Source organism: Flavobacterium sp., from assembly GCF_036759525.1.
Classification (GTDB): Bacteria; Bacteroidota; Bacteroidia; order Flavobacteriales; family Flavobacteriaceae; genus Flavobacterium.
Genome location: NZ_DAIOUN010000002.1, coordinates 231,548 through 328,812, shown reverse-complemented (window position 1 = coordinate 328,812; position 97,265 = coordinate 231,548). Strand labels below are relative to the sequence as shown.

Annotated in this window: 86 protein-coding genes, 2 tRNA genes, 1 other RNA gene and 1 pseudogene; 41 read left to right on the top strand and 49 right to left on the bottom strand. The window is 34.6% G+C overall.

Going from position 1 to position 97,265, the window contains the following annotated elements; all coding sequences use genetic code 11:
- Positions 1-430 (bottom strand): annotated as a pseudogene (locus tag V7M80_RS03225) (hypothetical protein); the annotation flags it as partial.
- A gap of 99 nt (positions 431-529) precedes the next feature.
- On the opposite strand from V7M80_RS03225, the gene proS reads away from it, so the two are divergent.
- The 4 genes from proS to rpsT all read left to right on the top strand — a co-directional run bounded on the left by proS (position 530) and on the right by rpsT (position 2,560).
- Positions 530-2,008, top strand: a complete 1,479-nt coding sequence (gene proS, locus V7M80_RS03220) for a proline--tRNA ligase (RefSeq protein ID WP_333694000.1) — start codon at positions 530-532, stop codon at positions 2,006-2,008.
- A 77-nt stretch (positions 2,009-2,085) separates the two neighbouring features.
- A tRNA-Glu gene (locus tag V7M80_RS03215) sits at positions 2,086-2,157 on the top strand.
- Positions 2,158-2,202: 45 nt separating this feature from the next.
- A tRNA-Glu gene (locus V7M80_RS03210) sits at positions 2,203-2,274 on the top strand.
- 34 nt (positions 2,275-2,308) lie between these two features.
- Positions 2,309-2,560, top strand: a complete 252-nt coding sequence (gene rpsT, locus V7M80_RS03205) for a 30S ribosomal protein S20 (protein ID WP_333693998.1) — start codon at positions 2,309-2,311, stop codon at positions 2,558-2,560.
- Positions 2,561-2,612: 52 nt separating this feature from the next.
- Here the strand turns inward: rpsT and V7M80_RS03200 are convergent, their stop codons facing one another.
- Genes V7M80_RS03200 through thrC form a run of 3 tightly spaced genes read right to left on the bottom strand, consistent with a single transcriptional unit; the run spans position 2,613 to position 6,073 of the window.
- On the bottom strand, positions 2,613-3,014 hold the full coding sequence (locus tag V7M80_RS03200; protein WP_333693997.1) for a response regulator: 402 nt from the start codon (positions 3,012-3,014) through the stop codon (positions 2,613-2,615).
- Positions 3,011-4,732, bottom strand: coding sequence for a PAS domain-containing sensor histidine kinase (locus V7M80_RS03195; protein ID WP_333693996.1), 1,722 nt, complete (start codon positions 4,730-4,732; stop codon positions 3,011-3,013). Before V7M80_RS03195 ends, V7M80_RS03200 begins: the two co-directional genes overlap by 4 nt.
- A gap of 42 nt (positions 4,733-4,774) precedes the next feature.
- Positions 4,775-6,073, bottom strand: coding sequence for a threonine synthase (gene thrC / locus V7M80_RS03190; protein ID WP_333693994.1), 1,299 nt, complete (start codon positions 6,071-6,073; stop codon positions 4,775-4,777).
- A 131-nt stretch (positions 6,074-6,204) separates the two neighbouring features.
- Between thrC and V7M80_RS03185 the strand changes: the two genes are divergently transcribed.
- The gene (locus tag V7M80_RS03185) at positions 6,205-6,438 is read left to right on the top strand and encodes a hypothetical protein (RefSeq protein ID WP_333693992.1); all 234 of its coding nucleotides are present in this window, start codon (positions 6,205-6,207) and stop codon (positions 6,436-6,438) included.
- On the opposite strand, the gene V7M80_RS03180 is transcribed toward V7M80_RS03185, so the two are convergent.
- From V7M80_RS03180 to V7M80_RS03165, 4 genes are all read right to left on the bottom strand, one after another.
- Entirely contained in the window at positions 6,439-7,170 is a 732-nt protein-coding gene (locus V7M80_RS03180) for a DUF6048 family protein (RefSeq protein ID WP_333693990.1), read from the bottom strand.
- The gene (locus V7M80_RS03175; protein ID WP_333693988.1) at positions 7,142-7,642 is read right to left on the bottom strand and encodes a DUF6452 family protein; all 501 of its coding nucleotides are present in this window, start codon (positions 7,640-7,642) and stop codon (positions 7,142-7,144) included. Before V7M80_RS03175 ends, V7M80_RS03180 begins: the two co-directional genes overlap by 29 nt.
- Positions 7,643-9,055, bottom strand: coding sequence for a 23S rRNA (uracil(1939)-C(5))-methyltransferase RlmD (gene rlmD, locus V7M80_RS03170; RefSeq protein WP_333693987.1), 1,413 nt, complete (start codon positions 9,053-9,055; stop codon positions 7,643-7,645).
- A gap of 79 nt (positions 9,056-9,134) precedes the next feature.
- On the bottom strand, positions 9,135-10,568 hold the full coding sequence (locus V7M80_RS03165; protein ID WP_333693985.1) for an SLC13 family permease: 1,434 nt from the start codon (positions 10,566-10,568) through the stop codon (positions 9,135-9,137).
- Between the two features lie 175 nt (positions 10,569-10,743).
- On the opposite strand from V7M80_RS03165, the gene rocD reads away from it, so the two are divergent.
- The 10 genes from rocD to V7M80_RS03115 all read left to right on the top strand — a co-directional run bounded on the left by rocD (position 10,744) and on the right by V7M80_RS03115 (position 28,426).
- The gene (gene rocD, locus V7M80_RS03160; RefSeq protein WP_333693983.1) at positions 10,744-12,027 is read left to right on the top strand and encodes an ornithine--oxo-acid transaminase; all 1,284 of its coding nucleotides are present in this window, start codon (positions 10,744-10,746) and stop codon (positions 12,025-12,027) included.
- Positions 12,028-12,096: 69 nt separating this feature from the next.
- Complete coding sequence (locus tag V7M80_RS03155) at positions 12,097-14,847, top strand: histidine kinase (protein ID WP_333693982.1); 2,751 nt, start codon at positions 12,097-12,099, stop codon at positions 14,845-14,847.
- Between the two features lie 253 nt (positions 14,848-15,100).
- The gene (locus tag V7M80_RS03150; protein WP_333693981.1) at positions 15,101-18,088 is read left to right on the top strand and encodes a SusC/RagA family TonB-linked outer membrane protein; all 2,988 of its coding nucleotides are present in this window, start codon (positions 15,101-15,103) and stop codon (positions 18,086-18,088) included.
- Positions 18,089-18,091: 3 nt separating this feature from the next.
- Positions 18,092-19,546 (top strand): RagB/SusD family nutrient uptake outer membrane protein, encoded by a 1,455-nt coding sequence (locus V7M80_RS03145; protein ID WP_333693979.1) that lies wholly within the window; start codon positions 18,092-18,094, stop codon positions 19,544-19,546.
- Between the two features lie 60 nt (positions 19,547-19,606).
- Positions 19,607-20,500 carry a LamG-like jellyroll fold domain-containing protein gene (locus V7M80_RS03140; RefSeq protein WP_333693977.1) on the top strand — a complete coding sequence of 298 codons (894 nt, stop codon included), beginning with the start codon at positions 19,607-19,609 and terminating at the stop codon, positions 20,498-20,500.
- A 33-nt stretch (positions 20,501-20,533) separates the two neighbouring features.
- The gene (locus V7M80_RS03135) at positions 20,534-21,916 is read left to right on the top strand and encodes a glucoamylase family protein (RefSeq protein WP_333693975.1); all 1,383 of its coding nucleotides are present in this window, start codon (positions 20,534-20,536) and stop codon (positions 21,914-21,916) included.
- A gap of 9 nt (positions 21,917-21,925) precedes the next feature.
- Complete coding sequence (locus tag V7M80_RS03130; protein WP_333693974.1) at positions 21,926-22,630, top strand: dienelactone hydrolase family protein; 705 nt, start codon at positions 21,926-21,928, stop codon at positions 22,628-22,630.
- A 4-nt stretch (positions 22,631-22,634) separates the two neighbouring features.
- Positions 22,635-24,935, top strand: a complete 2,301-nt coding sequence (gene bglX / locus V7M80_RS03125; protein WP_333693973.1) for a beta-glucosidase BglX — start codon at positions 22,635-22,637, stop codon at positions 24,933-24,935.
- 67 nt (positions 24,936-25,002) lie between these two features.
- Positions 25,003-26,757: a discoidin domain-containing protein gene (locus V7M80_RS03120; RefSeq protein ID WP_333693972.1), complete on the top strand. Its 1,755-nt coding sequence runs from the start codon at positions 25,003-25,005 to the stop codon at positions 26,755-26,757.
- A 235-nt stretch (positions 26,758-26,992) separates the two neighbouring features.
- Positions 26,993-28,426, top strand: coding sequence for an MFS transporter (locus tag V7M80_RS03115; RefSeq protein WP_333693971.1), 1,434 nt, complete (start codon positions 26,993-26,995; stop codon positions 28,424-28,426).
- Between the two features lie 150 nt (positions 28,427-28,576).
- Here V7M80_RS03115 and creD read toward each other — a convergent pair whose 3' ends face one another.
- The 5 genes from creD to V7M80_RS03090 all read right to left on the bottom strand — a co-directional run bounded on the left by creD (position 28,577) and on the right by V7M80_RS03090 (position 31,979).
- On the bottom strand, positions 28,577-29,920 hold the full coding sequence (gene creD / locus V7M80_RS03110; RefSeq protein ID WP_333693970.1) for a cell envelope integrity protein CreD: 1,344 nt from the start codon (positions 29,918-29,920) through the stop codon (positions 28,577-28,579).
- Positions 29,921-29,939: 19 nt separating this feature from the next.
- Positions 29,940-30,266: a hypothetical protein gene (locus V7M80_RS03105; RefSeq protein ID WP_333693969.1), complete on the bottom strand. Its 327-nt coding sequence runs from the start codon at positions 30,264-30,266 to the stop codon at positions 29,940-29,942.
- A 5-nt stretch (positions 30,267-30,271) separates the two neighbouring features.
- Entirely contained in the window at positions 30,272-30,946 is a 675-nt protein-coding gene (locus V7M80_RS03100; protein WP_333693967.1) for a DUF1361 domain-containing protein, read from the bottom strand.
- A 46-nt stretch (positions 30,947-30,992) separates the two neighbouring features.
- Entirely contained in the window at positions 30,993-31,289 is a 297-nt protein-coding gene (locus tag V7M80_RS03095; protein WP_333693966.1) for a winged helix-turn-helix domain-containing protein, read from the bottom strand.
- Between the two features lie 66 nt (positions 31,290-31,355).
- A complete protein-coding gene (locus V7M80_RS03090; protein ID WP_333693965.1) occupies positions 31,356-31,979 on the bottom strand; it encodes a hypothetical protein in 624 nt (207 codons plus the stop codon).
- Positions 31,980-32,054: 75 nt separating this feature from the next.
- Here V7M80_RS03090 and V7M80_RS03085 point away from each other — a divergent pair, with 75 nt between their 5' ends.
- Positions 32,055-32,402, top strand: coding sequence for a DUF1801 domain-containing protein (locus V7M80_RS03085; RefSeq protein WP_333693963.1), 348 nt, complete (start codon positions 32,055-32,057; stop codon positions 32,400-32,402).
- On the opposite strand, the gene V7M80_RS03080 is transcribed toward V7M80_RS03085, so the two are convergent.
- Genes V7M80_RS03080 through V7M80_RS03070 form a run of 3 tightly spaced genes read right to left on the bottom strand, consistent with a single transcriptional unit; the run spans position 32,399 to position 34,606 of the window.
- On the bottom strand, positions 32,399-33,220 hold the full coding sequence (locus V7M80_RS03080) for a hypothetical protein (protein WP_333694005.1): 822 nt from the start codon (positions 33,218-33,220) through the stop codon (positions 32,399-32,401). The two genes, V7M80_RS03085 and V7M80_RS03080, sit on opposite strands and share 4 nt — an antisense overlap.
- Before the next feature lie 49 nt (positions 33,221-33,269).
- A complete protein-coding gene (gene kdsA, locus V7M80_RS03075) occupies positions 33,270-34,088 on the bottom strand; it encodes a 3-deoxy-8-phosphooctulonate synthase (protein ID WP_333693961.1) in 819 nt (272 codons plus the stop codon).
- Between the two features lie 56 nt (positions 34,089-34,144).
- Positions 34,145-34,606 (bottom strand): 2-dehydro-3-deoxyphosphooctonate aldolase, encoded by a 462-nt coding sequence (locus tag V7M80_RS03070; protein ID WP_333693959.1) that lies wholly within the window; start codon positions 34,604-34,606, stop codon positions 34,145-34,147.
- 108 nt (positions 34,607-34,714) lie between these two features.
- Here V7M80_RS03070 and V7M80_RS03065 point away from each other — a divergent pair, with 108 nt between their 5' ends.
- Both V7M80_RS03065 and V7M80_RS03060 read left to right on the top strand, forming a co-directional pair.
- On the top strand, positions 34,715-35,263 hold the full coding sequence (locus V7M80_RS03065) for a YeeE/YedE family protein (RefSeq protein WP_333693957.1): 549 nt from the start codon (positions 34,715-34,717) through the stop codon (positions 35,261-35,263).
- A gap of 3 nt (positions 35,264-35,266) precedes the next feature.
- Complete coding sequence (locus V7M80_RS03060; RefSeq protein ID WP_333693956.1) at positions 35,267-35,680, top strand: DUF6691 family protein; 414 nt, start codon at positions 35,267-35,269, stop codon at positions 35,678-35,680.
- 28 nt (positions 35,681-35,708) lie between these two features.
- Here the strand turns inward: V7M80_RS03060 and V7M80_RS03055 are convergent, their stop codons facing one another.
- From V7M80_RS03055 to V7M80_RS03020, 8 genes are all read right to left on the bottom strand, one after another.
- Positions 35,709-36,470 carry a glycoside hydrolase family 16 protein gene (locus tag V7M80_RS03055; protein ID WP_333693954.1) on the bottom strand — a complete coding sequence of 254 codons (762 nt, stop codon included), beginning with the start codon at positions 36,468-36,470 and terminating at the stop codon, positions 35,709-35,711.
- Between the two features lies 1 nt (position 36,471).
- Entirely contained in the window at positions 36,472-38,757 is a 2,286-nt protein-coding gene (gene bglX / locus V7M80_RS03050; RefSeq protein ID WP_333693953.1) for a beta-glucosidase BglX, read from the bottom strand.
- Positions 38,758-38,840: 83 nt separating this feature from the next.
- Entirely contained in the window at positions 38,841-40,508 is a 1,668-nt protein-coding gene (locus V7M80_RS03045; protein WP_333693951.1) for a family 16 glycosylhydrolase, read from the bottom strand.
- Positions 40,509-40,512: 4 nt separating this feature from the next.
- Positions 40,513-42,066 carry a hypothetical protein gene (locus V7M80_RS03040; RefSeq protein WP_333693949.1) on the bottom strand — a complete coding sequence of 518 codons (1,554 nt, stop codon included), beginning with the start codon at positions 42,064-42,066 and terminating at the stop codon, positions 40,513-40,515.
- Positions 42,067-42,077: 11 nt separating this feature from the next.
- The gene (locus tag V7M80_RS03035) at positions 42,078-43,556 is read right to left on the bottom strand and encodes a RagB/SusD family nutrient uptake outer membrane protein (RefSeq protein ID WP_333693947.1); all 1,479 of its coding nucleotides are present in this window, start codon (positions 43,554-43,556) and stop codon (positions 42,078-42,080) included.
- Between the two features lie 12 nt (positions 43,557-43,568).
- A complete protein-coding gene (locus V7M80_RS03030) occupies positions 43,569-46,610 on the bottom strand; it encodes a SusC/RagA family TonB-linked outer membrane protein (RefSeq protein ID WP_333693945.1) in 3,042 nt (1,013 codons plus the stop codon).
- 251 nt (positions 46,611-46,861) lie between these two features.
- A complete protein-coding gene (locus tag V7M80_RS03025; RefSeq protein WP_333693944.1) occupies positions 46,862-49,585 on the bottom strand; it encodes a triple tyrosine motif-containing protein in 2,724 nt (907 codons plus the stop codon).
- Between the two features lie 191 nt (positions 49,586-49,776).
- A complete protein-coding gene (locus V7M80_RS03020) occupies positions 49,777-52,005 on the bottom strand; it encodes a T9SS type A sorting domain-containing protein (RefSeq protein ID WP_333693942.1) in 2,229 nt (742 codons plus the stop codon).
- Positions 52,006-52,367: 362 nt separating this feature from the next.
- On the opposite strand from V7M80_RS03020, the gene V7M80_RS03015 reads away from it, so the two are divergent.
- Positions 52,368-52,634 (top strand): heavy-metal-associated domain-containing protein, encoded by a 267-nt coding sequence (locus tag V7M80_RS03015; protein WP_333693941.1) that lies wholly within the window; start codon positions 52,368-52,370, stop codon positions 52,632-52,634.
- Here the strand turns inward: V7M80_RS03015 and V7M80_RS03010 are convergent.
- From V7M80_RS03010 to prmA, 4 genes are all read right to left on the bottom strand, one after another.
- Complete coding sequence (locus V7M80_RS03010) at positions 52,626-53,294, bottom strand: lysoplasmalogenase (RefSeq protein ID WP_333693939.1); 669 nt, start codon at positions 53,292-53,294, stop codon at positions 52,626-52,628. The genes V7M80_RS03015 and V7M80_RS03010 overlap by 9 nt on opposite strands.
- Entirely contained in the window at positions 53,294-54,559 is a 1,266-nt protein-coding gene (locus V7M80_RS03005) for a sterol desaturase family protein (protein ID WP_333693937.1), read from the bottom strand. Before V7M80_RS03005 ends, V7M80_RS03010 begins: the two co-directional genes overlap by 1 nt.
- Positions 54,560-54,835: an ATP-dependent Clp protease adaptor ClpS gene (locus V7M80_RS03000; RefSeq protein WP_333693935.1), complete on the bottom strand. Its 276-nt coding sequence runs from the start codon at positions 54,833-54,835 to the stop codon at positions 54,560-54,562.
- A gap of 81 nt (positions 54,836-54,916) precedes the next feature.
- Positions 54,917-55,753 carry a 50S ribosomal protein L11 methyltransferase gene (gene prmA / locus V7M80_RS02995; protein WP_333693933.1) on the bottom strand — a complete coding sequence of 279 codons (837 nt, stop codon included), beginning with the start codon at positions 55,751-55,753 and terminating at the stop codon, positions 54,917-54,919.
- 93 nt (positions 55,754-55,846) lie between these two features.
- Between prmA and V7M80_RS02990 the strand changes: the two genes are divergently transcribed.
- The 8 genes from V7M80_RS02990 to yidC all read left to right on the top strand — a co-directional run bounded on the left by V7M80_RS02990 (position 55,847) and on the right by yidC (position 65,757).
- Positions 55,847-57,064 (top strand): porin, encoded by a 1,218-nt coding sequence (locus V7M80_RS02990; RefSeq protein WP_333693931.1) that lies wholly within the window; start codon positions 55,847-55,849, stop codon positions 57,062-57,064.
- 90 nt (positions 57,065-57,154) lie between these two features.
- Complete coding sequence (guaA, locus tag V7M80_RS02985; protein WP_333693929.1) at positions 57,155-58,684, top strand: glutamine-hydrolyzing GMP synthase; 1,530 nt, start codon at positions 57,155-57,157, stop codon at positions 58,682-58,684.
- A gap of 17 nt (positions 58,685-58,701) precedes the next feature.
- Entirely contained in the window at positions 58,702-59,454 is a 753-nt protein-coding gene (locus tag V7M80_RS02980) for a lytic transglycosylase (protein ID WP_333693927.1), read from the top strand.
- 20 nt (positions 59,455-59,474) lie between these two features.
- Entirely contained in the window at positions 59,475-61,367 is a 1,893-nt protein-coding gene (locus V7M80_RS02975; RefSeq protein WP_333693925.1) for a PBP1 and LysM peptidoglycan-binding domain-containing protein, read from the top strand.
- Entirely contained in the window at positions 61,367-61,768 is a 402-nt protein-coding gene (locus V7M80_RS02970) for an OsmC family protein (protein ID WP_333693924.1), read from the top strand. The genes V7M80_RS02975 and V7M80_RS02970 overlap by 1 nt, the downstream gene beginning before the upstream one ends.
- 65 nt (positions 61,769-61,833) lie before the next feature.
- Positions 61,834-62,061 (top strand): DUF3820 family protein, encoded by a 228-nt coding sequence (locus V7M80_RS02965; protein ID WP_333693923.1) that lies wholly within the window; start codon positions 61,834-61,836, stop codon positions 62,059-62,061.
- Between the two features lie 154 nt (positions 62,062-62,215).
- Positions 62,216-63,835: a CTP synthase gene (locus tag V7M80_RS02960; protein WP_333693921.1), complete on the top strand. Its 1,620-nt coding sequence runs from the start codon at positions 62,216-62,218 to the stop codon at positions 63,833-63,835.
- Positions 63,836-63,870: 35 nt separating this feature from the next.
- On the top strand, positions 63,871-65,757 hold the full coding sequence (yidC, locus tag V7M80_RS02955; RefSeq protein WP_333693919.1) for a membrane protein insertase YidC: 1,887 nt from the start codon (positions 63,871-63,873) through the stop codon (positions 65,755-65,757).
- Between the two features lie 59 nt (positions 65,758-65,816).
- On the opposite strand, the gene V7M80_RS02950 is transcribed toward yidC, so the two are convergent.
- The gene (locus V7M80_RS02950; protein ID WP_333693917.1) at positions 65,817-66,794 is read right to left on the bottom strand and encodes a fasciclin domain-containing protein; all 978 of its coding nucleotides are present in this window, start codon (positions 66,792-66,794) and stop codon (positions 65,817-65,819) included.
- Between the two features lie 349 nt (positions 66,795-67,143).
- On the opposite strand from V7M80_RS02950, the gene V7M80_RS02945 reads away from it, so the two are divergent.
- Genes V7M80_RS02945 through V7M80_RS02930 form a run of 4 tightly spaced genes read left to right on the top strand, consistent with a single transcriptional unit; the run spans position 67,144 to position 71,687 of the window.
- Positions 67,144-67,887, top strand: coding sequence for a toxin-antitoxin system YwqK family antitoxin (locus V7M80_RS02945; protein ID WP_333693916.1), 744 nt, complete (start codon positions 67,144-67,146; stop codon positions 67,885-67,887).
- A gap of 32 nt (positions 67,888-67,919) precedes the next feature.
- Positions 67,920-69,107 carry a tRNA 2-thiouridine(34) synthase MnmA gene (gene mnmA, locus V7M80_RS02940; RefSeq protein WP_333693915.1) on the top strand — a complete coding sequence of 396 codons (1,188 nt, stop codon included), beginning with the start codon at positions 67,920-67,922 and terminating at the stop codon, positions 69,105-69,107.
- A 25-nt stretch (positions 69,108-69,132) separates the two neighbouring features.
- A complete protein-coding gene (locus V7M80_RS02935) occupies positions 69,133-70,743 on the top strand; it encodes a S8 family serine peptidase (protein ID WP_333693913.1) in 1,611 nt (536 codons plus the stop codon).
- Complete coding sequence (locus V7M80_RS02930) at positions 70,743-71,687, top strand: NAD(P)H-dependent flavin oxidoreductase (protein ID WP_333693912.1); 945 nt, start codon at positions 70,743-70,745, stop codon at positions 71,685-71,687. The genes V7M80_RS02935 and V7M80_RS02930 overlap by 1 nt, the downstream gene beginning before the upstream one ends.
- 49 nt (positions 71,688-71,736) lie before the next feature.
- Here V7M80_RS02930 and lpdA read toward each other — a convergent pair whose 3' ends face one another.
- From lpdA to truA, 3 genes are all read right to left on the bottom strand, one after another.
- Positions 71,737-73,125: a dihydrolipoyl dehydrogenase gene (lpdA, locus tag V7M80_RS02925; protein ID WP_333693911.1), complete on the bottom strand. Its 1,389-nt coding sequence runs from the start codon at positions 73,123-73,125 to the stop codon at positions 71,737-71,739.
- Between the two features lie 102 nt (positions 73,126-73,227).
- On the bottom strand, positions 73,228-74,976 hold the full coding sequence (locus tag V7M80_RS02920) for an ABC transporter ATP-binding protein (protein ID WP_333693909.1): 1,749 nt from the start codon (positions 74,974-74,976) through the stop codon (positions 73,228-73,230).
- 14 nt (positions 74,977-74,990) lie between these two features.
- Positions 74,991-75,725 carry a tRNA pseudouridine(38-40) synthase TruA gene (gene truA, locus V7M80_RS02915; protein ID WP_333693907.1) on the bottom strand — a complete coding sequence of 245 codons (735 nt, stop codon included), beginning with the start codon at positions 75,723-75,725 and terminating at the stop codon, positions 74,991-74,993.
- Between the two features lie 135 nt (positions 75,726-75,860).
- Between truA and V7M80_RS02910 the strand changes: the two genes are divergently transcribed.
- Positions 75,861-76,358, top strand: coding sequence for a metallophosphoesterase family protein (locus V7M80_RS02910; protein WP_333693905.1), 498 nt, complete (start codon positions 75,861-75,863; stop codon positions 76,356-76,358).
- Here the strand turns inward: V7M80_RS02910 and V7M80_RS02905 are convergent.
- The 4 genes from V7M80_RS02905 to V7M80_RS02890 form a co-directional block, all read right to left on the bottom strand.
- Positions 76,355-78,103: a sensor histidine kinase gene (locus tag V7M80_RS02905; RefSeq protein WP_333693903.1), complete on the bottom strand. Its 1,749-nt coding sequence runs from the start codon at positions 78,101-78,103 to the stop codon at positions 76,355-76,357. The genes V7M80_RS02910 and V7M80_RS02905 overlap by 4 nt on opposite strands.
- Complete coding sequence (locus tag V7M80_RS02900; protein WP_333693902.1) at positions 78,096-78,392, bottom strand: hypothetical protein; 297 nt, start codon at positions 78,390-78,392, stop codon at positions 78,096-78,098. The genes V7M80_RS02905 and V7M80_RS02900 overlap by 8 nt, the downstream gene beginning before the upstream one ends.
- Positions 78,393-78,395: 3 nt before the next feature.
- Positions 78,396-79,058, bottom strand: coding sequence for a response regulator transcription factor (locus tag V7M80_RS02895; protein WP_333693901.1), 663 nt, complete (start codon positions 79,056-79,058; stop codon positions 78,396-78,398).
- 147 nt (positions 79,059-79,205) lie between these two features.
- Positions 79,206-79,619 (bottom strand): DUF4293 family protein, encoded by a 414-nt coding sequence (locus V7M80_RS02890; RefSeq protein WP_333693900.1) that lies wholly within the window; start codon positions 79,617-79,619, stop codon positions 79,206-79,208.
- A gap of 176 nt (positions 79,620-79,795) precedes the next feature.
- On the opposite strand from V7M80_RS02890, the gene rho reads away from it, so the two are divergent.
- Positions 79,796-81,520, top strand: coding sequence for a transcription termination factor Rho (gene rho / locus V7M80_RS02885; RefSeq protein ID WP_333693899.1), 1,725 nt, complete (start codon positions 79,796-79,798; stop codon positions 81,518-81,520).
- 47 nt (positions 81,521-81,567) lie between these two features.
- Here rho and tpiA read toward each other — a convergent pair whose 3' ends face one another.
- From tpiA to V7M80_RS02855, 6 genes are all read right to left on the bottom strand, one after another.
- On the bottom strand, positions 81,568-82,320 hold the full coding sequence (gene tpiA, locus V7M80_RS02880) for a triose-phosphate isomerase (RefSeq protein ID WP_333693897.1): 753 nt from the start codon (positions 82,318-82,320) through the stop codon (positions 81,568-81,570).
- Positions 82,317-82,817 (bottom strand): TlpA family protein disulfide reductase, encoded by a 501-nt coding sequence (locus V7M80_RS02875; protein ID WP_333693895.1) that lies wholly within the window; start codon positions 82,815-82,817, stop codon positions 82,317-82,319. Before V7M80_RS02875 ends, tpiA begins: the two co-directional genes overlap by 4 nt.
- An 80-nt stretch (positions 82,818-82,897) precedes the next feature.
- Positions 82,898-83,974, bottom strand: a complete 1,077-nt coding sequence (locus V7M80_RS02870; protein ID WP_333693893.1) for an ABC transporter permease — start codon at positions 83,972-83,974, stop codon at positions 82,898-82,900.
- Between the two features lies 1 nt (position 83,975).
- A complete protein-coding gene (locus V7M80_RS02865) occupies positions 83,976-84,173 on the bottom strand; it encodes a hypothetical protein (protein WP_333693892.1) in 198 nt (65 codons plus the stop codon).
- Between the two features lies 1 nt (position 84,174).
- A complete protein-coding gene (locus tag V7M80_RS02860) occupies positions 84,175-85,281 on the bottom strand; it encodes a BT_3928 family protein (protein ID WP_333693891.1) in 1,107 nt (368 codons plus the stop codon).
- Between the two features lie 15 nt (positions 85,282-85,296).
- A complete protein-coding gene (locus V7M80_RS02855; protein ID WP_333693889.1) occupies positions 85,297-85,842 on the bottom strand; it encodes a DUF1599 domain-containing protein in 546 nt (181 codons plus the stop codon).
- An 81-nt stretch (positions 85,843-85,923) separates the two neighbouring features.
- Here V7M80_RS02855 and folP point away from each other — a divergent pair, with 81 nt between their 5' ends.
- Positions 85,924-86,748, top strand: a complete 825-nt coding sequence (gene folP / locus V7M80_RS02850; protein WP_333693887.1) for a dihydropteroate synthase — start codon at positions 85,924-85,926, stop codon at positions 86,746-86,748.
- Between the two features lie 2 nt (positions 86,749-86,750).
- Positions 86,751-87,467: a hypothetical protein gene (locus tag V7M80_RS02845; RefSeq protein ID WP_333693886.1), complete on the top strand. Its 717-nt coding sequence runs from the start codon at positions 86,751-86,753 to the stop codon at positions 87,465-87,467.
- Positions 87,468-87,482: 15 nt separating this feature from the next.
- Here V7M80_RS02845 and rlmH read toward each other — a convergent pair whose 3' ends face one another.
- On the bottom strand, positions 87,483-87,956 hold the full coding sequence (rlmH, locus tag V7M80_RS02840; RefSeq protein WP_333693884.1) for a 23S rRNA (pseudouridine(1915)-N(3))-methyltransferase RlmH: 474 nt from the start codon (positions 87,954-87,956) through the stop codon (positions 87,483-87,485).
- 84 nt (positions 87,957-88,040) lie between these two features.
- Here rlmH and rnpB point away from each other — a divergent pair.
- Positions 88,041-88,367, top strand: an RNA gene (rnpB, locus tag V7M80_RS02835) — RNase P RNA component class A.
- Here the strand turns inward: rnpB and V7M80_RS02830 are convergent.
- Genes V7M80_RS02830 through V7M80_RS02815 form a run of 4 tightly spaced genes read right to left on the bottom strand, consistent with a single transcriptional unit; the run spans position 88,365 to position 91,077 of the window.
- Complete coding sequence (locus V7M80_RS02830; RefSeq protein WP_333693882.1) at positions 88,365-88,955, bottom strand: hypothetical protein; 591 nt, start codon at positions 88,953-88,955, stop codon at positions 88,365-88,367. The two genes, rnpB and V7M80_RS02830, sit on opposite strands and share 3 nt — an antisense overlap.
- Positions 88,948-89,514, bottom strand: coding sequence for a 16S rRNA (guanine(966)-N(2))-methyltransferase RsmD (gene rsmD, locus V7M80_RS02825; RefSeq protein WP_333693881.1), 567 nt, complete (start codon positions 89,512-89,514; stop codon positions 88,948-88,950). The genes V7M80_RS02830 and rsmD overlap by 8 nt, the downstream gene beginning before the upstream one ends.
- Positions 89,511-90,332: a DUF3822 family protein gene (locus tag V7M80_RS02820; RefSeq protein ID WP_333693880.1), complete on the bottom strand. Its 822-nt coding sequence runs from the start codon at positions 90,330-90,332 to the stop codon at positions 89,511-89,513. The genes rsmD and V7M80_RS02820 overlap by 4 nt, the downstream gene beginning before the upstream one ends.
- A complete protein-coding gene (locus V7M80_RS02815; RefSeq protein ID WP_333693879.1) occupies positions 90,316-91,077 on the bottom strand; it encodes a hypothetical protein in 762 nt (253 codons plus the stop codon). Before V7M80_RS02815 ends, V7M80_RS02820 begins: the two co-directional genes overlap by 17 nt.
- Positions 91,078-91,196: 119 nt before the next feature.
- On the opposite strand from V7M80_RS02815, the gene V7M80_RS02810 reads away from it, so the two are divergent.
- Complete coding sequence (locus tag V7M80_RS02810; RefSeq protein ID WP_333693878.1) at positions 91,197-92,615, top strand: ATP-dependent DNA helicase; 1,419 nt, start codon at positions 91,197-91,199, stop codon at positions 92,613-92,615.
- A 24-nt stretch (positions 92,616-92,639) separates the two neighbouring features.
- Positions 92,640-93,374, top strand: coding sequence for a 3-deoxy-manno-octulosonate cytidylyltransferase (kdsB, locus tag V7M80_RS02805; RefSeq protein ID WP_333693877.1), 735 nt, complete (start codon positions 92,640-92,642; stop codon positions 93,372-93,374).
- Here the strand turns inward: kdsB and V7M80_RS02800 are convergent.
- On the bottom strand, positions 93,364-94,026 hold the full coding sequence (locus V7M80_RS02800) for a spermidine synthase (protein WP_333693876.1): 663 nt from the start codon (positions 94,024-94,026) through the stop codon (positions 93,364-93,366). The genes kdsB and V7M80_RS02800 overlap by 11 nt on opposite strands.
- Positions 94,027-94,081: 55 nt before the next feature.
- On the opposite strand from V7M80_RS02800, the gene V7M80_RS02795 reads away from it, so the two are divergent.
- Positions 94,082-94,639 (top strand): 1-acyl-sn-glycerol-3-phosphate acyltransferase, encoded by a 558-nt coding sequence (locus V7M80_RS02795; protein WP_333693875.1) that lies wholly within the window; start codon positions 94,082-94,084, stop codon positions 94,637-94,639.
- Between the two features lie 303 nt (positions 94,640-94,942).
- On the opposite strand, the gene V7M80_RS02790 is transcribed toward V7M80_RS02795, so the two are convergent.
- The gene (locus tag V7M80_RS02790; protein WP_333693874.1) at positions 94,943-95,365 is read right to left on the bottom strand and encodes a helix-turn-helix transcriptional regulator; all 423 of its coding nucleotides are present in this window, start codon (positions 95,363-95,365) and stop codon (positions 94,943-94,945) included.
- Positions 95,366-95,668: 303 nt separating this feature from the next.
- On the opposite strand from V7M80_RS02790, the gene V7M80_RS02785 reads away from it, so the two are divergent.
- Both V7M80_RS02785 and V7M80_RS02780 read left to right on the top strand, forming a co-directional pair.
- Positions 95,669-96,823: a M14 family metallopeptidase gene (locus V7M80_RS02785; protein ID WP_333693872.1), complete on the top strand. Its 1,155-nt coding sequence runs from the start codon at positions 95,669-95,671 to the stop codon at positions 96,821-96,823.
- Between the two features lie 74 nt (positions 96,824-96,897).
- Positions 96,898-97,265 (top strand): Lrp/AsnC family transcriptional regulator (locus V7M80_RS02780; RefSeq protein ID WP_333693870.1); only part of this gene is annotated, 368 nt, incomplete at its 3' end.

The following is a 97,265-nucleotide window of genomic DNA, read 5'->3' as shown; positions in this document are numbered from 1 at the left end:
AGCCCCATCCGGGACCATACCAATTGTTCCAGCCCCAACCCCAACCGGGACCATACCAATTATTCCAGCCCCATGAGTTGTCTATAACAGTTACGGAAACAGAAGAAGGATTTGAGCCCCAAGCAGGATTTGATATAGAATGATATATAGAGTCATTAACTTGTACAGATGAATAATTTTCTACATCAGTAAAAACTTCATCCTGAGCATTTACTTGTCTGGATCTGAAGTATTCTTGATAAGCAAGTCCCGAATTATTTGTAGCTTGTGCATTGGGTTGATTTCTTTGAGTATTGGATCCTCCATAAATTCCATCACTATCGTAATAAGAAACATTTTGATAAGATCCGCAAGAAACCATCAAAAAACCCATAAGAACAACAAATAAGGAAGAAGAATTTATGTCTTGAAGTGAGTAATTAGTTTTCATAATCGTAGCATTTTTATTGTGGTTAATACAAAAATAGTTAGTTTTGCCGAACTATTTAGTTAAAATTAGTTAAACAATTTTTATGCCAAATTATTCAAAATGAGCAAAAACCTTACAAAGAGAGCAGAAGATTATTCAAAATGGTACAATGAATTGGTAGTTAAAGCCGATCTGGCTGAGAATTCGGGTGTTAGAGGATGTATGGTTATCAAGCCCTACGGTTATGCTATATGGGAAAAGATGCAGGCCCAGTTAGACAAAATGTTTAAAGAAACGGGACATTCAAATGCCTATTTTCCACTTTTTGTTCCTAAAAGTATGTTTGAAGCTGAGGAAAAAAATGCAGAAGGTTTTGCAAAAGAATGTGCAATTGTTACCCATTACAGACTAAAAAATGATCCCGATCACAAAGGTAAATTAATGGTGGATCCTAATGCCAAACTGGAAGAAGAATTGATAGTTAGGCCTACAAGTGAAGCGATAATTTGGAGTACATACAAAAATTGGGTACAATCGTATCGTGATTTACCATTACTAATAAACCAATGGGCCAATGTTGTAAGATGGGAGATGAGAACACGACTCTTTTTAAGAACTGCCGAGTTTTTATGGCAAGAAGGGCATACGGCTCACGCTACCGAAAGAGAAGCCATAGAAGAATCTGTTAAAATGATGAATGTTTATGCTCATTTTGCTGAGAATTTTATGGCAATTCCTGTAGTAAAAGGTGTCAAAACAGAATCTGAGCGATTTGCCGGGGCTATTGAAACGTACTGTATAGAAGCTCTTATGCAAGATGGTAAAGCATTACAAGCGGGAACGTCACATTTTCTGGGACAAAATTTTGCTAAGGCTTTCGAAGTTAAATTTGCCAATCAAGAGGGAAAACAAGAATATGTATGGGGAACTTCATGGGGGGTTTCTACGCGTTTAATGGGGGCTTTAGTTATGACACATTCTGATGATAATGGATTGGTTCTTCCACCAAATTTGGCACCAATTCAAGTGGTAATTGTGCCCATTTACAAAACAGAAGAACAATTAGAAGCTATTTCATTAGAAGTTGAAAAATTGATGTTTGAACTTCGAAAAGTTGGTATTTCGGTTAAGTATGACAACAGAACCACTCACAAACCCGGATTTAAGTTTAACGAATACGAATTAAAAGGAGTGCCCGTTCGTTTGGCAATTGGACCTAATGATTTGGAAAATGGAACTTATGAAGTGGCAAGAAGAGATACGCTATCAAAAGAGACCGTTTCCAAAACTGATGTAGTTTCTTATGTCGCTAATTTATTGGAAGAGATTCAAAGAAATTTGTTTGAAAAAGCCTTGGCTTACAGAGATTCTCACATAACCGAAGTAAATTCCTTTGAAGAATTTAAAACTCTTTTGGATACCAAAGGTGGATTTTTTGCTGCTCATTGGGATGGTACAGCAGAAACAGAAGAAAAAATCAAAGAACTTACCAAAGCTACAATTCGCTGTATCCCTTTGGATAGAGCAAATGAGGTGGGTGTGTGTATGTTTAGTGGCAAACCCTCCGTAGGAAGAGTACTTTTTGCAAAGGCCTATTAAAAAAAAAACAAAAAAATATTTTCTAACTATTGCGAGTATAAAAAATAGTTGTATTTTTGCACTCGCAATTGACAACAGGCCCGTTCGTCTATCGGTTAGGACGCCAGGTTTTCATCCTGGTAAGAAGGGTTCGATTCCCTTACGGGCTACAAAGTTCGCGTAAGTTTAAAATCGCAGAAACTAGAAGGAACTAAGGTCCGTTCGTCTAGGGGTTAGGACGCCAGGTTTTCATCCTGGTAACAGGGGTTCGATTCCCCTACGGACTACAAAAAATTAATAGAAACATTTATTTTTAAAAAAATGGCAAATCACAAGTCAGCTTTAAAGAGAATCAGAAGTAACGAAAAGAAAAGAGTATTAAACAGATACCAACATAAAACTACACGTAATGCTGTAAAGGCTTTGCGTTTAACTACTGAGAAATCAGATGCTGCTGCAAAGTTGTCTGCTGTAATCTCTATGATTGATAAATTAGCGAAGAAAAATATCATTCACGATAACAAAGCTTCAAACTTAAAATCAAAGTTAACAAAGCACGTTGCTAAATTATAATACGATCACTTCAGATATAAAAAAACTCTCCATTTTTGGAGAGTTTTTTTATTTAGGAGTATATGGGTTTTAAATTTTCCAGCATGTCAACTGTAATGGGTTTGGATAAAAAATGGGATACCATTTCATATTGTTTGGCTTTGTTGTAATCGGAAGGATCAATTGTAGAAGAAAGGATAATTACTTTGGTGTCCTTTAAATTGTTTTTTAAGTCCGATTCAATGCTATCCAAGAATTCCCATCCATTCATTACAGGCATGTTTAAATCCAAGAAAATTAGATTTGGTACATTGCCTAAATCTTTATCTAGACATAATTTTTTTAAAAGTTCGTAGGCTTCTTGACCATTGCTGGCAAAAATTATTTCTTCACTAAAAGAAACCTTCGTTATTACCTTTTTACATAACATTAATGTAATGGGGTCGTCGTCTATACATAGTATTGTTTTGATCATTTTTCCAAATTGAATGTTAGTGTAAATTGTGTTCCTTTGTTTACTTGGCTTTCAACCTCTATAGTACCGTTCATGGCTTCTACTTGAGATTTAACCAAATACAAACCTAATCCTTTACTATCAGGATAGTTGTGAAAACGCTGGTATAGTCCGAAGATCTTTTCTTTGTTTTTATCTAAATCTATTCCTATACCATTATCTTTGATGGTCAAAATTACGAAATTATCTTTAGTAGTGGCTTTGATATTTATTTTTGGTGTTTTATTTAAGGCTCTATATTTAATGGCATTTGACATTAAGTTTAGAATGATACTTTCCAAATAGGCTTTGTTTATGTGCAGGGCCAAATGGTCATCAATTTCAAATTTTATTGTAGGTTTATGAAGGCTAATTTGATTGTTTAATTGAAAAAATACGTTTTCAAAGACTTCTTTTATAACTACATTTTCTTTTTGAATAGAAGGATTATCTTTGATGATAACGACTTTTACCAAATCGTCTATAGTCTCGTTCAATAATAAGGTAGACCTTTTAAAACCATTTAGAATTTCTTGTAATTCTTCATTTTCTATAGGCACATCTTCTAAAAGATTGAGAAGTCCGGTTAAATTAGAAAGTGGAGCTCTAAAGTTGTGAGAAGTAATGTAAGAAAATTGCTTTAAATCTTTATTGTTTTGTGTTAGTTCTCTAATTAATTGTTCTCTTTCACGTTCTTGATTTTTTTCTTTGGTCACATCTCTTTGGATGGATATCCAGTGTGAATGCTCACCTTCTTTATTGGTTACGGGAATCATTGAAAAATTAACCCAATATTCCTGTTTGTTTTTTTTGTAACTAATGGTTTCAACAACACATTCGTTATAATTTTGAATGGCAAGAGCTAATTTTTTGAATTCATTTTCATCCGATTTTTCACCTTTAAACATTATCGGAGATTTACCAATAACTTCTTTAGGTTTGTATCCAGTCATTTTGGTGAAAGCTTCATTGACAAAAATGATGTTTGGAATTGGATTTTCTGAGGTATTTGTATCGGTAATAACTACAGCATCTTTTGTTTGAGTAATTACGGTTTCTAATAATTTTAGGCGTTGTTCTTCCTCTTTTTGTTTGGTTACATCTTGTATGGCTCCAATCATCCTTACCGCTTTGCCATCTTGATCTTTTACAAGAAAACCCCTGTCAAAAACATATTTGTAAGTGCCATCAGCACATTTAAAACGGTATTCATCTTGCCATCTTTCGGTTTTTTGTTCCAAAAACGAATAAAGTTTTACCGACATTTTTAAACTATCTTCGGGATGAATTCTGTCAAACCACCAACTGGATGTTGAGCCTACTTCTTCTTTTTTATAGCCAAAAACGTTTTCTATTCCTTTATTCCAAACAAATTTATCGTCTTGAATTTTCCAGTCCCAAATCGTATCACTGGTAGCTTTTGCAACAATATCGTAGCGTTCATTAGAATCTTTAATTTCGCTATTAATAGATTGAAGTTGTTCTAGTATAGAGATGTTTTTTTTATCGTTTTTGGTTATCACAAAGCGAATTAGAAATCCGGCCATGATAATAAACAATACATCTTTTATGAAGTGAAAAGTTATGAATCCTCTAAAATTGTCCTGAAAAGTTCCTTTAAGAATGAGATGTACCAATATGGCTAAAAAGAGGGAGCTTATTATAAAAACAAAAGTTATTATGTTTGATTTACTTTTCATCATTCAAATATAAAAAATATTTTGATTTGGGTTTATTCACTATTATTCCAGATTGATTAAAAACTTCTTAACCTCGCTGTAGGTTTTTACAGGGAAAAAATAGGATTCCATTTCTTGAAGTTGTCTAATGTTTTCAGGTAATGGAATAGAAATATTTAAATGGTTTTCTACAGTTTCCAAAAACTTTACCGGGTGAGCTGTTTCCATAAATAATCCAAAAGCTTCGGGATGTTTTTTGAGTTCTTCTTGTAAGCCCAAGTAACCTACTGCTCCATGAGGGTCGGCTATGTAGTTGTATTTTTCATATATTTCTTTTAGGGCATGAATGGTTTCGTTGTCTGAATAGGAGTAGGATGAAAATTTCTCTTTCATCTTATTTATATCGTATTCAAAAAGTTCTTGTACTCGAATAAAGTTACTGGGATTGCCCACATCCATTGCATTTGATAGTGTAGCAACAGAAGTTTTTGGGATGTATTCCCCCGATTTTAAAAATTGCAAAACGGTATCATTTTCATTGGTAGCTGCAATAAACTTTTGAATAGGTAAGCCCATTTTTTGAGCAACAATTCCGGCACAAATATTTCCAAAGTTTCCACTCGGAACTGAGATAAATAAAGGTTTGTTCAAATGTTTAAGTTGCTTGAAGGCTAGAAAATAATAAATCATTTGGGGAAGCCATCTTGCAATATTAATAGAATTGGCCGATGTTAAATTTAGATTTTTTAAATCAGAGTCTAAAAAAGCAGTTTTAACTAGGTCTTGGCAATCATCAAATACGCCATCTACTTCAAGTGCTGTAATATTATTTTTAAGGGTTGTGAGTTGCTTTTTTTGAATTTCACTAACTTTTCCTTTGGGATAGAGAATCACAACTTTTACATTGGGAACCTTATAGAAACCATTTGCAACAGCTCCACCTGTATCTCCGGAAGTCGCAACCAATACAAGGTTTTTTTTGGAGTTATAACCTACATTGAAATAGGCGATACATCGAGCCATAAATCGAGCACCAACATCTTTAAAAGCTAGTGTTGGACCATGAAATAATTCTTGTGTAGCACAATTATCTGAAAGATGTACAATAGGGAATTCAAAATTGAGTGTTTCAGAAAGGATTTCTTTTAATTTGTTTTCGGGAATATCGGGACAAATGAATGGTTTTAAAACTTCTAATGCAATTTCAACATCAGTAAGATTTTCAATATTAGCCAAAAAATTTTCATCTAACGGATTGATTTCTTCCGGAAAATAAAGTCCTTTATCTGGAGCTAATCCCAGTGTAACAGCATCTTGAAAAGATACTTTATCACTTTTTTGGTTTAAACTTTTATACCTCATTGTAAGGATTTTTTAGCGTTGCATTTTATGGGCTTAAAATGTAAAAATAGCATAAAACTTCAAATGAAAAACTAAAAAAACAATTATTCCCTATTCAGGTGTGTTTTTTGTATTTTTGAAAAAAATTTGAAATGAATAAAAAAGCAAAGACTTTTATATACCAGTTAATTTCTTTTTCGATTGTTTTTATTCCTTTTCGATTGGGGATTTCTTATTTTACTGAGCTTGAAGGTTTTTGGCCTGCATTCTTATCCTTTTTGGCAACTTTGCTTTTAGCTCCAAAATTTCAGGTGGTTTCATCTAATGAAGGCTCTAAAATCATGATGAAGTCTATTTTTTTTAAAGAAATTAAAGAAGTAAATTGATTATTCTTTTTTTGATTTAACCTTAGCCATTTTTTTCTTGTAGATAGGTACAAAGTAGGTTATGGTATAATTGAAACCTACACCAAAGTTTCCGTTGTATGTTCGATTAAATCCCGGAATATATAAATTATCAAATTCTACAGGTTTTTGGTTAGAAAACAATCGGTTGAAACGAACACTAAAACCGGCATATAAATTCGAAAATAATTCGGCTTTCATACCCAAAACGACCTCTGCCCATTGAGCACTTAAACCATCAAATTTTTCGCCAGATACCGTAACAGGTGCCTCACCAAAGTAGGGATTGGTGTTGTATACTCTATACGAATTTACAGTTTGGCTCATCGTGCTTACACCATATCGCAATCCGATGTAAACCGTATTTTCCATATCTAACCAATTTTCGTATAAATTATAATCAAACCCTATTTTAAAATACGAACCTTTGGTTGTAAAGTTAATTCGATCGTCGTTTTTGGTATAGTTTTCATTTCCAATTTCACCGGCCAGATAGTAATTTTTGGTTAATCTGTAATCGGCCACTAGCTCCAAACCCTTGTAATTCTTGTCAAATGTGGTTCTGCCCAACCTAAAAGCGTCTACACCCATTCGAATACCATATCGTTCTGTTTTCACAGGAGTTGTGTCTTGACTTTGTTCTTGGGCTTTTACAATGAATGAAAAGAACAAAAATACACTCAGATTAAAAATACATTTTGATGTGTACTTCATTTTCAGTTTCAATTTTAGTTTTTACAATTTCAATTTGATCAATCCAAAATTCGGTATCTCCAACGGGATTGCTTTGTTCTACACCATTTCCTAAATTAAGATCAAAGTTGGTTTTAAAACCGCAAGCTCTTGAAATATAGATGTCGTTTCGAGTATAATTAAAACGTATGTTATCTTGATTGGTAAGATTTGAATTGGATATGGAGTTAATGATAAAGGAAAATTCCGCGGAATTGTCGGTTGTTTTAAGTGGGATTTCAATTTGGTCAACTAAATTAAAATTTAACTCGGTTTGAGCTCCTAATCCTTGGACTTTTAAATTGGCCACATTTTTTTTGACAGAGGTATTAATACTGTCATAAAATTCGATAATTAATCGGGGAGTAGTGGGAGTGTCTTCAGTACAGATGTCGTCCTTCTCACAACCAACCAAAAACCAAAGTAGCAATATTAATTTGTGAACAATTTTCATTTATTTTTTTTCTAAAAGTACAACATTTTCAACATGATGTGTTTGCGGAAACATATCTACGGGTCTTACCCGAGTTACTTTATACATACTGTCTAATAAAGCTAAATCTCGAGCTTGTGTAGCCGAATTACAACTTACATACACCATTTTTTTGGGAGCAATTTTAAGGATTTGAGCAATGACTTGGGCATGCATGCCATCTCGAGGGGGATCGGTAATAACTACATCCGGTAGACCGTGTTTTTGAATAAAGTGGTCATTTAAAACCTCTTTCATGTCACCTACAAAGAATTCGCAATTGGTTATGTTGTTTCGTTTTGCATTGGCCTTTGCATCCTTAATGGCTTCAGGAACTGATTCGACACCAATAACTTTTTCAGCCCATTTTGAAACAAATAGAGCAATTGTTCCGGTTCCGGTGTACAAGTCATACACCAGTTCGTTTCCGCTTAATCCGGCAAATTCTCGGGTAATTTTATACAATTCATAGGCTTGATCCGAATTGGTTTGATAAAATGATTTGGCCTGAATTGAAAATTGAAGCCCTTCCATTTCTTCAATAATGTATTCTCTACCGCTATATAGTTTAATGTCTTGATCGTAAAGGGTATCGTTTGCTTTTGAATTTATTACATACAAAAGTGATGTAATTTCTGGAAAACGTTCTTTGAGGAAATCCAGTAAAAGTTCGCGTTTTTCTTTATGTTCTTTGAAGAATTGAATTAATACCATGATTTCTCCGGTAGAACTTGTACGAATCATTAGTGTTCGTAGCAAACCTTCTTGATTTCGTACATCAAAAAATGGAATATCCTCGGCTTCTGCTTTTTCCTTTACAGCATTTCTAATGGCATTAGAAGGATCTTGTTGCAGATGACATTTGGAAATGTCTAGAATTTTATCCCACATTTTGGGGATATGAAAACCTAATGCATTTTTATCTGAAAAGTTATTATCAGATTGGATTTCTTTATCGGTTAGCCATCTCTTATTTGAAAAGGAAAATTCCATTTTATTTCTGTAAAAAAACGTCTTTTCAGATCCTAAAATGGGCTCGAATTCAGGTAAATCAATTTTTCCGATGCGTTTCAGATTATTTAAAACCTCTTTATTTTTATAAAAAAGTTGTTTGTCGTAAGACATGTTTTGCCATTTGCATCCTCCACAAACCCCAAAATGATCACAAACGGGTTCTACACGATCCTTGGAAAGTGAATGAAAATGAATGGCTTTTCCTTCGTAGTATGCTTTTCTTTTTTTGAAAGTTTGAACATCCACAACATCACCGGGTACTACATTAGGTATGAATATAACTTTTCCATCTTCTGCTTTTGCCACTGAAACACCTTTGGCTCCGGCATCTAAAACAGCAACTTCTTTAAAAATAACTTTGTCTTTATTTGATCTTCCCATGCGACAAAAATAAGTTTTTCAAACCTAAAAAATAAGTTCAATCTGAATTATTTTATGCATTTAAGATCCTAATTATAAGTTATGAAAAGTAAGAATATAATAATGTCCAGCAAATGATTAAAATAGGTCCGGCCAGCCCTATGAAAAGGCCACCAATTCTAAACTCCGATTGCTCTATAAAACCCGTGCTGTAAGCTATGGCATTAGGCGGAGTTGAAACCGGAAGTAAAAGTGCACAAGAAGCACTGAGTCCAATTACCATTGGCAAAACAATGGGATCTACGCCTTGAGTGATAGACATGAGCGATAAGGCTACAGGTATTAATATGGTTGTTGCAGCGGTATTGCTCATAAAATTTGATAAAGTAACCGTTGTTAAAGCGAATAGGAATAACAAAAGGTAAAAATGAATATCTACAGAACTGATATTGGAAACAAAATAGGTAGCAAGCCCTTGTTCCTGAATGGCTAAACCGAGAGCCAATCCGCCTGCCACTAGCATGAGTGTGTCCCAAGGTAAAGCTCTAACGTCATCGGCATCAATAATTCCCAACATGGTTAAAGCCACAATCGGAATTCCGGAAACTGCAGATACCGGAATTTTGGTCCATTGCGATGTAAGCCAAAGGGCTAAAGTTGTAATCAATACTACCAATACAATATTTTTACGAATTTTTTCTTCTTCTTCAAATCCCTCTTCCTTTGGAATTTCTTCCTGAAGAAAGTTTAGTGTTAATGATTCTTGGCTAATCTTGTACTTGATAATAAGAATTTTCCAAAACAGAAACGTCAGAATTAGAGCCACTGGAATACCAATAATCATCCATTCTATGAAAGTAATTTTTATTCCAATTCCTTCAAGGGCTCCCACGGCAATAGCATTTGGAGCCGAACCAATGATGGTACCCATTCCTCCAAGTGAAGCTGCAGCCGGTATACCTAACAATAAAGCTTTGGCTACTTTAGAATCTTTACCTAGAATTGTAAAAATGGGGGCAACAGTAGCAATCATCATCGCTGTTGTGGCTGTATTGCTCATAAGCATTGAAATAATGGCGGTAATGAGCATTAAACCAAGTATTATATTTTTGGCTTTAGTCCCAAATTTGGGTGCAGCAAATTTTAATAAGAGCAAGTCTAACTTGGTTTTTTTCATCCCTTCTGCCAGAAAAAAACCTCCAAGGAATAACCAAATTACACCATCTGACCATGTTTGCACATACCTTTTGGCATCCATTGTGTTTTCTTGCCCCATAGTAAAAACCAAAAAACCCACAATGAGAATTCCAACGGCAAAGGGAGGTATAGCCTCGGTTATCCATAAACCTATGGAGAAAAACAATAAAAATAGCACATAGTCCTGTGTAGGGGTAAAGGAAGGATCTCTTAATAAAAGGACTAGTAATATGGATGAAACCGCAGAAAACAAAAACAATATAGTTCGGTTTTGACGGGCAACTTTCAATTGAATTTTTGTCAATTGTTTCAATGAATAGTTTCTTGAATCTGCCATGGTAATTTAAATTTTAAGTAAAATTACTAACTTTTTGCTCCTATGAAACTGATTATTATCATTTTATTTTTAACTCATTACGCAAACGATTTCACAGAATAATATTTATTTTTGCAATACGGATGATTTCTCTCCCTAAGAAGGAATTTAGATTCTTATACCAAAAAATCAAAGTATGCCAACGTTAGAAAAAATCAATTCAAATGACTTTATCAATTTAGAAGATCAATTCGGAGCTCATAATTACCACCCCTTACCCGTAGTATTATCCAAAGGGGATGGAGTATATGTTTGGGATGTAGAAGGGAAAAAATATTTCGATTTTTTATCGGCTTATTCTGCGGTAAATCAAGGTCATTGTCATCCTAAAATTATAAATGCTTTAGTTAATCAAGCTCAAAAGTTAACCTTAACTTCAAGAGCCTTTTACAATGATCAACTGGGGCCCTATGAAAAATATATCACTTCTTATTTTGGATTTGATAAAGTTTTACCCATGAATACTGGGGCAGAAGCAGTGGAAACAGCCATAAAAATTTGTCGCAAATGGGCCTATGAGAAAAAAGGGATACCGGAGCATCAAGCTCAAATTGTAGTTTGCGAAAATAATTTTCACGGTAGGACTACAACCATTATTTCTTTTTCAAATGATGAAAATGCGAGGAAAAATTTTGGACCTTACACGGAGGGATTTATCAAAATTCCTTACGATAACGTAGCTCTTTTCAAAGAAGTTTTGGAAGCTCATAAAAATATTGCAGGTATATTGGTAGAGCCAATTCAAGGTGAAGCCGGTGTGTATACTCCAAGTGAGACCTATTTAAAAGAGATTAAAGAACTTTGTACTGATTATAATGTGCTTTTTATAGCAGATGAAATACAAACCGGAATTGCACGTACGGGATCTCTACTGGCAGTTTGTGGCCAATGTAATTGTGATGCTACTTGTGAAAGAAGTGAGTCTACCTATGCTAAACCAGATATTTTAATATTAGGTAAAGCCATTTCCGGCGGAGTTTACCCGGTCTCTGCAGTTTTGGCTGATAATGCCATTATGAATGTAATCAAGCCTGGTCAACACGGTTCTACTTTTGGAGGAAATCCGTTAGCTGCTGCAGTAGCCACCGCAGCTTTACAAGTTGTAGAAGAAGAAAAGTTAGCTCAAAATGCCCGTAAATTGGGGAAATTATTTCGGGATAAAATGAATGAATACATTCAAAATAGTACGATTGTTCAATTGGTTCGCGGTAGAGGTTTACTTAATGCTATTGTTATAAATGATACCGAAGAAAGCAGTACAGCTTGGGATATCTGTATGAAGTTGGCCCAAAACGGATTATTGGCCAAACCCACACACGGTAATATCATTCGTTTTGCTCCTCCTTTGGTTATGACTGAAGATGAACTTTTGGAATGTGTTTCAATTATTTGCAAAACTCTTGCTGAATTTGAAAGATAAACTGAAATAAACTAAATTTGGAAGTGAATGTTTTTACATTCACTTTTTTGTTTACTAAATTAAATCTTCATGATTTCAAAATATTTTGGGTTCGTTCTCATTTCTTTATTCTTGGCTTTTAACTCGTTAAAGGCTCAGGAGTTAGTTCCTTTTGTCGAAAATTTCACCAAATCAGATTACAATGGCGATAATCAAGTTTGGAGTTTAGCACAAGGAAATGACAACGCCATGTATTTTGCCAATAATCATTTTTTATTGCGTTTTAATGGAGTGAAATGGGAACGATATTCATTGCCTAACAAAACGATTATACGATCTGTTTTTGCTCATGAAGATAAAATTTATACCGGTTCTTACAACGAATTCGGATATTGGAAAAGAGAAAACGGCGTTTTGAAGTATTTTTCATTAGTACAAAAGACTCCTTTGTTTCAAGACTCTTCAAAGAGCGAAGAGATTTGGAAAATTTTTGAATTCAATTCTAAGATTTATTTTCAATCGTTTAATGAAATTTATATTTATGACGGAAAAAAAATCAGTAAAATAAAAACACCGCATCTTATTTCATATTGTTTTGTGGTTAATTCAAAGTTGTATGTTGCAAGTGTAAATCAGGGAATATATGAACTTAATGATACCGTTTTTGAATTGAAATCTCAGTGGGATTTAGTTTTCAATTCCATTATTCATGCTATAGATTCAAATGGAGGAAACGTATTTGTTTTTACTCAAAAAAATGGGGTTTTTGTAGAGCGTAATCAAAGTTTGATTCCATGGAGTCATCCTTTGAATGAAAAATTAAAATCGGAAGTAATCATCACAGCACGATTTACACAAAAAGACAAACTTGTGATAGGTACAGCTTCAAAAGGAGTGTATATAGTTGATTTTCAAACACAAGAATACATCAATATCAATAGAAGCAATACTTTGGCCAATAATTCGGTTTTGAGTATAAATGTTGATAAAGAAAAAGATATTTGGTTAGGGTTAGATAACGGAATTGCTCATGTTGAAATTAATTCTCCATTTAGAATATTTTCTGATAATTCTGGCGAATTGGGTTCGGTTTATTCTATATCTTCTACAGAATTCGGTTTTTTATTAGGTTCAAATCATGGTGTTTTTGAGTACGAAAATAAAAAACTAAAATTAGTTCCAAAATCGCAAGGACAAGTTTGGGATATTCAAAAAGTTAAAGATTTTCATATTATTGGACATAATGACGGAACTTTTTTATTTCAAAATAGGACCTATGAAAAAGTGAATCCGCTCAATGGAGGTTGGCGACTAAAGAAAGATTTATTTAAAGATCGCTACATACAATCTAACTACATTGGATTGGCTTTTTATGATAATCCAAGTGATTTTTCGCAGCACAAACGACTTAACACGGTGTACCAACCCATCAAAGATTTTGTTCAATTGGGGGCTTTTGATATTGTGGCAACCAACAGTCATAGAGGTCTCTTTAAAATCAGGTATGACTCAGATAATCAGTTACTTTCGTTTGATGATTTAACTAAAAAAAACAAGATTACTAATGATTTTGATATTAAGATTTTTAAATATAAGAATGAAGTTTTGTACTACATTAATTCAAAATGGTATTATTTAGATGGTGTTTCAGATGTTTTGAAAGTTCATGAATTATTTACTCAAAACTTTAAGGACATTTCAGAAATCATACCTATAAATGATTACAGTTTTGCAATTTTAAAAGAAGGGTTGCTTTACATTATCAATCAAAATGAGAATGCATTTTCATGGAAATTAATTCCCAAACGGTATTATGAGGGTAAAATCGTAAATAATGAAACCAAGGTTTTTCAATTCGACAACTATTACTTTATTAATTTAGATGATGGATTTTTACGTTTTGAATCTACTAAAAACGATTTTATCAAACAAAAGGTAGAAATTGAAGCTTACTTTAACGGAAAGCTTCTATCCAATAATGATAAAATACCTAACAATCAAAATGTGGATGTTCATTTTATTACGGAATATTTTGGAAATAAAAAATCAACATTGTTTTATAAAGTTAATCAAAGTGAACTCATTCCATTGGCTGAAGGAAAAATCACATTGACACATTTGGAAAGCGGAAACAATACCGTTGAAGTGTTTTTTACAACGGGGAACAAATTCGAAAAAGCAGCAGAGTTTTCGTTTCAGGTTATGAAACCCTGGTATTTGTCCTTTTGGATGATTGTTATTTATTGCACCGTTATTGGTTCTATTTTGTTTTTGTATTACAGATGGAATAAGATAAGATATTTGGAAAAAATCAAATTAAAAGAAGAGGAACTCAAACACCATAGACAAATTGTAGAACTCGAACTGGAAGCTGAAAATAAATTAAAAATCCAAAATTATGAGAAACATATTTTGGAAATGCAGGTTCAATCTAAGGCTTCTGAGGTTGCCGGAAAGTCATTGTCTATAGCCAAACAATCAGAAATGATTGAATCGATTCAAAAAATATTGGATACAGAACCCAATTTAGATGTCTTAAAGAATAAAATCAAAAAAACCATAAAGTCAAATGCGATCAACCAAAGAGAATGGGAAAATTTTGAGAAGAATTTGATTCAAAGTCACGAAGATTTTGTTCAGAAATTGACAAAAAGTTATACTGAATTAACTTCAAAAGATATCAAACTAGCTATTTATCTGAGAATGAATCTTTCTTCCAAAGAAATTGCACCGCTTATGAATATTTCTTATCGCGGTGTTGAATTGCATCGCTACAGATTAAGAAAAAAGATTGAATTACCTTCCGATGAGAGTTTGTCAAAATTCATGATTAATTTTTAAAATCAAAAAAAAATACCGATATCCTATTTTTTTGATTCTTTTTCTATCAATCTTATAATACATCACTACTACATCAGGTTAAGTTGATGTTGATGTGTTTATTCTCTTAATTTGTTTTTTTAAAATCTTAAAAATCAATGTTTTAAAATATAAATATTATATATTGATGTGGTAATGTAGTGCTTTATTTTAACTCAACTATATCGTTATAGTGTGTATATTAGTGCTCGTTAACTCAAACTTAAACAAATCAATGAAAAACTTTTATGTAACGCTTTGTATGATGTTTTTACCATTATACATCATGGCACAAGAAATTAAAGGTACGGTTGTAGACAATTCGGGTCTACCGCTTCCTGGTGTTACCGTCCGGGTACTGCAAACCTCTGCCAACACGGTAACCGATTTTGATGGAAAATATAGTATTAATGCTCAAAACGGTCAAGAAATTGAATTTCGAATGATCGGGATGAAAACCAAAGTTGAACGTGTAAGTGGTTCAACTTTAGATGTAACTTTGGAAGAAGAAGTTACAACTTTAGATGATGTGGTGGTTATTGGATACGGAACACGAAAAAAAGTTGACAATACTGCTTCTATCGTTTCACTAAATTCTGAGGAAGTCAATAATCGAAAAGTTTTGAATGCTTCTCAAGCGATTCAAGGTAAAGCGGCTGGTGTACAAGTTTCCAGTAGCGACGTACCCGGAAGTTCTCCAAGTGTTGTAATCAGAGGTTTGGGTACGGCATTGGGTGGAAGAAATCCGCTTTATATTGTTGATGGTTTACCCATGGATAATATTAACAACATAAACTCTAACGACATCACTTCATTTGAAGTACTCAAAGACGCATCGGTTTTAGCTATATACGGAAACAGAGGTGCCAATGGGGTAATTATGATTACTACCAAAAAAGGGAGTGGTGAAAAAATGACTATCGAATATGATGGTTTTGTGGGTTTTAGAACACCTCTCGAGTTGGTTAAAATGGCAGGAAGTAATAAATTTTCTTACTATACCAATTTGGCATTGGGTACAACTACCTTTTCACAAGATCAGCCGGTAAATACCAACTGGTTTAAAGAAATCACCCGAACCGGGGTTTATACTCAAAATAATCTTTCACTTTCCGGTTCAACCAAAACTATTAAATATTTGTTTAGTGCCGGTTTATATGATGAAAAAGCAATTTTAAATGGATTGGATTACAAGCGAATTACTTTGAGAAACAATAATGATATCAAAATAACCGATAAATTATCCTTACAGCAAAATATTAATATCGGTATTACACAGTCCAATCCTAAACCTTTATCCGCATTTACAAACGCTTACAAACAATCACCTATAGTTCCCGTTTACTTTCCAAGCGGTAAATACGGAGTACCTTTTGTAGGTGATGATGGATTTGCATCTGAAACCGGTTCCTCTTTCAATAATGTTGGAAATCCGGTGGCTCAATTAAACTTCTTTGACGAAGAACAACGCAATTTTAATTTACAAGCCGGACTAGCTTTAAACTACAAAATAAATTCCGATTTTAAATTTACTTCTCAATTTTCAGCAGAATACAACAATTGGAAAAACTACAATTTTCAAGATTCCAGAAATATTTGGTTAGCTGCCGATCCAACTAGGGTAGAAGAGGAATACGACCCTAATTCACCTATTAACTTATTATCCAAATCCAGAAGTAGTTTTTTCAATTGGAATTTGGCCAATTTCTTGACATACAATAAAGTTTTTGCAGCTATCCACGATGTAGAAATTACACTTGGTACAGAAACTAATACCATAGGCTCTGTTGAGTTTTTAAGTGCTCGCAGACGCAACGTTCCGGCTAATTCAAATTATTGGGCACTCGATTTCGCTACGTCAAATGAAAGTGATTTGATATCCAATTCAGTAAGTAATGAAACCCGACTTTTGTCTTACTTTGGTAGAGCTCAATATAAATTAAAAGATCGCTATTTGCTTACTGCAACCCTACGTAGAGACGGAACTTCTCAATATCAAAAAGATTTCAGATGGGGGAATTTTCCATCATTTGGTTTGGGATGGATTGTAACTAACGAATCTTTCTTAGCAGATAATTCGGTGATTAATTTCCTAAAAGTTAGAGGAGGTTGGGGTAGATTAGGAAATCAAAATGTACCTTTAAATGTTCAGGCTTTTACATCCAATCTTAATGCTACTTTGGGTGGAAGTATTATTTTTCCGGGTACCACAATTAATTCTCAAATTGATCCGGGTTTAAGTTGGGAAATAACCGAGGAAACATCAGGAGGATTTGACTTTACAATTTTGAATAATAAGTTGAAAGGTACTTTTGATGTATACAATAAAACGACCAAAAATTTAATTTTATTTGTAGATTCGTATACAACTGCAGGAACCTCACAGTCTTCACCGGGACATGTAGGAGAAGTGAGTAATAAAGGGGTTGAATTCTCTCTTCGATGGGATGATAAAATTACAGATTCATTCACGTATTGGGTAGGAGGAAATATTTCAAACAATAGAAATACTTTGGAAAGCATTTCAAATCCTAATGTTTCTTTTGCTCAAGGAGGTGGTTTAGGTAACGGACAATATACCAAATTACTTTCTTTTGAAGCTGTCGGACAACCTTTAGGTAGTTTCTTTATGTGGGAATATGCCGGTTTAGACGAAAATGGAGCTATGCAATTTTTTAATGCTGATGGAGAAATTGTTTCTCAAGATCAACTAACAGTTGCCGATAGAAAATTTGTAGGTTCTGTTATTCCAAAAGTAAACTACGGATTGTCATTGGGAGCCAAATATAAAAACATTGATTTTTCAATAGATGCCTACGGTACCGGAGGTGGTAAAGTTTACAACGGTAAAAAAGCACAACGTTTTTCGGGTGAAAATATTGAATATAGTGTAGCAACCGATTTTTGGACTCCAACCAATACAGATGCTGCAAATCCGGCTCCATTTAATGCAGTACCCATAGCATCTACTTACTATTTGGAATCTGCAGATTTCTTCCGAATAAACAATATTACAATTGGTTATACTTTACCTCAATTTTCAGATTACATATCATCTGCCAGAATTTATTTTAATGCAGTCAACCCATTTATATTTCAAAAATTCTCCGGGTTTTCTCCCGAGTTAAATAACGATGGTAACCCTTATGGGTCTCAAGGTATCGAGATTGATGCCTATCCTACTGTAAAATCGTTTGTTTTTGGAGTTAATTTAAAATTTTAAACTATGAAAAAGATTATTTATGCATTTACTTTTATCACATCGGCTTACTTAATAGGCTGTAGTGACGATTATCTAGACGTAGACCAAACGGCAGCTATTTCTACGGCCGACCTAAGTTTGTACAACAATGATGAAGGTGCCAAAAGTTTTGTTACGGCTATTTATTCTAAGTTTTTAGATTGGAATATGAGTTCATTTTCATGGAATGGAATTACCAGCATTGCCTCTGATGATGCAGATAAAGGTTCGTCTCCAGGAGATACAGGAACTGATAAAGATTTATTGGACAATTTAACTCATAATGCTTCAAGTATTTCTGTTGAAGAAGTTTTTAAAGCTCAATATGAAGGTATAAATAGATGCAACCAAGCTTTATTTTACATTCCGCAATTAAATCAAGCCAATGAAGGTTTGCGTAACCGTTTGATTGGAGAAGCTAAATTTTTAAGAGCCGTAATGTATTTTAATTTAGTTCGAATTTACGGAGGAGTTCCCTTGGTAAATAAAATTCCAAGTCCCTCTTCTGAAGAAGATCGTATAATGCAACTTACCCGTAAATCTAAAGAAGAAATTTATGCTTTTATTGAACAAGATTTGACAGATGCTATAGCCGTACTACCTGAAAAAAGTGCCTATCCTGCCAATGAGATTGCGAGAGCATCAAGAGGGGCTGCACTTACTTTGTTGGCAAAAGTATCATTATATCAAAGAAAATGGGATAAAGTAATCGAATACACCAATTTGGTTTCAGGTTATGCATTAACACCCAGCTATGCCGAAATTTTTAAAACATCTGGAGAGAATAACCAAGAGTCTATTTTTGAAATACAAGGTTTTGGTGGAAATCCAGCCAAAGGAATTCAAGGATATTCTGCTACCCAAGGTGCCCGTGGTGCCGGTGGATGGGGATGGGGCTTCAATACACCATCCGAAAGTTTGGTAAATGCTTACGAACCCGGTGATACTCGTAGAGATGCAACTATTATTTTTGCCGGAACTACTTTGTATGATGGTCGCGTTGTACCTCTAACGGTAGAAAATCCAAGATATAATTTCAAAGCCTATTCTTCTGTAAACTCAGGGGATTGGGAAACCAATGTGAACATACGTTATTTGAGATATGCCGAGGTGTTGCTCATGCGAGCCGAAGCATTCAATGAGTTAGGCAATACAACAAGTGCCAAATCTGAATTGGACTTAGTTCGTAACAGAGCCAATCTACCTAACTCTACAGCGGTTTCTCAAGTTGATTTAAGAACTGCAATTTGGAGAGAACGTAGAGTAGAATTAGCATTTGAACACGATAGATATTTTGATTTGGTAAGAACCGGTCAGGCTCAAGCTGCATTTGCTGTACACGGAAAACAATTTATTGTTGGAAAACACGAATTATTTCCTCTACCACAAAGATTTATTAACGAAGCGGGAGGATTATCTGCTCAAAATCCAAATTACTAAAAAAGCTCAGAGTAGTTTTAATGAACTACTCTAAGCTTCTAATCACTTAAAATTATAAAAATGAAAAACAAATATAAATTTTTAGCCGCTTTATCATTATCCTTGGTTTTCATCAACTTCGGATGTGAAGAAGATTTAGACAGTAACGAACCTATTCCTTACCAACCTATTGGAGGGTATGAATTCTCGGATGAAATTGCTCCTGATAATCTTGTTGTTAAAATGAGCTTTGAAAATGACGTAACAGACGTTAAAAACGGGTTATCCGGTGGGGCAGTGACCAACGCTACTTTTGAAAACGGCGTAAAAGGAAACGCTTACAAAGGTTCAACTTCAGGTTTTGCTTCTTTTACTAATGTTAGTAGCTCGGTTTCCGGTTTGCAAAGTATTACGGCATCGATGTGGATTAAAACTACTCAGCATACCGGTGGTGCTCAATGTTTATTTATGTTACCAAAAACAACCGATTTTTGGGGTAATATTTTTGTTCTTATAGAAGGAACTACAGAGGATAGAATGTTGTTAAAAGTGCATCTTCAAAAAGATGTAACTCCATCCATTCCTTGGTCTGGACAATGGATAGAGCATACAGGAGATAATAGATTGCAAGGAATGTATGGTACTTGGAAACACCTAACCTGGTCTTACAACGCCGAAACATCCAAATACAATATTTATGTTGATGGTACAAAGTTGGTAATTCCGGATGGTATGTCCAATCGTTATACTTCAGATCCTAATGTAGATGGACAGCCTCTCGGAGCATTGGCAAATTCTAATGTGCAAGGTTTTATTTTAGGAGGTTTTCAACAACATTTAGGAGCTCCTTGGGGTGCTCCAGATGGCTGGATGCTACCCTACACAGGCATGATTGATGAATTTAGAATATACAACAAAGCCTTATCTGATACAGATATAAGATCCTTGTACTTATTGGAAAAGGATGGTAGATAATCATATTTTTAATGTAAAGAAGTCCCAATAGCTATGAAATTATTTCAGTTTTTAAAATACAGTTTGGTTATATTAATTTCTTTTTTGTCTTGTTCAGACGGAAATGTTTCCGATTCTAGTGGGACTCCTTTACCTACAAATCCACCCGTAGTTCTAACCGATGAACAATTGCTTACCCAAGTACAACGGGATGCTTTTAAATATTTTTGGGACTATGCCGAACCCAATTCAAAATTGGCTCGTGAGCGATATCATGTTGACAATCCGGATTATGATAAAGATATCGTGACCACGGGTGGGTCTGCATTTGGTTTAATGACACTTTTAGTAGGAGCCGAACGCGGATTTGTTTCCAGAGGTCAAGTAGTTTCTAGAATGCAAACGGCTTTAAATTTTTTAGAAAATGCCGATCGGTTTTATGGAGCTTGGCCTCATTGGATTAATGGAACCAATGGAAATGTTATTCCTTTTGGTACTATGGATAATGGAGGTGATTTGGTTGAAACTTCTTTTTTATGTCAAGCTTTAATTTGTGTTAGAGAATATTTTAAAAACGGAACAACAGAAGAACAAGCTTTAGCTCAAAAGGCAGATAACCTTTGGAGGGGTGTAAATTGGCAATGGTATACCAAAGGAGAAAATGCTCTCTATTGGCATTGGTCGCCCAATTATGGTTGGCAAATGAACTTCAAACTGGAAGGTTATAACGAATGTTTGATTACCTATATCATGGCTGCTGCTTCACCCACACATCCGGTTGGAGCAACCGCTTACCATCAAGCTTGGGCCAGAAATGGTGCAATCCAAAATTCGTCCATTCAATACAATTTACCGGTTATTTTCAGTTATAATGGTTCTCCGGGTAATGTAGGTCCAATGTTTTGGTCTCATTATTCCTATTTAGGATTAGATCCACGCGGATTAACAGACCAATATGCAAATTATTGGCAGCTTACTCAAAATCATTCCAAAATCATGTACAATTATTGCGTTGCAAATCCGGGTAATTGGAATGGATATAGCCAAAAATGTTGGGGATTAACAGCCAGTTATACTCGTAATGCCGATGGTTCCTTAGGGTATTCAGAACACAAGCCTACAAACGATAGAGGGATCATAACTCCTACAGCAGCTTTGTCTTCATTTCCGTATACACCTACAGAGTCAATGAAAGTGCTTCGCTATTTGTACGATGAAAAAAAGAATACACATGTTGGGATAGCCGGACCCTATGATGCTTTTTCTCCACATTACAATTGGGTAACCAAAACCTATCTGGCCATAGATCAAGGAACTATTGTGCCAATGATTGAAAATTACCGAACCGGATTTTTATGGAATTTATTTATGCAAGCTCCCGAAGTTCGTACCGGTTTACAAAGCCTAGGTTTTGCATCAGCTCAACATGGATTTTAAAATTAGATAATGAAATTTTACAATTTTTATACCCTTGCCCTTAGTTTGTTGATTTTGAATACACTTCAAAGTCAAAACACTTCTGCCTTGTTTCACACTACGGTACAAAAAGAGGTAACCTATGGCTATTTGTTGCATAAACCTAAAAATACAAATACCCCAAAGCCATTACTTATTTTCCTTCATGGTTCAGGCGAAAAAGGAAACGATTTGGAGAAAGTTAAGGTGCATGGCCCTTTTCAATATCTTAAAACTAACGATTTAGATGCCTTTGTATTGGCACCTCAGTGTCCTATTGATGCCTATTGGGATTCTGAAGCACTTTATCAATTAATTCAAAAAATCATCTCTCAAAATTCAATAGATACCCAAAGAATCTATTTAACCGGATTAAGCATGGGGGCATGGGGAGCATGGAATTTAGCCATTTCCTATCCCGATACATTTGCGGCATTGGTTCCCATTGCCGGATTTGTCGATCGCATTCCCATGATTGAAAATTGCAAACTAAAATCTATCCCAATTCGAATTTTTCACGGATTATTAGATGATGTGGTCGATTTGAGTTATTCTACAACTATTTACAAAAAATTAAAACCTTGTTGTATTGATATTCAACTAACTGTTTTTGATGATGCCAATCACGACAGTTGGACGCGAGTATACAATAACGCCGCTATTTATCAATGGATGTTTCAACAAGTAAAGAAATAAATTTATGAAAAATACGATTGCCCTACTACTCATTTTTTTAGGGGTTACTACAGCAGTAAATGCCCAAAAGAAAAAAGAACAACCTACATTGGCTCCCAAAGAAATTTTTGTGCCACAATTGTTAAGCAAAATGACCTTAGACGAAAAAATAGGTCAACTCAACCTCCCGGGTTCAGGAGATATTGTTACCGGACAAGCCAAAAGTTCTGATATAGCCAAAAAAATTGAAAACGGTCAGGTAGGTGGTTTATTCAATATAAAATCTGTAGCAAAAATTAAGGAAGTTCAAAAAATTGCCGTAGAAAGAAGCCGACTAAAAATTCCACTTATTTTCGGTATGGATGTTATTCACGGTTATGAAACTACTTTCCCAATTCCTTTAGGTTTATCTTGTACCTGGGACATGGGATTAATTCAACAAACTGCTCGAATTGCATCTGTAGAAGCAACGGCAGATGGAATTAATTGGACATTTTCTCCAATGGTCGATTTGTCGCGTGATCCCAGATGGGGTAGGGTTTCCGAAGGTTCTGGTGAAGATACTTATTTAGGTATGCAGATTGCCAAAGCTATGGTTAATGGGTACCAGCAAAACGATTTGAGAAAAACAACGTCTATGCTAGCTTGTGTTAAGCATTTTGCCTTGTATGGGGCTCCCGAAGCAGGGAGAGACTACAACACAGTTGATATGAGTCGGATTAGAATGTACAATGAATATTTTCCTCCTTACAAAGCTGCTGTTGATGCCGGAGTTGGGTCGGTTATGGCATCTTTCAATGAAGTAGATGGAATCCCGGCAACCGGAAACAAATGGCTTTTAACCGAAGTTCTACGTAATCAGTGGAAATTTAAAGGATTCAATGTGACTGATTATACCGGGATTAATGAAATGACTGATCATGGTTTGGGGGATTTGCAAACAGTTTCTGCTCTTGCTTTGAAAGCCGGAATAGATATGGACATGGTTGGAGAAGGGTTTTTGACAACGCTGAAAAAATCATTTGAAGAAGGAAAAATTACGATTCAAGAAATAGATGCAGCTGTAACCCGAATTCTTGAAGCAAAATATGATTTAGGACTTTTTCATGATCCGTATAAAAACTGCAATGAGGCAAGAGCTAAAAGCGATATTTATACACCGCAGCATCGAGAATTGGCCCGAAAAGTAGCAGCAGAATCTCTAGTATTATTAAAAAATTCAGATCAAATATTACCTCTTTCCAAAAAAGGGACTATTGCCTTAATTGGACCTTTAGCTCATAGCAGAGAAAATATGGCTGGAACCTGGAGTGTGGCTACACAACAAAGCCGTTCTGTATCTGTATTAGACGGTTTACAAAAAGTTTTGGGTGATAAAGCTTCTGTACTTTATGCAAAAGGCAGTAATCTGGACTACGATGCCGCTTTTGAAGAAAGAGCAACTATGTTTGGAAAAAGTTTACAAAGAGATAAAAGAACTGCCGAGGAACTCTTAAAAGAAGCATTAGAGGTGGCTCAAAAAGCAGATGTTATTATCGCAGCATTGGGTGAATCGGCCGAAATGAGCGGTGAATCCAGCAGTAGAACAAATTTGCAAATACCACAAGCTCAAAAAGATTTGCTTCAGGCTTTACTTCAAACGGGAAAACCGGTAGTGTTAGTTCTTTTTACGGGTAGACCTTTGGTAATTCTAGAAGAATCCTCAAAATTGACTACCCTTTTGAATGTATGGTTTCCGGGAAGTGAAGCCGGTTTGGCCATTGCCGATGTTTTATTTGGTGATACCAATCCGTCGGGTAAATTAACCGCTACATGGCCCAGAAATGAAGGACAAATTCCAATTTACTACAATCACAAAAATACGGGAAGACCTTTGGCAAATGATAAAGGAATTTTTGAAAAATTCAGATCCAATTACTTAGATGTTCCAAATGAACCTCTTTATCCGTTTGGATTTGGATTGAGTTACACACAATTTACGTATTCCAATTTAAAGATATCATCTGCTAAACTTTCAACCAATTCTACAATCAAAGTTTCGGTAGATGTTACCAATTCAGGTAATTATGATGGTAAAGAAATTGTGCAAATGTACATCAGAGATGTTGTGGGTTCAATAACCAGACCTGTAAAGGAACTAAAAGGTTTTCAAAAAGTTGAAATCAAGAAAGGTCAAACCCAAACGGTAGAATTTGAAATTTCAGAAGAAGATTTGAAGTTTTATAATTTCGATTTAGAGTATGTATCCGAACCCGGAAAGTTTGAAGTTTTTGTGGGTCCAGATTCAACTACATCAAATAAAGTAGAGTTTGAATTAGTTAGATAATTTTTTTATGTTTCATTTTTTTAACCCTTCGGGAGTCATTCTGAAGGGTTTTTTTACACCTCTAAGTATGAAAAATATAGTTTTTTGCTTTTGTATTCTAGTCTGTAGTTCCCTTTGGGGACAACAAAAAACCTATTGTAATCCTATAAATATCGACTACGGTTATTGTCCAATTGAACCCTTTGTACAACAAGGAAAACATAGAGCAACAGCCGATCCGGTTATTACTTTTTTTAAAGGAAAGTATTATCTGTTTTCAACCAACCAATGGGGGTATTGGCACAGCGACAATATGCTGGATTGGAAATTTGTATCAAGAAAATTTCTTCGCCCGGAACACAAGGTTTGGGACGAATTGTGTGCCCCTTCATTATCTTTCGTAAATGATACTCTGTTGGTAATTGGTTCTACCCATACAAAAGAATTTCCCCTATGGATGAGTACCAATCCTGAAGTAGACGATTGGAAAGAATTGGTTCACAAGCATCAAGCCGGTGCTTGGGACCCTCAGATTTTTTGGGATTCGGAAAAGGATGAGTTGTATATGTATTATGGTTCCAGTAATTTATATCCGTTGTACGGTTTAAAACTCAATAGAAAAACGTTTCAACCTGAGGGAGAACCTGTACCGGTTTTGGCTTTAAATGACGATGAACATGGTTGGGAACGTTTTGGAGAAAATAACGACAATACCTTTTTACAGCCTTTTACCGAAGGAGCTTTTGTTACAAAATATCAAAACAAATACTATTTGCAATACGGAGCACCCGGCACTGAGTTTAGTGGTTATGCAGATGGGGTTTATGTTGGAAACAATCCGTTAGGGCCATTTGAATACCAATCTCATAATCCGTTTTCATATAAACCGGGAGGTTTTGCCCGAGGAGCCGGTCATGGCGGTACCTATCAAGACGACAAAGAACAGTATTGGCATGTTTCTACCATTGGGATTTGTGTTAAGAATAACTTCGAACGTCGAATAGGTATCTGGCCTGCAGGTTTTGATAAGGACGGAGTGATGTATAGTAACACGGCTTATGGCGATTATCCAACCTTTTTGCCCTCCGAAAATAAAGATCATTTGACAAACCATTTTTCAGGATGGATGTTGCTAAACTACAATAAACCCGTTAGAGTATCATCAACTTTAGGCGGATTTCAGGCAAATTTTGCAGTAAATGAAGACATTAAAACCTATTGGAGTGCAAAAACCGCAAAAAAAGGAGAATTCATTATTTCAGATTTAGGAGAAATGAGTACCGTTTATGCCATTCAAATTAATTATGCCGATCAAGATGTTGAATTTATGGGAAAACCCGATAATTCTAAAGGTCATCAATACATTTTGTATGCGTCAAACGATGGTAAAAATTGGAAAATTATTTGGGACAAAAGCAAAAGTACCAAAGATGTTCCGCATGAGTATATTGAATTTCAAAGTCCAATTAAAGCCCGATATGTGAAATTGGAAAATCACGCCATGCCCACCGGAAAGTTTGCATTGAGCGGTTTCAGAATTTTTGGAAAAGGTTCGGGTGAAAAGCCTAAAGAAGTACAAAATTTTATTCCTTTACGTTCAGCTCCAAAAGTTAAAGGCGAAAGACGAAATGTGTGGTTTAAATGGCAACAAGAGCCTTCGGCTGATGGCTACGTAATCTATTTTGGTAAATCACCTGATAAATTATATGGCTCCATAATGGTATACGGAAAAAATGAGTACTATTTTAATGGATTAGATCGCTCTGATGTTTATTATTTTCAAATTGAAGCCTTTAATAATAATGGTATTGGACCACGAAGTGAAGTAAAAAAAGCCGATTGATCCCTCGTTTTCAATTAACGCAAACGTTGTAATTTTAAATAAAATACAGTTGTGAAAACGTTTTCGTTGATAACTATTTGTTAGAAAATGTATTTTGATTTTGACATAAATGTATATTTAGAAAATATTTCAATTAAAAATTAACAGTTTTGTATAAAACCCTTTGATTTTTTAAGATTTATGTATATTAAGTTTATAAAATTATCTCACAATTAACCATTTAACCCACTAAAACATGAGTACAGATCAACAAACCAAATGGTCCCAATTTATTCCCTTAGTAACCGTCTTTTTCTTTTGGGGATTTGTAGCTGCCAGTAACGATATTTTAATACCTGTTTTCAAGAAAGCATTCGATTTAACCCAAGGCCAGAGTCAATTGGTATCTGTTGCATTTTATGTAGCATATACTGTAGGTTCCTTGATTTATATGGGAATTTCCTATTTGACAAAAGGCGATATCATCAACCGAATAGGGTACAAGAATGCCTTAGCTTTAGGTTTGACCATATCTGCTTTGGGTACTTTATTGTTTTACCCGGCTGCAAACAATGGTTCTTTCCCTTTAATGCTTTCTGGGTTGTTTATTGTTGGACTCGGATTTTCATTGCAACAAACAGTTGCGAATCCGCTTGCTATTGCTTTAGGGCCAATTTCTACTGGCTCACAACGATTAACCATGGCAGGTGGAATCAATAATTTTGGAACCACAATTGGACCTCTAATTGTGAGCTTTGCCATTTTTGGTTCTGCGGCATCAGCTAATACCGATGTGAGTATCGAAAGTGTAAAAATTCCGTATTTGATTTTAGGAGCTGCTTTTATTTTGGTAGCCATCTTTTTGAAATTTTCATCTTTACCAGATCAACCGGAAACTGTTGTTGAGGTAGCAGAAGATGTTAAATCCTCCAGAAAATCAGCTCTACACTATCCGCAATTGATTTTAGGAATGATTGGAATATTTGTATATGTTGGAGTAGAAGTATCTACAGCAAGTAATTTGCCGGATTATATGCAATCAAAGTTAGGTTTCGAAACCAAAGATATTGCCCCTTACATTTCTTTGTATTGGGCCAGTTTGATGATTGGTCGTTGGACAGGTGCCGTAGAGGCTTTTAATGCTTCGGCAAGTATGGAAAAAATATTAAAATTTTTAGCACCCTATCTAGCTTTTGGTGTGTTCTTATTGGTTAATGCAATTGCAAAACACGATTTAACTCCTTTTTATGTGTATGCGTTAGTCATTGTAGTTTTAATTGCTGCGGATATTGCTAGTAAAGGAAATCCAGCCAGAATGTTGCTAATTTTTTCAACTCTAGGAATAACGGCTTTATTAATTGGAATGTTTACATCCGGTATGGTGAGCGTTTATGCATTTACAAGTGTTGGATTATTCTGTAGTACGTTATGGCCGTGTATATTCACATTAGCCATCAGTGGTTTGGGTAAAAACACCAACCAAGGGAGTAATTTCTTAATTATGATGATTATGGGGGGTGGAATTGTAAGTTGGCTGCAAGGTATGGTTGCAGATTCAACACATATTCAATTTAGTTACATTGTTGGAGTAATTTGTTTTGCTTACCTCGCTTTTTATGCGTGGCGAGTAAGCGGCATTTTAAAAGCACAAGGAATCGATTTCGATAAAAAAGTATCTGGTGGACATTAAGATAATTTTATATCTAATTAAAACCCGGCAAGTGATTGTCGGGTTTTGTTATTTATACCAATTTATCAATAACACAAAAAACCATCAAGAAATCAACCTCACCAAGCAAGCTTAATGAAACTTAATTTCTTAATGGTTTAAAAAAACAATCTAATTCCCCGCTCCCCAATCAATCTTCCTAGAAAAATACATCACGGCGGCTAAAATCAAGAACAAACCGATGCTACCTACCAACAACGCATAATCTTCCATTTGAATGATTACAAAAATAAACGTGTATAAAAAGGTGAGCGAAATGCCAATAAAAGCTGGAAACTTTTTATTCTTTAAAATCGAAATCGAGTAGAGCGAAATCAAAACAATTACTGAAATCCCGGCTACTACATATGCCAAAGTGAAACTACTGTGTTCCGTAATCGAAATCAGTAACGTATAAAACATAATCAAGGCCAAACCAATCATCGAATACTGAAAAATATGAATGTTGATTTTGCTGATGCTTTGAATGAGGAAAAAAATTAAAAACGTTAGTCCAATCACCAAAAATCCGTATTTCGAAGCTCGCTCATTTTGTTGGTATTCATCTACAGTTGTAATAAAATCGACACCAAAAGCATGCGGTTTCACATTTGGTAATGTTTCAAATGATTGTTGTGGAAAAGGTCGGTTGAGGTGCAATACTTCCCATTCCGCTTCAAAACCTTTAGCATTAATTTTTTTGTTTTTGTCATTGGGTAAAAAATTACCTGAAAAACTCGGAGATGGCCAATTGGAAGTCATCTTTGCCGAAGTTGTTTTACCAATGGGGGCAAAGTGAATCATTTTACTTCCGTTGTAATTGATGTTGAACGTAAAGTTTTGCTTTTTGTTCTCCTGAAGCGATTGCAAATTCACCAAACCGGTTTCTAACGTGGACATTGAATCGTTTTGCTTATTTTGAGTGGGCTCAAAACGGTAGACAGAATCTCCTAGTTTCAAATTCACCTGACTTTTAATACTTTTTAAATTGGTAGTTCGAATCTGTATTGTGGCTTTGTCCCATAAGATATTTTCATCTGCAATCGAATTGATTTTAAAGTTGGGAAAAACATAGCTTCCCGTAAAATCCATTTGGGCATTAAATACATTCGACTTATATAAACTGCGTTGCAGGGGTTTCACAATCGTGACATCGGTGGTGTTTTTTAGTTCTTCAGGGAAGAAATAGGCTAATTTAGTCTCGGTAACGTATTTTTTTACCTGAACATTGGTTTTAGCATCATATTCAATTACTTCACTAGTTTGTTTATACGGAATTTTCAAAATAGGACCATAAAAGTAAATGGCTTCGCCCCATTTTTCGGAGGTTTCAGACACCACTTCTTTTTGACGGACGGAACGTTCTTCAATCAAACTTTTGACAAATTGAAGGGGAATCAATAAAATGAGTGTTAAAAAGCCAACCATGATGATTTTTGCAGTGTTGGACTGAAAGAAATTGGTTTGTTTTTCCATGATTTTTAAGTTTAAAGGTTTAAAAGTTTAAAAGATTGATGTGATTAATGGTTAAATAAAAAAAAAGTGCTGCTATAGGAATATTAGCCAATACAATTAGAATTTTTACCCCAAAATAGTCTCGATGATTATGAAAGAAAATAAAATGATGAATGAGATTAAGTAAAACAACACCGTTGACTAACAAGGCAGTAAGCACGTAAAAGAAACCCAGAACAAAAATTAAATCTTCTTGTGGAAATATTTGATGTAATGAAAAAAGGAGTGTTCCTAACGCAAAGGATACAAGGGCAATTTGTGTGGAAAGTTTTCCTGTAACGGTAGCATAGTTCTTTTGAGTCATCATATAGATTATTTAATTTTCAGATTATTTGTTTCCATTTTTTTCATTGAGGTAGCTACAAAATAGATAACCCCTAAAAACGTTCCGAATCCCAATGTGAAATTCTGAACATCTCTGATAAAAAGTGAGTTGATACAAGAATTCATCAAGTCAATCGGATTGGAAAGCACATCCCAACTATTGAAACGAAGGTATCTTCCCAAGTAAATTCCGAATGCAGTTAAATAGAGACTAGTGAGAAGAATAATTTTTGAAATGCTTTCTGTATAATGATTACAGAGTAACTTTTCGATGGTAAAAAGTGAAAAAATACCAAACAAAAAACCGGTCAGAGAAAAAGAGCTAACTACCATAAGGTCAAACCAAACCGGCACCGAATTGAATTTATTCAAATGAAAAAAATCGGTTAATAGATAAAATGAATTGGGAAGAAATAGTAACCAAATTAGTAATCCAAAGATTCTATACCATCGATTTTCTCTTATTCGTAATGAAAATAATAGCATTTGACTAATGCAATAGGGGAGAAAACCCAAAAACAAATTCCATATTAAAAAGAAGAAAAAAATACTGTTTGAAGCTTTTGCTCGAATGATTAATAGACTTAAGCAGAATAAAGAAAGAACGGAAAGAACAAGAAATTCTCTCTTTTTGGTTTGAAGATAAAAATGGATTGTTTTCATATTTAAAAGTACTTTGGATTTCAAAGTTTATGATTAAAAAAATAGTTTAGTTTTTTTTGATTAATTTTTCGAGGGCATCTATATGATCTCGAAAGGCTTTTTTTCCAAGTTTTGTAGCTTTGTAACTCGTGTTGGGTTTTTTACCTATAAATTGTTTTTCAATAGAAATATATTCCTCTAATTCTAAGGCTTTGGCGTGGGAAGCAAGATTACCATCGGTTACACCCAACAATTCTTTTAGTGTGTTAAAATCGGCACTTTCATTCACCATTAATATCGACATGATGCCCAGTCGGATGCGATGGTCAAAGGCTTTGTTGATATTTTGTATAATGTTTTTCATTTGGTAAAGAAAAGGAAATTATTTTTTTTGGAATACAGATTTATAAAATTTAAAAAATTTAAAAATCTAGTTTCGTTCATATTTAAAATACATTATACTACCATATAAAATGTGGCATACACCAAAACCTATTGACCAGAATAACAACCCATATCCTAAAAACCAGGTACACAACAAGCCTAATACTATAAAGGTGATTCCCAAATAACGAACCCCTCCAATAGTGTATTTACTCGCATTCACACAGGCTAATCCATAAAAAATTAATGTGAGAGGAGCAATTAAACCTAACATTTCTTTCTCTATAAGAAATAAAATGAAAATTCCACCGGTTACCAATGGAATTAGAAAATTAATCACCATTCTTCTGGTTGTACTATTCCATAGGGTTTCGTTATTTTTTTTTGCTTTTTGAATACTTAATAAAATACCGGTTACTATGGAAAGCGTTGCTACAGTAGCTGCAATCCATAAGAGTTTAATTACCGCCTCTTTTGAAATTACCAAATTTTTATATGCACCCAATGATGAAGTGTCAAAGTAAATCGTTTTGTAGGCCAACCAAGCTCCTATTAAAGCGTAGGTTCCGGCTAGAACTCCAGATAGTCCACTTAGTGATAAAAAGCGTGAGGAGCGATTCATCAAATTTTTAATTTCGGCAAGATCGTTGAGGTATTTCTCGTTTTCCATTTTAAAGTACTTTGAGTTGCAAAGTATAAAAGAAAAAATTTTATAACCAAATATTTTTTAGTTTATTTTTGAAGGATGAAACCGGCAGAGGATTACATTCTAAATCAACCCGAATTATACAGAGAAATTCTTCTCAATTTGCAAGTGGTAATCGAAAAAGAGCTACCGCAAGCTGTTTTGTTTTTCAAATGGAATGTTCCTTATTACTATTTGAATAATAAACCTTTTTGTTTTTTAAATGCAAGTCACAAGGGGAGGTATGTTGATTTAGCTTTCAATAAAGGCTATGAACTTCAACAACATGTGGCACATTTGGTTGGAGAAAAAAGGAATACATTTAAATCCTTACGTTTTTTTTCAATAGATGAAATAAACGTGAAGATTTTGAAAGAGGTCATTCATGAAGCTAAGACACTTTATTAAATCCTAAAGATTCCGCCAACTACCAATATCTTTTGAAAAAACCAAAAATCTTGCTCAGCTCGGTCGGATTTACTTTGTGTTGTTCGAATATCATTCATGTTGATATAACCTCCTTTTAACTCCCCTTGAATAAAGAAATATTTAAAAAAAGTTACATTCAATCCGGCTTTAGCTGATAGTCCGTAACCCGAAATGTGAAATTCGTCGTAGCGGTCTTTGCCTAATAATTTAGTATTGGTTTTAGGATATAGAATACCACCTCCAAGTCCTTCTGTAACATTGATTTGAATTTTATCTGTATTCGCAATTTTAAACCATTTTGAAATATCATCTACTCGTGAAATTTCAGTATTCACATAGTTTAAACCATCGGTATGTTCAAAGGTTAGAAAATCTTCAGTTAACAAGATTTGACCATTTGGAAGTGTTTCTCCATAACTACCTTGATTAGGATAAAACCCTGTGTAATCTACAGCACGGTCTTGAAACATTACATATTTCATGTGGTCTACACCTATTGAAATATTGTATTTGTCACTAATGAAATAACCAATGCGTAAATTGGTTTGAGGAATCGTCATTCGTAGTGGATTGATGTAATCGCAATGCCAACCTTTGGGTTTATCATGAGCGGAAACATTGTAGAGGGTAAAATCGTAATCGGAACCTTTGAAACGAATATCCGATTTGGAAAAAGTTTCTCGATTTCCTCCCCAATAGATATAAAATTTTCCTTTGTTATGAGTAGTGTATTTTTCGGGATTTATTGAATTATCTTGGGCTGATAGGTCTTGAAAAAAAACACAAAAAAAGAGCACAATCAAAAGTGATTGATTTTTCACGGTACTAAAATTAAATGAGATGAAATTAGAATTGATTAATAGTTTTTCGGATGGCTACGAGTTTGGTCATTAAATTTTCAAAATAATCCAAATGCAACATATTGGCTCCATCACTTTTGGCATTGGCCGGATCAAAATGGGTTTCAATGAAAATACCATCAACACCGGTTACAATACCAGCCTTGGCAATTGTTTCGATCATATCTGGACGACCGCCGGTAACTCCAGACATTTGATTGGGTTGTTGCAAAGAGTGAGTGACATCCAATACCGTGGTGGCAAATTGTTTCATGGTTGGAATTCCTCTAAAATCGACTATCATATCTTGATAACCAAACATAGTCCCACGATCGGTAACCATTACATTTTCATTTTGGCAATCCAATACTTTTTGTACGGCATGTTTCATACTTTCCGGACTCATAAATTGCCCTTTTTTTAAGTTTACCGTTTTACCGGTTTTTGCAGCAGCAACAACCAAATCTGTTTGACGCACTAAAAAGGCTGGAATTTGTAAAATATTAACATATTCAGCTGCCATTGGAGCATCTTCATTAGTATGAATGTCTGTAATTGTGGGGATACCAAAAGTTTGCGAAACTTTTTGAAGAATCTTCAAAGCTTTTTCATCTCCTATTCCTGAAAAACTATCAATTCGAGATCGATTGGCTTTTTTAAATGAGCCTTTGAACACGTATGGGATTTCCAATTTATCGGTTATTTGAACCAAACGTTCTGCAATACGAAGAGCCATATCTTCGCCTTCAATGGCACATGGTCCAGCTAAAACAAAGAAGTTTCCACTGTTAGTATGTTTAATTTGAGGTATTTTAGTAATATCCATAACGGTTTTTTAAAGTGCAAAAGTACAAATTTTTTATGTACTTAATGTAACCCAAGTTACTCTTCTTTTTTAGCAGTTAACCCTTTAGGTATGAGTAATCTCCCTTTTTCATAGATGTTAAAATACAATCGAAGGGGTTTTGATGCTCCTTCCCAAAAAATTTCATATACATCCAAAAATCCGGCTCCCATATCACTTCTTTTTGTTGGAAACGGACAACAACTTTCCAGTTTCGAATAGGATATTTTTTCACCATTGGGTCCGGCTAGAGCTTTTAGAAAACGTTCTTGATTGATGGTATCATTTACCGTTGAAATATAGAAAATGTTGATGGGATAATCTTTGTCATAACCGTATTTTGGGTCGGTACTCGTCTCGGTCAAAACAAAAGTGTTTTTAGAGTTGAGTAGGGGAGCTGGGGCACTCTCATCTATATTTTTTATGGTGTTTCGGGTACTTATACAAGAGCATAAAGTACCGAAAATAAGAAAACAAGTTAAAGCGATGAATTTCTTCATTTCTATGGTTTTTTATACTCCAAAAGTACATTTTTTTTGTGAATATGAACTTCTTTTTTGATTTGTTAGAACCAATTACAAACTCTATTTTTGCTTAAAAATAATAGTATGGAATATCTTTCACAAACTTGGCATTGGTCTATATCCGGTTTTCTTATTGGTGCGGTCATGCTTTTACTCATTTATTTTGGAAAAACTTTTGGTATGTCATCCAATTTACGTTCGTTATGTGCAATGACAGGTATGGGTAAATATGTTCCTTTTTTTGATTGGGATTGGAAAAGTCAACGGTGGAATTTAGTAGTTGTTTTAGGAGCTATGTTTGGGGGATTTTTAGCTGTTCATTTTTTGCATAGCGATTCAAATGTATCTCTTAATCCTAAAACCATAGAACAATTGCAAAGCCTTCAAATTGATGAGCCAAATGGAAAAATGCTACCCGATGCACTTTTTAATAATCTCTCACCTCAAAACATTTTGCTTTTAATTTTGGGTGGTTTTTTGATTGGATTTGGAAGCCGGTATGCAGGCGGTTGTACTTCGGGTCATGCTATTTCCGGATTGAGCAATTTACAGCTTCCTTCATTAAAAGCTGTTATTGGATTTTTCATAGGAGGACTACTTATGGCTCACTTTATTTTACCTTTAATTTTTTAAGCAATGAAATTAGTTAAGTTTTTTTTAGTTGGTCTCTTATTTGGAATTGTACTTACAAAAGCCGAAGCGGTTTCTTGGTATCGCATTTATGAAATGTTTCATTTTCAATCGTTTCATATGTATGGAATAATTGGAGTAGCCATTATCACAGGTATAATTGGGATTCAATTTATAAAGAGAAAAAAAGTAAAGGATACGGATGGTTTACCAATTGAAATTTTAGATAAAGAGAGTGGTAATATACGCTATTGGATGGGTGGTACATTGTTTGGATTAGGTTGGGGATTGGTAGGAGCTTGCCCCGGACCAATTTTTATTCTTCTAGGTGCCGGTTTTTATAACGTAGCTTTGGTTTTGTTTGGTGCAGTTTTGGGAACATTTGTATATGGTTTGTTCAAAAACAAATTACCACATTAAAAAAAGTTCCTCATTTGAGGAACTTTTTTTATTGATAAACTTTGATGTAGTCAATGATAAATTCTTGAGGGAATAGGGAATCATCTACTTTTGGCCCCCCAAAATTTCCTCCAATTGCCACATTAAGAATAAAATAAAAGGGCTGATTGAAGGGCCATACGGCTTCGCTTTTGTCTTTAGGATGAAAAGTATATACCACTTTACCATCAACATAAAAGTCCATTTTCTCAGAAGTCCAATCCACACCATAGGTATGGAAACCTTCTTCTATTGATTCAATTTTGGTTTTTTTAGTATTTATCGTATTTCCATGGCTGGCTTGAGTATGTAAGGAAGTAAATATCATTTGAGGTTCTTTTCCCACATATTCTAAAATATCTATCTCACCACACAAAGGCCAACCAACTGTTTTTATATTGGACCCTAGCATCCAAAATGCGGGCCATATTCCGTGACCAACCGGAATTTTAGCTCGAGTTTCAATATATCCGTACTTAAATTCAACTTTAGCAGCTGTTGTAATTCGAGTTGAGGTATACTGATGGGCTTCTTTTTTGGCTGTAATGGTGAGCATACCCTCATTTACAACATGATTATTTTGGGTGTAGATCTGTCTCTCATTATTTCCCCACCCACATAGATTAGGGCAACCGTCACCGAGTTCAAAGTTCCAAATTTTCTCATCCAATTGAGTACCATTAAAGTCTTCAATCCAAACTAATTTTTTTCCTTCGGTTTGTCCAAATGCCAATATTGTTACACTAAGTGCAAGTAAAAAGATTTTTTTCATCTTATTCGTATTTAAATTGGGCTTCTAAAGAAGTGTAAGAACTTCCACCAATAAATAAATTAAATTTTCCGGGTTCGGCTTCCCATTTTTGATTGGCAGAATAAAATTCTAAGGTTTTTTCGTCTATAGTAAATGACACTTTTTGGGTTTCACCGGGTTTAAGAGAAACAAGTTCAAAACCCTTTAACTCTCTAACAGGTCTGGTAACACTTGCTACCAAATCTCTAATATAAAGCTGAGCCACCTCTTTGCCTTCCACTTTTCCAGTATTGGTAAGGTCAAACGAAACGGTAATTTTTCCATTCTTTTTCAAGGTATTCGAATCAAGTTTTAAATTCGAGTAGCGAAAAGTTGTGTAACTCAAACCGTGACCAAACGGATAAAGAGGAGTGTTTTCACTATCGATATAATGGGACCAAAAAACACTTTCCGGTTCATTGGCCGAGGGTCTACCTGTATTTTTATAGTTATAATAAATAGGAACTTGTCCAACATTTCTAGGGAATGTCATTGGTAGTTTACCACTTGGATTGTAGTCACCATACAAAACTTGTGCTATGGCATGTCCGCTTTGAGTACCTAAATGCCAGGTTTCAAGGATTGCCGGAATGTTTTTATCGGCCCATTCAATAGCCAATGGTCTTCCGTTTGTTAAAACCAAGACAATATTAGGATTCACTTTATAAATGGTTTCCAATAGCTCTTGTTGTACTCCGGGTAAACCTAAGTCAGTTCGGCTTCTTCCTTCACCGGATTGCAAACCATGTTCACCCAATACCATAATTACAACATCAGCATTTTTTGCAGCTTGAATCGCTTTAGGAAATCCGCTTTTATCAGTCGTGTTAATTTTGGTTTCTTGAATGAATTTAGGTTCTCCTAGAGCAACATCGGCTCCTTTTTCGTAAACGATAGTATTGTCGGGATATTTTTTCAATCCTTCCAAAACAGATACCGCTGTTCCATCATCTGCTCCAATTCTCCAACTTCCTAAAGGACTGGTTTTGTCATCTGCCAATGCACCAATAACGGCAATTTTTTGACCGGATTTTGACAATGGCAATAAGTTGTTTTGATTTTTAAGTAAAACGATTGACTTTTTAGCCATATCTAAAACTGTCTTGTGAAATTCGGGCTTGCCAATGGTTTCAGCCTCTCTTTTTTCATCACAATATTTATAAGGATTTTCAAACAGACCCAATTCAAATTTTACTCTAAGTATTCTTCGTACGGCATCATCTATATCACTTTCTTTTACTTTGTTTTCTTTTACTAGTGTTACCAAATGCTCAACAAAACCCGAAGATTCCATATCCATATCAGAACCAGTATTGGCTGCTTTCTGAGCCGCATCTTTTAAATCTTCTGCATACCCATGAGCAATCATTTCGGCCATAGAACCCCAATCAGAGACTACAAATCCGTCAAAATTCCATTCTTTTTTTAAAAGATCTCTTTGAAGGTAAGAGTTTCCGGTAGCAGGTATTCCGTCAAGTTCATTAAACGCATTCATAAACGTTCGAACTCCGGCATCTACTGTAGCTTTAAAAGGAGGCAAAATAACATTGTGCAATGTATTGTGGCTGATATCTACAGTATTGTAATCTCTTCCGGCTTCTGCAAAGCCATAGGCAGCAAAATGTTTGGTACAAGCAGCCAAAGTAAATTCATTAGACAAATCGTCACCTTGAAAACCTTTTACACGTGCTACAGCAATTTGACTTCCCAAATAGGGGTCTTCACCGGCACCTTCCATGACACGTCCCCAACGTGCGTCTCTTGATATATCAACCATGGGTGCAAACGTCCAGTTTAATCCGGTGGAGGCTGCTTCTGCTGCTGCAATTTCTGCCGATTTTTTAATGGCTTCCAAATCCCAACTGGCTGCTTCTGCCAGAGGTATCGGACTTATAGTTTTGTATCCGTGTACAACATCAAAACCAAATAGAAGAGGAATACCCAAGCGTGTTTCTTCTACAGCAATTTTTTGAAGAGCTCTTACTTCTTTAACACCTTTTACGTTGAGCATAGATCCAACCCAACCTTTTTTTAAGTGTTCGTATTTGATAGCAGCTTGACCTTCTTTGGGTGTTGGACCTGTGGCATCCCAAAATCCGTTATATTGATTCATTTGGCCTACTTTTTCTTCGAGAGTCATCAAACTCATAACCGAGTCAATTTGGGATTCAAAATTTTGAGATGAGTTACTTTTGGTAGACTTGTTTGAGCAAGAATGGAGTATCCATACCAAAAGGAATATGAAATATTTTGAATAGGATAATTTCATTTTATTTTTTTTAAGTTAAGTTAGAAGTACAAAAAGGCTTGCAATACAAGCCTTTTTTAAAACTTAAACCAATTGTACTACTTTTATTGATACACTCTTACATAATCTACTTCCATACTAGATTGGGTAAATGCAGGATCTATAGAACCACCAAAAGTTCCACCCATTGCAACGTTTAATATCAAGAAGAAATCTGCGTTAAATGGGAGTGAAGGGTTGTTATTGAATGTTTGGTATAACTGCCCGTCAACAAAGAATCGAATGGTGTTTGCGTTCCAAATCACAGAGTAGACATGGAATTCAGAAGAAACATTAGAAACCGTAGTAGTATTTGTTACCGCATTTCCTCCCGAATTTCCGGGAAAGTGTAATGATCCGTGAATAACTCCCGGCTGATTTCCTTTGTGTTCCATGATGTCAATTTCACCACAAGTTGGCCATGAAACTTGAGCAAAATTTGCTCCAAGCATCCATGCTGCCGGCCAAGTACCACCCCCAACAGGCAATTTGGCTCTAACTTCTACTTTACCATAAGTAAAATCAAATTTACCTTCGGTTTTGATACGAGCCGATGTATAATTCGATCCCATAAAGTTTTGAGCTTTCGCAGTAATTCTCAATACTCCATCTTGAACAATGATGTTCTCACTACTGCTGGTGTAGTATTGTGCTTCACCATTACCCCAGCCACCGGCACCAATATCGTAACCCCAATTTGAAGGGTTTGGAGCCCCATTGGTATCAAATTCATCTGCCCAAATCAGATTTGTGAAATCATCATTTCCACCTCCACCGGAGCCTTGTTCGTTTACAGGAGTTGTAGTAAAAATATGGTACCAAGCTAATCCGGCATCATTTCCGGGTACAGCTCTTACAATCATTCTGTTCTCAGTGATGGATAATATTTCATAAGTGCTTTGACCTATGTAATACCCCATAAAGCCGCCATCAGAAAAAGTCATACTAGTGCCTCTGGTTTTATCTAAATTTGTGGTCATCAATATAGATTCTGAGGGCCCTAATAACACGGTTTTCTCTCCGGATACATCAAAAGGCAAACACAAGTCTGAACCTCCGCCACCGCCACCAACGCTGTTATATGCCGCATTAAAGAAAGTTCTTCCACCGTTGTTATTACTAAATTTAAGAGTTCCATTGGCATCCAAACTAAACGTCATTTCTGTTTCATACAAACAGCTACTCTCTGGAGAACCTGCTTTTTCAAAAGGAGCTGCACTGTAATAATTAGGTCTAAAATTGTTATCCGGATTTGTGCTGTTTTCACCAACACCTAAATGACCGGGCTCAGAGGCAGACCAATACCATCTTTTTGTACTTCCACCTGTTAAAAAGCTCACAGCCTCATCATCTGTAAAATTACTAAATACAGTAACCTCAAATGTTGTACTGGTTGAAACTCCGGCAGTTCCACTAACCACCAAACTTACTTCATAGGTATTGGTGCCATTTTGAGTAAATCGTTTGGTGTAAATCCCACTTGGGGCATTCGCATTGGTTCCATCGCTAAAATAAAATTTATAGTTGGTAGCACCTTGTGCTGTTACTCTAAATGTAACAATTCCGGAACCATCTCCATTGGGATTTTCGGCATCTTGCCCTTGAATTTCAGTAATGATTTGAATACTTTCCGGATTGATGATTGCACCAAATTTGGCATCATCATCCTGACAACTCACAAATACAAAGAGTGTCAACAGAAAAAGAGAAATTGATTTTAAAATATTTTTCATAGCATTAATTTGTTAGTTGAATGTCGTCAAAGTAATAAGAAGCACCTGTTCCAGAGGTTCCGAAAGCGAAGAATACCACTACTCTTTGGTATTGATTGGCATTGTTAATACCGGTAAAATCAAAAGTTAATTCTTCCCATGAATTGGCTACGGTGTTGGTTACCGGAACTTCAACGTTTATGGAAGGATTATTTAAGTTTTCGAGTTTCATAAGAACTACAATTCCCGATTGAGGTGCCCAAGTTTTCATTTTTATTTTTTGTAAAGATGAAAAATCAATTGGAACATCCAATTCGATGAAAGAGCCTGCCCAAACCTCTGATCCACTGTTTTTTACCAATCTACCCACTTTGGCACTGGTATTTATTCCCGTTTGACTTGGGTTGTTGATTACTTCGGTATTTGCTCCACCAAAATTTAGAAACGAATAATTTAAGTTCGAATTTTCAAATGTTAATGGTAGTTTTAATTCTTCTTGTCCATCTGTTAACATGATATCATCAAAGTAATAATTGGCACCATTTCCATTGTTTCCAAAGTCAAAAAACAAAACAACCGTTTGATAATTATTTGCATTGTTGATGCCATCAAAATTAAAAATTAAAGTTTCCCATGTATTGGCAACTGTAGTAACTTGATCTACCTCTACATTTATATTGGGATTACTTGCATTTTCTAACTTCAGTTTTACGGTTGCCCCGGCAACTGGAGACCAAGTTTTAACGCTAATTTTTTGTTGTGAACTAAAGTTTATTGGAGCATCTAAAACCAAAAGCGAACCAGCCCAAACTTCTGAACCTGCAGATTTGGTTAATCTACCTACTCGAGCACTTGTATTGTTTGCCCCAATGTCCGGATTATTTACTACTGTTGAGAAAGCTCCACCAAAACTGATAAAGTTATAATTTAAAGTTGGCGATTCAAAAGTTACGGGTAAGAGTAACGGGTCAAAAATGGTTACATTTTGAACGGATTCTGTAGTAGCGGCACCACCACTATAGGCTACAACTCGAACTTGATACGTACCAATCGTTTGATAGGTATGTGAAACCGTTTGACCTTCGTTAAATTGAATTGGAGTTTCATTTGGATTTTCACCAAAAAATACCTCAAAATAGGTTTCAAAGTCAGCAGTTGCCGTTAGGTTAATTTTGTAAGCATTTCCAATTTCAGGACTGATGTTCACACTCAAATTTTCGGGGGCTACAAAAGTTACGGTTAGATTTTGAGTTATTTCTGTTTCTAAACCGGTAATCCCAACACCCACAATCCGTACGGTATAGTTACCTTCGGCATAGGTGTGTGTAATAGCTTGCCCGGGTGATACTTGCCCGGGATTTTGAGTTCCGTCACCAAAGTAGATTTTATAAATCGTTGCACCGGTTCCGTTTGGTCTAATGGTTACCAATCCGGAATTGTTTTGCGTAATTGTGAATAAGGCACTTAGATTACTAGGTGCAGAAACATCATCAAGAAATGCATCGCTGTAATCGTCAGATGAGCAGGAGTACACGAGTACTAACGCAATTAAACTGAATAAAGAAATTATTTTTTTCATAGTGTAATTTTTTAATAATTTGGATTTTGAGACCAATTTCCGTTTGAAAATTGTATTTCTTCAATCGGAATAGGGAAGACTTCATGTTTGTTTGCTATGAATCCCGGAATGGTTTGTGCTGCTTTACCTGTTCTTACCAAGTCAAAGAAGCGATGCCCTTCACCCATTAGTTCTAATCTTCTTTCGGCCCAAATAGCATCGGTTAGTGCAGCTCCACTAGCTGTTATGTCGTTGTTTGAGTTTCCAAAGGCACGTCTTCTCACTTCATTTAAGTAAAAGCGAGCTTTAGAATCATCTATACCTCCTCTGTTAAATGCTTCTGCAGCCATTAGTAATACATCGGCATAGCGAATGGCTCTGTAATTATTGGGATTGGTTAGATTTAAATCGCCAGCGGCTTGACTGCTACGAACTCGAGGTAAATATTTTCTATTAAAGAACCCCGTATGCTCATTTCCGGTACCATAAGTAGCTCCGGTTTGTGCTGCCCAAGTTTCAATGTTTAAAATTGCAATATCTCTTCGTAAATCTCCGGCAGAATAGGCATTATAAGCCTCTGCTGTTGGAACATTAAAACTAAATCCGGATGAAAATAGTGGTCCGCTATAGTTTCTGATTCCGTTAAAACCAACGGCAACATTTCCTTCACTACATTGTAGGCAACCAAATCCGGCACCTTCAACATCGGTATATTGCACCTCAAAAACAGATTCCGGACCATTTTCTTGAGAAAATTCAAAGAGAGTACTGTAGTTTTGAATTAAAGAATATCCACCGGTAACTTGAATTAAATTGTCTAAAGTGGTAGCCGCAAGATTGAATTTATTTTGATACAAATACACTTTTCCAAGTAGAGCCTGTGCGGCACCTTTTGTTGCTCTTCCCACTTGAGGAGCCGTTACACTTAAATTATCAACCGCAAATTGTAAATCGGCTTCAATAGATGCATAAACATCAGCTACAGAAGATCTGGGAATTACTTTTTCATCTCCAATTTTGAAACGAGCATCACCTTTGAGCGGAATTCCTCCAAACCATTTAACCAATTCAAAGTGATAGTAAGCTCTTAGGAATCTGGCTTCGGCAATGATTTGATTTTTTCCAGGAAAATCAGTTTTATCTTTGAATTCGAGAATATAACTAGCTCTATTTACACCGGCAAACATCCAACCCCATAAATCTCTTAAATTGGAATTAACAGGCGTATGAATCATATCATCAATTTGTTGGAATCCAATAACATCTGTAGGGTTTTCACCACCACATAGGGTATTATCAGAGGCAATTTCACCCAACATAGCATTTAAATAAGTACTTTGTAGCAAATCATAGGCTGCTACTAGAGCATTGTAATAATCGGTTTCGGAGTTGAAATAGTTTTCGGAATCAATAGAATATTCTGGAGTTCTATCTACAAAATCATCGCTACAGGATGTTGAATTCATCAAAAATCCTAGTATCATTAACGGTAGTATTATTTTATTTTTCATTTTCTTGGATTTTTAGAAGTTAACATTTAAGCCTAACATATACATTCTGGGAACGGGGTAGAATCCAAAGTCAATTCCGCCACCAATTGGGGCTCCACTTGAAGCACCGGGATCAAAACCTCTATATTTTGTAAAAGTGTACAAATTATTTACCGCAGCATACATACGTACTTTGGTTAGACCGGTTTTACCTAGGACAGAGCTTGGAATGGAATAACCCAATTGAATATTTTGGATCCGAATGTAAGAGGCATCTTCTACAAAATAATCAGAGAATACATTATTACTAGTAGCACCGGTTGTAACTCTAGGCACTGTGTTGCTGGTACCTTCTCCGGTCCATCTATCAAGTACATAATTCAAACGGTTAGCATCAGAAAGTGTTCTTTCGTAGTTTCGAACCATATCATTTCCAACAGAAGCGAATGTGTAGGCTGAGAAATCAAAATTACCATAGTTAAATTGAACATTAAAACCCATTACTGCATCCGGAATTGGATCACCAATGTTAGTTCGGTCACGTGTATCAATTACACCATCTCCGTTAATATCTACAAACCGAATATCACCCGGTACCGCATTAGCTCCCAAAGCTACTTGAGAGGGGTGTGCATCAACTTCGGCTTGATTTTGGAATAAACCGTCTGTTTTGTAGCCAAAGAAATAACCGATAGGCATTCCTACTTCCATACGTGATGGTGCGGGTTGTCCTACACCAAATGCACCGCCTTCAATAAACTGTGTTCCATTATTTACTTCTAAAACTTTGTTTTTTAAGAAAGTTACGTTGTATCCGATAGAGAAACTGGCTTTTTCGGATAATTGATCTTTGTAGGTTAAAGCTAATTCAAAACCACTATTACGAACTGTTCCGGCATTGATAGTAGGAGCAGCACCACCCGGAGCCGTTACTCCGGTAATTCCGGATACCGGTATATTGGGTATTAATAAATCTTTACGAGTATCAATAAAGTAATCGGTTACTACTTCTAGTTTATCATTAAAGAATTTAGCATCTAAACCAATATCAAATTTTTGAGCTTCTTCCCATTTCAAATTTGGGTTTGGCAATTGTCCGATAGCTGTACCATTTACGATTGAACCGTCAAAAACATAGGTAGCTTCTCCGGTTAATAGTGAAAGGTAACCATTATTTGGAATTTGGTCATTTCCTACAGTTCCATAACTTAAACGTAATTTCAGAGCATTAAACTTTTCGGTTTTAGGGAAAAAGTTTTCATCAGAAATATTCCATCCAGCTGTAAATGAAGGAAAGTAACCCACTCTGTTATCCGGGCCAAATTTGGTTGATGCATCTCTTCTAATTATGGCAGAAAATAAATATTTTCCGGCATAATCGTATTGAAGTCTTCCAAAATATGACAATCTTCTTTCGTCGTACTCGTAAGAAGAATTGGGCTTAATATCTACAATTCCGGTTGTTAAAGATATATCTGCAAATTGCCATGAGTTGTTTGGAACATCAAAACCGGTTGCAAAAAGTCCGTTACCCCATTGTTTGAAAATGGTAGTTCCTGCAGTTGCAACTATATTGTGTTTTTCATTCAAAACTTTGGCATAGGTTCCATACAAATCAAAAGAATAGTCATTATCATTTACATTGCTTTGAGTAACACTACTTCTTACAACATCAAAAACTTTTCCACCATAATTTACTTGTTTTGCAAAACTTTTTCCTCTGCTGTTTGAGGTGTTGAAACCTATTCTTCCGGATAGTTTAAAATCGGTAGTTAATTTGTAATCCAAACCAACGGTACCGTTTAATTTTTTGAAATCAAAATTGTTGTACGTATTAGCAATTTGAGCCAAAGGGTTAATAATTTCGTTTCCTAAGCCCGCGGTACTAGGTACCAAAGTAAAATCGCCGTTACTATCAAAAGGAGTTAACGTGGCCGGTGTATTTAAGGCATTAAATAAAACAGAACCTAAACCATTTTCATTAAGTGTTTTTCTATTAAAATAGGTATAGATAATATTGGTTTGAAGTTTTAACTTGTCAGTCAAATCTGCACCCAAAGCCAAACGGGCTGTATTTCTTAAAAATCCGGATTTATTCTGACCTACGATACCTTCTTGATCCAAGTGTGAACCACTCAACGAATAATTCATTTTTTCTGATCCTCCCGAAACGGTAAAATCGTGATTGGTAACCGGAACCCCTCTAGAGAATACTTCTCTTTGCCAATTGGTACCTTGGCCTAATCCGGTTACATTTGGGTAGGGTAAAGGCTGACCCCCATTTGCATAACTTTCATTCAACAACAATGCATATTCTGTTGCATTTAAGAGAGGAAGTTCTCTGCTGGTTTCTTGGAATCCCATGTAAGTATTGTAAACAAAAGAGGCTTTGGCATTTCTTTTTCCTGATTTGGTTGTAATTAATACAATACCATTGGCACCTATTGTACCGTATATTGCGGCTTGAGCGTCTTTTAGAATGGTAATAGTTTCAATGTCGTTTGGGTTCAATAAACCTAATTCTCCAACGTATCCGTCAATAATTACTGTAGGTCTATTTTCGCCATTGGTAGCAATACCTCTAATACGTATGTCTAAATCAGCACCAGGAGCTCCGGAACGTGTAGTTACGTTAACCCCGGCAACGGTTCCTTGAAGTGCTTGCTCTACTTTTATAGGTTTAAGAGCGTCTAAGGTTTTAGCATCTACAACAGACACAGCACCGGTAACCTCTTTGCGTTTTTGAGTACCATATCCAATTACTACAACTTCATCAAGAGATTTTGTGTCTTCTTGTAATGTAATAGTAATTTTTTCTGTTTTTGTTACTTTGTATTCCACAGATGTGTATCCTATGGAGCTAAAAACAAGTGTGGAACCGTTTGGTACTTTGTTGAGTTCAAATTTTCCATCAAAATCAGATGAGGTTCCCTTGGTAGAGCCTTTTACAACTATGTTTACTCCCGGAAGGCCTAGGCCGGAAGCATCAGTTACTATTCCACTTATATCATATTCTTGTGACCAACACAAAGAAGCGAAAAGAAGGAACGCTGTGACAAATAAATTAGACTTCATATAGATGTTATTTTGTGAATTCTAAAATTAAAATTATAGTTTGAAAAGATTCAAAAATGGACTACAACAAAAAATATACATCGTAAAAAAAACTTAATTTTATTTTACTTTTCGTAAAAGAAGACCCTATATAATGCAGTATTCATAGTGTTAAGGAAATCTTATTTTTTAGTAAAAAATTAGGATTTACTTGCAATTACAACGTTTTTGTTGAGGTGATGTTGAGGTCTTTTTGTTGTTTTTGTATAGGCTTATATAGATAAAATGTACTCAACAAGTCCTTTTTCGTGAGGTAAGTCCATTTTTTTTCTCAAACGGTACCTTTTTATTTCCACACTACGAACCGAAATGTTAAGTAAGGGAGCAATTTCTTTGGAAGATAAATTCAATCTTAAATAGGCAGTAAGTCTCAAATCGTTTGGAGTAAGTGAAGGATGAGCGTTCTTTATTTTTTTAAGAAAATCCTTATCAGCGTTGTTAAAGGCATCCACAAAAACATTCCAAGTATCTTCTTCATTGATGTTTTTGTTTATGGTAGATATAACTGATTTTAAGCTTTTACTACCACTTTCAGAATTTTTCAAATCATCTTTAATCATTGCCAACAATTCATTCTTTTTAATTAAGCTCATTGTTGAAGCCGCTAGTTCTTTATTCTTGTTTTCAAAATCCTGTTCAAGTTGTTGGTTTTTAATTCGCATCAACTCTTGTTCCGTCTCTAACTCTTTTATTTCTAAAAGTCTGTTGTTTTCTTCAATTAATTTTTCTTGCTGTTTGTAATAGTATTTTTGATAAGCTTTATTGATAAAATAAGCCATTATTAAGAGAAGAATGGTGTAAATTACCAATGCGGTATTGGTAAGATACCAAGGTTTGAGAATTGTAAAAGTGTATTTCTCTGTATTTTCTGTAATAGAATTTCCAATTTTTGCTCGAACAGAAAAAGTGTAGGTACCCGGCTGTAAGTTTTTAAAATTTACTGTAGATTTTCCACTCCATTCACTCCATTCGTTTTGAACCCCCTTTAACAAATACTGAAATTCTGCCATAATGTATTTGTTGTATTCCGGAACGGTATAGGAAAAAGTAATATTGTTTTCATCAAATTTAAAATTTCCATCAGTAGCTAATGGAATACTAATGAGCGATTCGTTTTGTTTGTTTGTAGAAATATTGGTAAGGTGAACCAAATAATTATTAAAGATTAATTCATCAATATTAATACTATAATATCCATCGGTTGTTCCTATCAAATATTGTGAGTCTGACAATTGTGTTATGTTTTCATAGCCTAACATAGAGTTGGTTAGGCTGGAAGGTATTGGAATTGCATAATGTTCTAATTCGGGAGTTAATTTACCATACGAAAAATAGTTGATGTAATTTCTAGAGAAAAACCATAAGCGGTTTGAATTATCGGGCATTAATTTACCTGAAATATATTCATTGTTTTCTGTTATTTTACTCAGTTTTGCATCTCGGGAAAACGAATTTTTAGACGAATTAAAAACATAGAATCCCTCTTTATTGCAATAGTAGATTTTATTGTTGTACTTAGTTAATCCTGCATTTTTGCCTTTTTTTGGAGATTTAAAGGTTTCAAATTGAATCACTTTGGAATTTTCCGGATTGAGTTTTAGTTTAAAAATTCCTTTGTATTCGTGACTTACGAGTATTTCATTTTTAGATAGCCATTCAAAATATTTGCTGGAATAATCAAATCCATTGATTTTATTCTTAAAAATCCAACGGCCATTTATTCGTTCCAAAAGTGATAATCCGTAGTAATTTCCTTGAACAATTTGATTTGGGTTTTCAGGTTTGGCTTCAAATTTCCAGGTCCCAGATTCGTTAAAAATGGGAAAGGCTTTATTGTTTTCTATTAGAAATGTTCCGGCATCGTGACCGCATAGTAATGTGTTATCATAAACAAACAATGACCAAACTTGACCTTTGGTTCCTGCTATGAATTGAAAATTGTCCTCTCCAGTTCTTTTAAAAAACAAACCTTGATTGGTACCAATATAAAGGTTGTTTTGGAAGAGTGCCGAGCAGTATACTGTTCCTAATATCCCGGTTTCATCAGAGTAGCTTCTAATGGGTGAAGCTAGGTTGATGCAATTGATTCCATTATCTAGTCCTACCCAAAGGTTTTGTTCACCATCTTCAAACAGTGATAGAGCAGTGTTGTTACTTATTCCTTTGTTTTGGGTAATGTGATATTGTGTTTTTCCATTAGAATCAATTATAAAAATTCCATTTGAAACGGTTCCTAATATTATTCCATTTGTACTGCTTTTTTGGGCACAATATATGCTACTTTCATTCAAGTTAGAGTCAGAATCTGTAATCCATTTTTGAACACTTTTGTCTTTGTATTCATAAATGCCATTAAATTGGGTAACCATTAAAAGTGAATTACCTTTTTTAAATAAAGCGACAATTTTGTTCTGAATAAAAAAACTTTCCTTGGAAATCAGTTTACTTTTTCCATTTTCAATCTCAAAAAGACCGTTTGATACTGTTTGAAAGTAAATAGATTTACCAACAACATAAGCTTTAAAAATAGGATTTTTGGGATTTACAATTTGAAAATTTTCAGTTTGCGTATCGTAAATGAAAATTTGATTTAAAGATTGAAAAACGACCCACTTGCCAAATTCCAAGATATTCCAAAATTGTTCGTCATCAAGGATTTTACTTTTTATTTTTGGGGTTAAAGAGGTGTATTCCAAGATACCATTGCTTGCTCGTTTCCAATAGCCAAAATCCATGTAACAACCGGTATATATTTTATCTTGGATTATTTTGACAGAACGAATTATCGTTTCATTAGGTGTAGGGTATAGCAACCAATCGGTTCCATTATGTTCTAACAATCCTTCATTGTTTGCAAAAAATAAGAACTTGTTTTTGTCTTGACTAATCATCCAATTTTGATTTCCAGCTTTGTATGTAGTTGGAGAAAATTTCATAATTGGAGGTAGTTCTTGTCCAAAGGACCCGAAGCAAATGGTCAAAATCCAGAGTGAAATGTAACGTTTCAAAGGTTGTTTTTTGAGTTTAAGAAACTAAAGATACGATTAAACCTTAAAAGTGAAAAATGATAACCCAAAAAAAGCACGTTTTAAAAAAAACGTGCTTTTCAAAATGATAAACTAGTGCATTATAATTTTATGAAACGAATGGATTTGAATGAATTTTGATTGCGAGTTTGAATTATGTAAACTCCTGCATTTAATTGGTCAATATTTATTTGACTTTCTTGCTCTGTTGGTATTACAGATTTTATCAATTGACCACTTAGATTGTAAATTGCTATTTCATCAGGAATAAATTCTGACCTAATATTTATAATGCTTGAAGTTGGATTGGGATAAACTATTGTTTTTTCTTCCTCGTAAGATACTAATGATAAGTTGGTTCCGGTTTGAATATCATCAAAATAATAGTTTTCGCCTGTTCCGTTTTGACCAAAATTAAAAAATACAACCACTCTCTGATAGTTATTGGCATTTGCAATACCGGGGAAATTAAAAGTAAGTTCTTCCCATTGATTGGCAACGGTGTTAACAACATCAACTTCAATATTAATTGCAGGATTAGCTAAGTTTTCCAGTTTGAGTTTTACAATTCGACCCGATTGAGGAGCCCAAGTTTTGATTTTAATAGATTCAGATGAACTAAAATCAATAGGTTGAGATAATTCAATAAATGAACCTGCCCAAATTTCAGAACCTGCATTTTTGTTTAATCTTGCTACGTTACCGGAGGTGTTGATTCCACTAGCATCCGGATTAGCAATTTTTTGAGTTGTTGCACCTCCAAAGTTTGTAAAGTTATACGTAAGCGTTGTTGATTCAAAATCCAATGGTAATGTTACACCTTCCACAACACTTTCTACAGTTTGGATATCATCAAAATAATACGAATTACCGTTGCCAGAAACTCCAAAATTGAAGAAGATAACCACTCTTTGGTAATTGTTTGCATTAACAATTCCCGGAAACGTAAATGTGAGCTCCTCCCAAGCATTTGCAACCGTATTGATTACATCAACTTCGGTACTAATATTCGGATTGGCTAAATTTTCTAACTTTAACTTAACGGTTATCCCAGATTGTGGAGACCAAGTTTTTACTTTAATGACTTGAGAGTTTGAAAAATCTATCGGACTTACTAATTCAATAAAAGATCCCGCCCAAACTTCGGCACCTGAATTTTTTGTTAATCGGGCTACATTACCCGATGTGTTGATTCCTGACATATCCGGATTGGCAATTTTTTCGGTTACAGCTCCACCAAAATCAGTGAATGAATAGGTTAAAGTGGATGATTCAAAAGTTAGGGGCAGGGTTACACCTTCAATTTGACTAGAAACGGTTTGAATGGAATCAAAATAATAGGAATTTCCGTTTCCGGATACTCCAAAGTTAAAGAAAACAACCACTCTTTGGTAATTGTTTGCATTTACGATTCCCGGAAAATTAAAAGTAAGTTCTTCCCAAGCTCCCGCAACTGTGTTAACCACATCAACTTCAGTATTTATTGCCGGGTTAGCCAGATTTTCTAATTTTAATTTTACAGTAATTCCGGATTGAGGAGACCAAGTTTTTATTTTAATACTTTGTGAGGAACTAAAATCTATAGGGGTTCCCAGTTCGATAAAAGAACCCGCCCAAATTTCGGCACCTACATTTTTGGTTAATCGAGCAACATTTGCCGATGTGTTTAAACCACTCATATCCGGGTTGGCTATTTTGGTCGTAACAGCACCTCCAAAATCTGTGAAAGAATACGTTAAGGTTGAAGATTCGAAATCTAAAGGAAGAGTAGGAAGTAAAGGATTAATAACCGGAGGTCCAAATACGATATTGTCTATAAAGCAAATGTTGTCAGAAGTTCTTCCATTTTGAAAGTCAGGAAAAATAATTATTTGATCGTTGGTTTCGCCAATTTTACTGGAAAAGTCAAATACCAGTTCTTCCCACTGATTAACTAGGGTATTTGCAACTTTAATTTCACCAGTAGAAGCATTTGTTGAAGTAGCAAATTTGATACCTACATCACTAATAACCGATTTCCAAACCATAATTCGTACGGTTGCATTGGCTGATGTGAGTGTAAACGTACCAATTCCGGCTCCATGAGAACTTTCAAATCCCGCAAAAGGTTGTCCCGATTGCAAAGCTGTAAACTTAGCTACCGTAGCAGAGGTGTTTGCACCACTTGGATCTGGATTAGGTATGATCTCAACCGCAGGATTGCTGCCATTCTCAAAAGTGGTCCATGTCCAAGCAGCTCCAGGCTCTCCGTTTTCAAAAGTTATGGGAGCATTTTGGCTAATTGAAATTGTAGATATCATAAGTATCCACAGTAAAGTAATTTTTTTCATAGAATAGAGTTTTTTATGTTAGTTTATCATTTTGTAAAATTATCCATAAAAAAATCTGTAAAAACATAATTTATTTATATAAAAACTATACATAATTTATTTTTTTTGCTAAATAATGATAATCCTTGCAATTGTTGTGATTTAACGGTAGATTTTCAGTTGTTTTACGAAAGGAAAACTCATTACAACGTTTGAAGTTGAGGTAATGTATAGGTGTTTTCGATTCCGTTATAGTTTTTTGTAAAGTTTTTTCTCTTACAAATTATATCAGAAACAGGTCTTTATGTATTTGAAACGAAATGCTAAAATTGTTTTAGTAGGTTTTTCTATTTTGTATCTTTGGTATAGTAAAAGTTAATTTTATGAAAACTGCAATTCCAATACAAAATTTAAAATGTGGAGGTTGTGCCTCTACCATAAAAAACAGAATTTCTGAACTCAACGGAGTGCATTCTATTGAGGTAAATTTAGAAACAAGCACCGTACTAGTTGAACATGAAATGCAATTAAAGATTTCAGAAATAAAAAACGTACTTCGGAAGATTGGTTATCCCGAAGTAGGTGAAGCTAATTCTTTGGGAGAAAAAGCCAAGTCTTTTGTAAGTTGTGCGATTGGAAAACTAAGCTAAAATTTTACTATTGTATTTTAAAATTGAATTTACAATACAAAATTGGGCTCCTAAATAGGTACTCATAATCCAAAATGAACTCATGGGTACAGGTGAATGGAATTTGTTAATAGCCAAAATACTATCTGAAATGACAAATAATATGGCTCCAATCAAAACCCAAAAGTTACTGGGTTTTCCCCATTGAAAAAAGGCTTTAATACTCATAAATAACATCATGGAAATGACAATTGCATAAACTGTAACCGGAATCTTCATTTCCTGTAGTGTATCCCATAAAAACGAAAGCATAACTAAAAGATAAACAGCAACAATAGGAATAAATTTTAAGTATGATTTACGATTATATTGTATTTCTTGTTGATGGAAAAGATATATATAGATTAGATGTGCGACTAAAAATGAAACCAATCCTGATATAAAGAATAAAGCATTTTGATCTGCAAACAGTAATAAAACATCACCAATCCAAGAGCAAAATAAGGCCAAGAGAAGTGTTTTTTGCGTTTTAAATGGTTCACTTACAGATACAATGCTAATTAGAATTGGGATTAACACAGGCTTTAACCACCAGGCCATATCTTCTTTATCGCCAATTAATAAAAGCATATAAAGCAAACAAAATACTATAAAACTCTGCGTGTATTTTTTACTTTTCATTAGGATTTAATTGGGGTAGGAGTGTGAAATTCATAATTCGAAAAGTAATACGACATGAAAAATGAAGCGAGTAAGTACAATCCCAAAATGTAATTTCCTATAACTAAATGTTGGTTTAACCCAAACCAATCGCCGTAAAGATATAGAATACCAAAGCCCAAAAACATACGAAATAACTCAAAAAAGTAAGCATTAGGATTGGTATCCATCAATTCAGTTAGGCTGTAAATAGTTACTAAAACAAAAAGGCCATATATGAAAATGTTTGGTAAACCAATGGAAGCCACATTGGCAAATAGGTAACTCACAAATCCTAAGATTACAAAAAGTTGAATAATAGAATAGTAAGTTAATAAATTGGAATGATTGGGATGGTATTTCTCAAAAGCATACACATCTTCAATTTTATGAACCGGATATTTTTCTTCAAAACCTTCTGGTCTCCAACCGGTTGGCATAAACCAAATTCTAAATTTGTCTTTCCAATTTTCGGCATGCCATGCATCTTTGATTAGCAACCATAAATGCTGAAAATTAATTTTTATGGGATTCCAAGTTTGAGCAGGTCTTGTAATCCCAAAAACGGCGGGAACTTCTTGTAATTCTTCTTGAAAAGTGCCAAACCACTTGTCCCAAAAAATAAAAATTTGTCCGTGATTTTTATCCAAATATTCTTTGTTTATAGCATGATGTACGCGATGATGAGATGGCGTAACAATGATTTTTTCCAAAATTCCCATTTTGCCAATGTGTTTGGTATGGTACCAAAATTGTAAAAACAAATGCAAAGGCAAAACAATAGCTATTACGGTTGCCGGAACGCCTAAAAAGGCTGCCGGAAGTAATAAAAAAGTAAACAAATTAACAAAAGAAGAAATAGATTGTCGTAAAGCACATGCCAAATTGAATTCTTCACTACTGTGATGAATAGCATGTTTATTCCAAAAAATATTGATTTGATGTGACCAGCGGTGCGTCCAATAGCCATAAAAATCAATCACAAAAAAAGCAATGATGTAAGTGAGAATTGTATTTTCAATGGTAAATATTGCCACTTTACTCACCATCCATTCATAGGTCAAAATGGAAACACTAATGCCCAATACATCTTTCACAGCATTGGTAATTCCGGAGCTCAGACTCGAAACGGTATCCATCAAAGGAGCGGTATCATTTCCTTTGAAATAACCATACGCTTTTTCAATTACTATGAGTAATAGAAATGCCGGCATGGCTATGATGAGTATTTTACCGTATTGTTCCATTTAAATAATTTCGGCACTTAATCCGGCCTCGAGCAATTGGGTACATTGCGGTTTTAATTCGTCAAACGGTCCGGTTTTGACGGTGCATTTACCTTTGTAATGTACAATAATTGCACATTGTTCAGCTTGTTCGCTTGTATGTTGACAAACACGAATTAACGTATCAATCACATGATCAAAAGTGTTTACATCGTCATTAAAAAGCACAATTTCGTTGTTGATGCCAATGGCTTCTTCGACTAAAACTTCTTCTTGAATTTTTTCTATCGTACTCATACTGTAATTTAAAGTTTACTCTGGATTTTTTGATTGTTCGATTTTTTGATTTTCGAATAATCTGACAATCTAAAAATCCAACTATCCCAACTGATACTTCAAACTCACCCAATTATTGCGTTCTAATGTTTTTTCCAATTTCAAACCAAATTTTTGGCAACATTCGTCTATGGCCGGTATATCTGCTTGGTAAAAACCACTCAAAAATAATAAACCATTTTGATTTAAACAATTCACATAGCGATGCATATCGTTCAAAAGTATATTTCGGTTGATATTAGCAATAATTACATCGTATTTTTGATCAATTAATAGCGATGCATCCCCTTCATAAACGCTAATGTGTTGGCAGTTATTTCGTTCTGCATTTTCAATGGAATTCAAGTAGCACCAATTGTCAATGTCAATCGCATCAATGGGTTTGGCTCCTTTCATTTCGGCTAAAATGGCTAAAATAGCGGTTCCGCAACCCATATCTAAGGTTTTTTTATCAACCAAATCGGTTTCCAACAAATGTTGAATCACCATGTGTGTGGTTTCATGATGACCCGTTCCAAAACTCATTTTCGGTTCAATGATTATATCAAATTCCGCATCGGTTTTAGGATGAAAGGGAGCTCGAACATGACATTTACCATCAACATCAATCGGTTCAAAGTTTTTTTCCCATTCTTCATTCCAATTGACTTGTTCAATTTCTTCTATTTGGAATGAGATTACAAATTCGGGAGAATTCAAAATATAAATATCCTCCAATATATCGGCTGTCCAAAGTTCTTTTTGAATATAAGCCGTTACACCAAATTCGGTTTCAATAAAACTTTCAAAGGGTTTTTCTCCTAATTCGGCAACCAAAATTTCGCTTCCCAATTCTTTCGGTTCAACCGTAAAGTGATATCCTAAATATATGTTTGACATGATTTAATTTTTGGGCAAAGATAACAATGCAATTTCATTCCTTTTACATTCCAAAAATTAATTTACTTTTGCCCAACAAACACAACTACTTTGATGAAACCAAAATGCCTTTTATTTTTTGTGCTCATATCCTCACTTTCTTTTGCTCAGGATATCAAGTTCAGTACAAAAGACAACGATTTAAAGTTGGCCACTTTGCCTTATTACAATTATGGTAGAGGATTAGGATTAACATCTCCGGACAGTATTTTTCAATTGAATATTCGATTCCGAATGCAAAACCGAATGGGTTTTTTAAAAAATGAAGACCAAGAAGAAGCATTTGAAGGTCAAGTTAGACGTTTGCGATTGCGTTTTGATGGTTATGTGGGAAATCCTAAATTTTTATATGCCATTCAATTATCTTTTGCACCAGGCGATGTTGGTGAGATTGAACTTGGAGAAAACATTAATATTATTCGTGATGCAGTTGTATTTTATCGACCCAACAAACATTGGAGTTTTGCCTTTGGACAAACCAAATTACCGGGAAACAGACAACGGGTAAATTCTTCAGGAGCTTTACAAATGACTGATAGAACAATCAATAATGCTCGTTTTAATATTGACCGTGATTTCGGGTTTCAAACTTATTTTTTGAATGAAAAAAAAGAAAAGTTTTCCTATAATGTAAAAACTGCTGTTAGTACGGGAAATGGAAGAAATGTAACTAAAAGTCCGGATAATGGATTTGCTTTAACCGGTAGAATGGAATTGTTTCCGCTAGGTTCATTTTCAAAAGACGGTACCAATTTTGAGGGTGATATTGCAAGGGAACAAAAACCAAAGTTATTACTGGCCGGAACTTTTCATAGAAATGTAAAAGCTCGTCAAACCCAAGGTCAATTAGGAGTTGATTTATTTGAAAAAAGAAATATGGAATCCGTTTTACTGGATGCCATGGTTAAATATAATGGATGGGCTTTTATGAGTTCCTACATGAATCGAACTTCAAATAATCCATTAACTTTTAATCCTGAAGATGTAAACGATTTCAACTTTGTTTATGTGGGAGAAGGATTTGATTACCAATTGAGTTATTTGTTTCCAACTAATTATGAAATAATTGGACGTTTTTCTACACAAAAAGTAAATAAAGCTATTCAAACATTTACACCCAACACCAAGCAATACAGCGTAGGGGTAACCAAATACTTTTGGGAGCATGCTTTCAAATTACAATCCGAATTTACGGTAGATGAATTGTCTTATTTCAACGGAACTTCACGAACCAATTGGTACATCCGTTTTCAAGTTGAAATTGGAATTTAATCCTTATTTGTAAACTTTAGTGCTTAAAATTAATTAAAATTTAACCGGAAAACCGTTTCTCACTTTCCGAGAATATCCCTATTTTTGCCCATGCAACACAACGTACTTATTTTAGATTTTGGTTCGCAATACACACAACTTATTGCGAGAAGAGTTCGAGAATTAAACATATTCTGCGAAATTTTTCCTTACAATCATGTTCCTGAAGATTTATCTTCTTTTAAAGCGGTAATTCTTTCCGGTAGTCCTTTTTCGGTTCGAGCCGATGATGCTCCTCATCCCGATTTATCCCAAATTAGAGGCAAAATGCCTTTGCTTGCTGTTTGTTATGGAGCTCAATATTTGGCTCATTTTAGCGGTGGCGAAGTAGCTCCTTCCAACATAAGGGAATACGGCAGAGCCAATTTGAGTTTTGTGGATGACCATGATCCGTTTTTTGAAGAAGTGGCTCTCAATAGTCAAGTTTGGATGAGTCATTCGGATACCATTAAAAAATTACCAACAAATGGAGTTCGATTAGCCAGTACCAAAGATGTTGAAAATGCAGCGTATCGAATTGAAGGTGAAAAAACCTATGCCATTCAATTTCATCCGGAAGTTTATCATTCTACCGACGGAAAACAAATGTTGGAAAATTTTTTGGTGCGTATTGCCGAAGTACCACAAAATTTTACTCCAAATGCTTTTGTTGATGAAATTGTAGCGGAATTAAAAGAAAAAATTAAAGACGATAAAGTCGTTTTAGGACTTTCGGGTGGAGTGGATTCTACCGTTGCTGCGGTTTTATTGCATAAAGCTATTGGCAAAAATTTGTATTGTATTTTCGTAAATAATGGCTTATTGCGTAAAAATGAATTCCAAAATGTATTAGATCAATACAAAGGAATGGGATTAAATGTAAAAGGTGTAGATGCAACCGACCGATTTTTAGATCAGTTAGCCGGAATTGAAGAACCGGAAGCCAAACGAAAGACTATTGGTCGTGTATTTATAGAAGTTTTTGATGATGAAGCCCATCAAATTGAAGACGTGAAATGGTTGGCACAAGGAACGATTTATCCGGACGTAATAGAATCGGTTTCCGTAAAAGGACCATCGGCTACCATTAAATCGCATCATAATGTGGGTGGTTTACCCGATTTTATGAAATTAAAAATTGTAGAGCCCCTTCGAATGTTGTTCAAAGATGAAGTGAGAAGAGTAGGAGCTACCTTGGGCATTGATCCGGAATTATTGGGCAGACATCCCTTTCCTGGTCCCGGTTTATCAATTCGTATTTTAGGTGATATAACTAAAGAAAAAGTTCGTATCTTGCAAGAAGTTGACGCGATTTTCATAGAAGGATTAAAATCACACGGTTTATACAATCAGGTTTGGCAGGCCGGAGCTATTTTGCTGCCTGTGAATAGTGTAGGGGTAATGGGAGATGAGCGAACCTACGAAAAAGTGGTTGCTTTGAGAGCGGTTGAATCTACCGATGGAATGACCGCTGATTGGGTGCATTTACCGTATGATTTTTTGATGAAAATTTCTAATGAAATCATCAACAAGGTAAAAGGTGTGAACAGAGTTGTTTATGACATCAGCTCAAAACCGCCTGCTACCATTGAATGGGAATAAATAAACATACATAAAGAATGAAGAAGTTACTGTTTGGAGCAATTTTAGGATTGCTATGCCCCCAAATCACTTTTTCACAAACCGTTATAAAACCCGGAATGGATGCTGTAAAACATACGGTGTCTGCCGGTGAAACTGTATTAGATATTTCGAAGAAATACACTGTAGACCCAGCTGAAATTTACAGAGCCAATCGTTTTGCAATTGATGGCGTAAAGGAAGGAATGGTTTTGGAATTTTATGTTCCGCAGAAATCTCCCGAAATTCAAATACCAACAGAGCAATATGCTGTTAATACAAAAGGGAATTCAAATGAAACTTCAACTCCAAAAATTGAAAAAATTGAAAAAGTTGAAATCAATTCAGTTCCATCTAAAGTACAAAACAGAGGAACTCATAAAGTTTTACCCGGTGAAACCCTTTATGGATTGTCAAAAAAATACAACGTTACCGTTGATGAATTGAAAAATGCTAACGCCATCTTGATGAAAAATAATCTTCAAGCTGGTCAAGTTTTGAAAATACCGGATGGCATAGTTATTGAAAGTGTAAATTCGAATCAAAATAAAGTTGAACCTAAAACTGAGCTTAATTCAGATAAAAAGCAATTAAAATCTGAAACCATTAAGCATACTGTTTTACCAAAGGAAACACTTTACGGTTTGTCAAAAAAATACAACATTTCGATAGAAAGTATTATTTCACAAAATGAAAAAGTATTGAAGAATGGATTGCAAACCGGACAAGTATTGCTTATCGTTTTGAATTAAAATTTGTAAAAGCCCTTTATATGAATACCTGTAAAATAGTGATTTCTTCTCTACTATTTCTTTTTTTTTCATGGAGTATTACGGCTCAAGTGACTAAACATACCGTGCAAAATGGTGAAACGGTAACCTCAATTGCACAAAAGTATAAAGTGACACCCTATGACATTTACAGATTAAATCCGGATGCTCAAAACGGAATTCAAGAGAATAAAGTTTTGTTAATTCCACCTTCTTACAAGACTGAGCCCAAAAAAGAAATTTGGCATGAAGTAGAAGCCAAAGAAACCCTTTTTGGTATTGCCAAAAAATACAATACTACGGTAGAACAAATTCAAAAGCTTAATGAGGAAGCACTTAAAGAGGGCTTAAAAGTGGGAGCTAAAATTCGGGTTTCAGGAGAAATTCACAAGGATAATCATAAAAACCAGTCAACCGAAAAATTCCACATTGTACAACCTAAAGAAACTTTATTTGGTATTGCAAAACAGTATCAAATTTCAGTAGAGCAACTCAAAAAATTAAACCCTCAAATCGATGAAGGGCTTCAGCCCGGACAAAAGTTGTATTTACAAGCAAATACAAAAGCTCCCGTTGAAATACAAAGTTTGGGAGATATAGAAACACAAAGAAAACCGGCTCTTCCGGCAATGCTCACATATGAAGTTAAGGCAAAAGAAACCCTTTTCGGATTGTCAAAACAATTTCAAGTTTCACAGCAAGAATTACTTACTCTCAATCCGGAATTGTCTGACGGAGTGAGAGAAGGTATGGTAATTAAAGTCCCAACCAATCAAATGGGTAGAATGAGTAATTCGAAACCTGTAGTGGATTTATCTAAAAACAGAAGCCAAAACGAAAAAAGAGAAATGGTTTTGTTGTTACCTTTTAATATTTCAAAAATTCAAAGTGATACCACGCTTTCTACGCAAGCCAGACTCAAAAAAGATGGTTTTTTAAACATGACACTCGATTTTTATTCCGGAGCACTGATGGCTATAGATTCTGCAAAAAGATTAGGCATGAATGTGGGTATAAAAATATTTGATTCTCAAGAAACGAGAAGCTCTTCTCAGGTGACTACAATTATCCAAAGTGAAAATCTAAAAGATTCAGATGTTGTTATTGGTCCTTTTTATCCGCAACATGTTGAAAAAGCAGCACAAATACTTCAAGAATACCAAGTTCCTGTAATCTCTCCTTTGCGAGAGGTGTCTAAATCATACCCCAATCTAGTTCAATCTATGCCACCAACCGATTTGGTTAAGCAAAAAATGATTGAGTTTATTAGGAGTAAAAACGGAAATGCAATAGCAATTATTGATCAAAAAAAGGGTTCCTCCCGAACTTATTTTCAAACCCATTATAAAGATATTTATTTGGCTCCTCTAAACGAAAAAGGAGGAATTATTGGCGATAGTATAAAACTTAAGCTCAGTAAAAGTAAAGTCAATTATTTTATATTGGAAACCGCTACAACCAGTATGATTTTCTCCGCTTTGGCTCAATGCAACCAAGCTAATTCAAATGGATTTCAAGCAGAGTTGGTTGTTTTGGATATCAATCCTACTTTTGAAACAGATGAGATTTTCTCCCGTTTAGTGAAACAAAAAATAATATTCCCATCTCTCACTCGTTACCAAGATACTCCCGAGTCTGTTCTATTTGCCATAAACTACAAAAAGAAAAACAATACCTATCCTAACCAGTTTGCCATTCGCGGATTTGATTTGATATTTGATACTTTATTGCGATTATCTCAATCCCAAAGTTTAGAAACTACATGGAACAATTCGGCCACCGAAGGAATTGAAAATAAATTTGATTATTCTTTTTCAGAATCCAAAGGATTTGCCAACCAAGGGGTATATATTATGCAGTATGAAGAAGATTTAACAGTTAAATTATTGAATTAATGACTTCCAAAGTAACTTATATAGGCGATTTACGCACTACTTCAGTACACTTACAATCGGGTACAGAAATTCTATCCGATGCACCAAAAGACAACCATGGAAAAGGAGAAGCGTTCTCGCCAACCGATTTGGTAGCCAATTCTTTAGCGACTTGTATGATTTCAATAATGGGAATAAAATCTAGAGATTTGAATGTAGATTTAACCGGTTCAACTGTTGAAGTCACCAAAATCATGCAAGCAGAACCTCGAAAAATTGCCAAAATAGTTACGGTTTTTAACCTAAATCTTGCGGCAGATGATAAAACTAAAACTATTTTAGAAAGAGCTGCTATGACTTGCCCGGTAATGTTGAGTTTGCATCCGGATATCGAAAAAGAAATCACATTTAACTGGAAATAGTTCCCTGTTTTAGGTTGTCCGTTATCGGTTTTCAGACAACAAATAACCGAAAAGAGACTAAAAAATTGGACCAACAAAAAATCCTTATCAAATTAGCCCATACCCAAATGCCTTTCGGGAAGTACGAAGGGCGTTTCTTGATTGATTTACCCGAATATTATGTGGTTTGGTACCATCAAAAAGGCTTCCCTAAAGGAGAATTGGGAAAGCAACTCCAATTGGTTTACGAACTTAAATTAAACGGATTGGAACATTTGGTTCGTACCATCAAAGAAAAATTCCCAAAGCCTTAAAGTTTAATTATCATTGGATTGATTGGTTTGGTTAATATTGTCAAACAATCTCCTTATTTCATTTTTACATTGATGAATTAAATCGTATTTTTGCACCGTTTTGAAGTAAAGTTTTATTTCATAACACACAACTACAACAACAAACAACAACACAATGAATCAAACAAAGTATATTTTTGTAACCGGTGGCGTAACGTCTTCCTTAGGAAAAGGGATTATTGCGGCTTCGTTAGCAAAATTATTGCAAGCCAGAGGCTATCGAACCACCATTCAAAAGTTCGACCCGTATATCAATGTCGATCCCGGAACACTAAATCCCTATGAACATGGTGAATGTTTCGTAACGGATGATGGGGCTGAAACGGATTTGGATTTAGGGCATTACGAGCGTTTTTTAAATGTGCCCACCTCGCAAGCTAATAACGTAACCACCGGAAGAGTCTATCTTTCTGTGATAGAAAAAGAGCGACGTGGAGAATTTCTAGGTAAAACGGTACAAGTTGTTCCGCATATTACCAACGAGATTAAAGAAAGAATGCAATTGTTGGGTAAATCTGGCGATTTTGACATCGTGATTACCGAAATTGGCGGAACTGTGGGTGATATTGAATCATTACCCTATATTGAGTCGGTTCGTCAATTGTTATGGGAATTAGGCGAAGAGAACGCTATTGTTATTCATCTTACGCTAATTCCGTATTTGGCGGCGGCGGGAGAATTGAAAACGAAGCCTACGCAACATTCGGTTAAAACGTTGATGGAAAGCGGAATTCAAGCCGATATTTTAGTTTGTAGAACCGAGCACGAATTGTCTGATGAGTTGCGTCAAAAATTGGCTTTGTTTTGTAATGTGAAACGAGAAGCGGTAATCCAATCGATTGATGCGTCAACGATTTATGATGTACCCAATTTGATGTTGGAAGAAGGATTGGATAAAGTTGCTTTAAAGAAGTTGAATTTACCCGAAAAATCTTCTCCCGATTTGAAACAATGGAACGAGTTCTTATACAAATTGAAAAACCCAAAACATACGGTTAATATCGGATTAGTTGGAAAATATGTTGAATTGCAAGATTCCTACAAATCAATATTAGAAGCGTTTATTCATGCCGGAGCTGCCAATGAAACCAAAGTCAATATCATAAGTGTGCATTCGGAATATATTGATAGAAATAACGTGGCAGAAAAAATAGGAGGTTTCGACGGTATTTTGGTCGCACCCGGTTTTGGAGAAAGAGGAATTGAAGGAAAAATAGAAACCGTTCGTTATGTTCGAGAACACAATATACCGTTTTTCGGAATTTGTTTGGGAATGCAAATGGCGGTGATTGAATATGCTCGTAACGTTTTAGGGTTTGAAGATGCCAATTCAACCGAAATGAATTCGCAAACAGCTCATCCGGTTATTGATTTAATGGAAGAACAAAAAACAATAACCGATAAAGGCGGAACCATGCGTTTAGGAAGTTGGAAATGTAACCTTGAAAAAGATACATTAGCGTATCAAATTTATGGCAAAGACCAAATTCAAGAGCGTCATCGTCATCGTTTTGAGTTCAATGGAAAATATAAAGAACAACTTGAAAATGCAGGTTTAAAAGCAAGTGGAAATAACCCGGATACCGGTTTGGTAGAAATTATTGAAATTGCAAACCATCCGTTTTTTATCGGGGTACAATACCATCCGGAATACAAAAGTACTGTGGCCAATCCACACCCCATTTTTGTGGGGTTTGTAAAAGCTGCCGTTCAACATAAAGTCGTTTCTGTTTAAAATTTGAAACGCAACAATTATAATTAATTAACTCAATGGAAGAAAAAAAATTAGACGTCAACTCGATAATCGGATTCGGATTAATCTTCGTTATTTTGATTTGGGTAATGTACAACAGCCAACAAAGCGAAGTTGAAGAAAAAGCCAAACAAGCTCAAAAAGAACAAGTTGAAGCCCAAAAACCTCAAGCAAGTTCAATTCAAAAAGTTGAAACCGACTCAACGGCAATAGTAACCGATTCTTTAAAGGTTTTGCAACAACAAAGTGCCTTAGGAGCTTTTGCATATTCTGCCTCACTTCCTTCTGCTAAGAATGATTTCACAACCCTTGAAAATGAAGTGGTTCGATTAAAAATTGCGAACAAAGGGGGATATATAGTTGAAGCCGAAATGAAAGGATTTGAACAGTTTACCAAAGGTTCCGGAAAACAAGTTCACTTAATAAAAGAAGGGAATGCTAATTTCAATATCGAGTTGAAAACCAATGATAACCGTAGCTTAAATACCCAAGATATGTATTTTGAGCCTACTGTATCTAAAGACGGTGAAAACCATGTGGTTTCTTTGAAATTAAAAGCCGGTAACAATCAATTTTTGGAATACCGTTACGTTTTAAAACCCAACGAATACATGCTCGATTTTGCCATACGTTCGCAAGGATTAAATACGGTTTTAAATACATCCAATCCTTTAAATTTAGATTGGCAAATCAAAACGTATCGTAATGAAAAAAGCGTGAGTTATGAAAATCGCTATACCGAACTTATTTTTGAATACGAAGGGGGTAAAGACGATTATCTAGGTCAAGGTTCTTCTACTTCTGATGAGCCCAAAGATGTATCTTATATTGCATTTAAACAACATTTCTTTACATCGATTCTATTGACCGATACCCCATTTGAAAAAGCGGTGGTTGTTTCTGAAAATTTAGTAAAAGATGAGGAAAAAGATACTTTATATACCAAACAGTTCAAAGCTTCAGTTCCTCTTGCATTTCAAAATGGTGAAGTAAACTACAATATGAATTGGTATTACGGACCAACGGATTACCATATTTTAAATAAGTACGATAAAAATTTAGACGAAATTGTTCCTTTGGGATGGGGAATTTTCGGATGGATTAACCGTTACATTTTTATTCCAACTTTTGATTTTCTTATTCTATTCTTACCATTTGGAATTGCCATTATTGTATTAACCATTTTGGTACGTATTGCCATGTCGCCCGTAACCTATAAATCCTATTTGTCGCAGGCCAAAATGAAAGTGTTACGTCCTGAGATTATGGAATTGAATACCAAATTCGGTAAAGACCCTATGAAAAAGCAACAAGAAACTATGAAGTTGTATTCTAAGGCTGGAGTAAATCCTATGGCTGGGTGCTTGCCGGCTTTACTTCAAATTCCGGTGTTCTATGCGTTGTTCAGTTTCTTCCCATCTGCAATTGATTTAAGACAAAAGAGTTTCCTTTGGGCAGATGATTTATCTTCATTTGATTCGGTTATTAACCTACCATTCTATATTCCATTTTACGGAAATCACGTAAGTTTGTTTCCTATATTGGCTTCAATTGCTATTTTCTTTTACATGAAAATGACAACCGGAGATCAAGCTATGAGTGCACCACCACAAGAAGGTATGCCGGATATGGGTAAAATCATGAAAATGATGATTTATTTATCTCCAATAATGATGTTGTTCTTCTTTAATAATTTTGCATCCGGATTAAGTTTGTATTATTTTATTTCGAATACTATTACTATCGGAATCATGTTGGTTATCAAGAATTATATTATTGACGAAAAGAAAATTCACGCACAAATTCAAGAAAACAAAACGAAGCCTAAATCTATGAATCGCTTCCAACGCAAAATGCAGGAAATGATGGAAGAGGCAGAAAAGCAAAAGAATTTAAAAAAATAAAAAGCATAAAAAAAAGCTCCGATTTACTCGGAGCTTTTCTTTTTCATAGCAATAAAAGATTAAAAATTAGGTAGAATAACTTTATTAATAGCGTGAATTACTCCATTTGTAGCTTGAACATCTACAGCTATAATACCGCTAGTTCTTGTTCTTTCGTCTGTAATTGTAGTTCCAGAAATGGTGAAAGTTCCGGTTTCAAGTGTTGTTATAGGTCCAGCCGGAATTTGGTTTGAACGTACATTGGCACCACCCACAACATGATACAATAAAGTACTTGTTATTTGAGCTTCAGTTAATGCTGCAATACCACCAATACCAGACAATTCAGTGTTTAAATCTGTAAAGGCATCATTTATAGGTGCAAAAACAGTAAATGGAGGATTTATACCGTCTCCGTTACCACCATTTGTACGATTCAATACGCTTACAAAATCTGTAGCAGGTGTCAAAGTTGTCAATGCAGTTACTAGTGTAGAAAAATTCGGGTCAGCAGTTGCAAATGTCACTATAGTGGGTAAACCAATTACTGCATCCACCACATGAATTACTCCGTTAGAAGCTATAATATTAGCACCTCCCGGTGTTACATTAGATACTCCATTCAATTTCACACCATTACGCACATCTACATACATGCTTAATGTGGCTGAACTTGAAGCCGAACCTGTGGCTAGTGTGGAAACATAACCGTTTGTTAATTGAGCTGCTTGTAAACTTCCTAAAACAACGTGATTCAACAATACTTCTTTAAGTAAAGCTGGTGGGACATCATCAAGAGAACTGAACCCATTGGCATTCAAAAAAGAAGTAAAAGCGGTATTTGTTGGAGCAAATACGGTAAATGAACCTTCACTATCTAATGTAGCGGCAAGATCTGCTTTAACCAAAGCTTCAACTAAAATACTAAAGTCTGCATTTCTGCTGGCAATGTCAGTAATTGTGTTAGAAACGCGTCCGGTTTCGTCATCACTACAAGAAAAACTCATAACTGCAACTACAGCTACTAAGATAGATTTAAATAAATTTACTTTTTTCATAACGGTTTGTGTTTTTTAATGTTTTTACAAATTTATGTAAAAAATCATTCTGTTTAACTTATGTAAAAAAAAGGTAAACAAAATTAAGAGTTTTTTATTCATCGATTCACATAAAATAATCATGCAAAAGACCTTATTTTTCAATGGTTTTTTAAAAAAAACTGCGAATTATTGTGAAATCATATTTAACACAAAAATAACACTAACGAACACAAAAAATGATTTCAAACAAGCAATGAAAATCAATTAAATTAGTATACTTGAATTCACTTAGAATACTTTATTTTTGTAAAATTAGTACACTAAATCATTCCTTTTTGGAGTTATACCTTTTTTAATAATTTAACTTATGAAATATTTAATTTTTGGGTTGGTTTTTATTTTTTCCGGACTTATTGAGACTTTGCATTCTCAAAACATTTCGAATCAGCTAGACAGTCAGGGTAGAAAACACGGACTTTGGAGGGGGTATTACGAAGATACCAAACACCTCAGGTATGAAGGGGAATTTAAAAACGGACAAGAAGTTGGTTTGTTTACTTTTTATGACAATACTAAAGCTAAAGCAATTATTGCAACGAGAGACTTTTCAAAAAATGATGGTTCTTGCTATACCATTTTTTACAACGGTAAATTCAAGGTAAGTGAAGGTACTGTAAAGGATAAAAAATTTGAAGGACTTTGGAAATATTATCACTTGAAATCGGAAGTTATTATGACCGAAGAGCACTATAAATCGGGTGTTTTACATGGTTCTCGGAAAGTTTATTACAATTCCGGTGCTCTAGCCGAAGAAGCAAATTATGTTAATGGTAAAAAAGAAGGTTCCTATAAAAAGTTGGCAGAAAATGGAGTTGTTTTAGAAGAATCGAATTTTAAAGAAGGTGAATACCATGGTGAAGCTCTATTTAGAGAAGCTAATGGCACCGATTACAGTACAGGTTTTTATAAAAATGGAAAATCTGTAGGCATTTGGAAGTTTTATCAAAGTGGAAAATTGGTTCGTGAGGAAAATAAAAGCGAAAAGAAAAAAGCAAAACCTAAAACAGCTGCCGGTGAGGCTAAAAGAAAAGTTAAAGCCAACAAACAGTAATTTTTAAAATAGTTAACTTTGCCACAAAAAGAATGAAAAGAGTTGTTGTTGGACTTTCTGGAGGTGTAGACTCTAGTGTTGCGGCCTATCTTCTTCAAGAGCAAGGCTATGAAGTAATAGGATTGTTCATGAAAAATTGGCATGACGATTCGGTTACAATCTCAAATGAATGTCCTTGGTTGGAAGATTCAAATGATGCTTTGTTAGTTGCAGAAAAACTTGGAATACCGTTTCAAACAGTTGATTTAAGTGAAGAATATAAAGATCGTATTGTGGACTATATGTTTAAAGAATACGAGAACGGTAGAACTCCAAATCCGGATGTGCTTTGCAATCGCGAAATTAAGTTTGATGTTTTTTTAAAAATTGCCCTTTCATTAGGTGCAGATTATGTAGCAACGGGGCATTACTGCAGAAAAGGAACCCTACAAAAAGACGGGAAAGAAATCTATCAATTACTAGCCGGTGTCGATACAAACAAAGACCAATCTTATTTTCTTTGCCAATTATCTCAAGAACAGCTTTCAAAATCTTTATTCCCTATTGGAGAGCTAACTAAACCTCAAGTACGGGAAATAGCTGCAAAATTGGATTTAATTACAGCAGAAAAAAAAGATTCACAAGGGTTGTGTTTTATAGGTAAAGTGCGTTTGCCCGATTTTTTACAACAAAAATTGCAACCCAAAGAAGGAGAAATTATTGAAATTGATAAGGATAACTCAATCTATTCTAAACCGAAACCTCAATTCGATAGTCTTGAAGATAAACTCAAGTTTGAGTCGGAGCCTTTTCCATACAATTCATCAATGGGAAAACGAGTAGGTAAACATCAAGGGGCTCACTATTTTACTGTAGGTCAACGTAAAGGATTAAATGTTGGCGGTACTAAAGAAGCTTTATTTGTCATTGCAACCGATGTGATAACAAATACGATCTACACCGGTCAAGGTCACGATCACCCGGGGCTTTACAGAAGTGTTTTAAGAGTAAAACCGCATGAATTGCATTGGGTAAGAGAAGATTTAAAGTTGCAAAATGGGGAATCAATGGAAGTAAAAGCCAGAATTCGTTACCGTCAGGAGTTGCAAAAAGCCACCTTGTATCAATTTGAAAGCGGACTCTATGTTGCGTTTGATAAACCCCAATCTGCCATTACAGAAGGACAGTTTGTAGCATGGAATAGAAACGATGAATTAGTGGGTTCGGGTGTAATTTCATAAATTAGTACTTTTAAAGTTGCTTTACATGAAAAAAGGGCTATGGGTTTTACTAGTATTCTGGGGGCTTGTATGTACTGCTCAGGAAGATGCTTGGGTTTATTTTACAGATAAACCCAATGCCAATTTTTATTTGAATAATCCTCAAATTCTCTTTTCTCCAAGAGCTTTGGAAAGAAGAGCAAACCAAAATATAGCTTTAAATTTTTCAGATGCTCCGGTTGAAGAGTCCTATTTAGAACAGGTTTCAGCACTAGCTGGAGTTACGGTATTGGCGAAATCCAATTGGATGAATTGTGCACATGTGAGAGGAAGTGTTTCTGCTATTCAATCGGTATTAAGTTTGCCATTTGTTAATCGAATTCAATTTGCTAATAAAAATTTGAATTCTACAGATAGGCCACATAAAACATCAAAAGAATTCAAAATATCGAAATGGAATGCCGAACAAGAATTTTTACAATACGGAAGTGCCTCTAATCAAATCCAGCAATTAAACGGTCATTTGTTACATCAAGAGGGTTTTACAGGAGCCGGTAAAATCATTGCCGTTTTAGACAATGGTTTTATTGGAGTTAATACAACACAGCCTTTTGCACGTTTATTTCAAAATAATCAAATTTTGGGAGGATATGATTTTGTAGATCGGGATGAAAATGTTTACGATGGAGGGAGCCATGGAACGATGGTTTTATCTACTATTGGTGCCTATCGGGAAAATGAATTGATTGGTACAGCTCCAAATGCTTCCTTTTATTTATTTAAGACAGAGGCAAATGCTTATGAAAATCCATTAGAAGAATCTTTATGGGTTGAAGCTGCAGAAATGGCTGATCGCTTGGGAGTTGATATCATTTCTACTTCATTAGGGTATTCTACTTTTGATAATCCAAATTACAATTATACCTATCAAGATATGAATGGGGTTACGACCTTTATTTCAAGAGGTGCCGAATTAGCTTTTTCTAAAGGTATATTTTGTGTTACTTCAGCAGGAAATTCTGGGTCAAGTAGTTGGCAATACATTACTGCACCGGCCGATGCTATTTCTACATTAACCGTAGGTGCTGTAAATGCTCAAGGCAATTATGCCGCATTTAGTTCTATTGGCCCTTCTTTTGACGGAAGAGTCAAACCAGATGTTGTAGCACAAGGCGTTTTTTCTACCGTGGTATTGGCTTCCGGTCAAATAGGAGCTTCAAATGGCACGTCGTTTTCTGCCCCAATTGTTTCGGGTCTTGTTGCCTGTTTGTGGCAAGCTCTTCCCGATAAAACCAATACCGAATTACTCCAAATTATCAGAGAATCCGGTCATTTGTATTCCAATCCCACAGCTCAACTGGGTTATGGCATTCCAAATTTTTACAATGCTTTGCAAAACAACTTATCGGTTGAATCATTTCACGCATTGGATGTTTCTTTATATCCCAATCCTTTTTCAGACAAGGTTTCTTTCTACTCTTCAAACGCTATAGAGAATGGGTCTATAAAGATTTGGAATACAACCGGTCAATTGGTGTTTAAATCTACACTTTTTCCCTCGGAATCTTTAAATTTATCTGAACTACCCAAAGGATTATATCTTTATGAGTTGGAACAAGCTTCTTCTCAATTTAAAGGGAAATTAATTAAAAAATAATGAATAGAATTACACAACTTTTTAAAATAAAGTACCCAATTATCCAAGGTGGGATGATTTGGAACAGCGGATACAAATTGGCCAGTGCAGTAAGTAATGCCGGTGGTTTAGGTTTAATTGGTGCCGGTTCCATGTATCCGGAAGTTTTGAGAGAACACCTACAGAAATGTAAGAAAGCAACCGATAAGCCTTTTGGGGTAAACGTTCCGATGTTGTATCCCAACATTGAAGAAATCATGCAGATTATAGTTGATGAAGGCGTGAAAATCGTTTTCACATCTGCCGGAAATCCGAAAACATGGACTCCTTTTTTAAAAGAACACGGCATAACAGTAGTTCATGTGGTGAGCAGTTCCAAATTTGCTTTAAAAGCACAAGAAGCTGGGGTAGATGCTGTTGTGGCAGAAGGTTTTGAAGCAGGCGGACATAATGGAAGGGAAGAAACCACCACTATGACTCTAATACCAATGGTAAAAGAAAATGTTTCCATTCCGTTAATTGCTGCCGGCGGAATTGCCACCGGAAGGGGAATGTTGGCCGCTATGATTTTGGGTGCCGATGGCGTACAAATGGGAAGTCGTTTTGCAGCCTCTGTTGAAAGTTCGGCACATGAAAATTTTAAACAAACTATAATTGATACCAAAGAAGGTGATACTTTAGTTACCTTAAAAGAACTTGCACCTGTTCGATTGATTAAGAACAAGTTTTATAATGATTTGCAAGAGTTGTATGCTAAATGTCCCACTCCCGAAGATTTGAAAGCCTTATTAGGACGAGCAAGAGCCAAGCGAGGTATGTTTGAAGGTGATTTAGTGGAAGGCGAATTAGAAATCGGACAAATTGCGGGATTAATTCACGATATAAAACCAGTTAAAGAAATTATTGATTCGGTAATGGAGGAATTTGAATTGACCAAGCAAGAAACCCAAAATTTAAAATATTAAAAAAAAGAAGCCGCTCTTAATTTGAGCGGCTTCTTTTTTTAGTACTTTTTTACAAGTGAATCACTTCGCCATACGCATCTGCCACTGCTTCCATCACTGCTTCACTCATCGTTGGGTGCGGGTGGATGGCTTTTAAGATTTCATGACCGGTTGTTTCTAATTTACGAGCTACAACGGCTTCGGCAATCATATCGGTTACGCCGGCACCTATCATGTGGCAACCTAACCATTCACCGTATTTGGCATCAAAGATTACTTTTACAAAACCGTCCGGAGTTCCGGCTGCTTTTGCTTTTCCGGAAGCGGTAAACGGAAATTTACCCACTTTGATTTCGTATCCTTTTTCTTTGGCTTGTTTTTCAGTTAAACCAACGGAAGCAATTTCCGGTGTAGCATACGTACAGCCCGGAACGTTTCCGTAATCAATTGGTTCAACGTGATGACCGGCAATTTTTTCAACACACAAAATTCCTTCTGCAGAGGCTACGTGTGCCAAAGCTTGCCCCGGTGTTACATCACCAATGGCATAATAACCCGGAATGTTGGTTTGGTAGTAATCATTTACTAAAATTTTATCTCTATCGGTGGCAATACCCACTTCTTCTAGACCAATATTTTCAATGTTTGTTTTGATACCAACGGCTGATAATAAAATATCGGCTTCTAAAACTTCTTCTCCTTTAGCCGTTTTCACAAAAGCTTTAACACCGTTTCCACTGGTATCAATTCGTTCTACTGATGAATTGGTCATTATCGAAATTCCTGCCTTTTTTAACGAACGCTCAAATTGTTTTGATACATCTTCATCTTCCACAGGAACAATGTTAGGCATGAACTCTACAATGGTTACTTCTGTTCCCATGGCATTATAAAAACTGGCAAACTCAACACCAATAGCACCAGAACCTACTACAATCATTTTTTTAGGTTGTTCCGGTAAGGTCATAGCTTGGCGGTAACCAATTACTTTTTTACCATCTTGCGGAAGGTTGGGCAACTCACGAGAACGAGCTCCGGTAGCAATGATAATGTGATCTGCACTGTATTCTGTAACTTTTCCATCAGCAGCGGTTACATCTACTTTTTTGCCCGGTTTAATTTTTCCAAAACCTTCAATAACATCAATTTTATTTTTTTTCATTAAGAATTGAACCCCTTTGCTCATTCCGTCTGCCACACCGCGGCTACGGTTGATTACGGCTCCAAAATCTTTATCAAATTCTTTTACCGTTAATCCATAATCTGATGCATGTTTCAAGTATTCGAAAACTTGAGCTGATTTTAGAAGGGCTTTGGTTGGGATACATCCCCAATTCAAACAAACTCCACCTAAGTTTTCTTTTTCAATTACGGCAACTTTAAAGCCTAATTGTGAAGCTCTAATGGCTGTTACATAACCACCGGGACCACTACCTAAAACAATGATATCGTATTTCATAATATAAATGATTTGCTTTTTTATAAAGTGCGAAAATAAGGATTTAATCTCTTTTTAGAAAGTTTCATCGCTTTATTATTTTGTCAAAAATCTAATAACAAATTAATGGAATTCTAAAAATTGGGAATCGTATAAATTTTTATAGTAACCGTTTTCAATAGATAATAATGTAGTATGGTTTCCTTGTTCAACAATTTTTCCTTTTTCCATGACTATAATTTTATCAGCATTTACTACAGTTGCTAATCGATGTGCAATAACTATTGAGGTACGATTTGCTGTAATTTTTTCGGTAGCTTTTTGTATGAGTTCTTCTGAATAGGTGTCTATCGAAGAGGTAGCTTCATCAAGAATCAATATACTCGGATTACTTACATAGGCTCTTAAAAAGGCTATCAATTGTCTTTGTCCGGACGACAACATTACTCCACGCTCTTTCACATTGTAATCGTATCCATTAGGGAGACTCATTATAAAATCGTGAACTCCAATTTTTTTTGCAGCCAGAATTACTTCTTCTCTTGTGATATTGGGATTATTTAATGTTATATTATTAAGAATTGTGTCGGCAAATAAAAAAACGTCTTGTAATACAACAGCAATTTGTTTTCGTAAGCTATTTAATGTGAAGGTATTAATGTTTTGATTGTCAATAGATATAGAACCACTTTGAATATCATAAAAACGATTGAGCAAATTGATAATGGTTGATTTTCCGGCTCCCGTGGCCCCCACAATAGCTACAGTTTCTCCCGGATTTATAGTTAAATCCATTCCTTTAATTACTTCTTCTCCTTCGATGTAACTGAACCGAACATTTTCAAAAACAATTTGACCTTTAAAATGGGGGGCAGTAACAGAGCCCTCGGATTGTATTTGGTCTTTTAAATCCAAAATGGTGAATACCCGATTTGCGGCAATCATTCCCATTTGAAGCTCATTAAACTTATCTGCAATTTGTCTCAATGGATTAAATAGCATCCCAATGAGCATGGTATAGGTAACTAAATCACCTACGGTAGTAGTTGTATTGCCTTCAATAAGATTGAGTCCACCATAAAAAACAATAAGACCAAGTGTTACCGATGAAATAATATCAGCTATAGGAAAAAATATAGAGTTATACCATACTGTGCGTATCCAGGCTTTGTTGTGTTTTTGATTGATTTCTTTGAATTTTTCATATTCAATTTTTTCTCTGGAAAACAATTGAACGATTTTCATTCCGGTTAACCTTTCTTGAACAAACGTATTAAGGTTTGCAATTTGAGTTCGAACTTCTTCAAAAGCCGATTTCATTTTGATTTGAAAAACACGTGTGGCATAAACCAGAATGGGCATGGCTAAAATGGCAATCCAAGAGAGTTTCCAATTCATAAAAAACATGACAATGATTACCGCAATCATTTTCATTAAATCGCTTATAATCATAAATAATCCTTGACTAAAGATGCGAGATATAGATTCCATATCAGAAACCGTTCGGGTAACCATTTGTCCAACCGGTGAATGATCAAAATATTTCATTTTAAATTTTGAAACATGATTGAATAATTGATTTCGAACATCTTTTACTATATCTTGACCCAGCCAGTTTGCCCAATAGACAAAATAAAATTGTGATACCACTTCCATGAGTAGAATAATTCCCATAAGGGTTATATACAGCAGAAGTCCGTGATTGTCTTTAAGTTTTATGTAGTGGTCTACCGTTTGTTTTAGCAGATATGGGCGAAGAGCCGCAAAAACTGAAAGCGAGATAGCCCATACTACAACTCCATTGAATCGCCAACGATAGGGTTGTGAATAAAGTAAAATGCGTTTAAAAAGTTTGAGGTCAAATGCTTTCATTTCTTGTATAAGGCTTATAGATAGGGGTATTTAATATCGGTTAAGTAGAGGCCATGGGCCGGAACAGAAAAACCGGCCAGACTTCTTTTTTTACTTTCAATAATGTGACGCAAATGTTGAACCTCACTTTTTCCTAAACCAATTTGAATTAAAGTTCCTACGATGGCTCGAACCATGTTTCTTAAAAATCTATCGGCTGATATAGTAAAAATGATTTGATTGGATTTTAGCGTCCAAAAGGCTCCAGTAATCTTGCAATTAAAAGTAAAAACATCTGTATGAGTTTTAGAAAAGCATTCAAAATCGGTATACTCCATTAGAATTTTACTTGCTTCATTCATTTTTTCTACATCCAAGGGTAGAGCATGATACCAACTTAAATCTTTATAAAATGGATCTTTAAACGTATGAATATGATACTCATAGGTTCTTTGATTTGCATCAAATCTGGCATGAGCTTCATCATGAACCTGAATTATATCGTAAATAACGATCTCTTTAGGCAAAAACGAATTAAGTTTGGGTATCCAATATAATTTGTCAATAGATTCAACAAAATCAAAATGAGCAAACATGCATTTGGCATGCACTCCGGCATCGGTTCTACCAGCTCCAACAATTTCAATTTTAGTTTTAAAAAGCAGTGTTAAAGCTTTTTCTAAAGTTTCCTGAACTGTCGAGGCATTGGGTTGAGATTGCCAACCATGATAGGGGGTTCCGTTGTATGCCAGTTTTATAAAATACCTCATAATGTAAATACAAATATAATCGAAATGCAATGGGTACAAATTTAGGAAGAATATAATTTTACGTTAAACTTTTCAGGATTGATTAAAAGAGGTTAATTTTGAATTTTTATCATCCCATATTATATTTCTCATCCATTGAAAAAAATTTTACTTCTTTCCGACACTCATGGTTTTATTGATGAAAAGGTTTTAAAATATGTTCGTCAGGCAGACGAAGTTTGGCATGCCGGAGATATAGGCGATTTGATTGTAACCGATGAAATAAAAAAAATCAAACCCTTACGAGCCGTTTACGGAAATATAGATAATGCTCATGCCAGACTGGAATTTCCGTCGCATAATCGTTTTTTATGTGAAGATGTTGATGTGCTAATAACTCATATAGGTGGTTATCCGGGGAAGTATTCGATGTCGATTCATGAAGAACTACAAAATAATACACCTAATCTTTTTATTTGTGGGCATTCACACATTTTGAAAGTTCAATACGATAAGCAATTGCATTTGCTTCATATGAATCCCGGTGCTGCAGGGATAAGCGGATTTCATCAGGTTCGAACAATGCTGCGTTTTGAAATTAGGGGTAAGTCTATTGAAAATTTGGAAGTTATTGAATTTGAAAAGAAAATTTAATTTTCTGGGATAGGCAACTTGATATAAAGTAAAGTACCCGCACCTAATTTGGAATTTATCGTAATTTTACCCTTTAAATTTTTAACTCGTGCTTTTATTTGAGTAAGTCCAAACCCGTCACTCGTATATTTGTTTACATCAAATCCTTTACCGTTGTCTTCAATATTTAAAATCAATTGATTGTTTCTTTCTTCCAGAGTTACATAGCCTAACGTAGCTTCACTGTGTTTGACAATATTATTGATAAGTTCAGAAATGATAAAATAAACTTTACTTTCAAATTCTTCCGGGTATCTTTTATGGATGCTACCAAAATTGGTAAAATTAAATTGAATTATCGAATTCGAATTTTTTTCACATAGGTCTTGTGTAGCATAAAATAATCCGAGTTTTGAAAGTACCGGAGGGACCAATTCATGAGATAAATCTCTTACTTTATCGTGTGCTTCTTTAAGTAAAGAACGAGCCTTGACCAATTCTTCCGGCACATTATCTTTACCAACTAAAAAGGCAGAAACATGCAATCCGGCCGATGAGAGTAAAGCACTGATGTTGTCATGCAATATTTCGGCCAATTTTTTACGCTCAGTTTCCTGTCCATCTATGGATGCATTAATGATGTTTTCTTGAATTTCACTATCTAATTCTTTAATCTTGTTGCGTTGTTTTAATTGTAAGTTCTGATAAAAGAAGTAAAATAAAATCAAACTAAAACAAAAGAGGGCTATAAAAATGAAAATGATTTTTTTGTTTCTATTTTGTTTTTCTTCCAATAGCTTTGATTTTTCCTCATATTGTTGTTCTACTTTATCAATTTGATATTTCGTTTCAATTTCACGGGTTTTATCACTAAGAGCTTGTTTACTTAATTCATTGTTGTATTCAAAAGCCATGGTATTGTACATATTGGCTCTACGGTAATCGCCCAATTGCTCATAGGCATATACAAGATTTAAACAAAAACCAACTTGATCGTAATTGGTTAATTCTTTTTCATATTCCTTTCTTATTTTTTCAAACGTTTCGGCTCCTTTTTTGAAATTTCCTTCATGTTCCATGTAATAGTATCCAAGGTTGCTCAGTACAGTTATGATTGAAGGAGTTATTTTGTTTTTTATTGCTAAATTGTATGTGCTGTCTAAATAGATTTTGGCCGTTTTGGGTTCGCCAATCAAGGTGTAATATACAAAGTGATTGTTGTAACTAAAGCATATTCCTTTTACATTATTGGTTTTTTTATCCAATTCAAACTTTTTTTTCATGTAAATTTTTGCACTATCCAAATGGGTATCGGTGTACAATCGAAAAAGATTATGATAAACATGAATAAGGGTAGAGGTATCCTTTTCTTTTAACGCATGGTATTTCGCTTTGAAGTAATATTTAAAGGATTTATTGATGTCTTTTATCAAAGAATATCGGGTGCCTAATTGTTCTATTATTTCCGATTTGCAATTAAGTTTGTGTTTTTCGGCTAGGGCAAGGGCATTAAATAAAACAGACAATGACCGTTCATTATCATTAAGAGAACCATACAATTTGGATTTTCTTACCGAAACTTTACAATATTCAGTATACTTTTTGGCTTTTAATAGTTTGTCAGAAAGATTTTTAGCATAATTTATTCCTTTTATAAATTCTTTTTGATCTGAATAATATTCAATAGAGTCAAATTGGGTTAAAACATTAGCTTTTCCCCAAAAGAAAATAAATAAAAAAAATAAAACAGTGTAAAATCTAACCATTAACATCAATTCGAATGGTTGGTTTTTTTAGCGAATTTCCGTTAGCATTGTTGCTTAAATCTTGTTGGTGAAATTCAATGTAAATAAGGTTATTGTAGGCTGTACAAATTGTTGTTTCAGTAAAAAAAACTACAGAGGGTTGAGTTTCATTTTCTTTCAAAGTGATAAAAATTTCGAATAAATCATCATTTTGTTTTACACTTGTTTCACAATTTACGGGAATGTTGTAACTCAAATTATAGGTATCTGTTGTTAAACGAGAAATGCTGTAAGATCCTAATAGTTCCATAAATTAATTTTTTATGATATTATTTTTTATTGCATATTTTACGAGTCCAATAGTATTTTTAACGTTCAATTTTCGGATAAGATTTTTTCGATGGGTTTCTACGGTGTTGCTACTAATAAATAGCTCTTCACCTATTTCTTTTCCACTATATTCTAAAGAAATTAATTTAAGAATTTCTATTTCTCGATCTGTAAGCATCGAATTGATAACGGCTTCATTATTTTGATTTTCGATGGTGTGACCTGAAAAAGAACCGAATATTTTTTCCTGAATATTTTTTGAAAAATATTCTTTTCCTTGTGCTACTTCTTCAATGGCTTCAATAATACTTTCACCGGCACATTGTTTAGATAAATAGCCGCTGGCACCCAATTTTAAAACTTCTTTTATTAGTTTCAAATCATCATAACTGGATAACACTATAACTTTACAAGTATAACCTTCTTGAGAAAATTGTTTTAAAACTTCAATTCCGTCTTTGTGAGGCATATTGATATCCATAATTAAAATATCTGCTCCATTTTTTTTAACGGTTTCAACCAAAGTGGAACCGTCTAGTGAAAATCCAATTACTTCAAATTTGGAATGCATGTTTAATACGGCTAACATACCATCAATAAGAACTTTATGGTCATCAGCAAGGTGTATTTTTATCGTTTTTGGCATAATGGGCAATCAAATAATGAAGGATTCGTATTTCAAATGTAAAAAAATTAATTTGAATTTAACATTTTTAGAAGTTTTATTGTACAAAAAAATCCGAACGTTGAGGTTCGGATTTTTAACGCACTAAGATAAACTAAGTTTACTGTATTATTTACGTAATCTGCCTGCCGATTTTACAAGCTTTTCATCTCTCTTTACAGCGAAATTGGCTAACGCTAAAAATACGATAGAAACAAGAGGAAGAACTAGCCCAATACCTTTCTCAGATACCATTGGATCTCCAGATAATTTTGGGGCATACAATATAAATAATACTAATAAAATTAAATTCAATAAGATATTAAGACGACCTACAACAAATTGTTGTTGTCTCTTTTTATACGAATAAATAGCCAATATGGATAAAATAGCACTAAATCCAAAAAGTATTGAAAAGGCTAAGTCCGATTGAAAATAAACGGGTAATTCATTATCATCATACCACAACGGAAAAACAAAAGATAATATTCCGGATGATATAAATGCACCTAAAAAATACAAAGTCTGAATGCGTTGAATCATTACTCAATTATTGTATCCGCAAAAATATATTTTCTTTTTTAATAAATTGCTATTGTTTGCTAAAAAAATATTTGTAATATTGCAGTATAAATCTGTTTTTACTTCACTTAACAGACCAAATTTTAACTACATTTCATTGCATTTATTCCAAATCAATTTAATCACCAAGAACATTCATGTTTGAAATTTCTGCCTTAAAAGAAATGAAGCTTTCTGAGCTTCAGGAAATTGCTAAATTAGCAAAAACCATAAAATACCACGGCGTTAAAAAAGACGAATTAATCCAAAAGATATTGGAAGCTCAACAAGCCATTCCAGAAAATAATTCCAGTGAAACGCCAGATAAAAGTAAATCCAAAAGAGTTCGAATTGTTGGCAAGCCCAAAGATAACAATCCCGATGTGACTTTATTTTCTCAACCGGAAGTTCTAGAACCCAAGGTACTTCAAGAAGATATCCTAGATGAACAACCCGAAAAGTCTCCAGAGGTGGCTTCAAAAGTTTCAAAATTCACCAAGAATAAATTTGATAAAAAGGGTTTTAAAAAGGAGAGGGTTCAAGATAATTCGAAAAATGAAGAATCTATAGAAGCTCCTAATACTACTTCAGAAACAGCTCCAACACCAGAATTAGAAACTCCTTCTTCCACTGAGCCGCAAACCTCAAAACCCCAACATCATAATTTTCAAAAAGGAAATCATCCCAATGGAAATAACGGAAACGGCAATCAGAACCCCAATTTTAAAAGTAAAAAGAACAATTATAGAGATGCCGATTATGAATTTGACGGTATTATCGAGAGCGAAGGTGTGCTCGAAATGATGCCTGATGGTTATGGATTCCTTCGATCCTCAGATTACAATTACTTGGCATCTCCAGATGATATTTACCTATCCACTTCTCAAATTAGATTATTCGGTTTAAAAACCGGAGATACAGTAAAAGGTGTGGTTCGCCCTCCCAAGGAAGGTGAAAAATTTTTCCCTTTGGTTAAAGTTTTGAAAATTAACGGACATGATCCTCAAGTGGTAAGAGATCGTGTTTCATTTGAACATTTGACTCCTGTTTTTCCTCAAGAAAAATTCAAATTGGCCGAAAAACAAGCCACAGTTTCAACCCGTATTATAGATTTGTTTTCACCCATCGGTAAAGGGCAAAGAGCTATGATTGTGGCTCAACCCAAAACCGGTAAAACCATGCTTCTTAAAGACATTGCAAATACCATTGCTGCCAACCATCCAGAAGTTTACCTTATCGTTTTACTGATAGATGAGCGTCCGGAAGAAGTAACCGATATGCAGCGAAATGTAAGAGGTGAAGTTATTGCTTCTACTTTTGATGAACCCGCCGACCGACATGTAAAAGTAGCCAATATTGTTTTGGAGAAAGCAAAACGTTTGGTAGAGTGCGGACACGATGTAGTAATACTATTAGATTCTATAACCCGATTGGCAAGAGCCTACAACACTGTACAACCTGCCTCTGGTAAAGTATTGAGCGGAGGTGTTGATGCCAATGCACTTCAAAAACCAAAACGTTTTTTTGGAGCCGCCCGAAATATTGAAAACGGAGGTTCTTTGAGTATTATAGCTACAGCACTTACCGAAACTGGTTCAAAAATGGATGAAGTTATTTTTGAAGAATTTAAAGGTACCGGTAACATGGAATTACAATTAGATCGTAAGATTTCTAATAAACGAATTTTCCCGGCTATTGATTTAACCTCTTCAAGTACCCGTAGAGATGATTTATTGCAAGATGAAAATACCATTCAAAGAATGTGGATCATGCGTAAATATCTTGCCGATATGAATCCGGTTGAAGCTATGGATTTTATAAACGACCGATTTAAAAAGACCCGAAATAATGAAGAGTTTTTAATCTCTATGAATGATGGATAAAAAAAGGCGACTCAAAAGAGTCGCCTTTTTTTATTTTAAGTATTGTTTTATATTGCCATTACAATAGCCGTAAAATCGTCACTTTTTAATGCAGCACCTCCAATTAACCCCCCATCCACATCGGGTTTCGAGAAAATTTCGGCAGCATTCTCCGGTTTTACACTACCTCCATAAAGAATAGAAACAGAATCAGCAAGATTTTGACCGTATTTATGACTTAATGTTTCACGAATAAAAGCATGCATTTCTTGGGCTTGTTCAGGTGTAGCAGTTTCTCCGGTTCCGATAGCCCAAACGGGTTCGTAGGCTAAAATAATATTTTTCCAATCGTTTTCATTTAAATGAAATAACGCATCCTTTAATTGGTGATGAACCACATTAAAATGTTGACCCGCTTGACGGTCTTTTAATTCTTCACCAAAACAAAATATTACCTCCATTTCATGCTTTAATGCTGTATCAACTTTTGATGCAAGTAAAGCATCGGTTTCATGAAAATAGGCTCTTCGTTCTGAATGACCCAAAATAACAATTTTTACACCTACACTTTCCAACATGGCAGCCGATATTTCACCTGTAAACGCACCCCCTTCTGCTTGATGCATATTTTGAGCAGCAACTTCCAACGGTGTAAATTCTAAATGATCTGCAGCAGCAGCTAAGTTTACGAAGGTAGGAGCCACAATAACTCTTTGAGAAATATCGGTGGGTATTTTAGCAATTAATTCGTTTAAAAGATCTTCGGTTTCTTCTGCATTTTTGTGCATTTTCCAGTTTCCGGCAACTATTTTTTGTCTCATTTTAATTGGTTTAGGGTAGATATTATTTTTTCGTCGTCAGCTTCAATAGCTTTATATAATTTTATTTTTCCGGTTTTATCCAAAACCATATAACGAGGAATCCAATCCAAATCAATAGAATTACTAAAGGTTCCTCCTTTCCATTTGGATAAAATTAAATAGTGTTCTCCTTTAACTTGGTATTTTTCAATACCTTTAGCCCAACTTTCGGGTGTTTTGTCATAAGATAGGAACAAATATACTACATCGGGATAGGCTTTTTGAAGGTTTTCTACTTTGGGCATACCTTTAATACAATCCGGACACCAAGAAGCCCAAACATCAATGAGTACCGTTTTACCTTCATATTTTTTTAGTATAGCCTCAAAGGTTAATTCTATTCCATCTGTAGTAAGCATTTTATCGGCGAGTGCCTCAGAAGTAAATTCAGTTTTTTGTGCTTTTGAACATGAGAAGAAGCCAAAAGCTAAGCAAATTGAGAAGAGAATTTTTTTCATTATAAAAATTTTTAAACACAAATTTACGATAACAATTAGAACCTAATCCTAAAAAACTGCTAATTATGTTCGCAATCGATTTAGTTTAATCGAATTTTGGGATCCAAATAGGCATAGATTAGATCTACAATGCTGTTTATTAAAACGAAAAGTGTGGCAATAACTAAAACTGAACCCATGATCACAGGTAAATCTAAGTTATTGAGAGCTTCTACGATTTCTTTACCAAGTCCGTTCCAGCCAAATATATATTCTACAAATACGGCACCGGCAAGCATTGACGCAAACCAACCGGATAAGGCAGTTACAACTGGATTTAAAGAGTTTTTTAAGGCATGTCTTGTAATGATTTGGTACTTATTTAGTCCTTTCGCTTTTGCAGTTCGAATGTAATCCTGAGTAAAGGTTTCTAAGAGAGAGTTTCGCATTAGCTGTATAACTACACCCAAAGGTCTAATTCCCAAAACAAAAGCAGGTAAGACCACATTTTTCAATTGGATGTATTTTCCATTTCCAAAATCGTCAACTTCATACAGACTCCCCGTCATGTTAAAACCGGTGTATTTATGCCAAACAAAACCAACAAGCCAAGCCACAAGAATGGCACTAAAAAAAGACGGAATACTCATGCCTAAAGTGCTTAAAAGAGCAATCAATCGATCTAAGATAGAGTCTTTATAAATTGCAGAAACAATTCCTAAAAATACTCCAAAAAGTATAGCAATCATTATTGCCAGTAGGGCTAATAGTATAGTATTGGGCAACGTATTACCTATAATAGTAGTTACTTTTTTACCGCTTTTTTGAAAACTTTCTCTTAGATATGGAGTTTTGACAACGCATTTTATTTCAGAAATTGTAAATAAGGGCATGTAATTGTATTTATCTTCACTCAAATAGGTGTAGTCTTCTTTTTGAGTATTGTGCCATGAAATAGGAGATAAGTCATTAACATAATAAGCAAATTGAGTAGAAAGAGGCTTGTCAAAACCATACTTTTTTTTGATAAGTAGTAATTGTTCCGAATTTTCATTTTGATCCAACATCATACGAGCCGGGTCTCCGGGCAAAATATTGAATAATACAAAAACTACGGCTACTACTCCCAAAAGCGTGAGTAGAGCATAGCCTATTCTATGTAGTATGTATCGCAACAAATTAGTTGTGTTTTTTTGAGTAAAGTGTCAGTTTGGCTATAATTCCACCTCCTAATATTAGCCAAATTACTAGACCGCCAATTTGAGCTACGGTTTTTGAAATTAAACTAGTATTTGTAGTTTCAATTAGAAGAAAGTAACCTACATACACCATATACATAAGGGCAATTACTTTACCAAAATTAAGTACCGTTTTCATGTTACTTAAGTTTAACCTTATCGATGTCGTTGTAGTGTTTTTTGTCAACAATTGTTCCTTTTTCTAATACTACAATACTTGGATTAGCTCTTTCTATTGTTTTTAGAGTGGTAGCATCGCAAAAATAAAAATCAAAGGAAAATTGGTATTTCTTTTTAAACGTTTGAATGGTTTCTTCATCAGAAGCAGTCATCCCAATAACGGTGTATCCTTTTTGACTGGCTTTTTGACTAAATTCTTCCAATTTACTTAGACCTTCATCGCTTGCTTTATCTAAGTTGTAAGCAATTAATAAAACCACTTTGGGTTCGTTCAAAATTTCATCTGCATAATTGTTTCCATTGAGTTCAATGGTAAAATCATGAATAGGAGGGATGTAACCTTGTTTGATGAGCTTATCTTTTCGATCTACAAATTCAGCAGTTTCCGGTACTTTGTTTGCCATCACATCAGCTTGACTGAATTCGGTATCAACGCCATTAACTTTGTAAATAAAAATCATTTCGTATTCAGACATTGGTGCACCTTCCGGAATTTCCATGCCTTTTTGAATATTGGTACCCACGGCATAAGCTCTAAAATCGATGTATGGTAAATGCATTAAAACTTGATAAGCTATAAATAAACATGCTATATAGGCAAATAAAACGGTTAGGTTTTGGGCTGATTTTCCAAAGATAGGTTGAACGTATTTGATATTTAGGACTAAAATTAAGATTAAGACCAATAAAATAACATCTTTGGTAAACGACTCCCAAGGTGTTAGTTTTAAAGCATCTCCAAAACAACCACAATCTGTTACTTTATTAAAATAGGCCGAGTAAAAGGTTAGGAATGTAAAAAAGACAATCATAGCCAAAAGGCTCCAAATTGTAAATTTGGGTTTGAATCCTATGAGAAGCATAATACCTAAAACTACTTCAAAGATTACCACAACCACAGCAATGAGTAAGGCCAATGGGACTAGTGAGGGGAAATTTAGAACTCCTTCTGAGAAGTATTCTTCCAATTTAAAAGAAAACCCTACGGGGTCGTTTAGTTTGATTAAACCTGAAAAAATAAACAAAAGGCCAACGAGAATTCGAGCAATATGCGTAATGAGTTTCATGATTTTTAGTTTTGGTTATTTGGTATGTAATCCTAAATGAATTAAAGCAAAAACGGCGTAATTTATCATATCTTGGTAATTTGCATCGATACCTTCAGACACCAATGTTTTACCTTTATTATTTTCAATTTGTTTTACGCGTAAAATTTTTTGTAAAATCAAATCGGTTAAAGAGCTAACTCTCATATCTCTCCATGCTTCACCGTAATCGTGATTTTTGTTTTCCATTAACAATTTGGTTTCGCTAATTTTTTGATCGTATCGTTTTTGAGCTTCTTCCAGATTCAAATCGGGTTGATCAACAACACCCAATTCCAATTGGATTAATGCCATAACCGAATAATTGATAATCCCTATAAATTCTGAAGTTTCGTCTTCATCTATTTTACGTACTTCATTTTGTTGAAGGCTTCGAATTCTTTGGGCCTTTATGTAAATTTGATCTGTCAAGGAGGGTAATCTTAAAATCCGCCAAGCACTTCCGTAGTCTTTCATTTTTTTACTGTAAAGCAATCGGCAGGCATCTATAACTTTATCATATTCTTGAGAAGTAGTATTCATTATTGGATTATATTTGTAATGTTTTTCAAAAATACAATTTTCAGAATAAGTTTAAGCTACTTTAAATTCTTTTTTTAAGATATGCTCATCAATTGTAAAGGTACTTTAATGGATTTGTCTTCCCCAAAAGTTATGGGAATACTCAATTGTACACCTGATTCTTTTTTTGATGGAGGGAAAAACAATTCGATAAAAGTTGCTCTAAACAAGGTAAGTCAATGGCTTGAGGAGGGTATTGATATTTTAGATCTCGGAGCCTATTCCAGTAAACCCAATGCCGCATTTGTAACGGAAAAGGAGGAGATAGATCGCTTAAAACCGATTTTAAAAGCGGTGGTTAAAGAGTTTCCACAACTTTGTATTTCTGTAGACACCTTTAGAAGTGCTGTGGCCCGTTTGGGTTTGGAAGAAGGAGTTTCTATAGTAAATGATATCTCTTCGGGAAATTTAGATACAGAAATGATGAAAACGGTGGCTCATTATCAAGTGCCTTACATTATGATGCACATGCGTGGAACACCTCAAACTATGATTCAGCATACAGATTACGACAATTTAATTCAAGAAATTTTGTTTTATTTTTCAGAAAGAGTTGCAATGGCCCGAAGTTATGGTATTAACGATTTGATAGTAGATCCCGGTTTTGGATTTTCAAAAAATACCACGCAAAACTTTGAGTTGCTTCAGAAATTGAACCTTTTTAAAACGCTTTCTTTACCCTTGTTAGTGGGTATTTCTCGAAAGTCTATGATATATAAAACCTTGAATATATCAGCCCAAGAAGCACTCAATGGCACTACGGCTTTGCACATGTTAGCTTTATTACAAGGAGCATCTATACTACGTGTTCATGATGTCAAAGAAGCGAAAGAATGTATCCAACTATTTACTCAAATGCAATTTTAAGAATGAAAAAATTACACTTGTTATTCCTAATTTCCATCTGCTTTTCGTGTCAAAAAGAAGTCCAACTGGTAAAATCAAATCGCACGATAGATTCTACAGTTGTAGATCACACACCTGTGTATATTTTTTTTGAATCCTCTGCCAAAGATACAATTGCTGATGTGAATCGAAAAAACACCATTGGAACCACAAATTGGATTTTTCATGTGGATAAACGCTTGCCATTACAAAAGGTTATACCCGAAATTGTGGCACTTCAAGACAAAAGAAAAAAGGCTCAGTTTCATACGAATGAAAACGCCCAAAACTATTTTTCTTACACCGATAGTATTCAAGGAAAATTAGCATTTATTCCTTTTACGAAAACCAGTTTTACATACAATTCTTATTTTTCTACATCGTATGTCAAAGAGAATCCGGATTATCACATTCACTTCAATACTTTTTCGGTAAATTTTAAAAATAAAAATAAAATTACTGTAGATGGTAATGAAGTCGAGCCTTCTGAGTTACTCGATTTTCTTAAAGAGTATACCACATTTTCAAATTCTGAAAAGCCAATTCTAATTTATTTGAATTTTGATGAGCGTCTTTCATTTGATACGTATTTAGCTCAAATTATAGCTTTACAATCCATAGAAAATGAGAGAATTACAATTGCACCGGTTCATTTTATTTACGACAATACCAAAATTCAAAATTGCGACTGTACATTGTAAAATTGTATTTTTCTATTATTGATGATGATAAGGCTCGTTTCGTAAGATAGTAAAACCACGGTAAACTTGTTCTACGAAAAAAAGACGTACCATTTGGTGTGAAAAAGTCATTTGTGATAAAGCTATTTTTTGTTGGGCTTTTTGATATACATTATCCGAAAATCCGTAGGGACCGCCAATTACAAATACTAGGGTTTTGATACCGGCATTCATTTTTTTTTGAAGTTCGTTTGCAAAAGAGAGGCTGCTATAACTTTTTCCGTTTTCGTCTAAAAGTACTACAAAATCTGTAGGGTTAACTCTTGACAAAATCTGTTCGCCTTCTTTTTCTTTTTGCTGAATTTCGGATAAATTTTTCACATTCTTTAGGTCGGGAATAATTTCCAATTCAAATTTTATATAATGAGATAATCGCTTAACGTATGTATCTATTAAGGATTGAAGATTTTTGTCGTCTGTTTTGCCAATAGCGATTAACTTGATATTCATAAGGTATCTTTAGAAGTACAAAGTTATTTTTTTCATTTAGATATTCGATTCTTCTGAAATCTAATTTATAAAAGTTACTTTTGCACCGCAGACCGCCTTATCGCTTTCGCTTTATGCGAAGGAGGAAAGTCCGGACACCAAAGAGTAGCATAACGGGTAACGCCCGTCCGTTCGTTAAATCGAATGAGGACCAGTGCAACAGAAAGGATGTACAGTTAGGCTGTAGTGAAATCAGGTAAACTCTATGCGGTGAAATGCCATGTATATCAACGTTCCGGTTTTCGGATAAGGGCTACTCGTCCGATGTTGAAGGGTAGGCAGCTAGATCTCGTTGGTAACAACGCGACCAGATAAATGATAAGGATTTGTTTTAGGCAAATACAGAATCCGGCTTACAGGTCTGCTTTTTTAATTACATCCACCATTGCGTTTGAATTTTTGCAATGCTTTTTCCAAACATTTTTTCAACATAGATTGAGTTGACTTTGCAAAGACAACGTCTTCTTTGTTGTGTTCTAAATCGATAGAGCCGCTTACCGTTTCAGAATATATGATATGGTCTGTTTGAACTTCATAGGCGGTTAAAGTGACAGAAACAACAGAAATTGAATGGTGTGGATTGGGGTTTATATTCAAAGCACTAACATTATCAGACTCAATTTTTCCACTTATTTGAATCAAATAATCTACAGTTTTTGAAACTCTTAAAAGAGAAGTATAGCCTTTATAATTATTGGAATTCAATTCCGGAATAGCATAAATAGCGTTTTTGGAACCATAGGATTTAAAAAGGGAATCGTTTAAACATTTTTTGAGTTCATTTTCGGTATAATCTGAGAATTCATTCCAAGGTTTTCCATCAATTGCTACATAATTTACAAACCATTTGCCCTTTTGAAGGGATAGGTCATACAAACTTGTATGAGCAATTGAATTGTATCTGGGAACCGTACAAGAAAATACAAAACAAATAAATAATCCCATTATTAATCTAGACATCTTGCTCCGGATTTTCAGAATGGGACCACTCATAAAAAGAAAAGCAAGACCCACCATAGTTTTTTTGAAAAGAGAAATGACTCAAATGATGCATTTGGGTATGTTTCGAATGTTCAACAATAAGCATTCCCTCAGGTGCTAATAATTGGTTTGAAAATACTGTATTTACAATTTTTTCAAAATCAGAGGGTTTCATGTCATAGGGTGGATCGGCAAAAATGATATCATACTCACCTTTAGATTTTTCTAAAAATGAAAACACATCACTTTTTAAAGCCGTGATATCAAAGTCAAACTCTGAAGCTGTTTTTTTTATAAAAGAGACACAGCCATAGTTTGCATCAACCGCCGTAATGGGTTCGCTTCCCCGAGAGGCAAATTCGAAACTAATATTTCCGGTACCGGAAAACAAGTCTAAAACCCGTAGTTCTACAAAATTAAAATGATTGTTTAGTATGTTAAACAACGCTTCTTTACTCATGTCTGTTGTAGGACGAACCGGTAGGTTTTTGGGAGGAGATAAACGACGACCTTTGTATTTTCCGGATATGATTCTCACGAGCTAAAGAGTATAAAATGGGTTCTGTTTTCCTGTTCGGAAAAAGAGTTTGTTTTTTGAAGTTCAGAAACATCGAGTAAAGACGTGTTTCTTACATATTGATATGCTTTTTGATAGAGCAAACTTTCAATTGAACAATCTCCAAGTAAGTGTAATTTGAAGGATTCAGGATTCAAGTGCAATTGCTCAGCTGTAAAAAGAATGTAATAGATAAAATCTTCTGCGTTTTGATATTCAAAAGAATTGTACAGCAGAAGTTTCTGATTTTGAATCACTACTATTTCAAAGTGACTGGAAGCCACATGAACAAACATTTGTTGGGATTCGTCATTTTTGGTTCGCTCTAGTAATTTGGTAACTAAAATACTGGAATAATGATGGTATTCAAAGGTACCGTATTGATCTATCAAATAATTGGTAATGTTTACATAAGGCACATAAACATTTACCATTTCTTGTTTTTTTAATGTGTCAAAGGTAAAAAAATCGGTTTCAAAAACTTTGGTATTGTATTGTAAATAACTTCCTTTATATTCTTCATCAAACAATGCCGAAGGAACAAAAGTATTGAGATTGTTTTCGTGCAAAACAACAATCTCATCATATATAGATGTTAGTTCTTTATGATCTAACAAGGTTTTCCATAATGCATTTTCTATGGAAAAAGAAGAAGGATAGGAGTTAAAATCAATTTTCTTGAAAGTAATGATTTCGTTGGATAAAGTGTTACGTGAACAAAAAGAAAGCCCATCCAGTGCAACCTGAATGGACAAACTTTTATAACATTTATCGGTAATACTTTTACTCGTTATTTCCATATTTTTTGGGCCAGTTACCAGAAAGATTTACTTCTTCCATAGATCCTAAGATAATCATTTCCCCGTTAATACCTTCTACAGATACTACCTTTTTTTCTTTTTCAACCAAATTTGGGTCTTGATCGGTTAGTAAAGTGGCTTTTTCTAATTTAGCTTCAAAAACAGGAATTTTTAGATCATCTCTTTTAATAAATCCGGCTTTCATATCAATTTTAGCTACAATATCACCAATTTTTACCACATTTAATCTTTTGTAACGGTCAGAATCTTTAAAAAGCGAATCTTTGATGCTTACTTTTCCTAATTCTTTGGTAACAACAATATCCTTAAAATAACCTCCGGTTCCCTTTGCATCTACTGTAAGACCAAATGCTCTGTTTTTTTCAACATCAATTACCGAAGTATCTTTACGCTCTATAATTGTGAACTTTTCATTTTCAATAAAGTTGATTAATGTATCTAAATTATCAGTATAACGACCATTAATAGATTTGAAAGCCATTTGAACGGCTTTAATATCCAACATTTTATTTACAGCAACCTGAAAACGTTTTTCTTTTAGTTTGTCAAATTCAATAGGAGCTTGGATGGATTGATAAATAAGGTATCCAAACAAAACTGTAATTCCCCATAAGAGAATGGAAAGTACAGGTTTAAATTTGGGATTGATGAACTTGTCAATCAATTTTACCAAACCAAATATGGCCAATGCAAGTAATACAACAATAATTATTAGTGTAATCATCTTTATTTTTATTAAATTTCAGTTTAAGGCAAATCTACAATTTTTTTTTTTTCTCAAAAGCATTTCCCACAAAATTCATCAGTATATTTGAAATTTTATAATTTGTTAATCTTCGTCAGATGAATTCAGCTTTGTTTTACAGTATTTTACAAAAATCATTCCAATTTGAACCTACTTTAAAACAAACTCTTTTTTTTCAAAAAGTAGCCGATTTTGTCACAAATCAAGAAAATAATACCATTTTTATACTTAAAGGTTATGCCGGAACCGGAAAAACTACCGTAATTTCAAATTTAGTAACCAATCTTGTTTCAATTTCCAAAAAGTATGTACTGTTGGCCCCTACCGGAAGAGCGGCCAAAGTAATAGCCAACTATTCCGGAAAACCGGCATTTACCATTCATAAAAAAATCTATTTTCCCAAAAAAAACGCTTCTGGGGGTATGCAGTTTGTTCGTCAAATAAATAAACACAAGAATACCCTATTTATTGTTGATGAGAGTTCCATGATTTCTGATGCGGTTTTTGATTCCAAAAATGGTGAAACTGTATCTGTATTAGACGACTTAATTCAGTATGTATATTCCGGTCAAAATTGTAAAATTTTGTTTCTGGGAGATACCGCACAGTTACCCCCGGTAAATTTGGATGTAAGTCCGGCTTTGGAAGCTCACACACTTACCAACGAGTTCAATAAGGAAGTCTTACAAATGGAATTGGATGAGGTTATGCGACAAGAAGCCAATTCCGGAATTCTCAAAAATGCTACCGCTTTGCGTTTGCTTTTGGAAGATGAGTTCATCTATGAGTTTAAATTTCATGTCAAGCCTTTCAAAGATATTGTTCGTTTGGTTGAAGGTTACGATATACAAGATGCTATTCAATCATCGTATGATTCTAAAGGTATAGAAGAGACCGCTTTTATTGTTCGAACCAATAAAAGAGCTAATCAATACAACCAACAAATTCGAAATCGTATTTTGTTTCGGGAAAGTGAATTGGCCACAGGAGATTATCTCATGGTGGTGAAAAACAATTATTTCTGGCTTAAAGATTCTGAGGAAGCCGATTTTATTGCAAATGGCGATATAGTTGAAGTATTGGAAATATTTAAATTTCAAAATTTATACGGATTTTCATTTGCTAAAGTGAAAATACGAATGATTGATTATCCCAATCAGAAGCCTTTTGAAACCATTTTACTATTGGATACTTTAACAAGCGAAGCTCCGGCTTTAACCTACGAACAATCGAATTTGTTGTATCAAGAAGTACTTCAAGATTATGAGAACGAACCCAAATACAAACAAGTTCAAAACGTAAAACAAAACGAATTTTTTAATGCCCTTCAAGTTAAGTTTTCCTATGCTATGACCTGTCATAAATCGCAAGGCGGACAATGGAATACTGTTTTTATTGAACAACCGTATTTACCCGACGGAATAAATAGAGATTATGTTAGGTGGCTTTACACGGCTTTAACTCGTGCCAAAGAAAAAGTATACTTGATTGGGTTTAAAGATGAAAATTTTGAATAATTTTGAACTTTATCTTTGTTTCCTATGAAAATTATAGCCGTTATTCCTGCCCGATATGCATCAACTCGTTTTCCTGCCAAACTTCTTCAAGATTTAGGTGGTAAAACCGTTATTACCCGCACCTATGAAGCTGCTCTTCAAACCGGTTTGTTTGACGATGTTTTTGTGGTTACCGATTCTGATCTGATTTTTAATGAAATAATCAAGCAAGGCGGAAAAGCTATAAAAAGTATCAAAGAACACGAAAGCGGGAGTGATCGTATAGCAGAAGCGGTTTTGGATTTAGATGTAGATGTTGTAGTAAATGTTCAAGGCGATGAACCATTTATTCAAAAAGAGCCTCTAGAGGCTTTGTTAAAAGTATTTCGGAATGACACTGAAATGAATATTGATCTAGCATCGTTGATGCGAAAAATTCAAGAAAAAGAAGATATTGAAAACCCCAATAATGTAAAAGTTATTGTAGATCAAAATCAACTGGCTCTTTATTTTTCCAGATCGGTTATTCCGTATCCTCGAGACCTTAACACGGGTGTGAATTATTACCAACATATTGGAGTTTATGCGTTTCGAAAGAAAGCCTTGATGGATTTTTATACTTTACCAATGCAACTGTTGGAAGCAACAGAAAAATTAGAACAGTTACGTTATTTAGAATACGGAAAAAAAATTAAAATGGTAGAGACTACTCATGTCGGTATTGGCATAGATACGCCAGAGGACCTTGAAAGAGCTCGAAAAGCGTGGCTTAGTTTTTAGAAACTATAATGAGTTCATTGTGGTCTTCAATTCGTGGCAAAGTACAAACAGCTAAATTCTTATTTTTAAAATGTTCTATATATTTCACGTTTCTGTCATTTTGTGCTGTGTTCAATAACATGGTATTGAATAATAAAAACCCATTTGGGTTTAGAATATCGACTAAACGGTCTTGAAAGAAGTTTTCAAATAAGAAAGAGGGCATGTGAATATCTTGAAAAATATCAATAATTATTAAATCATACTTGAGTTTTGTTTTCAGAACAAATTCAAAGGCCTCATGATGAATAAGGTTGAAATTTGGAATTTTGTTTAAATGAAAATAGGACTCTGCCAAATTTATTACGGCTTCGTCATATTCAACACCGGTTATTTTCCCTTTGTATTCAAATTCCTCTGTTAAGGTTTTTACCACACTTCCTCCCGCAACTCCTAAAACTAAAATGTGTTGCATAGGTGTAATTTTATCAACACCAATAGCCAAAAGTCCTTTTCTGAGAATTCTTTGCAAACTACCATAGGAGTAATTGGTGTTTTGACTGTCCATAACCAATTGCCCGTTTACCAAAGTAATTTCAAGAGTCTTACTTATTTCAGATGTGGTTTTGTATAAGTTAATAGGGTATAGGTAACTTATAATCTTTTTAAACATGCCCTTTTTTTATCAAAAATAAGAGATAAATTGTATTTTTACTAAAATAAGAAACATGAAGAAAAGGATTTACGAATTTTTATTTTTCAAGCTCATGGGTTGGAAAATAACCGGAGTATTTGAAGCGTCTTTAAAAAAGTGTGTTATCATAGTTGTACCTCACACCAGCTGGCATGATTTCTATATTGGTTTATTAACCCGAGGAATAATTGGACTGGAAATGAATTTTGTAGGCAAAAAAGAATTGTTTCTTTTTCCTTTTGGATATTATTTTAGAAGCATTGGGGGAGCACCACTTGATCGTTCCGGAGGACAAAACAAGGTTGATGCTATTGCAGCTCTTTTTGAACAGCGAGAAGTATTCCGTTTGGCCATTGCACCGGAAGGAACAAGAAAAAAAGTAAAATCTTGGCGAACAGGTTATTATTATATTGCACTGAAAGCAAAAGTTCCAATACTTCCGGTAGCTTTTGATTTTTCAAAAAAAGAAGTTAGAATTGGGGCACCCTACTATCCCACCGGTAATTTAGAATCTGATACACGAATTTTGGAATCTTTTTTCAAAGATGCAGTGGGTAAGTTTCCTGATAAAAGTTTTACTCCTCAACATTAAATATGAATTTTTAAAACCAAAGTTTTAAATACATCGTATATAGCTACATAAAACGATTTAGGAAGTGTTTTACATTATATAGAAATTAATTTATTTTTTAAATGTAAAAAGCTTTTAATTAATAGGTTTTATCATCTTAGTTAAACAATAAGTTTACTATATAGTTTTTCAGTTAGAAGTTAAAGTTGGTTAAAACGACACCTGTTAATTAAGGCATAGAAAACAATTTCTAAAAAGAGTTTTGTGTTTGTTTTATTGGTTCTGAAAGTCTCGATTCTGCCATAGGGTCGAGGCTTTCTTATGTTAAGAAGGGTCAAAGCTTTGAAAGGTGCCGTCTGAGTAAAAAAGGACAATTTGAGTAATCTTTGCCGACGTAGTTCCTATTGTTGATTTCGCATTTAAGGTTTTGATATCAATTAAAGGCTTGGTTTTCGTTTCGTTTACAGAATTCTTTTCTTCTGTAGCAGTTGGACTTGGAGCGAAATGATTTTCAGTTGTGGTTTTTGGAAAAACACCTTCGTTGAGTAAAAGCCAATACAAATCAACTTCAGGAAATACAGAAACTATTTTCAAAACAAATTCCAAACTAGGTTTGTTTCTTCCTGAAAGTAGGTGTGAGATACTAGATCTTTGTACTCCAATTTTATCTGCAAATGCTCCGGCCGTGAGTTGGTAATACTCCAAAATCTGATTCATTTTTTTTACAAAATCGGGGGTATGTGTCATGGTAAAGCGTTTACAGGTTTAGTGTTTTACAAATGTAAATACTGTTGTTTGAATATCAAAATTTACATTTGTGTATGTTTTGATTTTAACATTTAAAAGTAAAATTAAAACTTTATGTAAATATATTCAAACAATTGATAATCAAATTTCAAACTAAAGATTGTATTGTTTGGTGACAATTGTCAATTTTATATGTTTTTCAGATGCCAAAAAAGGTTTACAAAGTTAAATTGTATAAACAAATCTCTTGTTTACAATTGTTATTTTAAAGATGTTTACCTTTGTAATTGTAAAAATTGAAAGATGGACAGTAAAACAATTTACAACCAATACAAAGCACACAATTTAAAAGGCAGATACATTACATTGGAAAAAGTTGAATCTGTTTTGAAGGATTCAAATTTGAACCAATGCAAAAGTGTTTTAGGGTTTTCTGTGAATCAGAAACCTATACCTTCCTATCGTTTGGGTTGTGGTTCGGTTAAAATTTTAATTTGGTCTCAGATGCATGGTAACGAATCTACCACAACAAAAGCTTTGGTAGATTTTATGCTCTTTTTGGATTCGGATTCTGAGCTAGCCTCCAAATGGAAATCGCATTTTACATTTCTTATTTTTCCAATTCTAAATCCCGATGGTGCCGAAAACTACACTCGTGTTAATGCCAATGAAGTAGATTTAAACAGGGATTTCATTAACCTGTCACAACCGGAGAGTAAGTTGCTATTTGAAACGTTTTTAAATTTCAAGCCTGACTTTTGTTTCAATTTGCACGACCAAAGAACTATTTTTGGAGTAGGTACATCAGGAAAACCTGCCACAGTATCCTTTTTAGCTCCTTCTTTTGATGAAAGTAGGGGAATCAATGAGGTTCGTCAAAAAGCTATAAATTTAATATCGGGAATTACAGAATTGCTGCATAGGGATTTGCCTAATCAAATAGGAAGGTTTGATGATGGTTTTAATAGAAATTGTGTTGGAGATACTTTTCAACAGCTAGGCGTTCCTACTGTTTTGTTTGAAGCGGGTCATTATCCCGAGGATTATGCAAGAGAAAAAACGAGAATGTATATTGGTTTAAGTTTACTTCATAGTTTTTCGATACTCTACGAAAACGATATAGTTAGCAATAAAACTTCGTATTATTTGAAAATTCCTCAAAATAATATCTGTTTTTTCGATATTGTTTATCGAAATGCTAAAATAAATTATGATAATTCAAAAATAATTACCAATTTTGCAGCTCAATATAGGGAAGTTTTAAAGGAAGGTGATGTTCATTTAGAAGCTTATATTTCTAGCGTTGGTGATTTAAAGGGTTATTATGGACACAAGGAATATGATTTAGAAAGTCAAATGATTATAAATCATCCTGATAATTTTCCGAAAATTGATGAAAAAGTTAACTTTAGATTAGAAAACGATAAAGTATTTGTTAATGGTTTATTAAAAAATTAACAAAATCGTTTTTTTTATTAAAGAAAATGTATTTCATTTGTACCTATAATAAACACTAATAAATAAACATTATTATGAGCAAGTTTCGTTTGGATGAAGTAGATCATCAAATCCTTGATATGTTAATTGATAATACAAGAGTTCCTTTTACTGATATTGCCAAGAAATTATTGATATCTGCTGGTACGGTTCACGTGAGAGTTAAAAAAATGGAAGATGCCGGTATCATTATGGGGTCTTCTTTGACTTTAGATTATGAAAAATTAGGATATTCGTTCATTGCATACGTTGGAGTATTTTTGAATAATACCTCACAAACTAAATTTGTTCTAGAACGAATAAATGAAATCCCTTTTGTGACCGTAGCTCACGTTACCACAGGTAAATTCAACATTTTTTGTAAAATTAGAGCCAAAGATACCAAACATGCCAAAGATGTTAT

What these genes read in the sequence shown, in the direction of transcription:
- V7M80_RS03185 (WP_333693992.1), top strand. Translation starts at nt 6,205, where the DNA reads ATGAATAAAAAAGCAAAGACTTTTATATACCAGTTAATTTCTTTTTCG.
- V7M80_RS03200 (WP_333693997.1), bottom strand. Translation starts at nt 3,014, where the DNA reads ATGATCAAAACAATACTATGTATAGACGACGACCCCATTACATTAATG.
- V7M80_RS02990 (WP_333693931.1), top strand. Translation starts at nt 55,847, where the DNA reads ATGAAACCAAAATGCCTTTTATTTTTTGTGCTCATATCCTCACTTTCT.
- V7M80_RS02895 (WP_333693901.1), bottom strand. Translation starts at nt 79,058, where the DNA reads ATGCCAAAAACGATAAAAATACACCTTGCTGATGACCATAAAGTTCTT.
- V7M80_RS03115 (WP_333693971.1), top strand. Translation starts at nt 26,993, where the DNA reads ATGAGTACAGATCAACAAACCAAATGGTCCCAATTTATTCCCTTAGTA.
- mnmA (WP_333693915.1), top strand. Translation starts at nt 67,920, where the DNA reads ATGAAAAGAGTTGTTGTTGGACTTTCTGGAGGTGTAGACTCTAGTGTT.
- V7M80_RS03095 (WP_333693966.1), bottom strand. Translation starts at nt 31,289, where the DNA reads ATGAAAAACATTATACAAAATATCAACAAAGCCTTTGACCATCGCATC.
- bglX (WP_333693953.1), bottom strand. Translation starts at nt 38,757, where the DNA reads ATGAAATTATCCTATTCAAAATATTTCATATTCCTTTTGGTATGGATA.
- V7M80_RS02980 (WP_333693927.1), top strand. Translation starts at nt 58,702, where the DNA reads ATGAAGAAGTTACTGTTTGGAGCAATTTTAGGATTGCTATGCCCCCAA.
- V7M80_RS02820 (WP_333693880.1), bottom strand. Translation starts at nt 90,332, where the DNA reads ATGGAAATAACGAGTAAAAGTATTACCGATAAATGTTATAAAAGTTTG.
- V7M80_RS02795 (WP_333693875.1), top strand. Translation starts at nt 94,082, where the DNA reads ATGAAGAAAAGGATTTACGAATTTTTATTTTTCAAGCTCATGGGTTGG.
- V7M80_RS03025 (WP_333693944.1), bottom strand. Translation starts at nt 49,585, where the DNA reads ATGAAATTTTCTCCAACTACATACAAAGCTGGAAATCAAAATTGGATG.
- V7M80_RS02785 (WP_333693872.1), top strand. Translation starts at nt 95,669, where the DNA reads ATGGACAGTAAAACAATTTACAACCAATACAAAGCACACAATTTAAAA.
- V7M80_RS02815 (WP_333693879.1), bottom strand. Translation starts at nt 91,077, where the DNA reads ATGATTACACTAATAATTATTGTTGTATTACTTGCATTGGCCATATTT.
- V7M80_RS03100 (WP_333693967.1), bottom strand. Translation starts at nt 30,946, where the DNA reads ATGAAAACAATCCATTTTTATCTTCAAACCAAAAAGAGAGAATTTCTT.
- V7M80_RS03045 (WP_333693951.1), bottom strand. Translation starts at nt 40,508, where the DNA reads ATGAAAAATATTTTAAAATCAATTTCTCTTTTTCTGTTGACACTCTTT.
- V7M80_RS03155 (WP_333693982.1), top strand. Translation starts at nt 12,097, where the DNA reads ATGATTTCAAAATATTTTGGGTTCGTTCTCATTTCTTTATTCTTGGCT.
- V7M80_RS03060 (WP_333693956.1), top strand. Translation starts at nt 35,267, where the DNA reads ATGAAATTAGTTAAGTTTTTTTTAGTTGGTCTCTTATTTGGAATTGTA.
- V7M80_RS03145 (WP_333693979.1), top strand. Translation starts at nt 18,092, where the DNA reads ATGAAAAAGATTATTTATGCATTTACTTTTATCACATCGGCTTACTTA.
- V7M80_RS03065 (WP_333693957.1), top strand. Translation starts at nt 34,715, where the DNA reads ATGGAATATCTTTCACAAACTTGGCATTGGTCTATATCCGGTTTTCTT.
- V7M80_RS02935 (WP_333693913.1), top strand. Translation starts at nt 69,133, where the DNA reads ATGAAAAAAGGGCTATGGGTTTTACTAGTATTCTGGGGGCTTGTATGT.
- rho (WP_333693899.1), top strand. Translation starts at nt 79,796, where the DNA reads ATGTTTGAAATTTCTGCCTTAAAAGAAATGAAGCTTTCTGAGCTTCAG.
- V7M80_RS03085 (WP_333693963.1), top strand. Translation starts at nt 32,055, where the DNA reads ATGAAACCGGCAGAGGATTACATTCTAAATCAACCCGAATTATACAGA.
- V7M80_RS02810 (WP_333693878.1), top strand. Translation starts at nt 91,197, where the DNA reads ATGAATTCAGCTTTGTTTTACAGTATTTTACAAAAATCATTCCAATTT.
- V7M80_RS03000 (WP_333693935.1), bottom strand. Translation starts at nt 54,835, where the DNA reads ATGAGTACGATAGAAAAAATTCAAGAAGAAGTTTTAGTCGAAGAAGCC.
- V7M80_RS02800 (WP_333693876.1), bottom strand. Translation starts at nt 94,026, where the DNA reads ATGTTTAAAAAGATTATAAGTTACCTATACCCTATTAACTTATACAAA.
- folP (WP_333693887.1), top strand. Translation starts at nt 85,924, where the DNA reads ATGCTCATCAATTGTAAAGGTACTTTAATGGATTTGTCTTCCCCAAAA.
- kdsB (WP_333693877.1), top strand. Translation starts at nt 92,640, where the DNA reads ATGAAAATTATAGCCGTTATTCCTGCCCGATATGCATCAACTCGTTTT.
- rlmD (WP_333693987.1), bottom strand. Translation starts at nt 9,055, where the DNA reads ATGGGAAGATCAAATAAAGACAAAGTTATTTTTAAAGAAGTTGCTGTT.
- V7M80_RS03150 (WP_333693981.1), top strand. Translation starts at nt 15,101, where the DNA reads ATGAAAAACTTTTATGTAACGCTTTGTATGATGTTTTTACCATTATAC.
- V7M80_RS02970 (WP_333693924.1), top strand. Translation starts at nt 61,367, where the DNA reads ATGACTTCCAAAGTAACTTATATAGGCGATTTACGCACTACTTCAGTA.
- V7M80_RS03015 (WP_333693941.1), top strand. Translation starts at nt 52,368, where the DNA reads ATGAAAACTGCAATTCCAATACAAAATTTAAAATGTGGAGGTTGTGCC.
- proS (WP_333694000.1), top strand. Translation starts at nt 530, where the DNA reads ATGAGCAAAAACCTTACAAAGAGAGCAGAAGATTATTCAAAATGGTAC.
- V7M80_RS02865 (WP_333693892.1), bottom strand. Translation starts at nt 84,173, where the DNA reads ATGAAAACGGTACTTAATTTTGGTAAAGTAATTGCCCTTATGTATATG.
- V7M80_RS03120 (WP_333693972.1), top strand. Translation starts at nt 25,003, where the DNA reads ATGAAAAATATAGTTTTTTGCTTTTGTATTCTAGTCTGTAGTTCCCTT.
- V7M80_RS03035 (WP_333693947.1), bottom strand. Translation starts at nt 43,556, where the DNA reads ATGAAAAATAAAATAATACTACCGTTAATGATACTAGGATTTTTGATG.
- V7M80_RS03195 (WP_333693996.1), bottom strand. Translation starts at nt 4,732, where the DNA reads ATGAAAAGTAAATCAAACATAATAACTTTTGTTTTTATAATAAGCTCC.
- V7M80_RS03130 (WP_333693974.1), top strand. Translation starts at nt 21,926, where the DNA reads ATGAAATTTTACAATTTTTATACCCTTGCCCTTAGTTTGTTGATTTTG.
- V7M80_RS03070 (WP_333693959.1), bottom strand. Translation starts at nt 34,606, where the DNA reads ATGAAGAAATTCATCGCTTTAACTTGTTTTCTTATTTTCGGTACTTTA.
- V7M80_RS03005 (WP_333693937.1), bottom strand. Translation starts at nt 54,559, where the DNA reads ATGGAACAATACGGTAAAATACTCATCATAGCCATGCCGGCATTTCTA.
- prmA (WP_333693933.1), bottom strand. Translation starts at nt 55,753, where the DNA reads ATGTCAAACATATATTTAGGATATCACTTTACGGTTGAACCGAAAGAA.
- V7M80_RS02860 (WP_333693891.1), bottom strand. Translation starts at nt 85,281, where the DNA reads ATGAAACTCATTACGCATATTGCTCGAATTCTCGTTGGCCTTTTGTTT.
- V7M80_RS03135 (WP_333693975.1), top strand. Translation starts at nt 20,534, where the DNA reads ATGAAATTATTTCAGTTTTTAAAATACAGTTTGGTTATATTAATTTCT.
- V7M80_RS02790 (WP_333693874.1), bottom strand. Translation starts at nt 95,365, where the DNA reads ATGACACATACCCCCGATTTTGTAAAAAAAATGAATCAGATTTTGGAG.
- V7M80_RS03140 (WP_333693977.1), top strand. Translation starts at nt 19,607, where the DNA reads ATGAAAAACAAATATAAATTTTTAGCCGCTTTATCATTATCCTTGGTT.
- V7M80_RS03055 (WP_333693954.1), bottom strand. Translation starts at nt 36,470, where the DNA reads ATGAAAAAAATCTTTTTACTTGCACTTAGTGTAACAATATTGGCATTT.
- V7M80_RS03020 (WP_333693942.1), bottom strand. Translation starts at nt 52,005, where the DNA reads ATGAAAAAAATTACTTTACTGTGGATACTTATGATATCTACAATTTCA.
- V7M80_RS02900 (WP_333693902.1), bottom strand. Translation starts at nt 78,392, where the DNA reads ATGGAACTATTAGGATCTTACAGCATTTCTCGTTTAACAACAGATACC.
- V7M80_RS02930 (WP_333693912.1), top strand. Translation starts at nt 70,743, where the DNA reads ATGAATAGAATTACACAACTTTTTAAAATAAAGTACCCAATTATCCAA.
- V7M80_RS03175 (WP_333693988.1), bottom strand. Translation starts at nt 7,642, where the DNA reads ATGAAAATTGTTCACAAATTAATATTGCTACTTTGGTTTTTGGTTGGT.
- V7M80_RS02890 (WP_333693900.1), bottom strand. Translation starts at nt 79,619, where the DNA reads ATGATTCAACGCATTCAGACTTTGTATTTTTTAGGTGCATTTATATCA.
- V7M80_RS03010 (WP_333693939.1), bottom strand. Translation starts at nt 53,294, where the DNA reads ATGAAAAGTAAAAAATACACGCAGAGTTTTATAGTATTTTGTTTGCTT.
- V7M80_RS02950 (WP_333693917.1), bottom strand. Translation starts at nt 66,794, where the DNA reads ATGAAAAAAGTAAATTTATTTAAATCTATCTTAGTAGCTGTAGTTGCA.
- V7M80_RS02920 (WP_333693909.1), bottom strand. Translation starts at nt 74,976, where the DNA reads ATGAAAGCATTTGACCTCAAACTTTTTAAACGCATTTTACTTTATTCA.
- V7M80_RS02960 (WP_333693921.1), top strand. Translation starts at nt 62,216, where the DNA reads ATGAATCAAACAAAGTATATTTTTGTAACCGGTGGCGTAACGTCTTCC.
- V7M80_RS03165 (WP_333693985.1), bottom strand. Translation starts at nt 10,568, where the DNA reads ATGGCAGATTCAAGAAACTATTCATTGAAACAATTGACAAAAATTCAA.
- creD (WP_333693970.1), bottom strand. Translation starts at nt 29,920, where the DNA reads ATGGAAAAACAAACCAATTTCTTTCAGTCCAACACTGCAAAAATCATC.
- yidC (WP_333693919.1), top strand. Translation starts at nt 63,871, where the DNA reads ATGGAAGAAAAAAAATTAGACGTCAACTCGATAATCGGATTCGGATTA.
- truA (WP_333693907.1), bottom strand. Translation starts at nt 75,725, where the DNA reads ATGAGGTATTTTATAAAACTGGCATACAACGGAACCCCCTATCATGGT.
- rocD (WP_333693983.1), top strand. Translation starts at nt 10,744, where the DNA reads ATGCCAACGTTAGAAAAAATCAATTCAAATGACTTTATCAATTTAGAA.
- V7M80_RS03090 (WP_333693965.1), bottom strand. Translation starts at nt 31,979, where the DNA reads ATGGAAAACGAGAAATACCTCAACGATCTTGCCGAAATTAAAAATTTG.
- rpsT (WP_333693998.1), top strand. Translation starts at nt 2,309, where the DNA reads ATGGCAAATCACAAGTCAGCTTTAAAGAGAATCAGAAGTAACGAAAAG.
- V7M80_RS02875 (WP_333693895.1), bottom strand. Translation starts at nt 82,817, where the DNA reads ATGAAAAAAATTCTCTTCTCAATTTGCTTAGCTTTTGGCTTCTTCTCA.
- V7M80_RS03030 (WP_333693945.1), bottom strand. Translation starts at nt 46,610, where the DNA reads ATGAAGTCTAATTTATTTGTCACAGCGTTCCTTCTTTTCGCTTCTTTG.
- V7M80_RS03040 (WP_333693949.1), bottom strand. Translation starts at nt 42,066, where the DNA reads ATGAAAAAAATAATTTCTTTATTCAGTTTAATTGCGTTAGTACTCGTG.
- V7M80_RS03180 (WP_333693990.1), bottom strand. Translation starts at nt 7,170, where the DNA reads ATGAAGTACACATCAAAATGTATTTTTAATCTGAGTGTATTTTTGTTC.
- V7M80_RS02845 (WP_333693886.1), top strand. Translation starts at nt 86,751, where the DNA reads ATGAAAAAATTACACTTGTTATTCCTAATTTCCATCTGCTTTTCGTGT.
- V7M80_RS02855 (WP_333693889.1), bottom strand. Translation starts at nt 85,842, where the DNA reads ATGAATACTACTTCTCAAGAATATGATAAAGTTATAGATGCCTGCCGA.
- tpiA (WP_333693897.1), bottom strand. Translation starts at nt 82,320, where the DNA reads ATGAGACAAAAAATAGTTGCCGGAAACTGGAAAATGCACAAAAATGCA.
- V7M80_RS02975 (WP_333693925.1), top strand. Translation starts at nt 59,475, where the DNA reads ATGAATACCTGTAAAATAGTGATTTCTTCTCTACTATTTCTTTTTTTT.
- kdsA (WP_333693961.1), bottom strand. Translation starts at nt 34,088, where the DNA reads ATGGATATTACTAAAATACCTCAAATTAAACATACTAACAGTGGAAAC.
- guaA (WP_333693929.1), top strand. Translation starts at nt 57,155, where the DNA reads ATGCAACACAACGTACTTATTTTAGATTTTGGTTCGCAATACACACAA.
- thrC (WP_333693994.1), bottom strand. Translation starts at nt 6,073, where the DNA reads ATGAGGTATAAAAGTTTAAACCAAAAAAGTGATAAAGTATCTTTTCAA.
- rlmH (WP_333693884.1), bottom strand. Translation starts at nt 87,956, where the DNA reads ATGAATATCAAGTTAATCGCTATTGGCAAAACAGACGACAAAAATCTT.
- V7M80_RS03105 (WP_333693969.1), bottom strand. Translation starts at nt 30,266, where the DNA reads ATGATGACTCAAAAGAACTATGCTACCGTTACAGGAAAACTTTCCACA.
- lpdA (WP_333693911.1), bottom strand. Translation starts at nt 73,125, where the DNA reads ATGAAATACGATATCATTGTTTTAGGTAGTGGTCCCGGTGGTTATGTA.
- V7M80_RS02830 (WP_333693882.1), bottom strand. Translation starts at nt 88,955, where the DNA reads ATGTCTAGATTAATAATGGGATTATTTATTTGTTTTGTATTTTCTTGT.
- bglX (WP_333693973.1), top strand. Translation starts at nt 22,635, where the DNA reads ATGAAAAATACGATTGCCCTACTACTCATTTTTTTAGGGGTTACTACA.
- V7M80_RS02945 (WP_333693916.1), top strand. Translation starts at nt 67,144, where the DNA reads ATGAAATATTTAATTTTTGGGTTGGTTTTTATTTTTTCCGGACTTATT.
- V7M80_RS02905 (WP_333693903.1), bottom strand. Translation starts at nt 78,103, where the DNA reads ATGGTTAGATTTTACACTGTTTTATTTTTTTTATTTATTTTCTTTTGG.